The sequence below is a fragment of the Leucobacter sp. UCD-THU genome (assembly GCF_000349545.1).
GTDB classification, from domain to species: domain Bacteria; phylum Actinomycetota; class Actinomycetes; order Actinomycetales; family Microbacteriaceae; genus Leucobacter; species Leucobacter muris.
Genome location: NZ_KB714605.1, coordinates 49,866 through 165,208, shown reverse-complemented (window position 1 = coordinate 165,208; position 115,343 = coordinate 49,866). Strand labels below are relative to the sequence as shown.

Below are 115,343 nucleotides of genomic sequence, written 5' to 3'. Positions count from 1 at the left end.
CGGCGGCCTGCAGTACTCGGGCGACATCGCGAAGGCGCTCGTCGCGGGCGCGTCCTCGGTGATGATGGGGTCGCTGCTGGCCGGAACCGACGAGAGCCCCGGCGACCTGGTCTTCGTGGGCGGCAAGCAGTACAAGAACTACCGCGGCATGGGGTCGCTGGGCGCGCTGCAGACGCGCGGCGAGCGCACCTCCTACTCGAAGGACCGCTACTTCCAGGCCGACGTGCCGAGCGACGAGAAGCTGATCCCCGAGGGGATCGAGGGCCAGGTGCCCTATCGCGGCCCGGTGGGCGCGGTGACCCACCAGATGATCGGCGGCCTGCGCCAGTCGATGTTCTACGTGGGGGCCCGCTCGATCGAGGAGCTGAAGCAGCGCGGCGAGTTCGTGCGCATCACCTCGGCGGGGCTCAAGGAGAGCCACCCGCACGACGTGCAGATGGTCGTCGAAGCCCCCAACTACAAGCGCTGATCGCGCATGAGAAACGGACCTGATCGTGAGTAACGAGATCGAGATCGGGCGGGGCAAGCGCGCCCGCCGCGTGTACACCTTCGACGAGATCGGCATCGTGCCGACCCGGCGCACCCGCGACCCCGAGCTCGTCTCGACCGCGTGGTCGATCGACGCGTTCCAGTTCGACATCCCCGTGCTCGGCGCGCCCATGGACTCCGTCATGTCGCCCGCCACCGCGATCGAGCTCGGCCGCCTCGGCGGTCTCGGCGTGCTCAACCTCGAGGGCCTCTGGACCCGCCACGAGGATCCCGAGCCGCTGCTCGCCGAGCTCGCCGGCATCGACGACGAGGTCGCCGCCGTGCACCGCATGCGCGAGCTCTACTCGGCGCCGATCCGACCCGAGCTCATCACGGCCCGGCTCGGCGAGATCCGCGAGGCCGGCGTGACCGTCGCCGGCGCGCTGTCGCCGCACCGCACCGCCGAGTTCACCGAGACCGTGGTGCAGGCGGGCGTCGACCTGTTCGTGATCCGCGGCAACACCGTCTCGGCCGAGCACGTCGCGAAAGAGGGGCGCGAGCCCCTCAACCTCAAGCAGTTCATCTACGAGCTCGACGTGCCCGTGATCGTGGGCGGCGCCGCCACCTACCAGTCGGCCCTCCACCTCATGCGGACGGGCGCGGCCGGCGTGCTCGTCGGCTTCGGCGGGGGAGCGTCCTCGACCACCCGCGCCACGCTCGGCATCCGCGCACCCATGGCGACCGCGATCGCCGACGTCGCCGGGGCGCGCACCGACTACCTCGACGAGTCGGGCGGGCGCTACGTGCACGTGATCGCCGACGGCGGCCTCGGCACCTCAGGCGACCTCATCAAGGCGATGGCGTGCGGCGCCGACGCCATCATGCTCGGCTCGGCGCTCGCCAAGGCCTCCGACGCCCCCGGCAGCGGCTGGCACTGGGGCCAGGAGGCCCACCACGAGGATCTGCCGCGCGGCAGGCGCATGCGGGTCGCACCCGTGGCCCCGCTCTCGGAGATCGTGAACGGCCCGGCGCACGTCGCCGACGGCAGCGCCAACCTGATCGGCGCGCTGCGCCGCGCGATGGCGACGACCGGCTACTCGGAACTCAAGGAGTTCCAGCGCGTCGGTGTCGTGCACGCCGAGCGCTAGGGGGCCGCGAAGCCGTTGTCCTCGACCCAGCCCCACCCGTCGGGCTCTGCGGATCAGCCGCAGCCCGAGCCCGACGCGCCGCAGCCGACCCCGCAGGGGCGGTCGAAGCGACCCGAGTACCTGGGCGACCCCACCCTCGCGCAGGTGATGCGCAGGCCCCGCTGGATCCTCGCCCTCGTGTTCGCCATGCTCGTGGCCGCGGTCTTCGCGTGGCTCGGGCAGTGGCAGATGGACAGCGCCGTGCGCAACGCCGCGGTCGAGGAGGTCGACACCGAGACCCCGCGCCCGCTCGCGGAGGCCTCCGACACGCTCATGGGCGTCACCGACGAGGGCGCCGGAGTGGTCGTACGCCTCGAGGGCGCATTCGTACCCGGCGACTCGCGCATCGTCGCCCCCCGCCTCAACGACGGCGAGAACGGCGCCTGGGTCGTCGGCCACCTCGTCACCGAGGGCCCCGACGCCGAACCGGGCGCGCACCTCGCCGTCGCGATCGGCTGGGCGGCGAGCGAGGCCGACGCCGAACGCGCGATCGAGACGCTCGAGGCGGATCCCGCGTTCGCCGAAGGCCGCGCCCTCGAGGGGCGCTTCATGCCCCCCGAGGGGCCGCAGGTGCCCGGTGCGGGCGAGGATCCGCAGGTCATGCGCACCATGATCCCGGCCTTCCTCGCGAACGTGTGGACCGGCGTCGACAGCCCCGTTTACTCGGGCTACCTCGTGCTGCACGACACCGGGGCCGCCGCTCCGCTGCTCGCGGAGGCCGACCTCGACCCCGTCGACTCGGTCGCCCCGCTGCCGCCCGAGACCGTCAACTGGCTCAACATCTTCTACGGGGTCGAGTGGATCGTGTTCGCCGGCTTCGCCCTCTTTCTCTGGTACCGCCTCACCCGCGACGCCTGGGAGAAGGAGCACGAACTCAAGCTGCTCCAAGCGGCGCAAGAATAGAATGGAACCCATGCAACTGCAGCCCAAGCCGTCCGATTACCCGCGCATTCGCAAGGCATTGAGCTTCTACAAGGTCACCTCGGTGATCACCGGCGTGATGCTCCTGCTGCTCTGCGCCGTGATGGTCATGAAGTACGTCTTCAACGTGCAGCTCTTCCTCTTCACGCCCGACGGCTTCGCCAACTTCTACCCGCTCGCCCCCGAGGGGGTCGAGGCCGACTTCGCCCCCCAGGGCTTCGACCTGTTCAAGGCGATCCTCATCGCCCACGGCTGGTTCTACGTGATCTACCTGGTCTCCGACTTCCTGCTGTGGAGCCCCATGCGCTGGAGCTTCTGGCGCTTCATCCTCATCGCCCTCGGCGGCGTGGTGCCCTTCATGTCGTTCTTCCTGGAGGCCCGCATCGTGCGCGAGGTCACCGGCTTCCTGAACGCTCGCGAGGCCGAGGCCGCAGCGGCCCCGCTTCAGTAGAATCGTCTTCTGACCCCCGGAGGCGGCCCTCGCAGAGCCGGCCTCCACAACCTCGAAAGGCCTGCAATGGCAGAACAGACTGACACGGACCACCGCCCGGTTCTCGTGGTCGACTTCGGTGCGCAGTACGCGCAGCTGATCGCGCGCCGCGTGCGCGAGGCCGGCGTGTACTCCGAGCTCGTGCCGCACAGCATCACCGCGGCCGAGGTCGAGGCGAAGCAGCCGCTCGGCATCGTGCTCTCGGGCGGTCCGTCGTCCGTGTACGAGGAGGGCGCCCCGCAGTTCGACCCCGCGATCTTCGAGCTCGGCGTGCCCGTGCTCGGCATCTGCTACGGCTTCCAGGTGATGGCCCGCGCCCTCGGCGGCGAGGTCGGCAACACCGGCGACCGCGAGTACGGCGCCACCGAGGCCCGCATCGTCGGCGACGGCGGCGCGATCCTCGGCGGCCAGCCCGAGACGCAGAACGTCTGGATGAGCCACGGCGACGCCGTGCAGCGGGCGCCCGAGGGCTTCGACGTGCTGGCGCGCACCTCGGTCACCCCCGTCGCCGCGTTCGGCTCGCCCGAGAAGAAGCTGTACGGGGTGCAGTGGCATCCCGAGGTCAAGCACTCCGACCACGGCCAGCGCATCCTCGAGAACTTCCTGCACCACGTCGCCGGCATCCCCGCCGACTGGAACGCGGGCAACGTGATCGCCGAGCAGGTGGAGCGTATCCGCGCCCAGGTGGGCGACGCGCGCGTCATCTCCGCGCTGTCGGGCGGCGTCGACTCGGCCGTCTCGACCGCGCTCGTGCACAAGGCCATCGGCGACCAGCTCACCGCGGTCTTCGTCGACCACGGCCTGCTGCGACAGGGCGAGCGCGAGCAGGTCGAGCGCGACTACGTCGCCTCCACCGGCGTGAACCTCATCACTATCGACGCGGCCGACGTCTTCCTCGGCCACCTCGAGGGCGTCACCGATCCCGAGGAGAAGCGCAAGATCATCGGCCGCGAGTTCATCCGCGCGTTCGAGCAGGTGCAGCTCGACCTCGTCGCCGAGGCGAAGGCCGAGGGCGAGAAGGTGAAGTTCCTCGTGCAGGGCACGCTGTACCCCGACGTGGTCGAGTCGGGCGGCGGATCCGGCACCGCGAACATCAAGTCGCACCACAACGTGGGCGGCCTGCCCGAAGACCTCGACTTCGAGCTGATCGAGCCGCTGCGCACCCTGTTCAAGGACGAGGTGCGCGAGATCGGCCGCGAGCTCGGCATCCCCGAGGCGATCGTGGGCCGTCAGCCGTTCCCCGGCCCCGGCCTCGGCATCCGCATCGTCGGAGAGGTCACCCGGGATCGCCTCGAGACGCTGCGCGCCGCCGACGCGATCGCGCGCGAGGAGCTGACCGCCGCCGGCCTCGACGCCGAGATCTGGCAGTGCCCGGTCGTGCTGCTCGCCGACGTGCGCTCCGTGGGGGTGCAGGGCGACGGTCGCACCTACGGCCACCCGATCGTGCTGCGCCCCGTCTCGTCGGAGGACGCCATGACGGCCGACTGGACGCGCGTGCCCTACGAGGTGCTCGCCCGCATCTCGAACCGCATCACCAACCAGGTGCCCGAGGTCAACCGCGTCGTACTCGACGTCACCTCGAAGCCTCCGGGGACCATCGAGTGGGAGTGAGAAAAGCCGGCGCGAGCCGGCTTTTCTGTTGCCACGGTTCTGAGCGCGGCGATGACGTCGCCGCAGCGTCAGGGGCGGAGACGGAAGAAGCCCGGGCCGTGAGGCCCGGGCTTCGTCGATCCGCTGAGGATCAGTCGCTGCCGCGCAGGATCGCGAGGATGCGCAGGATCTCGACGTACAGCCAGATCAGCGTGACCATGAGGCCGAAGGCCGCCGACCAGGCCCACTTCTCGGGCACGCGGTTCTTCACGCCGTTCTGGATCAACTCGAAGTCCATGACCAGCGAGTAGGCGGCGAGGAAGACGGCGAGCAGGCCGATGACCACGCCGAGGGGGATGCCGAACACCGTCACACCGCGCATGCCCCAGGGATCGTCGGTCGCGCCGAACATGATCATGCCGAAGTTGATGAGCGAGAAGACGAGGTAGCCGACCATCGCGATGAGCACGATCTTGGTCATCTTCGGGCTGGTGCGCACCTTGCCGCTGCGGAACAGCAGCAGGGTCACGCCGAACACCGAGAGCGTGCCGATGACGGCCTGCGAGACGATGCCCGCCCACTGGGCCTCGAAGATGCCCGAGATGCCGCCGAGGAAGACGCCCTGGAACACCGCGTACAGCACGATGAGGGGAACGCTCGGCTCCTTCTTGAACGAGTTGACGAGGCCGAGCACGAGGCCGACGATGGCCGCGGGCAGCGCGAGGATCGGCATGAACCAGCCGATGGCGCCGAAGACGAGCACGATGAGGAACAGCATCACCGTCTTGGAGATGGTGTTCTCATACGTCATCGGGCGGTCGGAGGGCGTGACGACGGGCGGCTGCTCGCCGCCGAAGCCCGCCTCTGCGACGGGCTCGTCGATGCCGGGCCGCTGCGTCTGCGCGGCGGGCTGATCGTAGATGCGGCGCAGCTCGTCAGCGGTGAGGGTCTTGCCGTTGAGTGCCGGGTTGTTGCTGAGAGCCGGGTTGCTCATGCGTCGGAATCCTTTCCTGGCGTATGGGACGCTTCAAGCTTATCCACAGGGCGCCTCGCGGTGGCTGTGACTCTGCCCGATGCGGAGCCCCTGTTCGCGCACCGCGGATAGGCTGGAACCCATGGACAGCCCGCATCGCGCGCCCCTTGTCATCGGTCACCGCGGGGCGCCGGGATACCGGCCCGAGCACAGCGCCTCGTCGTACCGGCTCGCCTTCGAGCTCGGCGCCGACGCGGTCGAACCCGACATCGTCGCCACGCGCGACGGCGTGCTGGTGGTGCGCCACGAGAACGAGATCTCGGGCACGACCGACGTCGCGAGGCACCCCGAGTTCGCCTCGCGCCGCACGACGAAGACGATCGACGGCAAGCGCCTCACTGGTTGGTTCACCGAGGATTTCACCTGGCAGGAGCTGTCGACGCTGCGCTGCACCGAGCGCCTGAAGCGCGTGCGCCCCGACAACCGCGAGTTCGAGGGCTCCGAGCCGATCCTGCGCTTGCGCGACGTGCTCGCGATCGTCGACGACGAGAGCTCGCGGTGCGGCGAACCGCTGCGAGTGGTGGTCGAGATCAAGCACGCCGCCTACTTCGCGGGCATCGGTTACGACCTGGGGCTGCTCCTGCTCGCCGAACTCGCCGAGGCTGGATGGGACGCGCGCGGGGAGCGGCTCGTGATCGAGTCGTTCGAACTGGGGGTGCTGGATCGACTGCGCGCGGCCGGTGCGCGCGCCGAGCTTGTGTTCCTCACCGACCGCTTCGGGTCGCCCGCCGACGAGCCGGTCGGCGGCGCGCCGTCGCGCAGCTTCGCGTGGTACCGCAGCGACGCCGGGCTCGACCTGCTCGCCGAGCGGGTCGACGGGGTGAGCGTGGCCAAGGGCAACCTCATCCGGGTGAACGCGCTGGGTCGCGCGACCGGCCCGACCGACCTCGTGGCGCGGGCGCACGCGCGGGGGCTGCGCGTCTACACGTGGACGCTCAGGCCCGAGAACCGCTACCTCAACGTGCGCTTCCAGAGCTCGCTGCGCGGCGCCGAGTGGGGCGACTGGCAGAGCGAGTTCGGGCTGCTGCTGCGCTCGGGGGTCGACGGGATCTTCGTCGATCACCCCGACCTGGGGGTTGCGATCCGCGAAGCTCAGGCGTAGCCGCGGGGCGAGCACGGGCGCTGGTGCGAGCACCCACCCGCACCGATCGACGCAGCAGCGCCCCGATTCGCGCGGTCGGGGTGTCTGAGGGTCGATCGGTGCGCGGGATGTCGGGCCGCGGGCGCGGGTCGGCGGCGGATCGGGGCGCGAGGGCGGTCGGGCGCGGGCGGCCCGACACGCAACGGCGCTGCGGGCTCAGCGGGTGAGCTCTCCGACGAGATTCTGCTCCATGAGGCCGCGCAGCTCGGCGCCTCGGTGTCCGCGGTCGAGCAGAAATCCGAGTTTCGCCGTCGCCGCCTCGACCGTGAGATCCGACCCGTCGATCGCACCCGCGGCGGCCAGCTCGCGCCCCACCGCGTAGCGGGCGAGATCCACCCCTCCGGTCGCGCACTGCGTCACCGCGACGACGGGCAGCGATCCGCAGATCTCGCGCAGCGTGCCGAGCATGCCGGGCCGGGCCATCGGCGCGTTGCCCGATCCGTAGCACTCCAGCACCAGCCCGTCGGGGCCGCCGCCGAGCGCCGCGCGCAGGTCGGCCGCGGTCACGGCCGGCGTGAAGCGGAAGGAGAGCACACGGGCGGGCGCGGCGGGGGAGTCGAGGCCCGAAGGCGCCGAGGGGATGCCCACGGGATCGGGGGCGAGCGAGCGCTCGGCGCGGAAGGCGGCGAGCGAGACGCTGTCGTGCTTGACCGTGCGCACGGCGGGCAGGATCGCGCCGCCGAAGGCCACCGAGACCGGCGCGCCCGGCGCAGCCTTCACGGAGGCGCGAATCGCGAGCGCGAGGTTGTCGAGGGCATCGGTGTGCGGGGCGCCGTGGGCGAGCTGACTGCCCGTCACCACTACGGGGCTGCCGATGCCGGCCAGGTCGAACGCGAGGCGCGACGCGGCGTAGGCGAGCGTGTCGGTGCCGTGCAGGATCACGACGCCGCGCGGGCGCTGGGTGCGCACGCGTGCGCTGATCGCGCGGGCGATGCGGGGCGCCGTCTCGGCGTCGGCGTTCGCGCTGTCGATGGCGGGGAGCAGATGGTTGATGCGTGCCTCGAGGCCGAGCGGGCGGCAGATGCCGGCCACGAGCCGCTCGAGCACCTCGGGGAAGTCGGGGTCGGGGGCGAGCCCCGCGTCGGTCTCGTGCATGCCGATGGTGCCGCCCGTCGCGAAGACGAGCACGCTGGGAGTTGCCATTCCTCTATTCTGGCCTGTCGGCCGCACCGCCGTGCGCCCCCACCGTCCATCCCCATGGTCTATCGCCGTCCACGTCGTCCACCCCATCCCCACCCTGTCGTCCGCCCCAGCTGAGATGACGCGTGCGGTCGCTCGCACGTCCCACCGCTGACCACATGCGTCATCTCGACAGGGGAAGGGAGGGAAGGAGGGAAGGAGGGAAGGAGGGAAGGAGGGAAGGAGGGAAGGAGGGAAGGAGAAGGGGGGGACTGGCCAGGAGGAGGGAAGGGCGACGTGGAAGCGGGGAAGGGCGGGGTGAGGGGCAGGGGCAGGAGGGGTGCGGGCGCAGAGAGGAATGTCAGTGGTCGCGCCTAGACTGGATCCCACGATGAGCGAGTTTGAACTTCTGGAGCCCGGTGCTCCGTTCGGTGGTCCTTCTGCGGGCGGCGCGCCCGGCGAGGGCGGCGGCGACCCCCTGCTCGACGGGCTGAATCCCGCGCAGGAGCGCGCCGTGGTGTCGCGCGGGCCGGCACTGCTGATCGTGGCGGGCGCCGGATCGGGCAAGACCCGCGTGCTCACCCACCGCATCGCCCACCTCATCCGCAACAAAGAGGCGTGGCCGAGCCAGATCCTCGCCATCACCTTCACCAACAAGGCGGCCGCCGAGATGCGCGAGCGCATCGAGGGGCTGCTGGGCGACGGCGCGCAGGGCATGTGGATCTCGACGTTCCACTCCGCGTGCGTGCGCATCCTGCGGCGCGAGGCCGAGCGCTTCGGCTACGTGTCGGGCTTCACCATCTACGACTCGGCCGACTCGCGCGCGCTGCTCAAGCGCATCATCAAAGAACTCGACGCCGATACGTACGGATTCACGCCCGCGAACGCCGGATCGAAGATATCGAAGCTCAAGAACGAGCTGAGCGACGCCGACGACTACGCGGCGACCATGAACGAGAACGACCCGCGCGACCGCCTCTTCGTCGAGATATTCAAGATGTACGAGCAGGAGCTGCGACGCGCCAACGCCTTCGACTTCGACGACCTCATCGGGCAGACGGTGCAGCTCTTCCGCGCCCACCCCGACGTGGCGGCCGTCTACCAGCGGCGCTTCCGCCACATCCTCGTCGACGAGTACCAGGACACGAACCACGCGCAGTACTCCCTGATCCGCGAGCTCACGCGGGCCGTCGCGCCCGAGGAGGTCGACCGGCTCATGCCGCCCGCCCGAGAGCGCGAACTCGACGCGAGCGGCGGCATCCCGCCCGCCAGCCTCACCGTCGTCGGCGACAGCGATCAGTCGATCTACGCCTTCCGCGGGGCCGACATCCGCAACATCGTCGAGTTCGAGCGCGACTTCCGCGGCGCCGAGGTGGTGAAGCTCGAGCAGAACTACCGCTCCACGCAGAACATCCTCTCGGCCGCCAACGCCGTGATCGGCAACAACTTCGACCGGCAGGAGAAGAACCTCTGGACCGCCGAGGGCGACGGCGCGAAGATCGTCGGGTTCACCGGCTACTCGCAGCACGACGAGGCCCGCTTCGTCGCAGAGGAGATCGAGGATCTGCACCGTGCAGGCACCGCCTACGGCGACATCGCGGTGTTCTACCGCACCAACTCGCAGACCCGCGCCCTTGAAGAACTGCTGATCCGATCCGCCATTCCGTACCGCGTGCTCGGCGGCACCAAGTTCTACGAGCGCGCTGAGATCAAAGACGCGATGGCCTACCTGACCAGCATCGCGAACCCCTACGACCCCATCGCGTGGTCGCGCCTGCTGGGCGCCCCGAAGCGCGGCGTCGGGCCCATGGCCGAGGCGCACCTCGCCAACTTCCAGGAGGCGCAGGGCATCTCCTTCCACGAGGCGATGCTGCGCGCCGACGAGGTCGGGGCGCTCGGCCCCAAGCTGCGCGGCACTGCGCGGCAGCTCGCCGAGCTGCTCACCCGGGCCGCGCGCATGGCGGTCGGCGGGGGCGCGACCGACGACTCCGCCGAAGAGGCGCAACCGGCGCCGGTCGGCGACGTGCTCAAGCTGATCCTCGACGAGACCGAGATGATCGAGAAGCTCCGGGCCAAGCGCGACCCGCAAGACGACGCGCGCGCCGAGAACCTTGAAGAGCTCATCGCGGTCGCCCGCGAGTTCGACGCCAAGCAGCCGGGCGCCGGCCTGCTCGCCTTCCTCACCGAGGTGAGCCTCGTCGCCGCAGCCGACGATCTCGACGACACCAGCGGCACCGTCTCGCTCATGACCATGCACACCGCCAAGGGCCTCGAGTTCAAGGCCGTGTTCATCACCGGCGTCGAAGAGGGGCTGCTGCCGCACCAGATGTCGGTCGACGAGGTCGGCGGCATCAGCGAGGAGCGGCGGCTCATGTACGTCGGCATCACGCGCGCCCGAGAGCAGCTGTACCTCACGCTCGCGTCGACCCGCGCCACCTTCGGCGACATCTCCGTCGCGATGCCCTCCCGCTTCCTGCAGGAGATCCCCGAGGGGCTCATCGACTGGCGGCAGTCTCCCGGCGAGGTCACCGGCCGCGGCGGCACCGAGTCGCGCGCGCTCAACGCGCCCCGGGGCTCGTCGTCGGGCTACGGAGCGGGCGGCCCGCGATCGCGCGGGCGCATCGACTCGTCGGTGTCGTTCGGCAGCTCGGGATCGCGCGGCGGTTCGGGAGCGGCGGCGGTCAGCGAGCCCGCCAGCGGCAACATGCAGTCGGCGCTCGAGAAGTGGCGCGAGCGCAAGCGGCAGGCCAAAGCGGCGCAGGCCGCGGGCGGCGGCTTCCCCAACATGATCGGCGGCGCGGCCCGCGACAACGGCGACCTCGAACTCGCTTCGGGCGATCGCATCCGCCACGACGAGTACGGCGAGGGCCGCGTGACGAGCGTCACGGGCGTCGGTTCGAAGCGCATCGCCCACGTCGTGTTCGACGCGGTGGGGGAGCGCAAGCTGCTGGTCAAGCTCGCGCCCATCAGCAAAGTCGACTGATCGCGGTTCTCCGGGAGCCGGTCGGCGGCCCGGGGGGCGACGCGTCATCCGAGATACGGTGCATCCCGTGGCGGCTCCGTGTCGGGACCGTGTCCCGCAGCGACTCCGTGTCCCGCAGCGGGCCGAGGGCCAACCGGGTCGAGGGTCGGCGCCGTCGACCAGTGCCGGCGCCGTCGAGCGGTGACGGCGACTGCGCGCCTCACCCGATGAGGATGCGGTACTCCTGCATCATGCGCTCGAGATCCTGCTCGTCCGCGGCGATGTCGCCCTCGCCCTGCATCCATTCCCCGAGCTGCGCGCTGATCACGCCGTGCGCGAGCGAGGCCGCGAGTGTGGCCTCCCGCACGGGGGAGTCGAGCTTGGCATGCTCGGGATGGGCGAAGAGCCAGGCCGCGGCGGTGCCCGTGAGCTGGTGCGCGGACTCCATCAGCGTGACGAGCGCCATGCGGCCGGCCTCGGGTTGCTCGGCGATGAGCTGCGCGCGCAGGCGGGCCACCTCGGTGTTGACGTTGTTGTGGCCGATCGCCGCGAAGACGAGGCGCAGAATGCCGAGAGTGAGGTTCTCGGGGCAGCTGTCGAGTACCACGAACGCATCGTCGCCCTCGGGGATGCTGATCGCGCGCCCCACGATCGCGTAGTCGCGGCCGGCGAAGTAGTTGAAGAACGTGCTGCGCGAGATATCGGCCATCTCGCAGATCGCCTCGACCGTCACGTGCTCGACGCCGTGCTCGAGAGCCAGTTTCACGGCCGATGTCTCGATGGCGTTCTCGGTCGCCCGGCGCTTTCGCGCTCGCAGCCCCTCGCGTCTCGGGGTCTCGGCCTGTTCCACGTCCACCTCCGTTATCACCCGCCGCCGGAGAGGTCTGGCGCCTTGCGGCGCAGAGACCCCCGCTGGCTGCAGCTCCCTCAGCATACCGGCCGAGGCTGGGAGCCCCGTGGCCGAGAGGGTGAAGCGCAGGGTGAAGTCAGGGGGGCTCCACAAGGATGCGTGTGTACCCTGTCAGAAACCGTCAGGGCGGCGAACGGTGAGGGGAAACGCGGGGAAGGGGGAGCCATGGGGCGGTTGGCTGCGCTCATTCGGCGGCAGGACGCCCACTCCCTGTACCTCGCCTCAGCGGCGTTTCTGCTCGGCCTCACGCTGCTGGTCGACGTGGTGTTCCACAAAGACATGATCAACCCGCCCCTCACCTGGGCGCTGCTGATGTTCTGCGTGGTGGGCGGGTGCGTGGTGATCGCCTTCGGCAGGCAGGTGCCCCGCTGGATCGGCATCCTGAGCGTGCTGATCTTCATCGTCGCCGAGACCTACTACCTCAGCCTCCCCGATGATCCGCAGTCGGTCATCTCGTCGGTGCAGCAGCTGCCGGTGGTCGCGTTCTACCTGGGGTGGTTCGTGCGGCCGCGGCTCGCGGTAGCGTTGATCGTCGTCTGCCTCCTGGTCTTCGGTGCGACGATGTGGACGAACCCGCTGCTCTGGGCCGACGGCATCATCGGCGCCCCGGTCGGCGTGCACGCCCTGCTGGCGCTGCTCTTCTGCTTCGGGGCGGGCATGTACCTGTGGCGCCGGCAGGCCCACGCCGCGACGATCGATCCGCTGACGGGGGCCTACCACCGGCAGGCGCTGGTGGACCGGGTGGCGCAGCGGCTGCAGCGCAGGTCGACGCGACGGGATCCGTTCTGCCTCGTGCTCATCGACTTCGACGACTTCAAGCATCTCAACGACAGCAGGGGTCATGCCGCCGGCGATGCGGCGCTGTTCGACACGACCGCCGTGTGGCGCGATGAGTTGCGGACGGGCGACGTGATCGGCCGGATCGGCGGCGACGAGTTCGCGCTGCTGCTGCCGCACGTGAAGGTCGAGGGAGCCCGCGCCATCGTGGAGCGCTTGAAGAGGGCTTCGCCCTACCCGTGGTCGGCGGGGATCTCGCAGTCGGGGATCGGAGACACCCCCGATTCGATGCTCGCACGCGCGGACCGGGGGCTGTACCGCGAGAAGCTGGCGCGGCCGGGGCGGCGGGTGCGAAGCGATGGATAGGCTGCTGACCGATGCGGTGGCGGGGGACCTGGAACGCGCGCGGGCGCTGCTGCGTCGCTTCGTGCGATGGCAGACGCCGTTCTCGACGGTGAGCGCGCTGATCCCGCTGATGCTCGTGGTCGTGTTCGCCTCCGATCTGCTGATCGGGCATCCGCACATCGAGCGGCGCATGGTGGTGGTCTGGCTGATCGTGTACCTCGTGCTGACGGTGATCCCCCTCGTGCTCGGCAGACGCTACCCGCTGTGGGCCGGTCTCGTCGTGGTCGCGGGGATGGAGGCCTGGTCGAGCTACTTCATGCTGTTCTCCCGCCACAGCCATACCGAGATCAACGCGCTGCTCGAGTTGCCGCTCGTGGCGCTGTACGTGGCGTGGTTCTATCCGACCGTCATCGCGTGGACGTTCATCGTGCTGAGCATGGCGAGGGTGTGGAGCACGCTGATCTGGCATCCGGAGATGGGCAGCGGGATCGGGTCACCGGTCATCATGATCGGCTATGCGGTGATCATCATGCTGTTCTGCTTCGAGGGGGCCCGCGCGGTGCGGCGTCAGCTCTTCGCGCAGGCGAACACCGATCCGTTGACGGGGGCGCTGAACCGCCGCGGGCTCGCCGAGGCGGGCCCGCGCGCGGTGCGGCGGGCCCGGCGCACCGAGGAGCCGCTGGCGGTCGCGGTGGTCGACTTCGACAACTTCAAGCGGGTGAACGACGCCGGGGGCCACGCCGCCGGCGACGCCGCCCTGCGCGAGTCGGCGCGCGGGTGGTCGGCGATGGTCGGTATGCGCGGCAGCGCGGGCCGTGGCGGCGGGTTCGTGGTGCGGCTCGGGGGCGATGAGTTCGCGCTCGTGGCGCGAACCGGCGCGGCGGAGCTCGAGGAGAGGCTGCACCGTGCGCACGAGGAGTCGTCGTTCTCCTGGTCGTGGGGAGTGGTGGCGGTGCAGACCGGCGAGGAACTGGACGATGCGATCGCGCGAGCCGACGGCGAGCTCTACCGCGGCCGCGGCGCCGGGCTCTCGCGCTGAGCCCGCGGGCCGGGATGCGTCCATGTCGCGGTGATAGACTCTGCGACTGGTCGACTTATCTCGACGTCGAGACATTTTTCTGCCTCGGACACCTAAGACTCCAAGCAAAGGACAGTACGTGGATCTGTACGAGTACCAGGCACGAGACCTTTTCGAGCGATACGGGGTGCCGGTGCTTGCCGGCGTCATCGCGGATACGCCGGAGGAGGCGCGCGCCGCGGCCGAGAAGCTCGGCGGCGTGGTCGTGGTCAAGGCTCAGGTGAAGACCGGCGGTCGCGGCAAGGCCGGCGGCGTGAAGGTCGCCAAGAACCCCGACGAGGCGTTCGAGGCGGCGCAGTCCATCCTCGGTCTCGACATCAAGGGGCACGTGGTGAAGCGCGTGATGGTCGCCGCCGGAGCCGATATCAAGCAGGAGTTCTACTTCTCCGTGCTGCTGGATCGCGCCAACCGCTCGTACCTCTCGCTGTGCTCGGTCGAGGGCGGCATGGAGATCGAGCAGCTGGCGGTCGAGAAGCCGGAGGCGCTCGCGCGCATCGAGGTCGACCCGATCGTCGGTATCGACGCCGCGAAGGCCGAGGAGATCGCCCGCGCCGCGAAGTTCCCCGAGGAGCTCGTCGGCAAGGTCGTTCCCGTCTTCCAGAAGCTGTACGAGGTGTACTCGGGTGAGGACGCCACCCTGGTCGAGGTGAACCCGCTGGTGCTCACCGGTGGGGGCGAGATCATCGCGCTCGACGGCAAGGTGTCGCTCGACGCGAACGCCGATTTCCGCCACCCCGAGCACGAGGCGCTCGAGGACAAGGCGGCCGAGGATCCGCTGGAGGCGAAGGCCAAGGCCCAGGATCTCAACTACGTGAAGCTCGACGGCGAGGTCGGCGTGATCGGCAACGGCGCGGGCCTCGTGATGTCGACGCTCGACGTGGTCGCCTACGCGGGTGAGAACCACGGCGGTGTGAAGCCCGCCAACTTCCTGGACATCGGCGGCGGCGCCTCGGCCGAGGTGATGGCGGCCGGCCTCGACGTGATCCTCGGCGATCCGCAGGTGAAGTCGGTCTTCGTCAACGTCTTCGGCGGCATCACCGCGTGCGACGCGGTGGCCAACGGCATCGTGGGCGCGCTGCAGAAGCTGGGCGACTCGGCCAACAAGCCGCTCGTCGTGCGGCTCGACGGCAACAACGTCGAGGAGGGGCGCCGCATCCTCGAAGACGCCGCGCACCCGCTGGTCACGCTGGCCGCCACCATGGACGAGGGCGCCGACAAGGCCGCCGAGCTGGCGAACGCCCGCTGATCCGCTCCGAGACTGCACTGACGCTAGGAAAGAAGTAACACCATGTCGATCTTCCTGAACAAGGATTCCAAGGTCATTGTCCAGGGCATCACGGGCGGCGAGGGCACCAAGCACACCGCGCGCATGCTCGCGTCGGGCACCGACATCGTCGGCGGGGTGAACGCGCGCAAGGCCGGCACCACGGTGACGCACACCGACCAGCACGGCGCCACCGTCGAACTGCCCGTATTCGCCACCGTCGCGGAGGCCATGGAGAAGACGGGGGCCGACGTGTCGGTCGCCTTCGTGCCCCCGGCCTTCACCAAGGACGCCGCCGTCGAGGCCATCGACGCGGGCATCGGCCTGCTGGTGATCATCACCGAGGGTGTGCCCGTCAAGGACTCGGCCGAGCTGTGGGCTCACGCCAAGGCCACCGGGAACAAGACCCGGATCATCGGCCCGAACTGCCCCGGCATCATCACGCCCGACGAGGCGCTCGCCGGCATCACGCCCGCGACGATCACGGGCAAGGGCCCCATCGGCCTCGTCTCGAAGTCGGGCACCCTGACCTACCAGATGATGTACGAGCTGCGCGATCTGGGCTTCTCGACCGCCATCGGCATCGGCGGAGACCCCGTCATCGGCACGACGCACATCGACGCTCTCGAGGCGTTCGAGGCCGATCCGGAGACGAAGGCGATCGTGATGATCGGCGAGATCGGCGGCGACGCCGAGGAGCGCGCGGCCGAGTTCATCAAGGCCAACGTGACGAAGCCGGTCGTCGGCTACGTCGCGGGCTTCACCGCGCCGGAGGGCAAGACCATGGGCCACGCCGGCGCCATCGTGTCCGGCTCGGCCGGTACCGCCCAGGCGAAGAAGGAGGCTCTCGAGGCCGCCGGCGTGAAGGTGGGCAAGACCCCCACCGAGACCGCCGAGCTGCTGCGGCAGGTGTTCAACGCGCTGTAACCGCGTCGATCTGCGAGGCTCCCATCCCCGATCCGGTCGGGGATGGGAGCCTCGTGCGTTGCGGGCGACTGCGAAGCGAGTCGGTGCCGGTCGCCGCGGCTCGGCACCGAGAGGCGAATTTCGCAGGTGCATTCGCGGATCCGCATGCGAAAGCCGCCTTTCGAAGAGGAAGCGGATGGAGGTGCACTGATCCGCCCGCGGGAGACGCAGCCGGCGGATCCTCAGCCCCGCGGGCGGTCGAACGCCTCGCGAAGCGCGGGCTCGAGCTCGGGGTAGGCGAACGCGAAGCCGGCCTCCGCGAGTCGCTGCGGCAGCACCCACCGGCTCTTGAGCACGAGCTCGGTCTCCGTGCGGATCCCGATCGCGCCGATCTCCAGCGCCCAGCGGGGCGTCGGGGGCCCGAATCGCACGCCGAGCACGCGTCGTACCGTCGCCATGAACTCCCGATTGTCGACGGGGTGCGGGGAGCTCGCATTGATCGGGCCGTCGAGTTCGGGGTGCCGTTCGAGAAAGTCGATGACCCGCGCCACGTCCTCGATGTGCACCCAGCTGAACCTCTGCCGGCCGCGGCCCGCGCCGCGCGCGTGAGCGGTGCCGGCGGCTCGGCGGGCGCGGCTCACCGGCCACGGTCCGTCGTGCTGCGGGCCGCCCAGACCGAGCCGGGCGAGGCGCCGCAGCGGACCCAGCACACCGCCGTGCCCGAGCACGATGGCGCTGCGCAGCGCCACTCTGCGCGTGCCGGGCAGCTCGTCGCGGAAGAGCGCGCGCTCCCACGTCTTCGCGACGTCCACGGAGAAGCCCGCGCCGATCTCGCCGTCCCGTTCGGTCATCGGCCGGTCCTCGGCATGGCGGTAGACGGTCGCGGTCGCGGCGTTGACCCACAGCGGCGGGGGCGCCGCCGCGCGGGCGACGGCGCGCGACAGCTCCGCGGTGGTCTCGAGGCGGGAGCGGAAGATCTCGGCCCGGTTGGCGGGGGTGTATCGGCAGTTCACGCTCTTCCCCGCGAGCCCCACCACGAGGGCTGCGCCGTCGACGGCGGCGGCGATTCCTCGCTCGTCTCCCCAGTGCAGATCAGATCCGGAGCGCCCGATCGTCACGACCTCGCGGCCCTCGCCGCGGGAGCGGTCGGCGAGGTACCGTCCCATGAAGCCCCCGGCGCCGCCGATGACGACGCGGCCGCGGTCGGGTTCGGGATCGCGGTCGGAGTCGGGTCCGGGGGCGTTCGCGTGCGCGGTCATGCGGCCAGCCTACGAGGCGGCGACGCGGCGCGCGGCCCGCGCGCCGGAATCGTGCTCCGGCTCGGGCGTCGCGGTGAGAAGCGCGCCCCGCGCTCACTACACTGGACCGCATGAGCGAACCCCAGGGAGCACACCTCGTCGGCAGCATCAACTTCGACGACGCCGAGACCACGATGCGCACCGCCGCCGAGCACCTCGGCGACCGGTTGAAGCGCATCCCGGACGGCGAGGTGGGGGAGCGCTTCCACTGGATCGTGTTCCAGGCCGACCGTCTGGGCGCGACCGACGGCATCGAGCGCGTCGGCGACGAGCCGATCCCGCTGCGCATGCTCGATATGCGGCCGGTGCGCCTCGCCGAGGGGGTGCGCGCCGCCGATCTCAGCCTGCCGCCGCTCGGCTACGCCGACGCCGCGCTCGAGTCGTTCGCCGTCTTCTCGCGGCTGAAGGGCGAGGGCGCGATCCCGGCCGGCACCCGCTTCCAGGTGTCGCTGCCCACGCCGCTCGGGGTGGTCGGCAGCTTCGTGCGGGCGGCGGATCGCGTCGAGTTCGAGCCGGTCTACGAGCGCGCGCTCGCCGCCGAACTCGACCGCATCCTCGTGGAGATCCCGCACGACGAGCTCGCGATCCAGTGGGATGCGGCCCTGGAGTTCGCGATGCTGGAGCAGCAGACGAGCTTCACGGGGCAGCCCTACGAGTGGTTCGACGACGTCTGGGCCGGCACGAGCGAGCGGCTCGCCCGCCAGATCGACCGGGTGCCCGGCGATGTCGAGGTGGGCGTGCACCTGTGCTACGGCGACGTGGCCGAGAAGCACTTCGTCGAGCCGCGCGACACCGCGAATCTGGTGCGCTTCGCGAATCTCGTGGTCGCGGCCGCCGAGCGCCCCCTCACCTGGCTGCACCTGCCGGTGCCGATCGAGCGCGACGACGCCGACTACTTCGCGGCGCTCGCGGGGCTCGCGATCCCGCAGCAGACCGAGCTCTACCTCGGCCTCGTGCACCGCGAGGACGGCGCGGAGGGCGCCGAGCGTCGCATCGCGGCCGCGCAGCAGCACGTGGCGCGACCCTTCGGCGTCGCCACCGAGTGCGGTTTCGGCCGCGCCCCGGAGGGAACCACGATCCCGCTGTTCGAGACGCACCGGGCGGTCGCGACCGCCTGGTAGGCCGGGCCGAGCCGACGCTCAGCCGATGATCGGCAGGTCGATCCCGAGCTGCGTGGCGCCGGATCGGGCGAGCAGGAAGCCGATGATGCCGAGGATCCATGCCGTGTTCTCGGCGCCCGTGCGCTGCATCCACCCGGTGAGGCGGTGCAGCGGCCGTTCGACGGCGCGGGCGGCGAGCACGCGCGCCGCCAGCAGGATCAGGGCGGGCAGGATCATCACGATGCAGTAGCCCGCGAGCATCGCGAAGCGGGCGGGCATGCCGATGGGGGCGTCGGCCAGCATCGTCATGCCGATGAGGTAGGGGAGCATGCCCGCCACCTCGGCGAGGCCCGCGGCGAGGGCGACGCTCACGACCGCGGCGCGACTCGTGCCGTCGGCGAGCAGACGGTCGCGCCAGCGCAGGATCCGCCCGCTCGTCTGCGCCGCCGGGCTACCGTCCGAGAGCGCCGCGGCTTTCCGCTTGCGCGCGTCCGACACTCCGATCGCGATGCCGCTCGCGAGCAGCGCGAGCCCGCCCACCAGCAGCACGACCCGGCCGAGCGTCGAGCCGAGGAAATCGCGGCCCGCGTCGATGACGTTGACGAGCCCCAGTGTGAAGAGCACGCCGATCGCGAGGTAGAACAGCGTGATCGTGCCGAGGTACAGCAGCACGCGGGCGATCCGGGGCCGCCCCGGCGCGATGAGGAGGAACAGCGGGATCAGCAGGGTGCCGACGCTGAGCCCGTCGAGCAGGGCGAGCAGCGCGAGGGCGAGGGGCAGCGGGACATCGGCGAGGATCGGGAGCTGGGCGGTGACGAGCATGCCGCCACTCTCGCGGCTGCGCCCCGCGCGCGCATCGGCGGAAAGCAGGATGCGGTCTCATCCTTTGGTCGGAGACGAATGTCCGAGGCTGCTGCTTGGATGGGAGCATGATCACTGAGACGGAGCGGCCCCGCGGTGTGTTCCGAGCGCTCGCCGATCGGCCGGCGGCGCTCGCGGGCAGCTACCTGCTGCTCGCGATCGTGCTCGCGGCGCTCGGGTGGTCGGGGCTGTGGAGCATGTTCTCGCTGCTGCCGGACCGGGTATCGCCGTGGTGGGGGCTGGCGACGGCTGCGCCCGCCTGCGCGCTCGTGCTGCTGAGGCGCCGCGCGCCGCTGGCGGGGCTCGTCGCCGCCGCGATCGTCTTCGTCGCCGACCTGCTCACCGTCGGTGGGCTCGTGCCGCTGCTCGTGCTGCTCGAGCTCTTCCACGCGCGCACGGTGCGGCTCGCCCCGGCCCGGCGCAGGCGCATGCTCTGGGTGATGATCGTGAGCACGCTCGCGCTCGTGGTGAGCGCCCTCGCGCTCGCCGACGACCCGCGCGAAGCGGTGATGGTGGGCATCCAGTTCGTGGGGCTCGCCGGGCTGACGTACTGGTACGCGAACTCGGTGGCGCAGTCGCGGGAGCTGGTCGCGCTCTACCGGCAGCGCGCCGACGACACGGCCCGGCTCGCAGCGCTCGACCGCACCGCCGCGGTGCAGGGGGAGAGGGATCGCATGGCCCGCGAGCTGCACGACGTGGTCGCGGGGCACATCTCCGCGATCGCGATCCGCAGCGAGGCCGCGCTCGGTCTGCAGACGGGCGACGCCGAGGAGACGCAGGAGCGGCGGGCCCTGCGGGCGATGCGCGACGCGAGCCTCGAGGCCCACGGCGCGCTGCGCACCATGATTCAGGTGCTGCGGTCGGGCGAGAGCGACTTCCAGCTGCCGCCCGGCCGGGCCGGCCTGCCCGGGCTGGTCGAGGCCGCGAACGGCTCGGGGGTCGCCGCGACGCTCAACGACGAGGGAGGCGGCGGGCTGCCCGCGCAGCTCGATCAGGCCGTGGGCAGCGTGGTGCGCGAGGCGCTCGCGAACAGCGTGCGCCACTCGTCGGGCGCCGATGTCGACGTGCGGCTGTCGAGGGGCGAGGGCGAGGTGCGCGTCAACGTGGTCTCGCGCGGCGGCTCCGCCCTCGCCAGCCCCGCGCTCGCGGGCAGCGGCATGGGGCTCGAACTGCTGCGGGAGCGCGTGCGCGCGCTCGGCGGCGAGCTGTTCGCCGGGCCGGAGGGCGCCGGCGTGTGGGCGGTGCGCGCGCGACTGCCCGAGCAGGAGGGGGCGTGCGCGCGACTGCCCGAGGAGGGGGCGGCGTGAACGCGGCGGGCGGTGAGCGGGCTGCGGCGGCGGGGCTCGGCGGAGCCGGGCAGACGCCTCCGAGTGTGCTGCTCGCCGACGACCACGGCATGATCCGCGAGGGCCTCCGCATGATCCTCGAGACCCACGGCGTGACCGTGGTGGGCGAGGCCGGTGACGGAGCGGCCGCGATCCGCAACGCGGCCGCGCTGCGCCCCGACGTCGTGCTCATGGACCTGCGCATGCCGGGCGTCGACGGCGTCGAGGCCACCCGTCGCATCGTCGCCGACGGCAGCGCCGAGGTGCTGGTGCTCACGAGCTTCGACGAGGACGAACTGGTGCTCGCGGCCATCCGAGCGGGTGCCGCGGGCTTCCTGCTGAAGACCACCGAGGCGGCCCCGCTCGTCGACGCGGTGCGACGAGTTGCCGCCGGGGAGGGCGTGCTCGACCCCCGCGTGACCCGCCGCGCGCTCGCCGCACTCGCGCAGGCGCCGCAGGCGACCGCGCCGGCGCCGCTGCCGGGCCTCGAACAGCTCACGGCTCGAGAGCGGCAGGTGCTCGACGCGATGCGCGCGGGCCGCTCGAACGCGGGCATCGCGGCCCGACTCGGCATCTCGGTGCCGACCGTCAAGACCCACGTCTCGAGCATCCTGGTCAAGCTCGGCGCCGAGAACCGCGCGCACGCGGCGGCGCTCGCGCGAGACGCGCAGCTCGATGCCGGGGTCGGGGCCACCGACGACCCTCGCCCCGAGCGCCGCGCGAGCGGCGGCGGATCCGTGCGCGAACGCTGACGTAGAATAGTGGGGTTGCGCGGGCAGAGCCGCGCGCTCGCGCCGATCCCGGCGTCTCGTCAGCCGATCCGCGGCCTCGGTCGCACGGCATCCCCTGAAAGGACCCCCGTGACCAGCCGTCTGCTCCGCTCGTTCTCAGTCACCGCCGCAGCCACCGCCGTCCTCGCCCTCGGCCTCACCGGATGCGCCGGCGGGGCGTCGACCGAGTCCGGGCAGCAGGGCGCCGCCGGCGAGACGATCCGCATGGGCACCCAGCCGTGGCTCGGCTACGGCCAGTGGTACGTCGCCGACGATCAAGGCTTCTTCGACGACCGCGGCGTCGACGTGGAGCTGTCGAGCTTCAACGCCGACGCCGACGTGAACGCCGCGCTCGCCGCCGGCCGCCTCGACATGGCCAACGTGGGTGCGCAGGCCGCGCTGCAGTTCATCGAGCAGGGTGTCGACGTGTCGATCGTGCTGCTGCTCGACTCGGCCACCGAGGCCGACGCGATCCTCGCGGGCGAGGGCATCGCCGACGTCGCCGACCTCGCGGGCAAGAAGGTCGCGTTCGAGCGGGGCGCGACGAGCGAGATCCTGCTCGCCGAGGCACTCGACGAGGCCGGCATGAGCTTCGACGACATCGAGGTGGTCGAGTCATCGGCCGACCAGGTCGCCCCGATCCTGCTCGCCGGGCGGGTGGATGCCGGCGTCACCTACGAGCCCTACATCAGCGAGGCCCTCGGAGCCGGGCAGGGCGTCGGCACCGTCGCGACCGCGGGCGAGTACCCCGGCCTCATCACCGACGTGCTCGTGGTGCGCAACGACGTGCTCGAGCAGCGCCCCGACGAGGTGACCGAGGTGCTCGCGGCATGGGACGACGCCGTGGCCTTCTACGGCGAGCACACCGACGAGGCCCGCGCCGTCATCGCGGCGGGCGTCGGCTCGGATGTCGCCGACCTCGAGACCGCGTTCGACGGCGTGCACTTCTACACGCTCGCCGAGAACCGCGAGCTGCTGAACGGCGACTACGTCGCGCAGACGCTGCCCGCCCTCGTCGAGGTCGCGCAGCGCATCGGCCTCATCTCGGGCGACGTCGACGCGGGCAGCACGATCCGCACCGACTTCCTCGGAGAGTAACCCGGCCAGGCATGTCCCGCAACGACTCAGCCTCCGCCGCGCGGCGCCCCCGTCGCCGCGCCCGCATCGGCCGCACGCTCGGCAGGCCCGCCTATCTGGCGACCGCCGTCGGCACGTTCGTGGTGCTCATCGTCGTGTGGACGCTCGCGAGCGCGACGGGACTCGCCGACCCCATGTTCCTGCCCGGGCCGGGGGCGGTGCTCGGGGCCCTCGCCGAGCAGGCGGCGAACGGCGAGCTGTGGGCCGACATCGGCATCAGCTCGTTCCGCATCCTGATGGGCTTCGTCATCGCCACGCTGATGGCGGTGCCGATCGGCACGCTGATGGGTGTGAACGCGCGCGCCGAAGCGGCGCTCGAGCCGCTCATGGACTTCATCCGCTACATGCCGGTGGTCGCCTTCGTGCCGCTCACGATCGTGTGGGTGGGCATCGAGGAGAGCCAGAAGTTCCTCATCATCTGGATGGGCACCTTCTTCCAGCAGGTGCTGATGGTGGCCGACGCGGTGCGGCGCACGCCCCGCAACCTCGTGAGCCTGGGGGAGACGCTCGGGCTGAGCTGGGCGCAGCTGCTGATCCGCATCGTGGTGCCGTCGGCGATGCCGCGCATCTGGGATGCGCTGCGGATCACGCTCGGCTGGGCGTGGACGTGGCTGGTGGTGGCCGAGCTGGTGGCCGCGTCGAGCGGCATGGGCTTCCGGATCACGGTGGCGCAGCGCTTCTTCCAGACGGACCTCATCATCGGCTACGTGTTCGTGCTGGGGCTGCTCGGCCTCGTGCTCGACCAGGTGATGCGCGCCGCCGGGCGCCGCATGTTCGCGTATCAGGAGGGCCGGGCATGAGCGGGCAGGATCGGGCGGCGGCCCCCAAGCTGCGCATCAGCGGCCTGGTGAAGCGCTTCGGCAGCGGCGACCGGGCGGTGACGGCGCTCGAGGGCGTCGATCTCGAGGTGGGCGAGAACGAGTTCGTCTCGATCGTGGGGGCGTCGGGCTGCGGCAAGTCGACGCTGCTCTCGCTGGTCGCGGGTCTCGAAGAGCCGAGCGCGGGCACGATCGAGGTGAGCGGCCGCGAGGTCGCGGGGCCGGGTCGGGATCGCGGGGTCGTGTTCCAGCAGGCGACGCTCATGCCGTGGCTGACGGTGCAGCAGAACGTGGAGTTCGCGCTGCGCGGGGAACCGGGGTTGACGCGCGGCGACCGGGCGGATCGGGCTCGTGAGTTCCTGGGGCTGGTGGGACTCGAGGGGTTCGAGCGCTCCTATCCGGCGCAGTTGTCCGGTGGCATGCAGCAGCGCGTGGCGCTGGCCCGCTCGCTCAGCTACGGGCCCGACATGCTGCTCATGGACGAACCGTTCGGCGCGCTCGACGCGCTGACCCGGCGCACCATGCAGGAACTGCTGCTCGAGGTGTGGGAGCAGCATCGGCTGACGGTGCTGCTCGTCACCCACGACATCGACGAGGCCGTGGTGACGAGCGACCGCGTGGTCGTGATGAGCCCGCGCCCGGGTCGGGTGCGGCGCATCGTCGACGTGCCGATCCCGCGCCCGCGCACGCTCGCCTCGGAGCGCACCCCCGAGTTCCAGGGGCTGAGCGACGGCATTCTCGGGCTCATCCGCGACGCGCCTCACGCCGGGTGAAGCGGCGGCGCCTCCGGGAAGCGGAGTAAGCTGCTGGCGATGAGAGCCATAGTCACCGCCGTGGTCGCCGCGATCGAGGCGGCGGCCGTCGCCTTCGCCGGGTTCGCGGTGGTCGCGGTACCCGCGCTGCTGCTGTGGATGGTCGTGTTCGGGCTCGCAGCGGAGCCGGCAGCGGTGATGGCCGGGATCGCTGGCGTCTGGCTGCTGGCCCACTGGGTGCCGATGCAGTTCGAGATCGACGCGCAGACGGCGCTGGGCCTCGGCCTCGCCCCCGAACCGATCGCGGTCGTGCTCTCGCTCGCCCCGCTCGGGGTCACCGTGCTCACGGCGGCGCTCGCGGCCCGCGCCGGCTGGCGCTTCGGGGGGCGCGGCGGCTCCGGCGCCGCCGGTGCGCTGGGCGGTGCGCTGGGCTTCGGCGCCGTCTCGTTCGCGGCTGCCACACTGGCGGCCCCGCTCGCGGTGTGGCCGCTGTGGCTCTCGGCGCTCGTGCCGGCGCTCTGCTACGGCGCCGTCTCGACGGCGGCGTTCGCGGCGCGCGCGGTGCGCGACGAGCACGGCTGGTGGCGTGCGTGCACGCGTGCGGCGCAGCGCGGGGTGGAGCGGATCGGCGCCTCCGGCGCGGCTGCGGTGCTGCCCGCTCGCGCGGCCGAGACCGTGCGGCTCGCGGCCGCCTCGCTCGCGGCCCTCGTCGGGATCGCCGCTCTCGCACTGTCGGCCGCGATCGTGGTGGGCTACCCGCACGTGATCGCGCTGACGCAGGGCCTGCACCTCGACCCGCTCGGTTCGACGCTCGTGTTCCTCGTGCAGCTGGCGCTGCTGCCCGTGGCGCTGATCTGGGGCGCCGCGTGGGTGACAGGGGCCGGGTTCTCGGTGGGCGCCGGCAGTTCGGCGACCCCGTTCGAAGCTCTGCTCGGGCCGCTGCCCGCCCTGCCGCTCTTCGGCGCGATCCCGCAGGGCTGGGGCGGCCTCGGTGCGCTCGCCCCCGCCGCGCTGGTGCTCGTCGGCGTCGCCGTCGGGGTGCTCTTCGCCCGCAGACCGCAGCAGCGGCGCGCGAGCTGGACCGCCGCCCTCGTCACGCCCGTCCTGGCCGCAGCGCTCGTGGGCCTCGCTGTGGCGGCGCTGTGCGGGCTCGCGAGCGGCTCGCTCGGCCCGGGGCGCCTCGAGACGGTCGGGGCCGATCCGTGGCTCGCGGGCGGCCTCGCCGCCGCCGAGCTGGGCGGTGGGCTGCTGCTCGGCGTTTCCGCGGCCCGCATCGACCTGCAGCGCATCAGGGCGGCGCTGCCCGAGGCCGTGAAGGCCGTGAACGAGCGAGTGCGGCCGCCTCGAGCCGGCGAGGGGTCGCGCGGGGCTGCCGAGGGGCTGCCGGTGCTCGACGGGCTCGACCGGTTCGACGGCGGCATCCGGCGATCCGCGGCGCGGGCGGCGGGGGGCGAGAGCTCCGACGACGAGACCGTCGACCTCTCCGACGCGGCGCTCGTGGATTCGGCGGGTCGCGCGCCTCACCCGGGGGCGCCCCGCGAACCCGAGGGCGCGACGCGATCGGCGGGCTCCGCCGCGCTCGCCGACGCCGCGGGCTCCGACGCCTTCGACACGGAGGCGTACGACGCCGACGCCTTCGACACCGAGGCGTATGGCACCGAGGCGTATGGCACCGAGGGGTACGACTCCGACGCGTCCGGAGGCGCCGCCGTCGACGGCCCGGCCGCCGAGGGGGACGGCGCCGACGCGGGCCCCGCCGAGACCGGAGATGCCGACGCCCACGACGCTGATAACGGCGACCCCCATGACACCGAGGCGCTGCTGCGCGCCTACTCCTGGGACGAACGACAGACGGGGGCGGGCGATCCCGAGCCTCCGCGCCCGACCCGCCGCTGGGGCCGTCGCAAGCGCTAGGCGTGGTCTCGGAGCGTGCGCGCATGCTCTAAGCTGGAGATGCAATCCACGGGAGTCCCGACGCGCGGGGCTGAGAGGGAGCACGCGAGCTCCGACCGTTCAACCTGATCTGGTTCATTCCAGCGGAGGAAGGAAGCCTTCAATGACGCCCGCACCCACGTCCACATTCGCCGCCCGCGCCCGTCGCGCAGCGGCCCCCGTCGTCGCGCTCACCGCGGTCTGCGGTCTCGCGCTGACCGGCTGCTCGGGGTCGGCCCCCGGCGACGCCCCGGCCGAGACCGATACGGTCACGCTCGTCGTGCACGACTCGTTCCCGAACGAGGAGTTCGCCGAGGCCGCGAGCGCCGCGACCGGATACGACGTCGAGGTGATCTCGGCCGGCGACGGCGGCGAGCTCACCAACAAGCTCGTGCTCACCGCGGGCGCCCCCATCGCCGACGCGTTCTTCGGCGTCGACAACATCTTCGCCTCGCGACTCGTCGAGAACGACGTGGCCCTGGCCTACCGCCCCGCCGAGTTCCCCGAGAGCGGGATCCCGTACGCGATCCTCGAGGGCGAGCATGCGGATGCCGGGTTCGCGCTCACGCCCGTCGACCACGGCGCCACCTGCATCAACATCGATCCGGCCTGGTTCGCCGAGCAGGGGCTCGCGGAGCCCGCCACGTACGAGGATCTCGCGAAGCCCGAGTACCAGGGCCTCACCGCGCTGCTCGACCCGACCGCCTCGTCGACGGGCGCCTCCTTCCTCGTGGGCACCGTCGCGGCGTTCGGCGAGGACGGCTTCGCCGACTACTGGAAGAGCCTCACCGACAACGGCGCGCGCATCGAGCAGGGTTGGAGCGATGCCTACTACGGCCAGTTCACGCAGGGCGGCGAGGGTGGCACCAAGCCGATCGTCGTCTCCTACGCGTCGTCGCCGGCGTTCACCGTGAACGAAGATGCCACCGAGAGCAGTACCCGCGCGCTGCTCGACACCTGCACCCGCCAGGTCGAGTACGCCGGTGTGCTGAAGGGCGCCGCCAACGAGGCGGGCGCGAAGGCCGTCGTCGACTACCTCGTGTCGCACGAGTTCCAGCAGACGATCCCCGACGCCATGTACATGAGCCCCGTCGACGCCTCGGTCGAGATGCCCGAGGCGTGGGCGAAGTTCGCCCCCGAGCCCGCAGCGGATCAGACCCACGACCTCGCCCCCGACGAGATCGAGCGCGGGCGCGAGGGCTGGCTGAAGACCCTGGGCGATACGATCGGCCTCTGACATGCCCCCCGTCATCCCGCGCGAGCGGAGCGAGTCGCGGGAGCCCGCGACTCCTCCGTCGGGCGGGATGACGGAGAGCGGGCCGCGCGGGGCGAAGCGGGTCCGGCGCCCCGCATCCGGCACGGGCGCGTGGGCCGTCGCGGGGTGGACGCTCGCGACGGCGCTGCCGCTCGCCTTCCTCTTCGTCTTCTTCCTGTGGCCCGTGCTCTCGCTCGTCGCCACCGGCTTCACCGACGACGGCCGGCCCGACTTCGGTGCCGTGCCCGAGGTGTTCGGCGCCGCCCGCACCTGGCGGGTCATCGGCCAGACCCTGCTGCAGGCGGGGCTCGCCGCGGCGCTCGCCGTCGTGCTCGGGGTGCCCGCGGCGTACGTGCTCTACAAGCTCGAGTTCCCCGGCCGCACGCTGCTGCACGGGCTCATGACCGTGCCGTTCGTGCTGCCCACCGTGGTGGTGGGCGTCGCCTTCAGCGCACTCTTCGGACCGGCCGGGCCGCTCGAATGGATGGGCCTCGACCGCACGCTCACGGTGCTGGTGCTCGCCCTCGTGTTCCCGAACGTCGCCGTCGTCGCCCGCACTGTCGGCAGCTTCTGGGCCCGGCTCGACGACAGCTCCGCGATGGCCGCCCGGGTGATGGGAGCGGGGCGCATCCGCGCCTGGCTCACCGTCACCCTGCCGGCCCTCGCCCCCGCCCTCGCCTCGGCGGCGGCCCTCGTCTTCCTCTTCTGCTCGACCTCGTTCGGCATCGTGCTGATCCTCGGCGGGCGCGAGTTCTCGAACGTCGAGACCGAGATCTACCGCCTCACGGTGCAGTTCCTCGACCTGCGGGGGGCGGCAGTGCTCTCGCTCGCGCAGTTCGTCATCGTGGGCGCGACGCTCGTGGTGTCGGCGCGGCTGCGGCGGGCGGGCGAGCGGGCCGTGGAGCTGCGCGAGGACGCCCCGCGCGAGAAGCGGCCGGGCCTCGTCGATCTGCCCGCGATCCTCGTCTTCTCGCTCACCGCGCTGCTGCTGCACGCCGTGCCGCTGCTCACCCTCGTGCTCCGATCGCTGCGCGACGGAGGCGGCGGCTGGACCATCGCCCACTACGCCGCACTCGTGCGGCCCCCCGCCGAGCTGCCGCTCGACGCCCCGGTCGCGCACGCGATCGGGCTCTCGATCCGCATCGCGGCCGTCGCCGCCGCGATCGCGCTGCTGCTCGGCATGCTGCTCGCGCTCGTGCTCTCGCGCAAGCCGCGCGCGCCCGGTCTGCGGCGCGCCCAGGGCCTGTTCGACGGGCTGGTGATGCTGCCCCTCGGGGTATCGGCGGTGACCCTCGGCTTCGGCCTGCTCATCACGATGCACCGCCCCCTCGGCCTCGGCTTCGACCTGCGCACCTCGGCCGTGCTGATCCCGGTCGCGCAGGCCCTCGTCGCGCTGCCGCTCGTGGTGCGCATCCTGCTGCCGGTGCTGCGCGGCATCGACGAGCGGATCCGCTTCGCGGCGGCGACGCTCGGCGCGACCCCCGTCACGGTGCTCGCCACGATCGATCTGCCGCTGCTCGGCCGCAGCGCGGGGCTCGCGCTCGGCTTCTCGTTCGCCGCTTCGCTCGGCGAGTTCGGTGCGACCTCGTTCCTCGTGCGCCCGGGCGCGCAGACGCTGCCGGTCGCGGTGGGCGAGCTCATCGGGCACCAGGCGCCCGGCAGCTACGGGGCGGGGCTCGCGGCCGCCGTGGTGCTCGGCACGCTCACCGCCGTCATCATGCTCGTGGCGGAGCGACTGCGCGTCGACGGCCGCTGGGGCGGCCGCGGCGCCCAGCGGCAGGGGGAGCTGTTCTGATGGGGGCCGGGCAGAGCCTCCGCGGGTGCTTCGACGTGCTGCTCATCGACGGGCGCTCGGGATCCGGCAAGACGTCGCTCGCCGCGCGCATCGTTCGCGAGTTCCGCGCGACCGGGGTCGACCCGCAGCTGCTGCGGGTCGAGGATCTCTACCCGGGGTGGGACGGCCTCGCCGAGGGATCCCTGGCCGTCGCCGACGTGCTCGATCGCGGGCGCTACCGGCGCTACGACTGGTACGCCGACGCCTTCGCGGAAGCACATCGGATCGAGCCCCGCGCGCCGCTCGTGATCGAGGGCTGCGGCGCGATCACGATCGACAACCTCGCTGCCGCGCGGCGCTGGGCGTCGCGGGCCGCGGGGGAGGGGGCGCTCGTGCGCAGCCTCTGGCTCGACTGCCCGGATGAGCTCCGGCGGTCCCGGGCCCTGGCCCGCGACGGCGAGAGCTACGCGCCCCACTGGGACCGCTGGGCCGCTCAGGAGGACGCGCTCTACGCCGCGCACGAGCCGTGGCGCCTCGCCGACGAGGTGCTGCGGGTCTGACGAAGCCCGTTCCGCCTCGCCCCTCCCGTGCAACTCGCCCCTCCGCGCGGTTCGTCGCCTCGGATCTCTCCCCTGTTTCGGAGGAGACCGGGGAGTCTCATCCGAAACAGGGAAGAGATCCGAAACTCGGTACGGGCGCCCGGCGAGGACGGCGGTCGCGCAGCCTCCGAGCCCGTCCGCTCCGCTCAGCAGCGCCTGCCGCGCCGGGTAGACTGGGGGCGTGCTGAAACTTGCGGTTCTGATCTCCGGCGGCGGCAGCAACCTGCAGGCGCTGCTCGACGCGGCGGCGGATCCCGAGTTCCCCGCCCGCATCGTCTGCGTCGGATCAGACACCGACGCCCCCGGCCTCGCCCACGCCGAGGCCGCCGGCGTGCCCACCTTCGTCGTGCGGCCGCGCGACTACGACGACCGCGACGAGTGGGGGCAGATGCTCTCGGCCGCGATCCAGGAGCACGGCGTGGGCACGGGGCCCGAGCCGGGCCTCGTCGTCAGCGCCGGCCTCATGCGCATCCTCCCCGCCGGCTTCGTGCGCGAGTTCTCGCCGCACCTCATCAACACCCACCCCGCCCTCCTGCCGCTCCACCCCGGAGCCCACGCCGTGCGCGACGCGCTCGCCGCCGGAGCGACCGAGACCGGCGTCACCGTGCACGTCATCGACGAGGGCGTCGACACCGGTCCCGTGCTGAGACAGGCCCGCGTCGAGATCCGCGCCGGAGAGACCGAGGAAGAGCTGCACGAGCGCATCAAGCAGCTCGAGCGCCCCCTGCTCGTGCAGACCGTGCGCGACATCGCTCTCGGGGAGCTCGACCTCGCCGAGGCCGCCCGAACCGCCCCCTAGACCGCAGGGCTCGTCGGCTGAGCCCGTCGAAGCCGAGAGCCCGCTCGACCGAACGCCCGCCCTCGACAGCATCGGGGGCGGCACGCCCCGACCCGAAGGAACCACATGGCAGTCCAGAGCCACGACCCCAGCCTCTACGAGCACCGCGACGTCGTACCGGTCACGCGCGCGCTCATCTCCGTGAGCGACAAGACCCGACTGCTCGACCTCGCCGCGGCGCTCGCCGAGGCCGGCGTCGAGATCGTCTCGACCGGCTCCACCGCGGCGACGATCCGCGAGGCGGGCCACCCCGTCACCGACGTGTCCGAGGTGACCGGCTTCGCCGAGGCGCTCGACGGCCGCGTGAAGACCCTGCACCCCGCCGTGCACTCGGGCCTGCTCGCCGACCTGCGCCTCGCCGACCACCGCGAGCAGCTCGAGCGGCTCGGCTTCGCCCCCTTCGAGCTCGTCGTGGTCAACCTCTACCCCTTCGAGCAGACCGTCGCCTCGGGCAAGCCCGCCGCCGACGTGATCGAGAACGTCGACATCGGCGGCCCCGCCATGGTGCGGGCCACCGCGAAGAACCACGCCAACACGGCGATCGTCGTCTCGCCCGGCCGGTACGACGAGGTCATCGACGCGGTGCGGGCCGGCGGCACCACCCTCGCGCAGCGCCGCTCGCTCGCGACCGAGGCCTTCGTGCACACCGCGCAGTACGACGCGGCGGTGGCCAACTGGTTCCTCGACCAGGAGGACGGCGAATGGGGAGACGCCCCCGCAGACGACGCCCCCGCCGAGGAGGGCTCGATCGACAGCATCTTCGAGACCACCGAGGGCTACGTCGGCTACGAGGTGTTCGGCCTGCGCGAGGCCGTGCTGCGCTACGGCGAGAACAGCCACCAGCGCGCCGCGCTCTTCACGGAGAACGAGGGCGCCGGCATCGCCCAGGCCACGCAGCTGCACGGCAAGGAGATGTCGTACAACAACTACGTCGACGCCGACGCCGCCCTGCGGGGCGCCTTCGACCACGAGCGCCCCGCCGTCGCGATCATCAAGCACGCGAACCCGTGCGGCATCGCCGTCGCCCCCGAGGGCGCCGCCGACCCGATCGCCGCCGCGCACGAGCTCGCGCACGCGTGCGACCCCGTCTCGGCCTTCGGCGGTGTGATCGCGGCCAACCGTCCCGTCACCGCGAAGATGGCCGAGACCGTCTCGGGCATCTTCACCGAGGTGATCGTCGCACCGGCCTTCGAACCGGACGCCCTCGCGATCCTCACTCAGAAGAAGAACGTGCGGCTGCTCGTGCTGCCCGCCGATTTCACCCCCAACCCGGTCGAGCTGCGCCAGGTCTCGGGCGGCTTCCTGCTGCAGGACGCCGACCGCAGCTTCACGCCGGCCGCCGGGTGGCGGCTCGCCACGGGCGAGCCGGCCGACGCCGACACCCTCGCCGAACTCGAGTTCGCCTGGCGCGCCTGCCGCGCCGTGAAGTCGAACGCGATCCTGCTCGCGCGGGGCGGAGCCTCGGTCGGCGTGGGCATGGGCCAGGTCAACCGAGTCGACTCCTGCCGCCTCGCGGTCGAGCGGGCGGGAGAGCGGGCGCGCGGGGCGGTCGCCGCCTCGGACGCGTTCTTCCCCTTCGCCGACGGGCTGCAGGTGCTCATCGACGCCGGTGTGCGCGCGGTCGTGCAGCCCGGCGGGTCGGTGCGCGATCCCGAGGTCATCGAGGCGGCGCAGGCCGCGGGCGTGACCATGTACTTCACCGGAGAACGTCACTTCTTCCACTGATCCGGCGCCGGAGCCGGGCCGCGACCGGCGATGATCCCGATCACCGTCGGTCCACGGCCGGGCTCCGGATCACCCGCCGCCTCACCCAGAAAGAGAGAACATGGAAATCGTCAAAGGCATCCTGGTCGTGCTGCACCTCGTCGGCTTCGGCGCGGTGTTCGGCAGCACCCTCGCCCAGCTGCCGGCCGTGAAGCAGGCCCGCGCCCGCATCACCCCGGGCATCCTGCACGGAGCCTCGCTGCTCTTCGCGACCGGACTGCTGCTGGTCGCGTCGATCTACATGCTCTTTTCGCTTGGTTTTTCACGGCGAGGTGCACAACCCGGATCGAGTGCTGTACGGCCGCATCCCGGGCTTCCGCCTGTCCGAACTCGGGCACCGCATGGCCGAGGCNGGCGTGGTGCAGAAAAGCCCTTCGAAAAGATGATCGTGGTCATCCTGCTGAACCGCAAGAAGGAGAGCGTGTCGGGCGGTGTGCTCGGCGCGATCGCCGGGCTGTCGCTGCTGAACGTCGCGCTGGCGGTGCTCTGGCACTGAGCGCCGCACCTCCGAGCATCGGCCCGACTCCGTCCCACCGAGAAGCCCGTTATCCGGGGCGTTCGTGAGACGGAGTCGGGCCGATGCTCGATAGAGGGCGGTGGCGGCGCGGTGGTCGGGCGGTGGCGGCGCGGTGCTGCGAGCGCGGTGCTGCGGACGCGGCACCGTGCGGAACGCAAAACCGTGGGGGGATGCGCCGCGCACCGTACAGGGCGTCTCCAGGACCGCGTGCGGATCCGACGCTCCGAGGCTCAGCCGTCTGCGCGCTGCAGCGTGCCGATCTCGCCGCCGTCCTCGTCGAGCAGGGTGAGCGTGTCACCCGAGAGCTCCGCCGATCGGGCGAGACCGAGCCACGTGTCGACGCCCTCGCAGTACATGAGCGTCGAGTGCATGTTGCCGAGGTCGATCGAGTCTCCGTCTTCGCTCCATCGCCCGCCGACGTTGTTGCAGCCGTCGTTGCCCGAGTAGCTGCCGTCCTGCTCGAAGACGAGCGACGGCTCGCCGCGGGTGTCGGGGGCGCCCCAGGCGCCGACCACGGAGGCGTCGCCCGAGGAGCAGGCGCTGAACGCGAGCAAACCGGTGAGCGCGGCTGAGAGCGCGAGAACGCGAAGCGAACGGTTCATGCTCTCACCATACGGCAGAAGCGCGCTTTCGGCGCGGCGGCCGCTGCCGCTCGCCGCCGATCCTCAGCGAGCGCTCCGGCGTCGGGATCCCGGGCGTCCCCTCCGGAGTGTTCCGCCCGGACGCACCGCTCGGCGCTCCGCCCCTGCGCCGCAGCACGAACAGAGGAGAGCGTATGCCCCGCGATGGCGCGGCATACGCTCTCCTCTCTCAACCGTTCTGGGGCGGTGTCAGCGCCAGCGGTTGCCCCAGGCGTGGGATTCGCCTGCGGGCGCGATGGCCTGGGGGACGCCGAGCGGGTTGTCGTCGCGGAGCGCGGCGGGCAGGAACGCGGCGGGTGCGTTCTGGTAGGCGACTGGGCGCAGGAAGCGGGTGATCGCGGCGGTGCCGACCGAGGTGCTCGAGTCGTTGGAGGTGGCGGGCCAGGGGCCGCCGTGCTGCTGGGCGGGTGTGACGGCGACGCCGGTGGACCAGCCGTTGAAGAGTACGCGGCCGACTTGCCGGCTGAGCGCGTCGACGAGGGCGCGCAGTTCGGCGGCGTTCGCGGTTTCCCCGGTCGCTTCGGTCGTGCTGAGGTGGAGGGTGCCGGTGAGGTTGCCCTCGTAGAACTCGGGCATGAGGGCTGCGAGGTCGGTGCCTTCGGGGGTCTCGACCAGGATCGAGAGCGGGCCGAAGGCTTCGTCGACGAGGGCTTCCTTGGCGCGGCGGAAGTCGTCGAGCGCGACGGCCACGACGGTGGGGGTGGCCCAGCCCTGTCCGGCGTCGTCGAAGCGGATGCCGCCTGGCACGATGGGGTGCACGCCGGGGGAGGCGAGGATCGCGTTGCGGCGCTCTTCGAAGCTGCGGGCGATGCGCGGGTCGAGCAGGCGGTGCTCGGCGAGGAAGTCGCCCGCGGCGGCCTCGATGGCGGCGGGGAGGGCGGATGCTGCGGGCACGAACACGAAGCCGGGCTTGGTGCAGAGCTGCCCTGCCGATCCCGAGACGCTGGTGAGGAAGCCCTGGGCGATCTCTTCGGCGCGCTCGGCGACGGCGTCGGCGGTGATGAACACGGGGTTGACGCTGCCGAGCTCGCCGTAGAAGGGGATGGGCGCGGGGCGTGAGGCGGCGATGTCGGCGAGCAGGCGGCCCACGCCGATGGAGCCGGTGAAGGCGCCGGCCTTGACGCGGGAGTCTTTGAGGACTGCGACGCCGGCTTCGCGGCCGTGGATGAGGTGGAACACGCCCTGCGGCATGCCGGCGGCCTCGAGTGCTTCGCGGGCGACCTCGGCGGTCGCGTCGGAGAGGTCGGGGTGGCCTGAGTGGGCCTTCACGATGAGGGGGCAGCCGGCCGCGAGGATCGAGGCGGAGTCGCCGCCGAGCACGGAGAACGCGAAGGGGAAGTTCGAGGCGGAGAAGTTGATGACGGGGCCGAGGGGGATGTGGGTGCGGCGCACGTCGGGTCGTACGCCGAGTGCGAAGTCGGGGTCTGCGGGGTCGATGCGGGCGTCGAGGTAGCCGCCGTCGACGAGGGTGTCGGCGAACAGGCGCAGCTGCACGGCCGTGCGCACGACCTCGCCGCTAAGGCGGGCCTCGGTGAGGCCGGTCTCGCGCATCGCGATCTCGACGAGGCGTGTCTTCGCGCTCTCGAGGGCGTCGGCGACCGCGACGATGGCGCGGGCGCGGTCGACGGGTGCGGTTGCGGCGAACGCGGGCGCGGCCGCGGCGGCTGCGGACACGACGGCTTCGAGATCGGGGGAGAGCACTTCACTGGTCATGGGGAGATTGTGCCACGCGCGCGCGATGCGCGGGTCGGCGGGTCTGCACAGTATCGGGGTCGACAGCCGTGCGCGAGTCCCATCTGGGAAGGGGAGCGGGCGGGCGAGGATCGAGGCCGACCCCCGGGCCCGTCTCGCGACAGCGCCCCTAACCGATCACCTCGAAACGCTTGAGGCGCTTGCGATCGGCCTTCGACGACGAGCTCTGCAGCGCGAGCAGCTCGGCGTAGATGCCGCCCGACCGCGACAGCTCGTCGGGCGGGCCGACCTCGTCGATACGGCCGTCGCGCAGCGTGATGATGCGGTCCACCTCGGCGATGGTCGAGAGCCGGTGCGCGATGATGAGGCTCGTGCGGTGCCGCATCAGGTCGTCGAGTCCCGCCTGTACGAGCCGCTCCGACTTCGTGTCGAGCGCCGACGTGGCCTCGTCGAGCACGAGGATCGGTGCGTCCTTCAGCATCGCCCGCGCCACCGCGATGCGCTGCTTCTGGCCTCCCGAGAGTTTCATGCCGCGCTCGCCGATCACGGTGTCGTACCCGCTCGGCAGCTTCGAGGCGAAGACGTCAACCGCGGCGCGGCGCGCCACGGCCTCGATCTCGTCGCGCGTGGCTTCGGGCCTGCCGTAGGCGATGTTCTCGGCGACCGTGCCCGAGAAGAGCGAGGGATCCTGGAACACCACGCCGATGCTTCGGCGCAGCGACGCGAGATCCGGCCCCGCGCCCGCCACCTCGATCGTGCCCGAGCGCACGGCGTACAGCCCCAGCAGCAGGTTGATCAGCGTGGTCTTCCCGCCTCCGGACTCGCCGACGAAGGCGATCCGCTCGCCCTGCCGCACCTCGAAGGAGACCCCGCTGAGCACGTCGCCGTGCTCGTCGTAGCCGAAGCTCACGTCGCGGAACGCCACGACGGGAGCCGATCCCGGAGCACCGGGAGAGCCGGAGGCGCCTGAGGCGTCGGCCCCGCCACGGTGCGGAGATCCGGGATCCGTCTCGTCTCCTCGCCTGCCGCCCCCTCGCTCCGCCTCCGCTTTCCGGGGCAGCGATCCCGCACCGCCCACGGCCGCGGGATCGAGATCCATCACCTCGAAGTAGGAGCGGGAGCCCGCGGCCGCGCGCTGCGCCGTGTCGACGACCCAGCTGAGATTCTGCACGGGCTGGCGGGCCATGGCCATGAGCTGGATCAGCATCACCATCTCGCCCGGCGTGAAATGGCCGGTGACCGTGCGCACGAAGATGATCACGTAGAGCGCGAAGAAGATCAGGTTGAGCACGCCCCGGCGCAGCGCATCCATCGAGTGCCAGTGGCGCGACTGCTCGGAGGTGAGGCGGACGGTCTCGCCGAAGTGATCCGAGAAGCGGTCGAGCTCGCTGCGCTCGCGCGCGAACGACTTCACCACGCGGATCTGCCCCACGACCTCGGCGAAGCGGCCCGAGGCCTCGTCGACGTGCTCGTTCTTCTCGCGCTCGATGCGCTGCCACTTGCGGCTCGTCAGCGCGGTCAGCCACAGATAGGCGGGGTAGGCGAGCAGCAGCAGCACCGCCAGCGGCCAGTAGTGCCAGGCGCTGATCGCGAGCACCGCGACCGTGGTCATGAGCATCGTCACGAACATGTTCGAGAACGACTTCATGAAGCCCGTGATCTCGGCGATCGAGCGGTTGAGCCGGGCCACGATCGTGCCCGTTAGCTCGCTGTCGTAGTACCGCTGCGGCAGCGCGAGCAGCTGCTCGAAGTAGCGGGTCGACAGGATCGTGCGCATGCGCTCGCTCATCACGTCGCCCCAGTAGCCGCCGAGGTTGCTCGCCACGGTCTCGACGAGGCTCGCGGCCAGCAGCGCGAGCGCCAGCAGCACGACGGAGCGGATCGCGCCGTCCGGGATCCCGGAGCCGTTCGTCACCGAGCCCACCGCGTCGACCACGGTGTCGGTCGCCGCGCCCGTGATGAACGGGACGGCGATGCCCGCGGCCGTGACGACCGCGGCCGCCGCCATGATGGAGAGGTAGTAGGGCGTGAGCGAGCGCGTGAACCGCAGGATGCGCAGGATCGTGGACAAGCGGGGTTCGACCTCCGGGTGAGAGTGGTACGCACAGTGCAACGCCTCGGCGGCCGGAACATTCCGGCCGCCGAGGCGTTGCACTGTGCGGGGAGGAGCGCTTACGCGACCTTGGGCTGCTGCTGCGTGATGCAGTGGATGCCGCCACCGCGCGCGAAGAGCGGGCGGGCGTCGATGCCGATCACCTCGCGACCCGCGTAGGCCTCGCGCAGCGTTGCGAGCGCCCGGTCGTCGGCCGGGTCGTCGAACGAGCAGGCGAGCACGGCGCCGTTGAGCACGAGGTGGTTGATGTAGCTGTAGTCGACGAATCCCTCGTCGTCGCGCAGCGCCTCGGGGGCGGGCATGTCGATGATCTCGAAGCCGGCCGAGTGCTCGGCGAGGTACCGCTCGGCGACGGCGCGGTTGGTCTTCGCGATGGTGTGGTCGGGGTGCGAATCGGCGTCCTGCCGGTGCATGAGCAGCATCTCGGGCGTCGCGAACGCGGCGAGGATGTCGGAGTGGCCGCGGGTGCCGAACGTGTCGTGATCGCGGGTGAGGCCACGGGGCAGCCACATGGCACTCGTCGTGCCGATGGTGCGGGCGAGCTCGGCCTCGACCTGCTCCTTGGTCCAGCCCGGGTTGCGACCCGGATCGAGCTGCACGGTCTCGGTGAGGATCACGCGGCCGGTGCCGTCGACCTGGATGCCGCCGCCCTCGTTGGTCATCTCCGAGTCCACGAGCTCCGCGTTCGCGGCCTCGGCGACGATGCGGCCGATGTGCTGATCCTTGTCCCACTGGGCCCAGTGCTGCTCGCCCCAGCCGTTGAACACGAAGTTCACGGCGCCGAGACGCCCGTCGTCGCCGATCACGAAGCTCGGCCCGATGTCGCGCATCCACGCGTCGTTGAGGGGGGCGGTGATGCGGTCGATCTGCGCCGAGAGATACTTCGCGGCGATCTTCTCGTCGCCCGGGTTCACCACGACGGTGACCGGCTCGAAGTCGCTGGCGGCGTTGGCGACGGCGGCCCAGGTGGTGCGCGCCTCCTCGACCTCGGCCTCGGTGTCGCCGAGGGTGTAGCCGCTGGTGGGCCAGGCGAGCCAGAGCCGCTCCTGCTCGTGTCCCTCGATGGGCATGCGCCAAGTCGTCATTCAACTGCTCCTTGAATCTCGCGGCGCCACCTCAAAGCAGGCAAGCAGGCCGCCGACACCACAGTCTACTGGCAGCCTGACCAATAAGCACGCGCGGGGTCGGGAGCGGGATCGGGGTCTATCGGGGTCGGGGTCGGGCTGGGGTCGGGTTGGGATCGGGATCCGGACCCGCACCGATCGGGATCCGGATCCGCACGGATCGGGATCCGGATCCGCACGGAGCGGGATCCGGCCCCGCACGGAGCGGGGCCCGGGCCCGAGCCGCCCCCGCTGCCGCCCCACGCACCGATCGACGTTCGAGCACCGCGTTCTCCGGGTTTCGGGTGCGCTGGGATCGATCGGTGCCGTTGGGAGCGGGGTGAGGAGTCGGGCGGCGTGAGGGTGGGTGCGGGAGCGCGAGGGGAAGCGACGAAGCGCGTGCGGGTGGGATGAGGGAGCGCGCGGGGAGAGGCGGCGGAGTGCGCGCAGGCGAGGTGACGAGGAGTTCGTGGGTCGCGCGGCGGAGGGCGCGCGGCTGAGGCGACGAGGTGCGCGCGGGGGAAACCGACGACAGTGCGCGGGACGAACGCCGGGCACTGGGGCGAAACATCGGATGATGCTTAAGTTAGGCTAAGCTAACCGAGGTAATATCCGGCGATGCCCGTCATCGCACCTCGTCGAAAGGCCCGTCTTGTCACCCCTTCCTCCTCGCCCGGCGGCCCTCGGAGCCGCCGTCGCGCTCGCCGCCGCGACCGTGCTCCTCACCGCCTCGCCGGCGCTCGCCGCCACCATCAGCGATGATGCCTCGCTCGCCGGCGTGCCCGGATCCTCGCTCGGCGCCACCGCCTCGCAGACCAAGTGCGACGTCGACGGCGACGGCAGGCTCGACCTCGCCGTCGGCATGTACATGACGATGATGAGCGGCGGCGCCACGAACGACGAGGGCGCCTACGTGCTGATGGGCGCGGGCGACGGGGTGTCGAGCGGGGATCTCGCGAGCCTGAACCCGGTGAAGATCATGGATCCCTCCGACCTCGGCTGGTACAACGGCGGCGTCGACGTGCGCTGCGCGGGCGACGTGAACGGTGACGGTCGCGACGACCTCGTGCTCGTCGCGCAGGGATCGGCCGCCTACGTCGTCTACGGAGACGCAGACTTCGCGACGCTCGGCGACATCGATCTCGTGACCGATCTCGGCACGCGCGTGCACAAGCTCTCGGGTGCGATCACCCGCGCGAACGGCGTCGGCGACATCGACGGCGACGGCCGCGACGAGATCGCGGTGAACCAGATCGGGGCGCCCGTCGTGATCGTCGACGCCGAGGTGCTCACCGCGCCCGACACCGCGGTCGCGACGATGCCCGGTACGCGCATCTCGGGCACCGGCATCGACATCGTCTCCATGGCGGGCGTCGGCGATGTGAACGGCGACGGCCGTGACGACCTCGCCGTCGGCAGCGCCTCGTACACCGGCCCCGCCGCCACGAGCCCCTACACGGGTGCGGTCTGGGTGCTCACCGATCTCAGCGCCGACGTCGCCCTCGGCACGGATCCCGTTCCGGGCTTCCGCATCGACGGCCCCACCCGCGGCTACGACCTGCTCGGCACCTCGGTCGTCGGCCTCGGCGACATCGACGGCGACGGCTTCGACGACCTCATGATCGGCGGGGAATCGGACTCGCCGCGCTCGGGCAGCGCCGTCGTCGTGCTCGGCGGCGCGAACGGCGCGAACGTCGCCACCGACCCGCTCGCCACGACCGGTTTCGCCGTGCACACGGCGGGAGACCCGACCGCGCAGCGAGGCTGGTGGCTCAACGGCATCGCCGCGGAGGACCACTTCGGGCACGCCGTCGGCGCCGTGCGCATGAGCGGCTGGTCGATGCTGCTCGCGGGCGGCATGGACGGCTCGGTCGACCCCGCGCAGCCCGGGGCGGGCTACGTGCTCGCGCTCGACTCGCGCTACCTCGTCGGCGGGCAGACGCCCGTGTCGCAGACGGGCGTCTTCGAGGTGTCGAGCCTCGTCGGGGCCGAGGTCGCCGGTGCGAACCTCATCCTCGGCGCGGAGGCCGGGCAGCACCTCGCCCGATCCTTCGCCGACCTCACCGCCGACCCTGCCGGCAGCCAGGTGCGCTTCGCCGCCGGTGCGACGGCCCTCTTCAGCCCCGGCACCGCACCCGCGGTGCGCGTGATCACCATGAACGCCCCGGCGCCCGCCCCGGCTCCGGGCCCGAACCCCGGCCCCGGCCCCGGCTCCGAGCCGGTGCCGACCCCGACGCCGACTCCGACTCCGTCGCCCGCACCCGTGCCGAACCAGACGCCGCCCGCGGGCTCGGAGGCCGCAGCCGTGGACCCGGGGGCCAAGGGTCTGAGCCGCACGGGCGCGGCGGATCCCGCCTGGGGTCTCGCAGCTGCGGGCGCCGCGATCGTGCTCGGCTCGGGCCTGGTGCTCGCGCGCCGGCTCCGACGCCGCGCCTGAGCCTCGGGGCGGTTCGCCTCGGCCCTTCAGGGGTACGCAGGCGCACCGATCGAGCTTCACGCACCGGATCTCGCCCGATCAGGGTGCGTGAAGCGCGATCGGTGCGCTTGGCGTGTGAGAGAGGGGACGTCGGAGGGAGGAGTAAGCGCGTTGGAGGGGGAGAGGGGGCGTCGACTCGGGGGCTCTGGCGCGAGGGACGTCGGATCTCCGGAGACCGATCCCCGCGCTCTTCCGCATAAAACATATATGAGGGTAATGTTTAACCGGCGGGTGCATTCGCCCCGATTCCCCGAACATCCAACGATGGAGATTGCAATGACGCAACACGTGGCCGTGACCGACGTATTCGAGCGCATCGCCGACGCCGGCCCACTGCAGGCGCCGCTGGGCACCTCGACGACGGGCCCCACGCAGACCTGGCTCGAGGAGTTCACCTCCGACTCCGAGAAGGGCGTGCACACCGGGTTCTGGCGCTGCGATCCGGGCGTTTCCGAGTGGGACTTCGCCGAGATCGGCGAGGTGATCCACGTGCTGCGCGGGCGCATGACCGTCACGGAGCAGGGCGGGGAGCCGGTCGCGCTCGGCCCGGGCGACGTGGCCTCGTTCCCCATCGGCTGGAAGGGGACGTGGGAGATCACCGAGACGCTCGAGAAGTTCTACGTGATGCTCTGATCCGCATCGCTCGACCGGAGGCCGGCGCCGAGAGGCGCCGGCCTCCGGCGCGTCCGGGGTATGTGCTCGTAAAATTCATGCACAGGTGCATGAATTTGTTTCCTAGATGTTTCGTTATCGATTCCGTTACCCTTCTCCGCTTGCCTTTGAAAATCATCTACATGTAGTTTGTATGTGATGACCCGCCAGGACGGCGGGGCACGTCATCGTTGGCAGACGTACAAGGGAGTACTTGCGACCATGTCAGAAAACACACCCGTCGTGGAACACGACGAGGACGCGGCCCACCTCGCGTCTCTCGGCTATTCCTACGACACCACGTTCAAGCGCGAGATGAGCTTCTGGGGCAACGTCTCGCTCGGCTTCACCTACCTGTCGCCGATCGCGGGCGTCTACTCGATGTTCGCGATCTCGCTCGGCCAGGCCGGGCCGCCCATGGCGTGGGCGCTCGTCATCGCGCTCGTGGGCCAGTTCCTCGTGGCGCTCGTCTTCGGCGAGGTCGTCTCGAACTATCCCGTCGCCGGTGGCGTCTATCCGTGGTCGCGTCGGCTCTGGGGTCGCAAGTGGGCCTGGATGAACGGCTGGATCTACGTGGTCGCCCTCGTCGGCACCCTCGCGGCGGTGGCGTACGGCGCCGCGCCGTTCGTCGCCTCGATCTTCGGCGGCAGCCTCGACGCCGGCGGCACCGTGCTCGTCGCGCTCGGCACGCTCGTGATCGCCACCATCCTCAACTTCTCGGGCACGCGCGTGCTGAGCCTCGCCGCCACGGTCGGCCTCATCGCCGAGATGATCGGCGCCGTCGGCATCAGCCTCTACCTGCTGCTGTTCCACCGCCAGCAGGACTGGTCGGTGGTCTTCGACAACCAGGGCATCGGCAATGACGCGCCCGGCGGCTACCTCGGCGCCTTCGCCGCCGCGGCGCTCATCGGCATGTTCGCGTACTACGGCTTCGAGGCCAACGGCGACGTGGCCGAGGAGATCAAGGATCCGAGCGCCCGCGTGCCGAAGGCCATGCGTATGACGCTCTACATCGGCGGCTTCGCGGCCAATGTGCTGGTGTTCTCGCTCGTGTTCGCAGTGCCCGACTTCGCAGCCGTCGCGAGCGGCGATGTGGCCGACCCGATCGGCGAGGCGCTGCACAACGCCTTCGGCCCCGTCTTCCCGCTCGTCATGTTCGTGGTGGTCGTCGCCTTCATCTCGTGCATCACGAGCCTGCAGGCCGCCGCGAGCCGCCTCGTCTACTCGATGGCGCGCGACGGGTTCCTGCCCGCCTCGCACTTCCTCGCCCGCTTCAACGAGAAGCGCCACGTGCCGAACAACGCGCTGCTCACCGCGGCGTTCTTCCCGGCCGCAGTGGTGGTGCTCTCGCTGCTGCTCGAGGACGCGCTGACCGCGATGGTCGGCTTCGGCACCGTGGGCATCTACATCGGATTCCAGATGGTCGTGCTCGCCGCCCTGCGCGCCCGCCTGATGGGATGGCGCCCCGCCGGCAAGTTCCGGCTCGGCGCCTGGGCCTACCCCGTCAACGTGCTCGCGCTGGTCTGGGGAGTCGCGGCAGTGCTCAACATCCTGTGGCCGCGCCCGACCGGCGGCGGCTGGGCCGAGGACTACCTGCTGATCATGACGACGGTCGGCGTGATCGCCGTCGGCTGGATCTACATGCTGGCCTCGAAGGCCTACGCCAAGGGCGACGCGCCCGCCGGCGACGCGAGCGGGCCGATCAAGACCGCGGTCTGATCCCGCACCTCACCAGCGAACGGGAGTCCCGTCGCGCTGCTCCGCCTCCGGCGGTCGCGGCGCGGCGGGGCTCCCGTCTCTCACCCGAAAGGACACCGATGACCGACCTCGCAGTCGACCCGACCCCATTCCTCGCCGTGGGCGACGAGGATCCGGATGGCCCGCTCATCCCGATGGTGGTGTCGCTCACCTTCCCCGGGATGGACGCCCTCTCGCATCAGCTGCAGGACGAGTTCACGAGGATCGCCTTCGACGCCGTGCGCGCGGCGGGAGGCAGACCCCGGCTCGTGGACTCGGCCGGAGAGCGCCTCGCCTCGCACGAGGAGGTGTTGGGCGGCGCCGACGCGGTGGTGTTCCTCGGGGGCGGCGACGTCGACCTCGACTGCTACGGGCACGGCGGCCCGCCTCCCGCGAACCTGTACGGCGTCGATCGCCGCGCCGACGACTACTGCATCGGACTGATCCGCGAGGCCGCGAGCCGCGATCTGCCGACACTCGCGATCTGCCGCGGGTCGCAGCTGCTCAACGTCGCCTTCGGGGGCACGCTCATCCCCGACATCGAGAACTGGCCGATGCATAAGGGCGGTCCGGGGGAGCCGCTCTTCATCGACGAGGAGGTGATCCTCGAGCCCGATTCCGAGATCGCGCGCATCCTCGGGCGCACCCGCGCGGTCGTGCGCAACGGCCACCATCAGGCCGTGGCCGAGGTGGGGCCGGCGCTGCGCGCGACGGGGCGCGCCCACGACGGCATCGTCGAGGCGACCCAGCACCGGGAGGCGAGCTGGGTGCTCGGCGTGCAATGGCACCCGGAGGAGCCGGAGGCCGACGCCGAGGATCGGGCGCGGCTGTTCGGCGAGCTCGTGCGCCGGGCGCGGAAGGGCTGACCGCGATCACGTCGGAGATCCGGTCTCGGCGAGACGAACGCTCCTGGTTCGTTCTCACCGAGGCCGGATCTCCGATGGGACCCGCCGCCCGCTACACCGTCGCGGAGGCCGCCTCGAGCACGCCGGGCAGCCACTCGAGCGCCACGTCGCTGCCCATGTCCCACGACGAGGCGTCGTGGCGGCCGTACTCGCCGACCCGCTCGGCGCCCTGCTGCGCGAAGCGGCGGTCGATGTGCTCGCTGCCCTGGCTGTACGTCTCTTCGTAGAAGGTGTCGCCGAGCCCGAACATGGCGTAGCGCACGCCCGTGAGGTCGGGCAGTGCGGCGTCGAACGCCTCGGCGAACGGGATCGCCGTGTTCGGCAGGTCGCCCTCGCCGTGCGTGGAGCACACCACCAGGTAGAAGCGCTCGGGGGTGAGATCGGCGGGATCGAAGTTCTGCAGGTCGAAGACCTCGACGTCGTCGTGGGTTTCCCGCAGCTTCGCGCCGAGATCCTCGGCGATGAGCTCGGAGTTGCCGGATTCGGTGCCGTAGAGAACCGTGAACTTCACAGCTGGTTTCCTCTCTGATGGAGCGTTGCGCTCGGTGTTCGGTGACCTCGGCCGCCTACGCCCCGCGGGCGATGGCGATCATGCGGTCGTGATCGGGAAGCTTGTGCCTGACTCGGCCGGAGGGGGCGACGGATCGCTCGTGCTCGTCGAGCCTGAGCCACTGCTCGTAGCCGATGGCGCGGTCGCGCACCTCCGCGGGGAGTCCTTCGAAGCCGAGTGTAGACGGCGATGCCGGGAGCGAGCCGTCGGCCAGGTCGGCCGCGATCTCGTCGGCGACCTCTTTCGCGCAGGCCCGGTTCTCGGGAATGGCGCCGCGCGGGCCGCGTTTGGCCCAGCCGGTGCGGTAGAGGCCGGGCTCGATGCGGCCGGTCTCGGCGCCGCTCGCGGTCAGCGCAGCGAGGGCGTGGTCCTTGCGGGCCGCGAAGCCGATGGCGGTGACGACGGCGGTGGCGGGGACGACCACCACCTGATCGCCCGCGGTGAACTCGACGCCCTCGACCCGGTGCTCGCCGAGCACGCGCAGCGGGGTGAGCCCGAAGCGCAGCGTCACCTCGGGGCCGTCGAAGCGGGGGCGGCTCGCGGCGATCATCTCGGAGATCGCGGCGACACGGCCGGCGGCCGCCCGGTCGAGCTGGGCGTCGGGCACGGGATCGACGGGGTCGGGCGAGGCGTAGGCGGCGCGGGGGAGGGCGGCGAGCTCCTTGAGCATCTGCGGGTCGCCCTTGGAGTCGGCGGCCGCCGAGCGGCTGACGAGCGTGACGCGCGCCGCGGGCGCCTCGAGGTAGGAGTCGAGCAGTTCGTCGGGGATGTCGCTGCCCTCGTAGGCGTCGCGATCCTTCACGAGGAACCGGAGCACGTCGAGGGCGACGTTGCCGCCGCCGATGACCACCACGTCGGAGCCGAGCTGGGGGAGGCGGGCTCCCTCGTCGGGGTGGGCGTTGAGGGCGCGGGTGATGGCGCCGGCGCCGATGACGCCCGGCAGCTCGGCCCCGGGAATGCCGAGTTCGCGGTCGGCGGTGAGGCCGGTGGCGATCACCACGGCGTCGAACAGCTCGCGCAGTTGCGCGAGGGAGACGTCGCGCCCCACCTCGATGCCGCCGGCGAAGCGCACGGCCTCGTGCTGGAAGAGGCGGTCGAACTGCCTCGTGATGGCCTTGGTGTGCTGGTGGTCGGCGGCGACGCCGTAGCGCACGAGCCCGAACGGCGACGCGAGGCGGTCGAGGACGGTGATCTCGCAGCTCGGCACGGCGCGCAGCAGCGACTGCGCGAGGTAGCAGCCCGAGGGGCCGCTGCCGATGACGGCGATCTTCGGGGTCGTGGGTGACGACATCGCAGCTCCTTCGCGTTGCGGTGCGGCAGTGGGGCGTGTGGCACTGTGCCACGATCCGGTGCTCCGTTGCAATCCGGTTCGGTGGGCACCAGTGTAGCGCTAAAGATGCGCACTATGAATGTTTTTTGCCGATATTCCCATATTTATCTCCCCGTAACACGGAAAGACTTGCGCCATAAATCATTCATCGATAACTTATTTACCACCGGCCGCTCGCGTGATCGAGCGGGACTGAGTTCGACGAAGGAGTACGAATGACCGGACAGGCCACCCAGGGGGACGTGCCGTATCTCGACATCGCCTCGCCCGAGTTCGCCATGAACTCGGAAGCGGTGCGCGACGCGCGCGAGCGCAACTGGTACGCGAAGACCAACTACGGGTACGGCGTGCTGCGCTACAAGGAGGTCACCGAGCTGCTGAAGCACCCGAGCCTCAACCAGGGCAGCGCGAAGTGGCCGGATCACCACGGCGTGCACTCGGGCATCTTCCACGAGTGGTGGGCGAAGAACCTGCTCGTGCTCGAGGGCGAGGAGCACCACCGCATCCGCCGCCTGCTCAACCCCGCCTTCTCGCCGGGCGTCGCGCGCAAGCTCGAGCCCGAGTTCGCGGCCATCGCGAACGAGCTCATCGACGGCATGAAGCAGAAGCACGCCCGCGGCGAGCAGGTCGAGTTCGTCGCAGACTTCTCGGAGCCGTTCGCCACGCGCGCGCTCTGCGCGATGATGGGCCTCGACCATGAGCACTGGCCCTTCATCGCCTCGCGGGCGAACACCGTGGGCTACGCGCTCAGCGTCACCATCAAGGAGGACATCGATCGCATCGACGAGGCCGTGCAGGAGCTGTACGACTTCGTGGACCGCCTCATCGACGAGCGCCGCGAGAACCCGGGAGAGGACGTGGTCTCGCGCCTCGTGCAGTTCTCCCAGGCCGGCGACAAGCTCAGCGACGCCGAGCTGCGCAACGCCCTCGTGCTCATGCTGTTCGGCGGCATGGACACGACGCGCAACCAGATCGGCCTGCTGCTGCAGACCTTCATGCGCAACCCCGATCAGTGGGAGCTGCTCGCGCAGGATCCCGAGAAGTACGCGAAGCCCGCCCTCGAGGAGGGGCTGCGCGTCAACCCGACGACCCGCTGGGTGACCCGCGAGGCGAACGAGGACTTCGAGTTCCACGGCCTCGAGATCGAGCAGGGCACCACGGTGCACCTCTTCACGATGTCGAGCGGCACCGATCCCGAGGCCTTCCCCGACCCCGAGATCGACCTGAACGCCGAGAGCCGCAAGCAGCACCACACCTTCGGCGGCGGAGTGCACCACTGCCTCGGCCACTACATCGCCCGCGCCGACATGAGCGTCGCACTGCCGCTGCTCGCCCAGGCCTTCACCGACATCTCCTGCCCCGGCGGCGACGAGTGGCTGCCCGACTCGGGCAACCACGGGCCTGTTCGCCTGCCGATCGAGTTCGCGGTGCGCTGAGCAGCCGCAGCGCATCCGACAGACCTTCCAAAGACGAAAGGAACCACATGTCCGACCTCAAGACGGGAGGGCGCTTCGGCGCCGCCCTGCGGGAGATCCTCGCCGACGACACCGCATTCTCGCGGCACCAGGAGGCGAACCTGCGGCCCGAGATCGTGCAGGCGCTCGGCGACCGCATCCGCGAGACCGGCGTCAAGTACATCTACTACATGCTGCCCACCCTCGGCAGCCGCACCGTCGCGAAGGTGGTGCCCGCAGAGCTCTACGAGCGCATGCTGAAGAAGGGCATCGCCTTCCACCGCACCGCGCTCACCGATCTGCAGACCAGTCGCGAGGGCGAGCTGATCGGCGGCGGCGTCGACGCCCACGAGTTCTGGGGGCTGCCCGAACCCGAGACCTTCCAGGTGCTGCCCTGGGATTCCGAGGTCGGCCGCATCTTCTGCACCGCCTACGACCCGCCCCACCTCGGCGAGGGCGGCGGCCGGCTCGTCGCGCTCGACACCCGAGCGCTCTTCAAGGCCGCGCATCGCGGGTTCACGGAGCGCACGGGCCTCGAGCTGCGCAGCGGGCTCGAACCCGAGATGACGTGGATCGGCCCCGGCATCGAACCCATCAGCAAGCAGGATCAGAGCCCCGCCTACCAGGTCGAGAACCTCGAGAAGATGCGTCCCGTCTACAAGAAGGTGATCAGCTACGGTCAGGCGCTCGACTTCACGATGATCCAGGGCGACTACGAGGACGACGGTCAGATCGAGCTCAACTGGGACTACGATCGAGCCGACCTCACGGCCGAGCGCATGACCACGTACCGCCAGATCTGCAAGCAGGTGGCGCGCGAGCTCGGCCTCGAGGCCAGCTTCATGGCGAAGCCCTACAACGGCAAGATGGGCAACGGCTGCCACCACAACCTCAGCCTGTGGCGCGTCTCGGGCGACGGCCCGGCCGAGAACGTGATCGAAGACGGCCGGGTGGAGCTGCACGCGACCCAGACCGCCCGCCACGCGATCGGCGGCATGCTGCTGCACACGCCAGGCTCGATGCTCGTCATGGCCTCGACCGTCAACTCCTACAAGCGTTACTGGGACGCCGGCCAGTTCGCACCCTCGGGCGCCGACTGGGGCCTCGACACCCGAGGCGTCGCGATCCGCATCTCCGCGAACGGCCGCATGGAGTACCGCCTGCCCGACGCGAGCGTCAACCCCTACCTCTCGCACCTCTACCTGCTCGCCGCGATCGAGCACGGCCTGGAGGCGCAGATCGACCCGGGCGACCCCGGGCGGCTGAGCGAGGCGGCGCAGGGCGGCGCAGTGCCGAACACCCTCGGCATGGCCATCGAATCGTTCGAGGCCGACGAGTACCTCATGGGCGCGATGCCCGAGGAGCTCACCCGCATCTTCCTGCAGCTCAAGCGCGACGAGTGGGCGCGCTACTGCGGGATCATCACGCAGTGGGAATTCGATCAGTACTGGGAGGCGATTCCGTGACCGGCATCAGCACAGACACCGCAGGCACCGACAGCACCGCATCGGCGGCGAGCACCGAAGGGCGCACCATCCGTCTCGCGTGCATCGACTCCGAGGCGCTGCCGCTCTTCTCGAAGAGCACCGACGGCCGCACGCGCGGCGGCTACGAGCCCGAGGCCGCGGCCCTCGTCATGTCACGACTCCCCGGAGGCGCCGCCGATGTCGAGTGGGTGATGGTGCCGTGGGAGGAGATGATCCCTTCCGTGCGCCGCGGCGACGCCGATGCCGTGTGGTGCGGCCAGGGCATCACGCCCGAGCGCTCCGCGCAGGTCGACTTCACCCGGCCCTACGCGGTGTTCAACGAGACCCTCGTCGTGCGCGCCGACGATCCCGCCCGCTCGCCCGACCAGCTCGACGGCTACAAGATCGGCGCCATCGCCGGCTCGACCAACATGAAGCTCGCCGAGACGTTCCCCGGCGTCGAGCTCGTCAGTTTCGGCGCCAGCGACGACGTGTTCGGCGACATGATCGAGGCGACCCGCTCGGGCGAGATCGACGGCTTCGTCGACGACGACGTCGTGATGATCCCGCTCGGGCAGGAGGATCCCGACTTCGTCGAGGCCTTCACCGTGCAGACCGGCAACCGCTGGGGCATCGGCGTCGCGCCCGGCAACGACGCGCTGCGCGAGGAGATCGACCGCGCCATCGACGAGGTCGTCGCCGACGGCTCGCTCGAAGCGGTGTGGCGCAGGTGGATGCCGCTGCTCGCCTTCCCGCTCACGAGCGAGGCGTAGATGGCGGCGCCCCGCGGCGATCGCGTGCCGCGCATCGGTGTGACGGGCATGTGGTCGAATCAGATCCACGGCCTGCGCTTCGACGGCAGCGCGGTCGCCGCGGCCGTGCTGCGATCGGTGATCCGGGCCGGCGGCGAGCCGCTCACCCTGTTCGCCGAGAGCGCGCTGCCGCCCGAGGAGCGGCTGCACGGCCTCGACGCACTGCTGGTGCCGGGCGGATCGGACATCGATCCGCGCCGCTACGGCCAGGAGCCGGTGGCGGCCACCTCGCCCGCCGACTTCGCAGCCCAAGACGACTTCGAAGCCGAGATGATGGCGGCGGCGATCCGGCTCGGGGTGCCCACCCTCGCGATCTGCCGCGGCTTCCAACTGCTGAACGTCGAGCACGGCGGCACGCTCGTGCAGGACGTGGACGCCGACAGTCCTCACCGCAACTCGGTGCACGACGTCGAGATCGATCCCGGATCGGCGCTCGCCGCCGCGATCGGGGCGGCGAGCCTGCCGGTGTCGTCGTACCACCACCAGGCGGTCGACCGGGTGGGGGAGGGGCTGCGCGTCACGGGGCGCGCGCCCGACGGGGTGGTGGAGGCGCTCGAGCACGAGACCGCCCCGCTCCTCGCGATCCAGTGGCATCCCGAGGACAACGCCGGCGAGGACGCGCGGCAGCACGCGCTCTTCGCCTGGCTCATCGACCGGGCGCGGGCGAGAATGGGCCGAGACGCCTGACACCGCCGCCCGCGAGCCGCGGGCGGCGCACACAGATCAGAACAGAGGGGAAGTGGAATGAGCAGCGCACGAGTGCTGGTGATCGAGCACCAGAAGAACGCCGGGCTGGGTCAGCTGTCGGATCGGCTGATCGAGAACGGCTTGACGCTCGAGACCGTCGGGCCCGACGCGGGAGCGCCCGTGCCGGAGTCGCTCGACGGCTACGACGCACTGATCGTGCTCGGCGGCGCCATGGGGCCCACCGAGGACGACAATGCGCCCTGGTTGCCCGCCACCCGCAAGCTGCTCGTCGACGGCGTCGAGCTCGGGGTGCCCACCCTGGGCATCTGCCTCGGGGCCCAGCTGCTCGCCACCGCGACGGGCGGTCACGTGCGCACGATGCCGCAGGGGCCCGAGGTGGGCCTGTACGACGTCGACTTCACCTCGACCGCGGCGGGCGACCCGCTCTTCGGCGGTCTCGCCGAGACCTCGGTGCCCGCGGTGCAGTGGCACTGGCTCGAGGCCGACCGGCTGCCCGACGGGGCGCAGGTGCTCGCCTCGAGCCCCGCGTGCCGCAATCAGGCGTTCCGCGTCGGCGCAGCCGCGTGGGGCGTGCAGTTCCACCCCGAGGCGCTCGGCGCTACGGCGCAGGACTGGGTCGACGAGGATCGCGAGAGCCTCGACGAGCTCGGCCTCGAGGAGGCCGCGGTCGTGGGCGATGTGCGGGCGGCCGAGCCACGGCTGGGCGCCGTGTGGCTGCCGATCGCCGATCGATTCTCGGAGATCGCGAAGCTCACGGCGGCCGAGGCCGCCTGATCCGCGGCACCTCGCACCGCGCGCGCCACCGCTCAGTCGGCCTATTCGTATCGAGCCGGCCTGCGATTCACGCGAATCGCAGGCCGGCTCGATACGAACGGGCTGTCTCGATGAGGCCCTAGCCGCCGGTGCGGTAGATCAGCTGCACGTCGGCGCCCTCCGGGCCGAGCCGCTTCCGCGCGAAGCCCTCGAGGGTGTCCGGCACCAACACGCCGGGCAGCAGCTGCGACGAGTTGCCCACGAGCACATTGCCGTGGCGGCCCACCAGCGCCATCTCGATGCCGCTGCGCTGCAGTACCGGCAGCAGCTCGGCCTCGAGGTCTGCCACCTGGATGTCGTTGCCGATCGCCCCCACACGCACGCCCGCCACGTTCGCCGGCACGGTGAGGGTGAGCACGTACGCCTCGACCCCGAGGTAGTCGATGCAGGGGCCCACGAGCGCGGGAGTGCCCTCGTGGAATGCGCGGATGAACCACTCGTGGTGCTCGTAGTCGTAGTAGCGGTCGGCGCCCGGCACGACGCCGAAGGAGTAGCGGGCGAATCGCGACTCGTCCTCGCGCACCCACCACTCCAGGTGGCCGCGCTCGAAGCTCAGCGCCGAGTGCGCGAAGATGAGGCCGCAGCCGTCGACCACGGCGTTGTCGGCGAGATAGCGCACCGCGAGCGCCCGAAGCCGGCGCCGCACCCCCTCGCCCAGATCGAGACGTCCCGAGTCGTCGAGGGTCAGCAGCGCGATCAGATCTTCGGACAGCTTCTGGAGGTGGTCGAAGCGGTCGTTCAGCCACTCGTCGACGCTCTCGATCGCCGAGGCGACCTCGGCCGCGCTCACCGCTCATCCTCCGCCGCGCCCTCGAGCGCGAGCTTGCCCTCGACGATCAGCTGCATGTTCCCCCTGACGTGGTCGACGGCGAGACGCTGCGCCTCGTCGGCCTGCTGCTGCTCGATCGCCATCACGATCGCGAGGTGCTCGGTGAAGGCCTGCTGCACCGAGGCGCGGCAGATCGCGTCGCACCAGAGGAACGGGGACAGCTCGGAGTGGAGCCGCTGCTCGCCCGTCAGCAGTCGTCGGGAATGGCTGAGCACCGCGATCTCGAAGTGGAACCGGCTGTCGGCGAGCGAGCGCTCGCGGCCGCCGCGGCCCTCTCGGGCCTCGAATGCGAACTCCGCGAGCCTCGTGCGCAGCCCCGGCTGCGTGCGCTCCGCGGCGAGGCGCGCGGCCATGCCCGAGATCGCGGCGTGCTCGTCGAAGAAGTCGCGCAGGGCGACGAGACTCGTGCGCGCCAGCGAGGAGCGCAGCTCCTGCGGCGAGGGGAACGGCGCCTGCACCACGAAGGTGCCGCCGTTGCGGCCCCGCCTCGTCTCCACGATGCCCTGCGCACGCAGCTCGGCGAGCGCCTTGCGCAGCGTCGCCACGGCCACCCCGAACTGGTTGGCGAGCTCGGCCTCGACCGGCAGGCGCTCGCCGACGGTCAGCACGCCCATCGAGATCGCCGCGGCGATCCGCTGAGCGATCCCGCCGACGCTCGGGCCGCCGGGCTCGCTCTCTCCGTGCTGCGGGGACTGCCCCAGCGGGGGTTTCTGCAAGCGCGCCCCCGCTCAGGACTCGTCGTCGAAGCGGAGCGCACGCGCGATGAGGCGCTCCTGCTCGACGGCGTGCACCTTCGCCGACCCCGTCGAGGGGGCCGCGGAGGCGGGGCGGGTGACGGCGCGGATGCGATCGTTCGCCAGGTGCTTCGACAGCTCGAGCGAGATGAACGGCCACGCCCCCTGGTTCTCGGGCTCGTCCTGCACCCACACCAGCTCGGCGCCGGGATACTGGGTGAGCACGCGGCCCAGCTGCACGCTCGGCACGGGGTAGAACTGCTCCACCCGCACGAGGGCGATGCGCGGGTCGGGCCGCTTCTCGAGCGCGACGCGCAGGTCGTAGTAGACCTTGCCCGACACGAGCAGCACGCGCTGCACCGCCTGGTGGTTCTCGATCGCGGGATCGTCGAGCACGGGCTGGAACGTGCCCGTCGTGAAATCCTCGACCGCGGAGGCCGCGCCGCGCAGGCGCAGCATCTGCTTCGGGGTGAAGACGATGAGCGGCTTGCGGGGGCGGGCGTAGGCCTGGCGGCGCAGCAGGTGGAAGTAGTTCGCCGGCGTCGAGGGGCGCGCGACGATCATGTTGTCCTCGGCGCACAGCTGCAGGTAGCGCTCGATGCGGGCCGACGAGTGGTCGGGGCCCTGGCCCTCGTAGCCGTGGGGGAGCAGCATGACCACGGAGGAGCGCTGGCCCCACTTCTGCTCGGCCGCCGCGATGTACTCGTCGATCACGGCCTGCGCGGTGTTCGCGAAGTCGCCGAACTGGGCCTCCCACAGCACGAGCGCGTCCTCGCGCTGCAGGGAGTAGCCGTACTCGAACGCGAGCGCCGCGTACTCCGAGAGCAGCGAGTCGTAGATCCAGAAGCGGGCCTGCTCGTCGGAGAGGTTGAGCAGCGGGATCCACTCCTGGCCGTTGGCGCGGTCGTGGAACACCGCGTGGCGCTGCGCGAAGGTGCCGCGGCGCGCGTCCTGCCCCACGAAGCGCACCGCGGTGCCCTCCATGAGCAGCGAGCCGAGCGCGAGCAGCTCGCCGAAGCCCCAGTCGATGCCGCCCTCGCGGCTCATCTCGAAGCGCTTGTTGAGCAGCTGCTGCAGCTTCTGGTGCACGGTGAAGCCCTCGGGCTTGTTCGCGAAGGCGTCGCCGATGCGCTCGACCACGGCCCGCTCCACCGCGGTCTCGAGCGGCGCGGGCCCGGGGCCGCCGGCCTCGGCGACCTCGCCGATGCCGCCGGCGCCGACGATCGGGATCGAGCCCGTCTGCGCCGCGTGGGTCTCCTGGAACGCGACTTCGAGCCGGTCCTGGAAGTCTTGCTTCGCCTTCTCGTACTCTTCCTCGGTGATGTCGCCGCGGCCGACGAGCGCGCTCGTGTAGAGGCGGCGCGTGGAGCGCTTGGCCTCGATGAGGTCGGTCATGAGCGGCTGGGTCATCGACGGGTCGTCGCCCTCGTTGTGGCCCCGGCGGCGGTAGCAGACGAGGTCGATGATGACGTCGATGTGGAAGCGCTGGCGGAACTCGTACGCGAGCTTCGCCACGCGCACGACCGACTCGGGGTCGTCGCCGTTCACGTGGAAGATCGGCGCCTGCACGACCTTGCCGATCTCGGACGAGTAGACGCCCGAGCGGGAGTCGAGGGGCAGCGTGGTGAAGCCCACCTGGTTGTTGATGATGATGTGGATCGTGCCGCCCGTGCGGTAGGCCCGCAGCTGCGACATCTGCAGCGTCTCGTAGACGACGCCCTGGCCGGCCATCGCCGCGTCGCCGTGCACGAGCACGGGCAGCGTGGTGAACGAGCCGATCGGCTTGAGATCCTGCTTCGCGCGCACGATGCCCTCGAGCACGCCGTCGACGGTCTCGAGGTGCGACGGGTTCGCGGCGAGGTGCACCGGCACCTGGGTGCCGTTCGGAGCGGTGAAGACGCCCGACGTGCCCAGGTGGTACTTGACGTCGCCCGAGCCGGCCTTCTGCGACTGGGCCCCCTCGAACTCGCGGAAGATCTGGCCGTAGGTCTTGCCCGCGATGTTCGACAGCACGTTGAGGCGGCCGCGGTGGGCCATGCCGATGTCGACGCTGTCGACGCCGTCTTCGGCCGCGTCGATGAGCATCGCGTCGAGCAGCGGGATCACCGACTCGCCGCCCTCGAGGCTGAAGCGCTTCTGGCCGACGTACTTGGTCTGCAGGAAGGTCTCGAAGGCCTCGGCCTCGTTGAGCTTCTCGAGGATGCGCATCTGCTCGTCGCGGCTGGGCTTCGCGTAGGGCACCTCGAGCTGCTCGCGCAGCCACAGGCGCTGGCCCGGATCCTGGATGTGCATGTACTCGATGCCGATCTTGCGGCAGTACGAGTCGCGCAGCACGCCGAGGATGTCGCGCAGCTTCATGGCGCGCTTGCCGCCGATGCCGCCCGTCACGAACTCGCGGTCGAGGTCCCAGAAGGTGAGGCCGTGGTTCTCGATCTCGAGATCGGGGTGGGTGCGCTGCACGTACTCGAGGGGATCGATGTCGGCCATCAGGTGGCCGCGCACGCGGAACGAGTTGATGAGCTCCTGCACGCGGGCGGTCTTGTCGACCGCGCCCGAGACGTCGACGTGAATGTCGGTCGCCCACTGCACGGGCTTGTAGGGGATGCGCAGGGCCGCGAAGATCTCCTCGTAGAAGCCGTGGCCGCCGGTGAGGCGCTCGTGCACGAGCTTGAGGAACTCGCCCGAGCCGGCGCCCTGGATGACGCGGTGGTCGTACGTGCTCGTGAGCGTGATGGTCTTCGAGATGCCGAGGCGCACGAGCACGTCTTCGGAGGCGCCCTGGAACTCGGCCGGGTACTCGAGCGCGCCGGCGCCGATGATGGAGCCCTGACCGCTCATGAGGCGCGGCACCGAGTGCACGGTGCCGATGCCGCCGGGGTTGGTGAGCGAGATCGTGGTGCCCTGGAAGTCGGCTGCGCCGAGCTTGTTGTCACGGGCGCGCTTCACGAGGTCTTCGTAGGCGGCGAGGTACTCGTTGAAGTCGAGGGTCTCGGCGCGCTTGATGCTGGGGACGAGCAGCGAGCGGGTGCCGTCGGGCTTCGGCACGTCGATCGCGATGCCGAGCCCGATGTGGGAGGGCGCGACGAGCGACGGCTTGCCGTCGATCTCGGCGTAGGCGACGTTCTGGCTGGGGAACTCCTTGAGCGACTGGATCAGCGCCCACCCGATGAGGTGCGTGAAGGAGACTTTGCCGCCTCGGCTGCGGCGCAGGTGGTTGTTGATGACGATGCGGTTGTCGATCAGCAGCTTGGCCGGGATCGTGCGCACGCTCGTGGCGGTCGGCACCGTGAGGCTCTGATCCATGTTCTTGGAGAGCGTGCGCGCCATGCCGCGCAGCGGGGTGACCGTGTCCTCCTGCTGCTCGGCGGCCTCGGCGCGGGCGGAGGCGCGGGGGGCGTCGGCGGGGATCGGGGCCTCGCGGGGAGCCGTGTTGGTGGTGCGCGCGGGCTGCGTCGAGGTGGGGGCCGTCGACGGCGCGGCGGGGGATGCGGGGGAGACCACAGCGGGCTGTGCGGTGGCCTTCGGCCGAGGAGCTGCGGCTGCGGGCGGTGCGGCTTCGGCGCCGTACTTCTCGAGCACCGGCCACCACGACCGGTCGACCGAGTTCTTGTCGACCTGATACTGCTTCCACAGCTCATCGACGAGCCACTCGTTTGCACCGAAATCTCCTGCGGGACCAGCCTGTCCGGTGGTCTCCGTGCGCTCCGCCAAAGCGACTTCCCTTCGTTGATGTCGTATGTGGCAACTCGTAGCCGGGACCGGCTCCGTAGCCGGTGTCCGGTAAACAAGCCTACGCCTTTCGAAAGCACGATGGGGGATGACTCTCAGGAAGAACCCCCACCCCCGACTGCTAGGATCGGTAGGGCTATGGACGCAGACTCTCGAAGACCGTCAGACCCCCCGAGTATCGGCCGCGCTGAAGCGCGGCACCCCGCACCTCCGAGGAGCGGCCGGTGAACGACTGGCTCCTGCTGCTCATCGGTATTCTCCTCACCGTCGGCACGGGCATCTTCGTCGCCGCCGAGTTCTCCCTCGTCGCCCTCGACCGCCACGACCTCGAGCGGCGCCGGGCCGGCGGGCAGCGCGGCCTCGACCGCGTGATCCGCGGTCTCACCCGCACCTCGACGCACCTGTCGAGCGCGCAGCTGGGCATCACGCTCACCACGCTGCTCGCCGGCTACACGCTCGAGCCGGCGATCAGCGGCTTCCTCGACGCCCCCCTGGGCGCGCTCGGCGTGCCGGAGGGGCTGCGGCGCGCCATCAGCGCGCCCGTCGCGGTCGCCCTCGCGACGGTGTTCTCGATGATCGTCGGTGAGCTCGTGCCGAAGAACTTCGCGCTCGCGAAACCGCTCGCGACGGCGAAGGTCGTGATGCCGGCCCAGGCGGCGTTCACCACCACCTTCAAGCCCGCGGTCATGGCGCTGAACGGCAGCGCGAACGGCATCCTGCGCTCGATCGGCATCGAGCCCAAGGAGGAGCTGTCGGGCGCGCGATCGGCCGAGGAGCTCTCATCGCTCGTGCGCCACTCCGCGAGCGCGGGACTGCTCGAGGCCGACACCGCCACGCTGCTCGACCGCACGCTGCGCTTCTCCGAGCTCACCGCGGCCGACGTGATGACGCCGAGACTCAGGGTCGAGAGCGTGCAGCGGCTCGAGCCGGCCCAGGCCGTGCTCGAGCTCTCCGGGCGCAGCGGCTACTCGCGCTTCCCCGTCATCGACGAGGATCGCGACGACGTCGTCGGCGTCGTGCACGTCAAGCAGGCGGTCGCGGTGCCCCGCGGCAAGCGGGGCGAGGTGCCGGTGGCCGCGCTCGCGGAAGACGTGGTGCGCGTGCCCGAGACCATGCACCTCGATCACCTGCTCGAGGAGCTGCGCTCCTCGGGCTTCCAGCTCGGCATCGTCGTCGACGAGTACGGCGGCACCGCCGGCATCGTGACCCTCGAAGATCTGGTCGAGGAGATCGTCGGCGAGGTCGCCGACGAGCACGACCGCGCCGCCGCCGGCGTGGTGGGCACAGCCGAGCAGATGACCTTCCCGGCCGACCTGCGCCCGGACGAGGTGCGCGACCAGACCGGCGTCGACATCCCCGACGACGACGCCTACGACACCGTGGCCGGTTACGTGCTGCGCGAGCTCGGGCGCATCCCCGACCCGGGCGACGAGGTGTCGCTGCCCGACGGCGGCACGTTGCGGGTCGAGCGGATGGACGGTCGCCGCATCGCGCGCGTGCGCTACACGAGCCCGCCGGTGCCCGCCACCGACGCCGACGACCGAGCGGAGGACCGCGCATGAGCGACTGGATGGGAATCGTCTGGCTGGTCGTGCTGCTCGCCGCCAATGCCTTCTTCGTGGGCGCCGAGTTCGCCGTGATCTCGGCGCGCCGCTCGCAGATCGAGCCGAGAGCTGAAGCCGGCTCGAAGCGCGCGAAGACCGCGCTCTACGCCATGGAGCACGCGACGCTCATGCTCGCCACGAGCCAGCTGGGCATCACCGTGTGCTCGCTGCTGATCCTGAACGTCTCCGAACCCGCGATCCACCACCTCCTCGAGGGGCCGCTCGCGTGGACGGGCCTGCCCGTCGAGGCCGTCTCGATCGCGGCGTTCGTCATCACGCTGCTGCTCGTCTCGTACCTGCACGTCGTGCTCGGCGAGATGGTGCCGAAGAACGCGGCGTTCTCGCTGCCCGATCAGGCGGTGCTGCTGCTCGCGCCCCCGCTCGTCGCGGTGTCGCGGGTGCTGAAGCACGTCATCGCCGCCCTCAACGCCATCGCCAACGGCGTGCTGCGCATGTTCGGCGTCGAGCCGAAGTCCGAGACCAACAGCACCTACACGCTCGAGGAGGTCGCGAGCATCGTGAGCCAGTCGACGCGCGAGGGGCTGCTCGAGGATCGCAGCGGCACCCTCACCGCGGCGTTCGAGTTCACCGAGAAGCGGGCCGACGATCTGCTCGTGCCGCTCGAACGGCTGGTCGTGCTGCCCGCCGGGGCCACGCCGCTCGACGTCGACGCCGCGGTCGCGCGCCACGGCTTCTCGCGCTACCCGATCGCCGACGCCGACGGGGGGCTCGCGGGCTACGTGCACATCAAGGATCTGGTGCGCCTCGGGGAGGAGCGGATCGCCGAGCCGATTCCGGGCAAGCGGATCCGCGCGATGATCTCGATCCACGCCGGCACCGAGCTGGAGGACGTGCTCGCGCGCATGCAGGCCCGCGGCATCCACCTCGCCCGCATCTACGACGGCGACGGCGCCGACCTCGGCGTCGTCTTCCTCGAGGACGTGATCGAAGAGCTCGTGGGCGAGGTGCACGACGCGACCCGCCGCCGACGCTTCGACTAGGGCGTCGACCCACGGGCCTCGGGGCCGGGCTCGCCCCGGAGGCCCGTCGACGGGCGCCCGGTGTCGCGAGCCCGAGGCATCCCGGGGCTCCCGGGGCTCTGAGGCATCCCGGGGCTCCGGGGTGCGAGAGCTGCGTCGCTCAGTGCGCGGCGAAGACGAGGTGCGCGGCGAGCTCGTCGGCGAGGAACCAGTCGCCGGCCAGCAGTGGATTGTCGGGCACGCTGAGACGCACGTCGAACTCGGCGGCGTCGTCGGTGAGCTCGGTGGGCGTCACGCGCAGGGTCGTGTCGGGGCGCACGATGCCCTGCGCCGAGAGGGTGCCGACCACGCTGACCGTGGCGCTCTCGCTCAGGTCGCCCCGCAGCGCCGTCGGCTCGGTGAGCTCGAAGGCCGCGTCGGGCAGCCCCACCGCGCTCACGTCGAGCCTCGCCTCGGTGATCACCCCGTCGAGCAGCACGATGTAGCCGCTCGTCGACAATGTGCTGCCGATCAGCGCGGAGAGGGTGTCGCCCCCGGTCTCGGTGAGCAGCCGGGTCTCGGTCACCTCGTAGACGCGCTCGGTCGACACCTCGAGCAGGTCGGACTCCGCGGTGGTGCGCAGCTCGATCGCCTGGTGCGCAGCCGACGAGACCGGGGCGCAGGCGGTGAGGCAGAGCGGCAGCGCCGCCGAGACGGTCGCCACCACACGAACGGTGCGCGCGGATCGGCGCGACGGCACGGTGGTCACGGTGGCCTGGCTCCTCTCGCGTTCGTTCGACACCCGGTGAGACTACGCGTCGAAAGTGGGAGGCCGATGGGAGGGGGCTCGGGGGCCGGGGCGGCGCGCCGCGGCTGGCCGACGGTCGGCTCGATCCTAGGCGTCGCGCAGCGCGTCGACGGGCTCGATGCGCGCCGCCTTGAGCGCCGGATAGGTGCCCGCGAGCAGTCCCACGAGCGCGCCGACCAGCACTCCGACCGGGGCCGCCCACACGGCGAGCACGGGCGTCCACTGCTGCACGAGGCACACCCCGATCACCCCGAAGAGCCCCACGACCACGCCGATGAGGCCTCCCAGCACGCCGATGGTGAACGACTCGAGCATGAACTGCGCGGCGATGTCGCGGGTGCGCGCGCCGAGCGCCCGGCGCAGGCCGATCTCGCCCCGCCGCTCCGACACCGACAGCAGGGTGACGCTCGCGATCCCGATGCCGCCGCCGAGCAGCGCCACGACGCCGATCGCGAGGAACAGCACGTTGACGTCGGCCTCGACCCCCGATCGCAGCGCGCTGCCGTCGGGCGGCGCCGACACCTTGAAGACCTGCGGGTCGTTCGGGTTCAGCGCGATCGGCGCCTGGTGCGCGACGACCGACCCCGCGCCCACGGCGATGCGGATGTCGAGGCTCTCGGCCGCGGCCAGCCCGAGCTCTGCCCGCGCCGTGCCGATCGGCATGATCACCGAGTCGAGCAGCGCGCTGCGCGTGCCGACCTCGCTCAGGATGCCGATGACCGTGTAGGCGCGGCCGTCGACGAAGATCGCCGGCTGCCCGGTGACCCGGTTCACGCCGAGCTGCTCGGCCGCCCCCGACCCGAGCACGACCACCCGGTCGCGACGCTGCTCGTGGCCGGAGTCGAAGAAGCGGCCCGTGCCGATTCCGCCCTCGACGACGTCGAGCAGCTCCGGCGAGGCGCCGACGACGGGTGGCGGCGCCTTCGCGGCGGCGGAAGGATCCTGCACCTCGACGGCGTCGACGCTCGGGGAGCCCGTCGCCTTCGCGTAGAGCGCCGCGTGCTCGACCCCGACGAGGTCGCGCACCCGCTCCACCGAGTCCCAGGGCAGCCGAGCGGTGGCGCGCTCCTTGCCGCCGGGCCCGCTGCTCGTGCCCGGCTCGATGGTCACGCGCGTCGCGGCCAGCGCGTCGAACTGCTGCGCGATCTGACCGGCCGCGGTCTGCGCGAAGCCGATCGTGGCGACGAGCGAGGCGATCCCGAGCACGGTGCCCACGAGCGTGATGAGCAGCCGCGAGGGGCGCGCTCCCGCGCCCTCGAGGGACTCGCGGATCAGATCCCGCGGGGAGATGCCCGGGATCGCGCGCCGCGGCCGGCGCTCGCGCCGGATCCTCACGCGATCTCCGAGAGCTCGCCGTCGTGCATCCGCACCCGGCGCCGCGCCGACGCCGCGACCGCCTCGTCGTGCGTGATCATGACGATCGTGAGGCCCTCGGCGCCGAGCTCGTCGAAGAGGCGCATGACGGCGCGCGAGTTGGCGCGATCGAGGTTGCCGGTGGGCTCGTCGGCGAGCAGCAGCCGGGGCGACGTGCACACCGCGCGGGCGATGGCGACCCGCTGGCGCTCGCCGCCGGACAGCGTGCCGGGGGAGAAGTCGACGCGGTGGGAGAGCCCCACCCGTTCGAGGGCGCTGCGCGCTAGGGGCTCGCGCTGCTCGCGCGGCAGGCCCGCGTACGTGCCCGCGAGCATGACGTTATCGAGCACGCTGCGGGTGGGCAGCAGGTGGAACGACTGGAACACGAAGCCGATGGCGCGGGCGCGCAGCGCGGCCCGCTCGTCGTCGTCGAGCTCCGAGACGTCGACGCCCTCGAAGAGGAACCGGCCGGTGCTCGGGCGGTCGAGCAGGCCGAGCGTGTTGAGCATGGTCGACTTGCCCGATCCCGAGGGCCCGACGATCGCGAGATAGTCGCCGCGTGCGACGGTGAGGTCGATTCCGCGCAGTGCGTTGACGGGCGGCGGGCCGGGGAAGAACCGGGTGACGTCGGCGAGTTCGATGATGGGGCCGGGGTGCTCGGGATCGCCGACCGCCGCGACGGGGCCGACGCCGGCGGCGGAGTCCGAGAGCGCGGCGCGCTCGGCCCGGCGGTGGGCCTGCGCGCGGGCCCGCGCGCGGCGCACGACCTCTCGGTCGCTCGCGGGTTGCGGGCGGGCGGCGGGCCGTGCGCCCGCGATGAGGGCGTCGAGGTCGCTCATCGCCCCACCACGACCTTGACCCCCGCCTCGATGCGCGGATCGTCGGAGGCGATCTCGACGTAGCCGTCGGCTGCGAGCCCCGCCCGCACGGCGATGTTCTCGGTCTCGGCGTCGGGTCCGCTCTTCGGATCGATGAGCAGTTCGACGCGTTCCTCGCCCGCCGATCCGGCCGAGAGCGCGGCGATCGGCACGGCGAGCACCTCGCCGTCGGTCGAGGCGATGGGGATGCGCAGGCGCACGTTCGTGCCCCGCAGTGCCTCGATCTGCTCGGGGGAGAGCTCGCCCGGGCTCAGCTCGACGGTGTAGCGGGCCGCGCCGCCCGAGCTCTGATCCGCGCTGTTCTCCGCCGCGCCCTCGGTCGAGCGCGTCTGGGGTGCGGTGACGCGCTGCACGGTGGCGGTCAGCTCGGTGCCGTCGGGTGCGGGGAAGAACGCGGTGAGGCCCTCGGTGATGAGTTCGGCGTCCTGCTGCGACACCGAGCCCACGATCGTGAGGGTGGCGCCCGAGACGCTCATGGGCGACCCGGAGAGGATGTCGCCCCGTTTGACCGAGACCGCGTCGACGCGGCGGGGCAGGTCGGCGAGGAAGAGCGCCTCGCTCGACGGGAGCGTGGGGAGTACGCCCTCCTGGGCCTCGGCGAGCAGCTGTTGCGCGTCCGAGAGCTGATCGGAGGCGGCGTTCACCGCGGCCTGCTCGCCGATCACGTTGGTCGCCCCCGCGTCGACGGCCTGGCTCAGCGCGGCTCTGGCCTGCGCGAGCCCCGTGCCGGCGTCGCGCACGCCGCGCTCGGCGTCGCGCAGCATCTGCTGGGCCTCGGGCCCGCCGGCGGCGGGCGCGTAGCCGATCTGCTCGTAGAGCACGCCGAGCGCGACCGCGGTGTCGTAGTCGAAGACGTCGGAGGCGGTGTCGCCGACCCAGTACCCCATGCCCGCGAGTGCGACCTTCAGCTGCACGACGTCGGGGCCGCGCATGCCCACCGCCAGCGAGCGGTACGCCGGCAGATCGCCGGAGAGCACCACGACCGGGCGGCCGGCGAGTTCGAGGGCGATGCTGCCGGGTTGCAGAACGGCGCCGACCTCCGGCACGTGGCCGGTCACCACGGGCCGGTCGCTGGCCCCGGCGGTGTCGACGGAGGCCTCGACCGCGTCGGCGTAGGTGATCTCGCCCCGGGAGACGATCGTGTTCTCGATCGTCCGCTGCTCGATCGGCGCGGTGACGGGCCCGGGTTCGGGGGCGGCGGTGCGAGCCGCGAGCTCGGCGGGCGACACGATGAACTGCATGACCGCGACGCCGATCAGCAGCGACACGACGGCGACCGCGGCGATCAGGGCCACGAGCCGCGTGCCCGACCAGCCCGGTCGCCGCTCCTCGGCGGTCGCCGGGGCCTCGGTATCGGGCTCGGGATCCCGAACCCCGTCAGCGGGCCCGCCTTCCGAGCCCGCGCGCCTCCGGCGCCCAGGCAGCGCCATGCCTACGACTTCTTCTGGTCGGCGCCGTGCTTGGCGATCAGCGCGTCGAGCTCGGCCCGGTGCTCGTCGACGAAGCGCTGCTCGAGGTCGAACTGCACTGTGCGCACCTGCTGCTCGTAGTCGATGCCGTCCTTGCACTTCCAGTCGGTGACCGCCATCTCGATCTCGCGCTGCTGGAACTCCGACTTCTGCCGGTCGCTCGGCCCGCTCCAGCCCGCGAGGTCGTCGCCCGTGCCCTCGGGCGGGGTCTGGAGGGTGTTCCACTCCTCGTTGAGGCCGTCCATCGCGGTCTGCGGGCTCACGAGGTCGGTGTAGCCGGCGTCGGCCATGCACTCCGACCACTCGCGGTCGAGTTTCGCCACGTCGTCGTTGGGGCTCGGCGCACCCGGGTCGTCGTAGTTGTAGAGTTCGCTCCACACCGCGTTCATGCTCTCGAAGAGCTCCGCGAACTCCGGGTCCTCGTAGGCGGCCATCGCCGAGCCGTACTCGTCCTGCACCTCGTGGTCGGCCGCACCGTAGCAGCCGCTCTGGGTCCAGTCCCACTCGTAGGCGCCGTCCTCCATGGCGGCCATGTCCTCTTCGCTGGGCTGCGGGCCGGAGAGCGCCTCGTAGTAGGCCTGCTGCTCGGATTCGCTGAGCGACTCGACGTATCCCTGGTTGGGGTCGACGTACTCCTCGGACTGCTGCTCCATCTCGGCGAGGCCGGGCCAGTCGACGATGCCGTAGCCGTACTGCTCGGCGAACTCGAGGCTGCCCCACTCGATCCCGTCGTCGCCCAGTGTCGACGTGCCGCCGTTTTGGGAGTTCGGCTGGTAGTCGAAGCCCTCGCCGGCCATGCACTCGGCGACGAGCTCCTCGCGCTTCGCGTTGATGCGCTCGTAGAACTCCTCGGACTCGGTCTCGGCGCTGGAGAGCGACGAGAGGTACTCGGAGAGCGGGCCTTCATCGTCGGAGGCGTTCTTCCCGCCGCCGCTCCCGCTGCAGGCGACGAGCGTCAGCAGCGAGGCGGCGAGGATCGCGGGGAGCGCGGCTCTGGCGGAGACGGTACGTGACGACATCGGCACCTCATTCTGGGTTCGAGGGACGGGCGTCCCGCTCTCAGGCTCACCGAACTTGTGCCGATTGTGTAGTACAAGTTCGGAGTGGTTGCCGCCAGCGTATCGCACAAGTGTTGATGAAGTCGCGGAGGGGGGTCCGCCGTCCGTGACGGGCTCGAGGGGCGGTGGGGGCGATCACACCTCGAGCAGACGCCGCAGGTGCTCGCCCACCCGCTCGAACTCGATGAGGAACGCATCGTGACCGAACGGAGAGTCGATGCGCGTGGCGCGATCCCCGTCGAGGCTGCCGGGGGTGTGGCGGGCGATCTCGTCCTGCCCCTCGAGCGTGAAGAGCCGGTCGCTCGGGATACCGAGCACGAGCGTGGGCAGCTGCAGCGTCGAGAGCGCCGCCCGCACCCCGCCGCGCCCGCGGCCCACGTCGTGCGAGTTCATGGCCTGCACGAGCGTGACGTAGCTGCCCGCGTCGAAGCGGCGCGTGAACTTGTTGCCGTGGAAGTCGAGGTAGCTCTCGACGGCGAATCGTCCGCCGCCGCCGAGCGGGCTGACCGCCGACTGCCAGGAGCGGCCGAAGCGGTCGTCGAGCTCGGTGTGACTGCGGTAGTTCAGCAGGGCGAGGCGGCGGGCCGTCGCGAGCCCGTGGTGCGGCCCCACCCCGTCGGGGGCGTCGTAGTAGTTGCCCCCGCGGTAGAAGGGGTCGGAGCGGATCGCCTCGAGCTGCACGAGGTTCAGGCCGATCTGGTCCGCGGTCGTGACCGGGGGTGCGGCGATCACCGCGAGCCGCTCGGTGCGCTCCTGGTGCGAGATGCCCCACTCGAGCGCGTGCATGCCGCCCATCGAGCCACCGATCACGGCGGCGAAGCGGTCGATGCCGATCTCGTCGGCGAAGCGGGCGGCGGCGGCCACCTGATCCCGGATCGTGAGGTAGGGGAAGCGCCCGCCCCACTCGCCCCCCGACGGGTCGAGCGAACCGGGCCCGGTCGAGCCCTGGCACCCGCCCAGCACGTTGGGCGCGATGACGCAGTAGCGGCTCGTGTCGAGCGGGCGGCCGGGGCCGACTATCTCGCTCCACCAGCCGTCGGTCGGGTGGCCGGGCCCCGCGGGCCCGACGAGGTGGCTGTCGCCCGTGAGCGCGTGGAACACCAGGATCGCGTTGTCGCGCTGCTCGTTCAGCTCGCCGAAGGTCTCGTAGGCGATGCGCACGTTCGGGATCTCGGCGCCCGCCTCGGTGGCGAGCGCCCCGATACTCGCGAACCGGCGGTCGCCCACCGGATCGCCGTCGCGCCAGCCCCCCGAGATCGGCGGACGCCCCATCAGCGCCCGCAGCTGGGCGTCCGTGATGAAGTCGGTGGGGAACGAGTCCTCGGGCGTCTGCCAGTCCATAACTGTCCATTCTGCCCCGGCCCGGCGCAGCGCGGGCGAATGTTACGGGTGGAAGGGCTGCGGGTGACCTGCCGTCGATATGGGATCTGCCGAAGACATGCCCGATTCCGGCGCTGGCGCCATACCTTCGGCAGATCCCATACCGATGGCAGCGAGAGAAGAAGCATGGGACCGGCGATAGGGTGCTGAGGTGACCGCCGCCCCGTCCCGCCGCATGCCGTCGAGCCTGCTCGCGATCGCCGCGATCTTCAGCGTGCAGTTCGGCAACGCCTTCGTCGGGTCGCTGTTCGCCCAGGTGGGCCCGCTCGGCGCCGCCGCGCTGCGGCTGGGCTTCGCCGCGCTGATCCTCGTCGTGATCGTACGGCCCCGGGTGCGGGCGTGGGGCGCGCGCACGTGGCTGGGCGTGGCGCTGCTCGGGATCGGCATGGCCGGCATGAACGTGTTCATCTACCTGTCGATCGACGAGATCCCGCTCGGCCTCGCCGTCACCATCGAACTCATGGGACCGCTCGCGGTCGCCGCGGCGGGCATCCGCCGGCCGGTGGACGCCGCCTGGGTGGGGCTGGCCGTGGGCGGCATCCTGCTGCTCGGTCTCGACGACACCGGCGCGGTGACCCTGCGCGGCGCGCTCTTCGCCGCGGTCGCGGCGGCGTTCTGGGCGCTCTACATCCTGGCTTCCGCGCGCCTGAGCTCGCGCGTGCGCGGCATCGACGGCCTCGTCGCGGCGGTGGCGGTGGCGGCGCTCGTGGTCGTGCCCTTCGGTGCCGTGGATGCCGCCGTGGCCGTGCGGCAGGACCCGGCCCTGCTCGGGGCCTTCGCGATCCTCGCCCTCATGACGAGCGTCGTCGCCTACGGCTTGGAGTTCCTGGCGCTGAAGCGCATGACGGCTCGCGTGTTCGGGGTGCTGTCGAGCCTCGGCCCCGCGGTCGCGGCGCTCGCGGGCTTCGCTGTGCTGCACCAGCAGCTCGACGCGCGGCAGCTGCTCGCGATCCTGCTCGTCGTGTGCGCGAGCGCGGGGGTCGTGGCGACCTCTCGCCGTACGGCCTGAACGACGGAGCGGGGCCCGGGCCGAAGCCCGGGCTTTTCGAACTCGTTTTGGGCAGCACGNGCAGCTGCTCGCGATCCTGCTCGTCGTGTGCGCGAGCGCGGGGGTCGTGGCGACCTCTCGCCGTACGGCCTGAACGACGGAGCGGGGCCCGGGCCGAAGCCCGGGCCCCGCTCGCGACGCGCGCGCTACGCCTGCGCGTTCGCCTCGGCGACGATGCGGCGCGCCGCGGCGAAGCCCTGCTCGAGGTCGGCCTTGATGTCGACGATGTTCTCGAGGCCCACCGACAGGCGCACGAGGCCGGGGGTGACGCCGGCCGTGAGCTGCTGCTCGGGGGTGAGCTGCGAGTGCGTGGTCGAGGCCGGGTGGATCACGAGGCTGCGCACATCGCCGATGTTGGCGACGTGGCTGAACAGCTCGAGGCTGTTCACGAACGCCTTGCCGGCCTCGACGCCGCCCTTCAGCTCGAACGAGAGCACGGCGCCGACGCCCTTCGGGGCGTACTCGTTGGCGAGCGCGTACCAGGGGCTCGAGGGCAGCCCCGAGTAGTAGACGGTGGCGACGTCGTCGTGGCCGTCGAGCCACTCGGCGACCTCCTGCGCGTTCTGCACGTGGCGCTCGATGCGCAGCGACAGCGTCTCGATGCCCTGCAGCAGCAGCCAGGCGCTGTGCGGCGCGATGGCCGAGCCGAGGTCGCGCAGCAGCTGCACGCGCGCCTTGATGATGTAGGCGATCGCGTCGCCCACGGCGCCCGTGTAGCTGACGCCGTTGTAGGAGGGGTCGGGCTCGGTGAGGCCCGGGAAGCGGTCGGTGTGCTGCGACCAGGGGAAGGTGCCGCCGTCGACGATCACGCCGCCGAGGGTGGTGCCGTGGCCGCCCAGGAACTTCGTGGCCGAGTGCAGCACGATGTCGGCGCCGTGCTCGAAGGGCCGCACGAGGTAGGGGCTCGCGACGGTGTTGTCGATGATGAGCGGCAGACCGTTCTCGTGCGCCACGTCGGAGACGGCGCGGATGTCGAGGATCGCCGAGCGGGGGTTCGCGATCGACTCGGCGAAGAACAGCTTGGTGTTGGGGCGCACGGCCCGCTGCCACGCCGCCGGATCGTCCTGGTCCTCGACGAAGGTGACTTCGATGCCGAGCTTCGCGAGCGAGTACTTGAACAGGTTGTAGGTGCCGCCGTAGATGGAGCTCGACGAGACGATGTGGTCGCCGGCGTTCGCGATGTTCAGCACCGCGAAGGTCGAGGCGGCCTGACCGCTCGCGAGCAGCAGGGCGGCGGTGCCGCCCTCGAGCGCGGCGATGCGCTCCTCGGCGACGGCCTGCGTGGGGTTCGTGATGCGGGTGTAGATCGGGCCGAGCTCGGCGAGCGCGAAGCGGTTCGCCGCCTGGTCGGTGTTCTCGAACACGAAGGACGTGGTCTGGTGGATCGGCAGCGCGCGGGCGCCGGTCTCGTCGAGCTGCTGGCCCGCATGGATCTGCTTGGTCTCGAAACCCCAGGTCTGGTCGGTCATGGATACTCCTCGGTGAGTGTGTACGGCGGTGGTCTGTACGGCGGTGACGGGGATCGCTCGGAACGGCGACGGTGTCGAGACTACGAAGCGAGCCTGTGAACGGCAACGGAACGAGACACGATGCGTAACGTTGCGCGCCCTCGGGCCGCCGCTCCGGCGGGTCCCGGCACGGGATCCGGGAGGAACATAGGATGGGGGCGGAGCGCGGAGGGAGCGGCGATGCTGAGACGAGTGGTGGTGACGGGCGCGAGTTCCGGGATCGGTGCGGCGACCGTGCGGCGGTTCGCCGAGCTCGGCTGGCAGACCGTCGCCGTGGCCCGCCGCGAGGATCGGCTGCGCGCGCTCGCAGAGGAGACCGGTGCGCACGCCGTCGTCTGCGACGTGACCGACGAGGAGCAGGTGACGCGGCTCGCGGCGGAGGTGACCGCGACGGGCGGCGCGACGGGTCTCGTGAACAACGCGGGAGGCGCCCTGGGCGTCGAATCGGTGGAGCACGCGTCGAACGACGACTGGCGCCGCATGTTCGAGGTGAACGTGATCGGCCTGCGCTCGGTCACGGCGGCACTGCTGCCCGTGCTGCGCGTGGGCGCGCGACGGACGGGGTGGGCCTCGATCCTCAACCTCACCTCGACCGCGGGGCACGACGCCTATCCGGGCGGCGGCGGATACAACGCCGCCAAGTACGCGGCGCACGCCGTCACGGGCGTGCTGCGGCTCGAACTGGCGGGCGAGCCGATCCGGGTGATGGAGCTCGCGCCGGGCCTCGTGCACACCGAGGAGTTCACGCTCAACCGGCTGCGCGGCGACGCCGCGGAGGCGGCGAGACCCTACGCCGACGTGATCCCTCTGCAGGCCGACGACGTCGCGCGCGTGCTCGTGGGCGCGTTCGAGCAGCCCCCGCACGTCAACCAGGACCTGATCGTGGTGCGCCCCGTCGCGCAGTCGAGCGTGTTCCACACCCACCGCGGCCCGCTGGTGCCGAGGGCGGAGTGAGCGCGATGGCGATGACACTCGACGAGCTCGCGGAGAACGGGCACATCGCGGCCGACTGGGCCGCCGCGCTCCAGCCGATGGGCGACCGTCTCGCCGAGCTCGGCAGGTTCCTGAACGCCGAGCGGGCTGCCGGGCAGCGGGTGCTTCCCGCGGGCGATCGCATCCTCGCGGCCTTCCAGCGGCCGCTCGCCGACGTGCGGGTGCTGATCGTGGGGCAGGATCCCTATCCGACGCCGGGTCATCCCATCGGCCTCTCCTTCGCCACCGCTCCCGATGTGCGCCCGATCCCGCGCAGTCTGCAGAACATCTACCGCGAACTGCACGACGACCTGGGCGTGCCGCCGGCGGCGCACGGCGATCTCACGTCCTGGGCCGATCACGGCGTCATGCTGCTCAACCGAGTGCTGACGGTGCGCACGGGTGCGCCCGCGTCGCACCGCGGCAAGGGCTGGGAGACCTTCACCGAGCACGCGATCCGCGCGCTCGCGGCCCGCGGCGGGCCCCTCGTCGCGATCCTCTGGGGCAATGACGCCCGGTCGCTCGCGCCGATGCTGGGGGCGGTGCCGCGCATCGAGAGCCCGCACCCGTCGCCGCTCTCGGCCTCGCGCGGCTTCTTCGGGTCGCGCCCGTTCAGCCGTGCGAACGACGCGCTGGTCGGCCAGGGCGCCGACCCCGTCGACTGGCGGCTCGCCGAGGCCGGGTGACGGGCTCCGCCCCGGCCTCGAGGCGCAGGGGCGGTCGGCCGGCGCGGCGGCGCGCCCGTTCGTGGGGCGGTCCGCTCTCGGGTGGTCGGCGCCGCCATAGCGCTTTTCCGTGCGTCCGCGGCGAGTGTTACGCCGTGCTGCGTTCGATGACGCCGTGCTACGCGGTATGAAGGGGCGTCGTAACATTACTGTGCATCCGCTTATGTGACCCATACGCTGAGCTTCTAGATGGGGATCCCGGATCGGAATCGGGATCGCCGCGAGCACAGCGTAAGGATGAACATGACGGCACGAACACTGACGGCCGCCGGGGAGACCCGGCTCGCCGGAGCATCGGTCACCCGGGTGGGGTTCGGTGCGGCCAGGCTCACGGCGGGAGACGGCTGGGGAGCCCCGCAGGATCCGGCCTCGGCCCGCAACCTCCTCCTCGCCGCGGTCGACGCGGGCTACGACTACATCGACACCGCCGACGCGCTCGGCCCCGGAATCAGCGAGCAGCTGATCGGCGAGGCGCTCGGCAACCGCGACGACGTGCTCGTCGCCACCAAGGTCGGCATGCTGCGCCCCGCCCCCGACGCGTGGGGCGTGCTCGGCCGGCCCGACTACCTGCGGCAGCAGATCCGCCTCAGCCTGCAGCGCCTGCAGCGAGACCGGATCGATCTGCTCTACCTGCACCGGATCGACCCCGACTACCCGCTCGCCGATCAGCTCGGCGCCCTGCAGGAGGCGCGGGACCGGGGCGACGTCGGCGCCATCGGCGTCAGCGAGCCCACCGCCGCGCAGCTCGAACAGGTGATCGCCGTCGAGCCCGGTCTCGCGGCCGTGCAGAGCCTCTACAACCCCGTCGCCCGCCGCAACACGGCGGTGGCGTCGCGGGCTCGCGAGCTCGGGATCCCGTTCGTCGCCTACTGGCCGCTCGTGGGCCGCGGCCTGCGCGCCGAGGACAAGGAGCGGCTCTTCGCCGAGTTCAGGTCGATCGGCGAGCGCATCGACCTCACCCCGCACCAACTCAGCCTGGCCTGGATCTTCACCACGCAGCCCCACTCGCTCGCCGTCGCCGGCTCGAGGTCGATCGGGCACCTGGTGCAGAACCTCGTCGCGGCCGGAGTCGAGCTCGACGGCTGCCTGGTGGCTGAGATATCGCAGGCGGTGGAGCGGGTGCTGGGCGGAGTGCCCTTCGACCCCCGATTCCCGGAGGAGGAGCGATGAGCCGCACCGGCACCGACCCCCTCGAGGTCTACACGGCATACGGAGCATCGGCGCAGCGGGCGGGCTCCGACGAGATCGTCGCAGGCACCCCGTTCGCCGGCGCGGACCGCGACACCGCGGCACGCGCGACGCAGCGCATCGAGTCCGTGCGGGGCGACCTCGAACGACTCGCGATCGAGCTGCACGACGATCCCGAGATCGGCTTCGAGGAGCACCGCAGCGTGGCCCGCATCGCCGAGCTGCTGGCGCGCCACGGCTACGAGGCCGAGGTGGGCGCGTTCGGGCTCGACACCGCCTTCCGGGCCACGGTCGGCACCGACGGGCCGCACTTCGCCATCGTGGCCGAGTACGACGCGCTGCCCGGCATCGGGCACGCCTGCGGGCACAACATCATCGCGGGCATCGCGGCGGGCGCGTTCATCGGTCTCGCCCCCGAGATCGCCCGCATCGGCGGCCGCCTCAGCATCATCGGCACGCCGGCCGAGGAGGGCGGCGGCGGCAAGGAGCACGTGATCCGCGCCGGCGGCTTCGACGACGTGGACGCGGCCGGCATGGTGCACCCCTCCGTGGGAGACCAGGTCTCTCCCGTCTACGGCTCGGGCACGAGCGGGGTGCGGCGCATCCGGGTGCGCTATCGCGGCCGCGCCGGCCACGCGGCGCTCAGCCCGTATCTCGGCCTCAACGCGCTCGACGCCGTGGTCACCGCCTACCAGTCGATCGCGCAGCTGCGGCAGCACATCCTCCCGATCGACCGCATCCACGGGATCATCACGAACGGCGGTGCGGCCGCCAACGTGGTGCCCGAGCTCACGGAGGCCGAGTTCCTCATCCGCTCGACCGAGATCGAGACGCTCAAGGTGCTCACCGAACGCGTGATCGACATCCTCGAGGCCGCGGCTCTCGCCACCGGCACGACCGTCGAGATCGACGCCGACTTCGAACCGCCCTACCTGCCGCTCAAGCAGAACGTCGCACTCGTCAAGCACTGGGCGCGCCACCTCGAGCAGCGGGGGCGCACGGTGCCGCTCACACCCGCCCGGGCCACCCAGGGCGGCCCATCGACCGACATGGGCAACGTGAGCTGGCTGATCCCGGCGATCCACCCGGCTCTCGGCCTCGGCGGCGCGCCCGACGTGCTGCCGCACAACGCCGCTTTCGCGGCGAGCACGGTCGAACCGGCCGCCTTCGACGCGCTCGTCGACGGCGCCTCCGCCCTCGCGGGGCTCGCAGCCGACTACCTCGTCGACGCCGAGCTGCGCGAGGCCGCGCTCGCCGAGTTCGAGCAGCGCGGCGGACGCAGGCGGTGGGAGCGGTGACCGCCTCGGCCGTCGCCGCGCGCACCGCCCGGGTGCCGCGCATCGCCGCCCCGAGATGGTTGCGCGTGCTGCTGCGCAGCGTGCTCGATCTCGTGCTCGTCGTGTGGCTGGCGGCGACCGTCGCGTTCCTCGCGCTGCGCCTCATCCCGGGCGACCCGCTCGACGTGCTGCTCTCGGGCGTGCAGGACGCGACGCCCGAGATGCGAGCGGCGATCGCCGCCCACTACGGGCTCGATCAGCCGGTGATCGTGCAGTACTTCGCCTACCTGCTGGGCGTGGTGCAGGGCGACCTCGGCACCAGCTACCACCGCGGGGCCCCCGTCTCAGAGGTGCTGTTCGGCGAGCTGGGAGCGACGGTCGAGCTCACGGTGGCCGCCATGCTGCTCGCCGTGGTGCTCTCGGCGGCCATCGCGCTGCTGACCAGCGGGCAGCGCCCCGCCGTGCGCTTCGTGGCGCAGGCGCTCGAGATCGTGGCGGTGTCGGTGCCGTCCTTCTGGCTGGGGATCGTGCTGATGACGATCTTCTCCTTCGGACTGCGCTGGGTGCCGGCCTTCGGCAACGAGTCGCCGGTGGCGCTCGTGCTGCCCGTCATCACGCTCGCGGTGCCGCTCGTGGGCGTCATCACCCAGATCCTGCGCGAACGCGTGGAGCATCAGCTGCACGAGCCGTTCGTCACCACGATCCGCGCCCGCGGGGTGGGCGAGGCCGGGCTGCGCTCGAGGCACCTGCTGCGGCACGCGAGCGTACCGGCCCTCACCCTGAGCAGCATCATCTTCGGCTCGCTGCTCACCGGCACCGTGATCATCGAGACGCTCTTCGCGAGGCCCGGCATCGGCCGGGTGATCGTGATGGCGCTGCAGAATCGCGACGTGCCGGTCGTGCTCGGGTTCGTGATCTTCGCCGCGCTCGTCTTCATCGTCATCAACACCGTGGTCGATCTGCTGCTCCCGCTGATCGATCCGCGCCTGAAGGAGGAGCGATGACGCTCGAAGCCCTGCGTGCGACTCCGACCGGATCCCGCGCTCGCCGCCGCGAGCTCCCGCCCCCGGGGGTGCTGCTCGCGCTCGCCGTCTTCGCTCTGCTGGTGGTGGCCGCGCTGGCGCCCGGCCTGTTCACCGGTCAGGATCCCATCGCGAGCGACCCCCGCGACTCGTTCGCCGGCCCGAGCGCCGAGCACTGGCTCGGCACCGACCAGCTGGGCCGCGACCAGTTCTCGCGGCTGGTGCACGGCGCGAGGTACTCGATCCTGCTCGGCCTCGGTGCGACGCTCATCGGCCTCGTCGGGGGCGTCGTGCTCGGGGTGCTCGCGGGTTACGCGAGAGGGGTGTGGGATCGCGCCATCACCCGCTTCCTCGACGTGCTGCTCGCGTTCCCCGACGTGCTCGTGGCGCTCGTCACCATCACGGTGCTGGGCCCGGGGGAGTGGAGCCTGATCTGGGCGGTCGGCCTGGGCCGCATCCCGGGATCGGCGCGACTCGTGCGCGGCGAGGTGCTGCGCATCCGGGAGTCGGGCTTCGTGCGCGCCGGGGTCGGTCTGGGTCTCAGCCCGGCTCGCCTGATCCTGCGCCACGTCGTGCCCAACAGTCTCGGCCCCGTGCTGGTGCACGCGGTGCTCGGCGTGGGAGTCAGCATCATCTTCGGCGCGTCCCTCAGCTTCCTCGGCCTCGGCGCGGTGCCGCCCACGCCCGAGTGGGGGCTCATGCTCTCGGAGGCCAGGCAGTACCTCAGCATCGCCCCCTGGACGGCGATCTGGCCGGGCCTGTTCATCACCGTGACGGTGGTCTCGATCACCGTCGTCGGCCGCTGGTCGCAGCAGCGGTTCATCGCGAAACGGAGTTCACTATGACGACGCCGCTCGTTCATGTCGAAGACCTCTCGGTGCGCTTCGGCGCGCTCACCGCCGTCAGCGGGGTCGGCTTCCGTCTCTATCCGGGCCAGTGCGTCGCGCTGGTGGGCGAGTCGGGATCGGGGAAGTCGGTGACGGTGCGCAGCCTGCTCGGTCTCGTCGGCCGGGGCTCCACCGTCGAGGCCGCAGCGCTCCGCCTCCGCGACCGCGACCTGCTCGCGCTCACTCCGCGGGAGTGGCGGGAGGTGCGCGGAGCCGAGGTCGGCCTCGTGCTGCAGGACGCGCTCGTTTCGCTCGACCCGCTCGCCCGCGTCGGGGCGCAGGTCGCCGAACCGCTGCGAGCCCACCGCAGGCTCGGCCGCTCGGGCCGCGTCTCCCGCGCGATCGAGCTGCTCGAACGCGCGGGGGTGCCGGAGGCGCCCGTGCGGGCGAGGCAGTACCCGCACGAGCTCTCGGGCGGCCTGCGCCAGCGGGCGCTCATCGCGAGCGCGGTGGCGGCCGGCCCCGGAGTGCTGATCGCCGACGAGCCGACCACGGCGCTCGACGTGGCCGTGCAGGCCCAGGTGCTCGAGCTCCTCGCGGGGTTGCGGGCCCAGGGCACCGGCCTCATCCTCGTGAGCCACGACCTCGCCGTCGTCTCACAGATCGCCGACGAGATCCTCGTGCTCAACCGCGGCAGGGTGGTCGAGCAGGGTCGCACCGAGCGCGTGCTCGGAGCTCCCGAATCCGAGTACACGAAGCAGCTGCTCGCAGCGATCCCCTCGCAGCGCTCCCGGGGCAGGCGGCTCTCGGCGCCCCCTGCGCCGGGCCCCGCCGCGGGCGGGCCCGGCGCATCGCCGGCGTCGTCGGCGTCATCGGCGCAGGCATCCGCACCGGCCGACGACGAGCCGGTGCTGCAGGCCCTCGACCTCGTCAAGCGCTACCGGCGACCGGGCGGGGGCGCACCGCGGCCCTCGACGGCGTCTCGTTCGCGCTGCGCCGTGGCAGCACGCTCGGCATCGTCGGAGAATCGGGATCGGGCAAGTCGACCGCCGCCGACGTCGTGCTCGGGTTCACCGAGCCGGACGCGGGGGAGGTGCTGCTCGACGGCCTCGCCTGGTCGACGGCGCCCGAGCGCGAGCGCCGGGCGCGCCGCAACCGCATCCAGTCGATCTCGCAGGACCCCCTCGGATCCTTCGACCCGCGCGCCGACGTGCGCTCGATCCTCTCGGAGGCGCTCGAAGCGATCGGCGTGCCCCGGAGCGAGCGGCGCGACCGCGCCGTCGAGCTGCTCGAGCGCGTCGATCTCGGCGCCGAGCATCTCGCGCGCAACCCCCTCGAACTGTCGGGGGGCCAGCGCCAGCGGGTCGCGATCTCCCGGGCGCTCGCGACCGATCCCGAGGTGCTGGTCTGCGACGAGGCGGTCTCCGCGCTCGACGTCTCGATCCAGGCGCAGGTGCTCGACCTGCTCGCCGAGTTGCAGCGCAGCACGGGCATCTCGCTGCTGTTCATCTCGCACGACCTCGGCGTGATCCGCCACGTCGCCGACGAGGTGCTCGTGATGCGCCGCGGCCGGGTGGTCGAAGCGGGGCGCACCCAGGCCGTGTTCGAGCACCCGCAGCACGACTACACCCGACGACTCGTCGACGCGATCCCGAAGCTCCGCTTCTCGCCGCCGACCCCGACCCACACCACCACTCCCACCCCTCACGAAAGCATCTCCCCATCATGAAACGGAAACACCTCATCCTCCCCGCCCTCGCCCTCGCCGCGGCCCTCGGGCTGTCGGCCTGCTCAGCGAGCGGCCAGGCCGCCGAGCCTGGCGGCGATCGCGGCACCCCCGTCGCGGGCGGCACCCTCACCTACTTCGCCAACACCGAGCCACCGGTCTGGGACGGCCAGCGCATCCCGAGCCTGAACGCCAACTCGATCAACAGCTCCATCTTCGACACCCTCGTCGCGCAGGCCGACGACGGCACCTACCGCCCGGGGCTCGCCACCGAGTGGGAGATCAGCGACGACGGGCTCACCTACACCTTCACGCTCAGGGAGGGCGTCACCTTCCACGACGGCTCGCCCTTCAACGCGGAGGTGCTGAAGCAGAACCTCGACCGCCCGCTGAACGAGCCCGACCTCGCGACCGTCTCGACGGGGATCGCCGAGAACACCGTGGTCGACGAGCACACCCTCCAGGTGCGGCTCAGCCGCCCCAACGCCGCGCTGATCCACGCGTTCTCGACCCCGCACTGGCCCATCTACTCGGGCGAGGTGCTCGCGAACCACAGCGCGGCCGAGCTCGCCGCGTCGCCGGAACTGTCGATCGGCACGGGTGCCTTCAAGGTGAAGGAATACACGAAGGGCTCGCAGCTCGTGCTCGAACGCAACGACGAGTACGACTGGGCCCCCGAGACGTGGGAGCACGAGGGGCCCGCCTACCTCGACGAGGTGGTGATCCAGTTCGTGCCCGAGACGCAGGCCCGCATCGGGGCTCTCACCTCGGGGCAGGCCGACGCGATCGACCAGGTGCCGCCGCTCAACATCCCCGAGGTCGAGGGCGCGGGCCTCACCGTGCTCGAGAAGGACAACACCGGCACGCCCTACTACATCGCGCTCAACCCCAACCTCGCACCGTTCGACGACAAGAACGTGCGTCTCGCCTTCCGCGAGGCCATCGACGTCGACGGGCTGCTCGAGGGCGTCTACGCGGGGGTCTACGAGAAGGCGTGGAGCACGACCCTGCCCGACACCCCGCCCGCCGGCTCGTTCGACGAGACCCTCGTCGACAGCTGGGGCTACGAGCCCGACCACGCGATCGAGCTGCTCGAGGAGGCCGGCTACACCGAGGTCGACGACGAGGGCTACCGCGTGAAGGACGGCGAGCGGCTCACCCTGCAGTGGTACGTCGACAGCCTGTACCAGCAGACCGACCAGCGGCAGCAGCTCGGCGAGGCCGTGGCGTCGTCGCTGAAGGAGGCGGGCTTCGAGGTCGTGCGCACCCCGTTCGACTCCGCGGCCTACACCGCCGAGCTCGCGAAGGGCGAGCACCACCTCTCCGACTCGTCGCGCGGCTTCGCCGACGTGGGCACCTCGGTGTTTCCCTTCACGACGATCGCGATCCCGAGCTCGAACGGCGGCTCGGGCATCAACTACGGCCTGCTCAGCGACCCCGAGATCGACGCCGCCTACGGCATCATCAACTCCTCGCTCGAGCCGCAGGAGCGCATCGACGCCGCGAAGGTCGTGCAGCACCGCATCCTCGACGAGGGCTACGCCGTGCCGCTCTACGTGCCCAAGAAGATCGTCGGCACGACCGATGAGGTCGGCGGCTGGAAGTTCGACGCCGTGGGCTACACCGACACCTTCTACGACGTCTGGCTGCAGCAGTAGCCGCACCCGATCCGGGCCGGCGGAGCCCTCGCCCCGCCGGCCCGTCACACCAACGAAAGGAACGGTCACATGCCCCGCATCGACCTCTTCTACTACGGCGACACGTCGTCGGGACAGTCTCCGGCGCGGCTCTACCGCGAGATCGAGCAGCAGGTGGTGCTCGGCGACGCCCTGGGGTACCACGGCGCCTGGTTCACCGAGCACCACTTCGGTTCGCGCGGCGAGATCCCCGACCCGCTCAGCCTCATCGCACGGCTGAGCGGCGTCACCGAGCGCATCCGCTTCGGCACGGCGATCGCGTGCGCCCCGTACTACCACCCGATCCGTCTCGCCGAACAGGCCGCGCTCATCGACGCGCTCTCCGGCGGGCGTCTCGACCTCGGTGTCGGCACCGGCATGACGACCGAGGAGCTGTCGAGGGTCTGGGGGTTCGAACCGGGCGACGCGGCTCAGCGCGCCCGCGAGATCCACGAGATCCTGCGCCAGGCCTTCGACGACGGCGTGGTCGACTTCGAGGGCGAGCACTACTCGTTCTCGAACGTCGAGATCTCGCCCCCGCCCGGCCGCCCGGCGAGCGACGTGATCTGGACGGCCGCCGGCCGCAACGCGATCCCCCTCGCCTCGCAGCACGGCTTCCGGCTGATGATCCCGCGCCCCCTCCCGCTCGCCGAGCGGCTGCGCATCAACGAGGAGTACCGTCGAGCGGTGCCCGGCGGCGAGGTGGTGCACCTGCGGTCGGGCCTCGTCGGGCCGACCGCCGAGATCGCGCGCGAGCGAGCGGTCGAGTTCCTGCGCGAGTACGCCGCGATCTATCTCAGAACCGACTGGCGCGGCGGCCCCGACAGCGCCGACTTCGACGAGATCGCCGAGCGGCTCTCGTTCGCCGTGGGCACCGCGAGCGAGGTCGCCGACAAGATCTGGGCCTGGACCGAGCAGTTCTCCGGTACCGAGGAGACGGCCATCCAGTTCCACGGCCCGCACGTGCAGCACCAGCACGTGCTCGAGTCGATCGAGCTCTTCGCCGCCGAACTGCCGGGCCTGCAGGCGGACTCCCCGCGCACGAGTGCGCCCTGGGTCGACCGCGGCATCCCCGACCGCCCCGTGCCACGGGACCTCTCACCCTTCACGAGCGGGATCGGCGAACCCGACGTGACCAGCAGACTGGCGCGCGTGTAGCGGCCGGACCACGACGAATCAGGAGAACACGACCATGACCACGCACCCGCTGCACCCGACCCTCGGCACCCGGAGCCCGGCGGGCACCACCGACATCGGCGAGCGCCTGCGCATCGGCTTCATCACGCACCTCGACCAGAGCGAGGACGTCTCGACGGTCTACCGCGAGAACATCGGGCTCGTGCAGCAGCTCGAGCGGCAGGGCTACGACAGCGCCTGGATCGCCACGCGACACTTCGGCAGCGGCTGGGCCACGCTGCCCACCCCCTACGCCTTCCTCGGCGCCCTCGCGACGAACACCGAGCGGATCGGACTCGGCACGGCGGTGCTGCCCGTCATCTTCGACGACGCGGTGCGCGTCGCCGAAGAGCTCTCGGTGATCGACCACCTCTCGGGGCACCGCCTGCTCGCCGGCCTCGGCAAAGGCGTGCCGAGCGACTCGTACCACGTGTTCGAGGCCTACGAGCCCGACCGCGATCGCAGCTTCGAGCACAAGATCGACACTCTGCACTGGGGCCTCGAGGGCAACCGCATCGAGGGCGGCAGCGCCTCGATCTACCCCGCCAACACCGCGCTGCAGGGCCGCCTCTTCCACGGCAGCTCGAACCTCGACACGATCCGCTTCGCCGCGCGCCGCGGCGACGGATTCATCCTCGAGCGCTTCGGCAACGGCCCCGAACGGCACCCGGATCAGCGGCGCACGTTCCAGCAGCGCCAGGCCGAGTCGGTGCTCGAGTACCGTCGTGTCTTCCGCGAGACGTGGGGCGAGACCCGCACCCCCTACGTGGTGACGTCGCGCACCGCCTACCCCGCCGAGACCACGCAGCGCGCCCTCGAGGAGGCCTCGGTGCGCGCAGCCCACTGGAACGAGTACGCTGGCCTCCTCGGCCGCGTCAACCCGGAGCACTCGCCCGCCGATCAGCTGCTCTCGGACAACTTCGTGTGGGGCGATCCCGAGACCCTCGCCGCGGATCTGCTCGACGACCCCACGGTGCTGCTCTCGGACGAGCTGGTGCTCGGCATCCACCCGACCCTGCACACCGTCGAGGAGACGGCCGAGAAGGCTCGGATCCTCATCGAAGAGGTCGTCCCGCTGCTGCGCGAGGGCTGGGCCCGCGGGCGGGCGGAGCTGCTCGCGGGCGAGCGGGCCGGCGCCGAGCCGGTCGGTGCCGATCCGGTCGGCGCCGAGCGGGCCGAGGTGCTGTCGTGACGGCGCGCGCGGCCGAAGCTGCCGGGGCGGCGGATCCCGGTTCGGCGGAGGATCCGCGCCCCTCCCGGGCCGCCTTCGCGGGGGAGTGGCGCGAGTGGCAGCGCCGTCGCCTCGCCACGGCCGCCGCCCCGCACGGCACGGCGGCGCTCGCGCTCACGCGCTGGCTGGACGGCGAACCGCGCGCCGTGCCCGGGCTGCCCGGCCTGTGGCGCGCGCAAGGCGGAGACCTCGTCGGCTCCGACTTCGAGCCCGGCGACTACGCCCTGCCCGACGGCACCCCGCTCGAGAGCCCCGCGGTGCTCGCGGCCGACGGGCACCCGGAGCTCGCGGCGGGATCGCGGGTGGTCCGCCGGTTCGAGCGCGACGGATCGCTCGCCATCAGGGTCTTCGACCCCGAGGGAGAGGGGCGCCGAGAGCTCCGGGGCATCGACGCCTTCGACCCCGACGAGTCGTGGCGCGTCGACGCGCGCTTCGAGCCGGGAGCCGAGCAGCGGCAGATCGAGCTCGCCGACGGATACCTCAAGACGGCCGAGACCTCCGGAAGCCTCGCGTTCTCCCTGAACGGGCAGCCGCTCCGGCTCACCGCCACCGTGCGGCCCGACGCGGTGTCGGTCGTGTTCGGAGACACCACCAACGGCGACGAGACCTACGGCTTCCGGTTCCTCGCGGTGCCGCTTCCCGATGCCGACGGTCGCACGGAGATCGACTTCAACCGGGCCTTCCTGCCGCCCTGCGCGTTCAGCGACCAGTTCGTCTGCCCGCTGCCGACCCCCGAGAACCGGCTGCCGGTGGCGATCAGGGCGGGCGAGCGCCGGGTGCGGCGCGCGAGTCCAGACGGCGCCCGGACGCGGGTCGCGGGCGGTGAGGCATGAGCGAGCGCATCGTCGTGGTCTCCGGCACCCTCAGCAGGCCGTCGAAGACCACCGTGCTGGGCCGTGCGATCGCCGAGGCCGTGCGGGAGTACCGCGACGGCGAGATCAGCGTCATCGAGATCGCGCAGCTCGCCGAGGAGATCGGCCGATCGCTGATCCTCGGCGCTCCCACGGAGCCGCTGCGGGCTGCGATCGCGGAGGTCGAGAACGCCGACGTGCTCGTGGCGGTCTCGCCCGTGTTCAAAGGCGGGTACTCGGGGCTCTTCAAGCACTTCTTCGATCTCGTCGACCCCTACGCGCTCACGAACCGGCCGGTGATCCTCGGCGCGTCGGGCGGGAGCGTGCGCCACTCGCTCGTGGTCGACTACGAGCTGAGGCCCCTGTTCACCTACCTCAACGCCGCCGTGTCGCCGGTGGGCGTCTTCGCCACCTCCGACGACTTCGCCGACGGCGCGATCGCTGACCGCGGGCTGCTCGCGAGGATCGACCGCGCCGCCGTGTCGCTCGCGGTGCACACCGGCCTCGAACGCGCGGTGACGTAGGGGCGTCGGGTGCTCGGAGATCGTGTAGAATTGATGGCTGTACTTCGGCGAGGGGCGCGCAGACGCCCGTGATCGACGCGGTAGAGCCTCTTTGCGGGCCCTTCTGACGCGCCACACGGCGAGACATCATCGACCAGGCGGGCCATCCGCCTCAGTTGGGCGCGAGCCCGCAAGGAGAGAACACCATGAGCGAGACCAACCAGCTCGTCGCGAACACGCGCGACAACTTCGGCAAGGGCGCCGCGCGCAAGCTGCGCGCCGCGGGTCAGACCCCCGCCGTCGTCTACGGCCACGGCACCGACCCGGTGCACGTCTCGGTCGAGACCCACCCGCTGAGCCTCATCGTGCGTCACGCCAACGCCATCATCGAGCTCGACATCGACGGCCGCCAGGAGCTCGTGCTCGTCAAGGACGTGCAGAGGGATCCGGTGCGCCAGATCATCGAGCACATCGACCTGCTCGTCGTGAAGAAGGGCGAGACCGTCGAGGTCGAGGTGCCCGTGCACGTCACCGGCGAGTCGTTCTCCGGCACCAACGCCCTGCAGGAGCTCAACACCCTGCGCCTCAGCGTTCCCGCGACCTCGATCCCCGAGAACGTCGAGGTGAACGTCGAGGGTCTCGAGGAGGGCGCCCAGATCCTCGCCGGCGCCGTGGCCCTGCCCGCCGGTGCGACGCTGCTCGATCCCGAGGACCAGCTGGTCGTGCACGTGGTCGTGCCGCGCGGCGCCGCGGGCGACGAGGACGAGGCCGCCGAGGAGGCCGCGGAGTAGGTCTCCGGCTCTTGGCCCGTCGGGTCGGCGCTGCGTCGCCGCCCGGCGGGCTCTTCGTCTCTCGGGGCGGATGTCGGTGGTCTCTGCGATCATCGTGAGCGAGGGGAGACGGATGTTCTGGCAGAAGCGAAGGAAAGAGGATCGCGTGTCCGATGACAGCTGGCTGATCGTCGGCCTCGGCAACCCCGGGGCGAAGTACGAGGCGACCAGGCACAACGTCGGGCAGATGGCGCTCGACGTGCTGGCAGATCGCATCGGCGGCCGGTTCTCACCGCACCGCACCGGTTCGCGCGTCGCCGAGGGGCGGGTGCGGCCGGGCGGGCCGAAACTCGTTCTCGCGAAGTCGAACGGGTACATGAACACATCGGGAGGCCCGGTCTCGGGCCTCGCCAAGTACTACGGCGTGCCCGCCGATCGCATCATCGTGATCCACGACGAGCTCGACGTGCCCTTCGACTCGATCAAGCTGAAGCAGGGCGGCGGCCACGGCGGCCACAACGGCCTGCGAGACATCGCGAAGGCGCTCGGCACCCCCGAGTTCCTGCGGGTGCGGGTGGGCGTCGGTCGCCCGCCGGGTCAGCAGGACGCGGCAGACTTCGTGCTGCGTCCGTTCGGCTCGAACGAGCGCCAGGCGCTCCCGGTGCTGCTCGAAGACGCTGCCGACGCCGCCGAGGCGCTCGTCGACGAGGGCCTCCTCACCGCGCAGCAGCGCTTCCACGGCAGGGCCGTCAAGTGACGCTGCGGGGCATCGACCGGCTGCTCGAGGCGTCGCCGTCGTTCGCGCGGGCGCTCGACGCCGCCGACGGCTCGGTCGCGACCGACGCCGACTTCTCGGTCGCCGAGGGGTTGCGAGCCCCGCTCATCGCCGGGCTGCTGCGGCGGCGTCGCGAAGCGGGCGACCACGGCGCACTGCTCGTGATCGCGGCGACCAGCCGCGAGGCCGACGCGCTGCGCTCGGCCCTCGCCTCGCTCGTGCCCGAGGCCGTGACCGCCGAGTTCCCGGCGTGGGAGACGCTGCCGCACGAGCGGCTGAGCCCCAGCGCCGAGACCGTCGGTCGCCGTGCCGCGGCCCTGCGGCTGCTGCGTGAGCACACCGCGTCGCAGCCGCTCGTCCTGGTGGCCTCCGTGCGGGCGGCGCTGCAGCCCGTGTCGCCGCACGCCGCGCAGGCAGAGCCGCTGGTCCTCCGCCCCGGCGAGCAGCCGGCGGCCTCGGGGTCCCCAGGTCGTGGGCTCGACCTCGTCGCGCGCGAGCTGGTGCTGCGCGCCTACACCCGCGTCGACATGGTCACCCGCCGCGGCGAGTTCGCGGTGCGCGGCGGCATCCTCGACGTGTTCCCGCCCACCGCCGAGCAGGCGCTGCGAGTCGACTTCTTCGGCGACGAGGTCGACCAGATCCGCCGCTTCGCGGTCTCCGACCAGCGCAGCGCGGGCGACCCCGTTCCCGAGCTCGAGCTGTGGCCGGCGCGCGAGCTGCTGCTCACCGACGACGTGCGCGAGCGCGCGGCCCAGCTGCTGCCGCGCTTCCCCGCGCTCTCCTCGCTGCTCGAGAAGATGAGCCAGGGCATCCCCGTCGAGGGCATGGAGAGCCTGCTGCCGCAGCTCGTGCCCGGGGTCGCGCCGCTCACCGCGCTGCTGCCGCAGGGCGGCGCCGTGGTCGTGGCGTCGCCCGAGCGCGTCGCGGGCCGCGCGGTGAGCCTCGCCGAGACCAACCGCGAGTTCCTCGAGGCCGCGTGGAGCGCCGCCACCGCGGGGGCCGACGCGCCCGTGCCCACCGAAGACAGCGGCATGCTCTCGGTCTCCGAGCTGCGCGCCGCCTCCCGGGGCCGACCGTGGTGGACGGTCTCGACCTTCGTCGCGGGCGACGGCGTTCCGACGGATGAACCCGCCTCGCCCACCGAGCCGGTCGAGGGCGGCGCCGGTCCTCACCCGGAGGCCGATCACATCAACGTGGCCGGCGGCCCCTTCCCGCGACCGGCGGCGGGAGCCGACGCGACGAGCGCCGCGATCCGCCTGTTCTCCGAGCGACTGCGCGAGGGCTGGCGGGTGGTCGTCACCGCGCAGGGCGTCGGCCTCGTCGAGCGCGCCCGCGACGTGCTGGTCGAGGCAGGGGCGGCCGCCCGCATGGTCGACGAGCTGCCCGAGCGCCTCGAACCCGGTGTGGTCTACCTCGTGGCGGGCACGGCCTGGTCGGGCTTCGCGAGCGACGAGGCCGCGCTGCTGCTCGCGAGCGAGGCCGAGTTCTTCGGCCGCTCCGTCGGCTCTCAGGCGGCGAGCGGTCAGAAGCTGGCGCGCCGCCGCGGCAAGAACGTCGTCGACCCGCTGAAGCTCGTCGCGGGCGACTACGTGGTGCACGAGACCCACGGCATCGGCCGCTTCGTCGAGCTGACGCAGCGACTCGTGCCCACCGGCATCGGGCGCGACGCGGCGAAGGCGCTGCGCGAGTACCTGGTGCTCGAGTACGCGTCGACCAAGCGCGGCATGCCCAAGGACAAGCTGTACGTGCCCACCGATCAGCTCGACCAGCTCTCCCGCTACGTCGGCGGCGAGGCCCCGCCGCTCTCGAAGATGGGCGGCAGCGACTGGGCGAACGCGAAGAAGAAGGCGCGCAAGGCGGTGCGCGACATCGCCGTCGAACTGGTGAAGCTCTACTCGGCGCGCGTCGCGTCGAAGGGCCACGCGTTCTCGCCCGACACCCCGTGGCAGCACGAGCTCGAAGAGGCGTTCCCGTACGCCGAGACGCTCGACCAGCTCACCACCATCGATGAGGTCAAACGAGACATGGAGCGCGCGATCCCGATGGATCGCCTCATCGCGGGCGACGTGGGCTTCGGCAAGACCGAGGTGGCGGTGCGGGCCGCGTTCAAAGCCGTGCAAGACGGCAAGCAGGTCGCCATGCTCGTGCCGACGACGCTGCTCGCCGAGCAGCACCTCGAGACCTTCCAGAACCGCTTCGCCGGGTTCCCGGTGCGCCTGCGCGCCCTCAGCCGCTTCCAGAGCGACGCAGAGGCGAAGGACACGATCGACGGGCTCGCCGCGGGCACCGTCGACGTGGTCATCGGCACGCACCGGCTGCTCTCCGACAACGTGCTCTACAAAGACCTGGGGCTGCTCATCATCGACGAGGAGCAGCGCTTCGGCGTCGAGCACAAGGACGCGCTGAAGAAGCTCAAGACCAACGTCGACATCCTCGCGATGAGCGCCACCCCGATCCCGCGCACGCTCGAGATGGCCGTGACCGGCATCCGCGAGATGTCGACCCTCGCCACCCCGCCCGAGGACCGCCACCCGATCCTCACCTTCGTGGGCCCCCGCAGCGACAAGCAGATCACGGCCGCGATCCGCCGCGAGCTGTTGCGCGAGGGGCAGGTGTTCTTCGTGCACAACCGTGTCTCGTCGATCAACCGCGTCGCGGCGCAGATCTCCGAGCTCGTGCCCGAGGCGCGGGTCGCGGTCGCGCACGGCAAGCTCGGCGAGCACCGGCTCGAGCAGGTCGTGCAAGACTTCTGGGAGCGCAAGTTCGACGTGCTCGTCTCGACCACCATCATCGAGACCGGGCTCGACATCGCGAACGCCAACACGATCATCATCGACAGCGCCGACAAGTACGGGCTCAGCCAGCTGCACCAGCTGCGCGGACGTGTGGGCCGCAGCCGCGAGCGCGCCTACGCCTACTTCCTCTACGACCCCGACAAGCCGCTCACCGAGACCGCGCACGAGCGCCTCGAGACGCTCGCCACCAACAACGAGCTGGGCTCTGGCATGCAGGTCGCCCTGAAAGACCTCGAGCTGCGCGGCGCGGGCAACCTGCTCGGCGGCGAGCAGTCGGGGCATATCGCCGGCGTCGGCTTCGACCTCTACCTGCGCATGATCGGCGAGGCCGTCAACACGTTCAAGGGCGAGGAGTCGACGGGCCCCGTCGAGCTGGTGCTCGAGCTGCCCGTCGACGCGCACATCCCCGAGGAGTACGTCGAGAGCGAGCGCCTGCGCCTCGAGGCGTACCAGAAGTTCTCGGCCGCGTCTCATCCGCAGGCACCCGAGGACCACGTCGCCCTCGTGCTGGAAGAACTCACCGACCGCTACGGCGAGCCGCCCGCCGAGGTGCAGCGCCTCGCCGCGGTCTCGGCGCTGCGCCGGCGCGCCGCGAAGCTCGGTCTCTCGAAGGTCGTCGCGGCGGGCCCCGCGCTGCGCATCGAGCCCGTCAAGCTGCTCGACTCCCGCCGCATGCGCATGAACCGCATGTACCCGGGTTCGCGCTACACCGAGGCGACGGGCACGCTGCAGATCCCGCTGCCCGGCGGCACGGCGCTCGCCCGCAGTCCGCTGGCGGGAGTGGGGCAGCGCGCCACCGGCGACGAGGGAGACATCGTCGCCTGGGCGGGGCGCGTGCTCGCGACGCTGCTCGAAGAGGAGGCCGCGCCCGCGCAGTGAGCGGCGCCCGAGCCGCTGCATCCGGCGGGTGCGGGCGAGCCGGCCGATCCACGACCGCGGGTGGCGGCCGGCCGGGCCTCCTCACGAGCCTGCCAGTCGGCGTCAGTAGGGTGGAAGCCATGGATCAGGACGAAGACGCCGACCGACCCGCCGCGACGCCGAGCACTCCCGGCGCCGCGGCAGCGGCATCCGCCCGCGACGCCGAGGCCCTCGCCGCGGCGATGCAGACCGTGCGCACGATGGTGCGACCGGGCGGCTGCGCCTGGCACGGCGTGCAGACCCACGAGACCCTCACCCCCTTCCTCGTCGAGGAGACCGCGGAGTTCATCGACGCCGTCGAGCGCGGGCTGCCGGCCGACGAGGTGCGCTCCGAGCTGGGCGACGTGCTCTATCAGGTGCTCTTCCACGCGGCGATCGCCGAGCGCGACGGCGAGGGCTACGATCTGGCCGGCGTGGCCGAGGCGCTCAACGAGAAGCTGATCGCCCGGCACCCGCACGTGTTCGGCGACCGCGGCGAGATGACGGTCGACGAGCTGCACGCCGAGTGGGAGCGCCTGAAGGAGGACGCGGCGGGGGAGGAGCGCGGATCGCGGGGCCCTCTCGACGGCATCCCGGCTGGCATGCCCACGCTCGCGCGTGCGGCGAAGGTGGTCGAGCGCCTGAAGCGAGCCCGGCTCGTCGACCCGAGCGCGGGGGAGAGCCACCCCGACGACCCGCTCGCCACCGCGATCGGACCGGATGAGCGGCGCATGGCCGAGAACGGCATCGGCGACGCCATGCTCGCCCTCGTCGTGCGCGCGAACGCCGCGGGCGTCGATCCGGATCGTGCCCTGCGGCTCGCGGTCGACCGCTTCACCGCGCGCGTCACCCACGGCGAGTAGCGGGCCCTGCGCACGCGGCTGTGCTCCGCATCCGGAGCGTCCGCGCGCGGCGATCGGGCCGGGATCCCGCCCGTGGTCAGGCTCAGCTGCCGCCCCACACCGCCCGCAGCACGGCGACCGCGTCGTCGAAGCCGGTTCCCTCGCGCTGCGCCGCCTCGGCGAGTGCGCGGGCGTGCTCGACGACCGGCCCCGCCGCGCGTGACGCGCCGGGCGCCACCCGGGTGCCGGCGGCGGTGCGGGTGACGACGAGGCCCTCCTGCTCGAGCGCGCGGTAGGCCTTCGCGGCGGTGGCCTGCGCCACCTCGAAGTCGCGCGCGGTCTGCCGAACGGTCGGCAGACGCTCGCCGTCGCCCAGCTGACCGGAGCGGATCGCACCGCGGAACAGTCCGGCGATGTCGTCGGCCGTGCGCGGCGCCGGAGGTGCCGGATCCATAGAGGTCATCGTACGGCCTCGGCGCCCGGCCGAGCCGCCGCGGTGCCCGGCGCGGGGTGCGGGTCGGCACTTCCCGCCCCGGGACGGCGGGCCGCCGCCGCACGCCAGGTGTCGACCGCGAGACGCAGCAGCAGCGCGGCGCCGATGCCCTGCACGACGTAGCCGCCGAGGTGCAGGAGCGGAGCGACGCTCTGGTAGCCCGTGCCCACGAAGAATCGCTGCGCGCCCGGCTCGCCCCCGTTGTCCTCGAAGACCCCCACGATGATCTGGCCGATGAACCCCACGTGGGCCCACACGGCGCCCAGGGTCAGCAGCAGGCCGCCGAGCGCGAGCAGGGTGAGGATGCGCGCCGTCGCCGTGCGCTCCTCGCGCACCTCGGGCGCCGACGCGCGGGCGACGAGCGGCCGGTTGGCGTCGGAGCCGAGCAGCGCCGCGAGCGCGGCCCCCGCCGCCAGCAGGGCGACCAGGGTGGCGAGGTGGTTCGGCCAGCCCGCGCCCCAGACGTACCCCATGTCGTTCTGCATGACCATGAACTCGGGCAGGCCCGAGTCGGCCGGGCCGACGCCGTAGCGGTTGCCCCCGTCGGGCAGCGGCACGCCGATGAGCATCTGCCAGGCGACCGTCACGAGCAGCAGGGCCGCGGCTCCGGCGAGCAGCCACAGGGGCGTTCGCGGTGCGAAGGCCCACCAGCGCCGCCGGGGCGATATGGTGCGCTCGCCGGGTGCGGGCAGCGACTCGCGCTGCAGTACGAGCCAGGCGACCACCACGACGGCGGCGGCTGCGAGCAGCGGTGCGGCGCGCTGCCACCAGCCCCCGTGCCTCCCGATGGGGTCGAGGGTGGCGAGCCAGCTCGTCGCCGACGCGACGGCGACCACCGAGAGGGGGCCGGCGATCCCGATCCGGGCGAGCGCGTCGGCGCGGCGCCCGCTCTCGGGCAGGGAGACGATACGGCGGGGGCGGATCCACGAGAGGCCGAAGAGGACGGCGCCGAGGGTGAGCGCCATCTCGACCGGGAACAGGTCGAAGAAGGTGCGCAGGCCCGTGAAGAACCAGGTGGTGATGTCCATGTCGCTCCCGTCGTCGGGCGGTCGGGCGGCCGCGAGTGCCGGTCTTTGTGCTGCAAATCTAGCACAAATTGTGCTGCGTTCCCGATACAAGTTCGCCCGCGGTGCGGGCGGGATGCGCCGGCGTGGAAGAATGGGTGACCATGGCAGCACCCGTGAACCCGCCGCGCGGCATGCGCGACTTCCTCCCCGCAGACAAGGCGCGCCGCGAGCACGCGCTCGGCGTCATCAAGAGCGTCTACCGCTCGCACGGCTTCGACGAGATCGAGACACCGGTGGTCGAGGACTACGCGCGGCTGCACGCCGGGCTCGGCGGCGACAACGAGAAGCTCAGCTTCTCGATCCTGAAGCGCGGCATCCGGCCCGAGGCGCTCGCCGCCGCGAGCGAGGCCGGCAACGCCGAGCAGCTCGCCGACCTCGGCCTGCGCTTCGACCTCACCGTGCCGCTCACCCGCTTCTACGCGAGCCACCGCGCAGAGCTGCCGCCCGTCTTCCGCGCCATTCAGATCGCCCCGGTCTGGCGTGCCGAGCGCCCGCAGAAGGGCCGCTACCGCCAGTTCGTGCAGGCCGACATCGACGTCATCGGCGAGGCGGGGCTGCTCGCCGAGATCGAACTCGTCACCGCCACCTCGCAGGCGCTCGCGGCGCTCGGGCTCGACGGCTGCGTGATCCGCGTCAACGACCGGCGAGTCCTCTTCGGCCTGCTCGAGCACTGCGGCTTCCCCGCGGACACCCACGACCGCGCGCTCATCACGGTCGACAAGCTCGACAAGATCGGCGCCGAAGGGGTCGTCGAGGAGCTGCGCGAGATCGACGCCGCCGCCGCCGAGCGGATCGGGGCCGTGCTCGCCTCGGTCGAGCCGGCGCTCGCGGGGGAGGGCATCGCGCTCACGCGATCCGCGATCGAGGCCGCCCTTCCCGGCGCCGCGCAGAACCCCGGAGCCGCAGCGGGCATCGAGAACCTCGCCCAGCTCGGCGAGGCCCTCGACGGCGCCCTGCCCAGCGGGGTGACCGTGCGCTTCGACCCCACGCTCGTGCGAGGCATGGGCTACTACACGGGCACGATCTTCGAGGTCGCCCACCCCGGCTCGGGCAGCTCGGTCGGCGGCGGGGGCCGGTACGACGGCATGGTGGGGCGCTTCCTCGGCCAGGACGTGCCCGCGGTCGGCTTCTCGATCGGCTTCGAGCGGGTGGTGGATCTCATCTCCCTGCCCGAGTCGAGCGGGCCCGAGGCGGTCGCGCTCGTCTACGACGCCGACGTGCCCTTCGCCGAGCTCGTCGCCCTCAAGCGCGAGCTCGTGGCGCGGGGGCACCGGGTGCGGCTCGAGAAGCGGCAGAAGAACATGAAGGCGCTGCTGGCGAGGATCGCGGCCGAGGGCTTCACGAGCTTCGCGAACGTGCGCGCGGGCGCGGGCGTCGACGCGCTCGAGCTGCGACCGCTCTCGGACTGAGCGCCCGCCGCCGGGGATGCCGAGCGCCGACCGTTGACGGGGAGCGGCCGCGGTGCGACGCTGATCGTGAACCGCCGCTCGTGCGGACGAAAGCGAGAACCGTCATGACCACGCAGATCTTCGTCAACATCGCCTCCGACGACCTCGAACGCTCCACAGCGTTCTACACCGCGCTCGGATGCGAGATCAACCCGCTCTTCACCGACGAGAACGCGGCCTGCGTCGTCTGGGACGAGCAGGTGTTCTTCATGGTGCTCACGCGCGACTACTTCGCGACGTTCACCGACAAGCCCGTCGCCGACGCGAGGAGCGTCGCCCAGGTGCTCATCGCGCTGTCGCGCGACTCCCGCCAGGCGGTCGACTCCACGGTCGACGCCGGGCTCGACGCGGGCGGCACGGAGCCGAAGGCGGCGCAGGATCTCGGGTTCATGTACTCGCGGGTGCTCGAAGACCCCGACGGCAACATCCTCGAGTTCCTGTACATGGAACCGGCCGCCGCCGAGCAGGGCCCCGACGCCTACACCCCGGTCGACGCCTGAGGGGTCCGTGCGGGGCGAGTTCGCGGGGAGCGGGCCCGGGCCTGCCGCTACACTTGGGGGCGGCGCGGACAATCGCGCCGCATACCGGCAACTGAACTCCGAAGGAGCGCATGGTGGCATTTATCGACGCGGTGATCGCCCGCGAGATTCTCGATTCGCGTGGCAACCCGACCGTTGAGGTCGAGGTCGGCCTGACCGACGATTCTGTGGGCCGCGCGGCGGTGCCCTCGGGCGCCTCCACCGGCGCCTTCGAGGCGTACGAGCTGCGCGACGGCGACAAGGATCGCTACCTCGGCAAGGGCGTGACGAAGGCCGTCGACGCCGTGTTCGACGAGCTCGCCCCCGCCATCGAGGGCTTCGCCGCCGACGATCAGCGCATCATCGACGCCGTGCTCAAGGAGGTCGACGGCACCGAGAACAAGTCGCGCGTCGGCGCGAACTCCATCCTCGGCATCAGCCTCGCGGTCGCCCACGCCGCCGCCGCTTCGGCCGAGCTGCCGCTCTACCGCTACCTGGGCGGCCCCACGGCCAACACTCTGCCCGTGCCGCTCATGAACATCATCAACGGCGGCGCGCACGCCGACACCGGCGTCGACATCCAGGAGTTCATGGCGGTGCCGCTCGGCGCCGAGACCTTCTCGGAGGGCCTGCGCTGGGGCGTCGAGGTCTACCACGCGCTCAAGGCGCTGCTCAAGGAGCAGGGCCTCACCACCGCGCTCGGCGACGAGGGCGGCTTCGCCCCCGACCTGCCCCACAACTCTGCGGCGCTCGACCTGATCGTCGAGGCCATCAAGCGCGCCGGCCTCGAGCCGGGCCGCGACGTGGCCGTGGCGCTCGACGTCGCCTCGTCGGAGTTCTACGAGAACGGCGTCTACACCTTCGAGGGGCAGCAGCGCACCGCCGCCGAGATGACCGCCTACTACGCCGATCTGCTCGACCGCTACCCGCTCGTCTCGATCGAGGATCCGCTCGACGAGAGCGACTGGGACGGCTGGGCGCACATCACCGCCGAGATCGGCGACCGCGTGCAGCTGGTGGGCGACGACCTCTTCGTCACCAACCCCGAGCGCATCGCCCAGGGCATCGAACAGGGCGCCGCGAACTCGCTGCTCGTCAAGGTGAACCAGATCGGCACGCTCACCGAGACCTTCGACGCCGTGCAGCTCGCGCAGCGCGCCGGTTTCACCGCGGTGATGTCGCACCGCTCGGGCGAGACCGAGGACGTCACGATCGCCGACCTCGCCGTGGCCACGAACTGCGGCCAGATCAAGACGGGCGCCCCCGCCCGCTCCGATCGCGTCGCGAAGTACAACCAGCTGCTGCGCATCGAGGAGGAGCTCGGCGGTGCTGCGGTCTACGCTGGCCGCGGCGCCTTCCCACGCTTCGCGGCGTAACCGCGGCATCACGCGCACGCGAACGGCAGCACGGTGAAACGCTGGGTCGAGGATCTCGGGGCGTGGGCCTCGAGTCTCCGCTTCAGCGGTTTCACCGTGCTCGTCGTCGTGCTGGTCGCCGCAGGCGCCGTGATCGTGAGCCCCAGTCTCTCCACGTACGTGCAGCAGCGGCGCGAGATCTCCGAGCTGCGCGAGAGCGTGCGACTGCACCAGGAGGCGGTCAACGAGATCGACGCCGAGCGCGCGAAGTGGAAGGATCCCGTCTACGTGCGATCCCAGGCGCGCGACCGGCTCTTCTACGTGATGCCGGGGGAGACCCAGCTCGGCGTGGTCGACGACGTCGTGCTGCCGGTCGAGTCGGACGAGGAGACGAGCCCCGAGCTCTCGCGCATCGAGAGCGACTGGGTGCGCGGCATCGCGGCGTCCTTCCTGACGGCGGGCACCACCGACGCCCCGCTCGCCGAGCTCGAGGGAAGCGAGCCCGTGCCGCTCGACCCCGCCACCGAAACCGAACCCACCGCCGAGGAGCCCCAGCCATGAGCCGCCCACCGTACACCGAGCCCACCTCCGCCGACATCGCCGCGGTGAGCGAGCAGCTGGGGCGCGAGGCGCGCGGCGTCGTGGGCATCGCGGCGCGCGCGCTCGACGGCAGCCCCACGGTGGTCGCCACCGCGCCGCGCTTGCCCGACGGCTCGCCGTTCCCCACCTTCTACTACCTGTGCCACCCCGAGGCGGTCGCCGCGGCCTCGCGGCTCGAGGCCGCCGGCGTGATGAACGAGTTCAACGAACTGCTCGCCGAAGACGAGGAGGTGCGTGCGCAGTACGCCCGCGCGCACGAGCAGTACATCGCCGATCGTGACAGCGTCGGCGAGGTGCCCGAACTGTCGGGTGTGAGCGCGGGCGGCATGCCCACGCGCGTCAAGTGCCTGCACGCGCTCATCGGTCACGCGCTCGCGGCGGGCCCGGGTGTCAACCCGATCGGGGACCTCGCCCTCGCCCGCAGTGGATGGCGCGGGCACACCAAGGACGCGTAGCGTCCGACTGCGCCCGCGGCGCCGCTCCAGCCGGGCGCGGTGGCGCCCGCACGGAGTGCGCGATAACGCTGGCGCGTTCTCGCCTGAGCATTCCGTGCCCACGGAGCGAAGCGCGGGGTGGCGGGCACACCACGGACGCGTAGCGTCCGGAGAAACTGCAGCCGATCCGGCCTCCGTCCGACGAATACCGATGTTTTCTGCGGGATTTCCGCCGAAGCGTCCGGGGCGCCCGCGGTGAAGCTGTAGTATTGGAGCTCGGGCACGACGTGCCCGGTTTTTCTGTGCCCGCGATTCGGGCATTACACGCTCACTGCATCAAGGAGACCGCTTCGTGGCGAAGAAGATTCTGATCGTTGGTGGTGGCTACGCCGGCTTCTACACCGCATGGAAGCTGGAGAAGCTGCTTCGTGCGGGCGAGGCCGAGGTCACGATCGTCGATCCGCTGCCCTACATGGCTTACCTGCCGTTCCTCCCCGAGGTCGCCGCGGGCTCGATCGAGCCGCGTCACGCGGTCGTGGCCCGCCGCCGTCACCTGCAGCGCACGCACAACATCGCGGGCAAGGTGACCGGCATCTCGCACGCCACCAAGACCGCCACGGTCACCCCGAACGAGGGCGAGGCCTTCGACTTCGAGTACGACCACATCGTCGTCACCACCGGCTCCGTCTCGCGCACCTTCCCGATCGCGGGCATCGCCGAGAACGCCATCGGCATGAAGACCATCGAAGAGGCCGTCGCCGTGCGCGACCGCCTCGTCGGCAACTTCGAGCGCGCCGCGTCGCTGCCCGCCGGTTCGCCGGAGCGCGCCCGCCTGCTCACCGTCACGGTGGTCGGTGGCGGCTTCGCCGGCATCGAGACGATCGCCGAGCTGCGCTCCTTCGCGACCTCGCTGCTGCGCCGCTACCCCGAGATCACCTTCGAGGAGACCAGGTTCCACCTCGTCGAGGCCATGGGCCGCATCATGCCCGAGGTCACCGAGGCGCTCGCCGACTGGGTGGTCAAGGATCAGACCCGCCGCGGCGTCGACATCCACCTCGACACGCAGCTCTCGTCGGCGGTCGACGGCAACATCGAGCTGTCGACCGGCGAGAAGTTCGAGTCCGACCTGATCGTCTGGACCGCGGGCGTCATGCCCCGCCCGTTCCTGCGCGGCACCGACCTGCCGATCGGCCCCCGCGGCCACGTGATCGGCAGCCCCGAGCTGCGCATCACCACCGAAGAGGGCCAGGCCCTCGAGGGGGCCTGGACCGCGGGCGACACCTCGCAGACCCCCGACATCTCGTCGACCCCGGGCCCCGGCGGCTTCTGCGTGCCCAACGCGCAGCACGCCGTGCGCCAGGGGCGTCTGCTCGCCAAGAACATCGTCGCCGACCTGCGCGGCGAGGGCGTGCGCCAGTACAACCACAAGAACATGGGCGCCGTCGCCGGCCTCGGCGTGAACACGGGCGTGTTCCGCTCGGGCGGCAGCTTCGCGATGAAGGGCTACTTCGCGTGGCTCGCGCACCGCTTCTACCACGGCCTCGCGATCCCCACGTGGGAGCGCAAGTGGCGCGTGTTCGGCGGCTGGGTCGGGCACTTCTTCCTGGGTCGCGACATCGTCAACATCGAGGCCGTGCAGGAGCCCCGAGCGATCTTCGAGGAGTTCGCCTCGCGCCCCAAGCCGAAGACCGACTGACCGCTCCCGCGTCTCACTCCGAGAGCCCCGCAGCGTTTCGCCGCGGGGCTCTCGCCGTACACTGGGGGCATGGCCGAAGCAGCAGCCGCCCGAACCTCGGTCGCGAGCGCGCCGCGGGCGGCGGGCTCGGCTCACAGGGGCTTCTGGGTGACGCGCTCGGCCGCGGCGCCGAGGATCGCCCGCGCCTACTTCGCGGCGCAGGCCATCGCCGGTGCGCTCTGGTGGGTGGGCGTCTTCACGCTGCCGTGGCTGCGCCGCGCGACCCTCGGCGAGCTCGATCCCGTCGCGGTGGCGCTGTGGGACGTGCCGCTGTTCGTGATCGCGTCGGGGATCGCGGCCGCCGGGCGGCGGTGGGCGGTGCGGATCGCGGTGCCCTGGACGCTCCTCGTCACCGCGGGGCTCGCGGGGTACGCGACCGCGACCGGGCTCGCCGGCTGGGGTGCGCTCCTCATGGCGGCGGCGAGCTGCGGGAGCCTCGTCGCGTGGTCGCTGGCGGTGTTCGGGCGCATTCCGGCCGAGACCGTGCTGCGGGGCCCGCTCGCCTCCCGCACGGCGCGGGTCGGTTCGCGGGCGCGGCAGCTCGCGACGACCCTGCTGCAGATGCTGGGGTTCTGGGTGCTGTTCCTCGGGGTGCTGCCGCTGGGGATCCGACTGCTCGAGGTCCGCTGTGGGCTGCACGTCGGCTTCCCCGCCTGGTTGCAGGGGCTCGGATGGGTCGTGCTGCTGCTCGCGAGCGCTCTCGGCGTCACGGCAGCCGCGGCGATGTCGCTGCACGGCGACGGCACACCGCTGCCGTCGGCGACGGCGGTGCGGCTCGTCATCGCCGGGCCGTACCGCTGGGTGCGCAACCCGATGGCCCTGTCGGGGATCGCTCAGGCGGCGGGCGTCGGACTGCTCTCGAGTTCGTGGCTCGTGCTGGGCTACGCGGTCTGCGGCGGCGTCTACTGGAACGAGCCGGTGCGACCGTCGGAGGAGGCGGAGCTCGAGCAGCGCTTCGGCGAGGAGTTCACGGCCTACCGCGACCGAGTGCGGTGCTGGGCGCCCTGCTTCGGGTGACGCGCGCGGCCCCGGCGCGGGAGCCGGAGACGCGGAGAGCTCCGTCTCCTGCCTAAGCCTCCGGCGCGTGCTTCGAGAGGAACTCGTACATCGCCGTGTCGTCGACGCCTGGGAAGGTGCCGGTCGGCAGCGGCGAGAGCACGTGCTGGTGCATGCGCGCGCTCGGCCACGCCTTGCCCTGCCAGCGGGTGAGCAGGTCGGGGGAGGGGGTGCGGCAACAGGCCTCGTCCGGGCACGTCGAGACCCGCCGCACCGGTGTCTCCCGGCCGCGGAACCACTTCGCGTCGTCGAAGGCCACCCCGCAGGCGATCGCGAACGGCCCCTGCTCGGCGTCGCCCGTCTGCACGCTCGACCAGTAGGTGCCGGCCGGGGTGTCGGTGTACTGGTAGAACTCGCTGGTGCGGTTCGTGCGGTGGAACGCGGTGCGGCCGCCCCACTTGTGGCACAGCATCTCGCCCTCGATCGATCCCGAGGCGTCGCTCGGGAACGGCAGGTCGTCGTTCTCGTAGCCGCGCACGAGGGCGCCCTCGCCGTCGGCGCGGTAGTGGTGCACCCGCAGGTCGAGGTGCTGCGTGGCGAGGTTCGTGAAGCGGTGCGCGGCGGCCTCGTGCGTGACGCCGAAGGCGTCGCGCAGATCCTCGATCGCGAGGTTGCGGTTGCGCTTGGCCTGCTGCAGGAAATCGACGGCTCGGGCCTCGGGCATCAGACAGGCCGCGGCGAAGTAGTTGATCTGCAGCCGCTGTTCGAGGAACTCGGCGTAGCTCGCGGGCTCGGCGTGGCCGAGCACGCGGTGCGCCATGGCCTGCAGCGCGAGCGAGCGCAGGCCGTGCCCGCCCGGGATGGAGGCGGGCGGCAGGTAGATGCGCCCGTTCTCGAGGTCGGTGATGCTGCGCGTGTTCGAGGGCAGGTCGTCGACGAAGATGAGGGTGAAGCCCAGCATCTCGGCCAGCATCGCGACCGTGCGGTGCGTGACGGCGCCCGTGGTGTGGCCGATGCGGCGCATGAGGTCGGAGGCGACCAGCTCGATCTCGTGGATGTAGTTGTCGCGCTCGCGCATCTGCATGCGGATGGCGGTGTTGGCGCGGCGGGCCTCCTCGGAGGTCGCGGCGGCCGCTCGGGATCGCCGGGCGAGTTCGCGGTGCATGCCGACGAGCGACTCGAGCGCGTCGTCGCTGAGGGTGCGCGGGGTGCGCACGTGGGGGAGCCCGAGGCGCAGGTAGCCGGGGGTGCTCTGCGCCCGCTCGAGCTCGATCTCGAGGGCGCTGCGGTGGTCCGGGGGCTCGCGGCGCAGCAGCTCCGAGGGGTCGATGCCGAGCTCGCGCGCAATGCTCTGCAGCAGGCCGAGCCGCGGCTCGCGGCGCCCGGTCTCGATGTGCGAGAGCTGGCTCGCGACCACGCCCACGCGCTCGCCGAGCTGCTCGAGCGTGAGGCCCGCGCGCGTGCGGAAGAACTTGAGGCGCTTGCCGAGCAGCAGACGGTCGAGTTCAGATTCACCCTGGGTGGGGGTCGTATCCGGTGCCATTCTTTGACTATATGTCAATAATCATGAAAATTTACACCGGATTTGGTGAATGCCCGGTGAATCGGCTGCTGAGAATGGAGATGTCACCGATTCTTCACCGACGACGTGTGTGAACCCGAGGAGAACGAACGTATGAGCGCCACCCAGACCATCGAGGCCGAGAGCACCGTCACCGACCTCGTGCGTGCGAATGCGACCACCGCGAACGAAGAAGTGCTCCAGTGGGTGACCGAGGTCGCCGAGTTGACGAAGCCCGTCGAGGTGGTCTGGTGCGACGGCTCGCAGGACGAGTGGAACCGCATCACCTCCGAGATGGTCGAGGCCGGATCCCTCATCCCGCTCAACAAGGATCTGCGTCCGGGCAGCTTCCTCGCGCGCTCGCACCCCGCCGACGTCGCCCGGGTCGAGGACCGCACCTTCATCTGTTCCGAGAAGGAGGAGGATGCCGGCCCCACGAACAACTGGGTCGCCCCCGCCGAGATGAAGGCCGAGCTCATGCCGCTCTTCGACGGCGCCATGCGCGGCCGCACCATGTACGTGGTGCCCTTCTCGATGGGCCCGGTCGGCGGCGCCATCACCCAGCTCGGCATCGAGATCACCGACTCGCCCTACGCCGTGCTCAACATGCGCATCATGACCCGCATGGGGCAGGCCGCGCTCGACGGCATCACGCCCGGCAGCGAGTGGGTGCGCACCGTGCACTCGGTCGGCGCCCCCCTCGAGGAGGGTCAGGCCGATGAGGCGTGGCCCTGCAACGACACCAAGTACATCACCCACTTCCCCGAGACGCTCGAGGTGTGGTCGTACGGCTCGGGCTACGGCGGCAACGCCCTGCTCTCGAAGAAGTGCTTCGCGCTGCGCATCGCCTCGGTGATGGGTCGCAACGAGGGCTGGCTCGCCGAGCACATGCTGCTGCTCAAGCTCACGAACGTCGACACCGGCAAGGCCTACCACCTCTCCGCGGCCTTCCCGTCGGCCTGCGGCAAGACGAACCTCGCGATGCTGCAGCCCACGATCCCGGGCTGGAAGGTCGAGACGATCGGCGACGACATCGCCTGGCTGCGTCCTGGCAAGGACGGCCGTCTCTACGCGATCAACCCCGAGGCCGGTTTCTTCGGCGTCGCGCCCGGCACCGGCGAGTCGACGAACCCCGTCGCGATGGAGACCCTCTGGGGCAACACCATCTTCACCAACGTCGCGCTGACCGACGACGGCGATGTGTGGTGGGAGGGCAAGACCGACGAGGTGCCCGCTCACCTCACCGACTGGCAGGGCAACGACTGGACGCCCGACGCCGACCGTCCCGCCGCGCACCCCAACTCGCGCTTCACCGTGCCGATCCAGCAGACGCCCTCGCTCGCCGCCGACTGGTACGAGCAGGACGGCGTGCCCCTCGACGCGATCCTCTTCGGCGGGCGCCGCGCCACCAACGTGCCGCTCGTCGCGCAGTCGCTGTCGTGGGAGCACGGCGTCTTCGTCGGCGCGACCGTGTCGTCCGAGAAGACGGCCGCGCAGGAGGGCACCGTGGGCGAGCTGCGCCGCGACCCCTTCGCGATGCTGCCCTTCTGCGGCTACAACATGGCCGACTACTGGGGCCACTGGCTCGAGATGGGCGAGACCCTCGGCGACAAGGCCCCGAAGGTGTTCCAGGTCAACTGGTTCCGCAAGGGGGCCGACGGCCGCTTCCTGTGGCCCGGCTTCGGCGACAACTCGCGCGTGATCGACTGGATCATCCGCCGCGTCGAGGGCGAAGCCCGGGGCCGCGAGACCGCGATCGGCACCGTGCCGGCCGACGGCGAGCTCAACCTCGAGGGCATCGAGGTGCCGGCCGAAGACCTCGATGAGCTCTTCTCGATCGATCCCGCCTCGTGGCTCGCCGAGGCCGACCTCACCGAGGAGTTCTTCGCCCGGTTCGGCGACCGCGTGCCTGTCGCCCTGCGCGACCAGCTGACGCAGCTGCGCCAGCGCCTCAGCGCGTAGCCCGCTCGCGCCCGCGAGCCCCACAGACCGTAAGCCCCGCCGTTCTGCCCAACGGCGGGGCTTACTATCTCCGCGGTCCCGGATCGCCCGCTAGTTGAGCGCGATGATCCCCACGTTGAGCGAGGTGGCGAAGATCAGCCACAGCAGGTACGGGATCATGATCCACGACGCGATCCTCGACCACGGGGCGGCCGCGATCCCGAGCCAGATCACGGACGCCATGAGCGCGACGATGGTCGCGAGCGCCAGCCACCAGGCGGCCTCGCCGATCAGCGGGTAGCCGGCGAAGAACACGGGTGTCCAGATCGCGTTCAGCGCGAGCTGCACGACGAAGAGCCGCAGCACACCGCTCGCGGCGTTCGGGCCGCCGTCGCGGTAGCCGGAGCGCCAGATCAGCCAGCCCGCGAGCGCGATCAGCAGGTACAGCGCCGACCAGACGGGCCCGAAGACCGAGTTCGGCGGATCCCACGGCGCCTTCTGCGCGCTCGCGTACCAGCCGTCGGTATTCGGCGCGGTGGCCTGCGATCCGCCCCACGCGATCAGCGCGACCGCGGCGAGCATCGCGACGCCCACCGCGATCTGCCGCCCCACCGGCGGGCTGACATCCGTTCCGTCGCTCATGCGGGCACCTCCTCGCGTGCGTGGTCTGCCACGCTAGCAAGCCTCGGCGGGCGCGGCTAGGGGTGCGCCCGGGTGCCAGAGCCGATGCGGGCGGGAGAAGGGCCGGCTACTCGTCGAGGATGACGTCGCTCGCGCGCAGGGCGCGCAGCTCCGGCTCCTCGAGCTCGAGGACCTCTCCGTCGGTTCCGAGCCAGTACCATGCCGCGAGGTCCGGGCCGGGTGCGTCGCGACGGGTGAGCGTGTAGGTGACGCCGTCGACCTCTTTGGTGTTCATGCCCCGACTATAGACTCAAAAGTTGCCGTACCACCCGACGGGCGCGCCTGCAAGGGTGTTCCGCTCGTCGGTCGCGTCGAGCAGGCTGGGGGCCATCGCATCGAACGGAGAGGTGGCTGCAATGAGCACACGGAAGCAGATCAAGAAGGCCGCGGAGGCGACCGCGTGGAACCCGATGAAGACGCTCAGCCAGTGGGGCGTGCGCAGTTCGCACGCCTACAGCCTGGGATTGATCTCGGTGGGGATCTCGTTCCTGACCTGGCTGTTCTCGCGGGGGAAGGGCGACGAGAAGTCGCAGTCGGATCGCTGGGGTCTGTTCATCGGCGAGTGGGCGCCCACGTTCTTCGCTCTCGGGGTGGGTCTCAAGATCGAAGAGGAATCCTGACGGCGCCTGCGAGCCGAGGTCATCGCTGCGGCATCGGCAGGCGCGTGGTGCGACCGCCGTCGACGACCATCGTCTGGCCCGTGACGAACCGCGACTGCGGGCCCGCGAGGAAGACCGCGGCGTCGCCGATGTCCTCCGGCGCCCCGAGCCGCCCGAGCGGGTGCAGGGCCTCGATCTCGCCGACCGCGGCGGCGGGATCGGCGAACCCGGCGAGGTAGTCCTGCGCGAGGTCGGTGCGGATCCAGCCGGGCGCGATCGCGTTCACCCGGATGCCCTCCGCGCCGAGGTCTACCGCGAGCGCGCGGGTGAGGCCGTGGAGGCCCGCCTTGGACGCGCTGTACGCCGCGTGCCCCGGGTTCGTTCCGATGCCTTCGATCGAGCCGATGCTGACGATCGATCCGCCCCCTCGTCGTGCGAGGTGGGGGATCGCGGCCTGTGCGAGGAACATCGGAGCGCGGAGGTTCAACGCCATCATCCGGTCCCACTCGGCGACCGTGAGCTCGTGCGGCGATCGCTCGAACATCATGCCCGCGTTGTTGACGAGCACGTCGAGCCCGCCGAGCCGCTCCGCCGCCTCGTCGACGATGCGGGGGATCGCCGCCGCATCGGTGAGATCGGCCTGCAGCGACTGCACGGCCGGGTGCCGTTCGAGGTCGGCCGGGAGCGGGCGCCGTTGGGCGACGACGACCGTCGCTCCTTCCTCGAGGAAGCGATCGAGGATGCCTCGGCCGATGCCGTGGCCTCCTCCCGTGATGAGCGCGAGCATTCCCTGCAGCTGCATGTGCGTGTCCTTCCTCCGCGCGCACGCGGTCATCGATACGTTCTACTCTGCCGGATCCGAGGCCGGCCGCGCTGGGGTGGCGAGCAGTTCGCGCACCTCGGGTGCGACTCCTCGGCAGGCAACTCGCTTCCGCGTTCAGCGCCGCGTGGGCGCGCCTCAGCCCACGACCACGCGGAGTGTGCCGCGCTGTTGCGGTGCTGTCAAGCCCGCGATCTCGCTCGCCGGGTCGCCTACGGTGGGAAGAGCCCTTCCCAAGCAGGGAAAGGGAGACGGCGAAGAGTCGGTGCCCCCACTGGGATTCGAACCCAGACTGTGCCGATTTTAAGTCGGCTGCCTCTGCCGGTTGGGCTATGGGGGCAACCTCACCATCTTCCCACGCGCGCCGATCGGCGGCGGTGGGGGCGGAACGACCACGAGCAGACGAAGGAGATGCACCATGTCGATGATCGATGACGCGGCGGACGAGACGAAGGACGCCGTGAAGCAGGCTCGCCAGCGCGAAGAGGCGCAGCGCAAGCGCGCGGAGAATCACGATGAGGCCGATGAGTCGGGCACCGGCTCCGGCACCGATGACGGCTACGGAGACGACCGCGACACCAGCGGCGACGTCCCCGTCGCCAACCTGGAGTGACCGCCTCCCCTTCGAGTCCCAGGACGCCCGCCGCCGAGACGCGGAGTGTCGGGTCGCTGCTTCACCTCAGCGGAGGCAGCGATTCGACACCCCGCGTTTCCTGTTCCCGCGGGGAGGGGAGCGGAGGGCGGACGCCGTCGCGGCGCGTAGGCTGGGGTGATGGTCTTCGCCAAGGTGCTGCTCGTGAGCGTGATCGTCGTCGCCGTCGTGCTGGCGCTCTCCCTGCAGTTGCGCGTCTGGGCGCGGCGTCGGGCGCGCGAGCGGGCCGCCTGGCAGACCGAGCTGGAGCGGGATCTGCGCGACGGATGAGCCCCCGCGCCGGCCCGCAGGCTGCGGCCGGTGGCTGAGACCGCCCGCCCACCCGCGGCTGCGACCGCGCCCTCCCGCATACCGGGGCTGAGACCGCGTCTCTCGTCGCCCCGGTCGTGAGACCCGCCGAGAACGCGCTCTCTACATCCTTCCCGCCCCCGCCCGAGACGTCGTACACTGCGAATATGACACTCGATCTCGCTGCCGCGGAAGTGCTGGCGACCGCGGTCGAGCGTCCCTGGGATCGGCCGGATCGCTTCTGGGCTTCGTTCGACGAGGCGACGCGGGATCACCCGGCCCCCGTCGTGGCGCTGAGCGTCGAGGCGCTCAGTCGCAACGCGCACGATCTGCTGCGGCGGGCCGGCGGGTTGCCGATCCGCGTCGCCAGCAAGTCGGTGCGATGCCGCGCCGTGCTCGACGCCGTGCTCGCGCTGCCGGGGTACCGGGGCGTGCTCGCATTCACGCTGGCGGAGGCCCTGTGGCTCGCCGAGCGGATCGACGACGTGGTGGTGGGGTATCCGACGGCGGATCGTACCGCGCTGGCGGCCCTCGGCCGCAGCGAGCGGGCTGCGGACCGCATCGCGGTGATGATCGACAGCGAGGATCAGCTCGACCTGATCGACGCGGCGATCCGGCCGGGGGAGCGCGTGAGGATCCGCGTGTGCCTCGACCTCGACGCCTCGTGGCGCACGCGGGCGCTCGGGCACCTCGGCGTGCGCCGCTCGCCGATCCGCACCCCCGAACAACTGCGCGCGCTCGCCGAGACCGTCGTTCGGCGCGACGGCTTCGAGCTCGTGGGCCTGATGGCGTACGAGGCGCCGATCGCGGGCGTCGCCGATCGTGCTGCGGGCCGGGCCGAGGGCGCGCTGCTGCGGGCGGTGCAGCGGGCGAGCGCCGCCGAGCTGGCCGAGCGCCGTGCTGCGGCGGTGGCCGCGGTGAGCGAGACGGCCCGGCTCGAGTTCGTGAACGGCGGCGGCACCGGCTCGATCGAGCGCACCGTCTCGGAGCCCGCGGTCACCGAGGTGGCGGCGGGCAGCGGGCTGTACGGCCCTCACCTCTTCGACCACTACACCTCGTTCTCGCCTGCGCCCGCGATGGCCTTCGCCCTCGACGTGGTGCGCAAGCCGACTCCCGACCGGGCGGTGCTGCTGGGCGGCGGGTGGATCGCATCGGGCCCCGCTGCGCCCGACCGACTGCCGGTACCGGTCTGGCCGCCCGGCCTCGCGTTCGAACCGCGCGAGGGCGCGGGCGAGGTGCAGACGCCCGTGCGCGGGTCGGCGGCACGCGGGCTGGGAGCGGGGGACCGCGTGTGGCTGCGCCACGCGAAGGCCGGCGAGCCGCTCGAGCACACGGCCGAGGTGGTGCCGGTGCGCGCAGACGGCACGGCGCTCGCGCCGATCCCGAGCTATCGAGGAGAGGGGCGGTGCTTCCTGTGAGCAGCGCGCGGGATCGGCGGGCGGCGGGCCCGCACGCCCGCTGGAACACGCGGTGGAGCAACTGGGCGCGCACCGAGCACTCGCGGCCCGAGCTCGAGATCGTGCCTCGACGCACCGAGCAGATCGAGCTCGCGGTGCAGCGCGCCCGCGACACGGCCCGCACGGTCAAGCCGGTCGGCGCGTCGCACAGCTTCACCGGTGTCGCCGCGACCGACGGCATCCGCATCGACATGAGCCGCATGCGCGGTCTCGTCTCGGCCGACCCGGCGCGCGGCCGGGTCACGCTCTGGGGCGGCACGCACCTCTGGGAGCTGCCCGCCATCCTGGCACCGCTCGGCCTCGCCCTCGCCAATATGGGCGACATCGATCGGCAGACCATCACGGGCGCCACGCAGACCGGCACCCACGGCACGGGCGTGCGACTCGGCGGTCTCGCGACGGGCGTGATCGGGGCGACCCTCGTGACGGGCGCGGGCGACACCCTCGTGATCGACGAGGATCACCACCCCGAGCTGCTGCCCGCCGTGGCGCTCGGCCTCGGGGCCCTCGGGGTGCTGGTGACGGTGACGCTGCAGTGCGTGCCGCGCTATCTGCTGCGGGCCGAGGAGGCTCCGGCCGGGCTCGACGAGGTGCTCGACGGCTTCGTGGAGCGCACGCGCGAGGCGGATCACTTCGAGTTCTTCTGGTTTCCTCACACCCGCAGCGCCCGCACCAAGACGAACACGAGACTTCCGCTCGACGCCGAGCGAGACCCGCTGACGCCGGCCGCCCGCTTCGCCGACGAGGAGTTCGCGAACAACCTCGCGTTCGGCGCCTGCACCGCGTTCGGCAGCGTGGCTCCCGCGGCGATCCCGCGCGTCAACCGGCTCATCGAGACGCTCTCGAGCCGGCGCAGTTACACCGACGAGTCGCACCGCGTCTACATCACGCACCGGCGGGTGCGCTTCCACGAGATGGAGTACGGCCTGCCGCTCGATGCCGTGCCCGAGGCGATGCGCGAGCTGCGGGCGATGATCGAGCGCCGCCGGTACCGGGTGTCGTTCCCGGTCGAGGTGCGCTCGGCCGCCGCCGACGGGCTGCTGCTCTCGACGGCGAGCGGCCGGCAGACGGGGTATATCGCCGTGCACCGCTACTGGCGGGATCGGGACCGCGGCTACTTCCGCGATGCCGAGGCGATCCTGGCCTCGCACGGAGGTCGGCCCCACTGGGGCAAGATGCACACCCAGACGGCGGGCACCCTGCGCGACCGCTACCCGGCGTTCGACGAGTTCGCGGCGGTGCGGGATCGTCTCGATCCGGATCGCCTCTTCGGGAACCCCTACCTCACGCGTGTGCTGGGTGAGTAGCGTCGCCCTCTCCCGCAGCGCCGAAGGGCCCCCCCTACGCCCACTCGAGGAGGGTGATTTAACGGGTGAATCCTGCCTGCCGGCTGGGAGGCCGTCGGCCGCCGAAATAGCGTGGACAGGGTATGCGAGGGGAGGGGTGCGCGGCGCGAGCGCTGCGACAGTTTCGAATCGGCATGCGTCGTTTCAGACTGACGCGGTCTCCCCATCGAGGTATTCCTGAAAGGCGAGCGACTCCATATGCAGCAGAAGACATCAGCCCTCGGCGAGAGGCTGCGCCGGGCGGGCGCGGGCGCACTCGCCGGGGCGCTCCTGGCAGGCGGCAGCGTCGTCGCCGTGGGCGCGGCGGCGCAGGCGGCGACGAACGACAACGTCGGCACGGGCGAGCTCACGGTCACGCACCGGCAGAACGAGGGCTGGAAGAAGATCCGCGGCAACTCCTCCGCGGCTCGCGACGGCTTCGGCCAGGGCCCGCCCATGTACGACACGATGCAAGACGGCTCCGGCGCCCCCATCGACCTGGGCGCCCCGCAGAGCTTCTGGGACGGCGACGACTGGAACACCCCGGTGGGCAACGTGTGGGGCTGGTCCGGGGTCGCCCACGCGACCGACTTCGCCCCCCAGATCCTCGGCACGGTCAACCCCATTCAGGGCGACCTCTGCGGCGCCGAGACGGTGACGATCGACGCGTCGGCGCGGCTCACGAACCTCGGCCCCACTCCCGGGGTGTGGACGATCGGCGCCTCCGCGCTCGTGAGCGGCCGCGGCACTCCGGAGGAGACCGCGCTCGCCGAGCAGGGCTTCGGTGCGAGCGGTACCAACTACCCGGTGGGAGGCACGGTGCCGCTCGCGCTCACCGGCACCGTGCCCGTTGCGGATGTGCAGGCGGGCAAGATCGACCTCGCGGTCGCGATCGAGCTGAACCACAACGGATCGAAGGGGTGGAGAACGCACGACTTCTCGCTCGTCTACGACCTCAACTGCGCCCCGACGGCCGAGGACGTGACGCAGATCGTGCTGCCCGGCGTGCCCGCCGACATCAGCCTGACCGACTCCGTGAGCACCGACGGCAGCACACCCGACTGGACCACGCTGCAGCTCATCGACCCCGAGACCGGCGAGCCGAGCCCCACCGGCACCGTGACGATCCCGGGCGAGGGCGTCTACACCGCCGACGCCGACGGCGTGGTGCGCTTCACCGCGGCGGCCGGCTTCGAGCAGGGCCAGAAATCGAGCGTCGCCTACACGGTGAAGGACGCGCGCGGGGTCTCGGTGAGGAGCCGCGCCGAGATCGAGTTGACGGCGGCTAGCCTACCGGTGCCGCCCGCCCTCGTGCGCCCCGCGAGCCCCGGCGCCCCGGCGACATTCGACCCGGCCGCCGGCACGATCTCGCCCGATGCGGGAGTCGCGGTCGATGCGGCCTCGGTGCAGCTCATCGACCCCGCCAGCGACACCCCGAGCCCGAGCGGTGTCGTGACCATCGCGGGCGAGGGCACCTACACGCTCGATCCCGCCACCGGGCAGGTGGCCTTCGTGCCCGAGGCCGGCTTCGTCGGCGACTCGAGCATCGCCTACACGATCGCCGACAGCCGCGGTCTGCGCGGGCAGGGGACTCTCACCGCGAACGTCTCGGGCACGCCCAGCACCACGCCGGTCGACGAAACGGTGGTGCCCGGCCAGCTCGTGCCGATCGATCTCACCGGCGACTTCGTGCGGAGCGGGGGCGTCGGCCCCGATTTGACGACCCTGCGCCTCATCGACGCGCAGGGGCTGCCCGTGACGGAGCTCGTCACGCCGGCCGGCACCTACACGCTCGACCCTGCGCGACCCGGTACTGTGATGTTCCGTTCTGCGGCGGGTTTCCCCGGCGGCCCCGCTCCCGCGGTGAAGTACTCGGTCGCAGACCTTCGCGGTGAGGTCGCCGAGGGAACGATCGGGGTCACCGTGGCGCGCGCCCCCGTCTTCGATGAGACCTCGTCGAATGCGACGGGCACGACGCAGGCCACGCGGTCGATCATCCTCGATCCGGCCGGCTCGGTCGTCGCGCGAGACGGCGGCGCCGTCGACCGGCGCTCGGTGAAGCTCGTCGGCGCGGGCGGCGCGCTCGTCGACACCCTCGCAGTCCCGGGCAAGGGCACTTTCGCGGTCGACCCCGCGACCGGGCTCGTCACCTTCACCGCGGTCGACGGCTTCATCGGCCCCGTCGAGGCGCCGTTCTCGATCGCCGACGATCGGGGCCTGCGCACCAGGGGGACCCTGACCGTCGACGTCACCCCGGCGACGGCGACGACCCCCGCCGCACGCGCGGCGGAGGTGCTGGCGCGCACCGGATCCGGCGGCGCCGCGGCGCTCGTCGGGGGAGCGGCGCTGCTGCTCACCGGAGCGGGCGCCCTCGTGCTGAGCCGCCGCCGAACCGCGTAGCGCCTCGTCTCGCGAGATGGCCGCCGCGCGGGTCTTCGTACCCGCGCGGCGGCCATCACCGCCGCGGCCTCGAGCCGGCCCGTATCCTCAGCGCTTTCATGGCCTTCTTGGATAGGATGCACACATGTCTGGTGGATTGATTGCCCTGCTCATCGCGGCCGGCGTGCTCGTACTGCTGATCGGCTACGTCTGGATCACGTACAACTCCCTCGTCACGCTACGCGTGCGCGTCGACGAAGCATGGAGCGACATCACGGTGCAGCTGAAGCGCCGCGCCGACCTGATCCCCTCGCTCGTCGAGACGGTGAAGGGGTATGCCGCCCACGAGAAGGGGGTCTTCGAAGACGTCACCAAGGCCCGCGCCGAGACCATCTCGGCCCAGGGCCCGGCCGAGGCGTCCGTCGCCGAGAACCACATGCAGCAGGCGCTGAAGAGCATCTTCGCGGTCGCCGAGGCGTACCCGCAGCTGCAGGCCAGCCAGAACTTCCTGCAGCTGCAGGGCGAGCTCGTCGACACCGAGAACAAGATCCAGGCCTCCCGCCGCTTCTACAACGGCGGCGTGCGCGAGTACAACACCAAGATCCAGGTGTTCCCCAACACGCTCTTCGCGCGCGGCATGGGCTTCACCGAGCGCGAGTTCTTCGAGGTCGACGACGTCGCCTCGATCTCCGAGCCGCCGCGCATCCAGTTCTGACCGGGGCGGTCCGTGTACAGCGCGATTCGCCGCAACAAGATCAACAGCGTCCTCATCATCCTGCTGTTCATCGTCATCATCGGCGCGCTCGGCTGGTTGGCGGCCTACATCTACAACTCGCCGGGCATCGTGATCGCCGTCGTCGTGTTCGCAGCCGGCTACGCGCTCTTCCAATACTTCGCGGCCGGCCGGCAGGCCATCATGATGAGTGGCGCGCAGCGCATCACCGAGACCGATAACCCGCGGCTCTACCGGATCGTCGAGAACCTCTCGATCACCACGGGCACCCCGATGCCCGAGGTCTACATCGTGAACGACCCCGCCCCCAACGCCTTCGCCACCGGGCGCAACCCCGAGAACGCGATGGTCGCCGCCACCACCGGTCTGCTCGACATCATGACCGACTCCGAGCTCGAGGGCGTCATGGCGCACGAGCTCGGCCACGTGCGCAACTACGACATCCGCGTCTCGATGATCGTCTACGGGCTCGTCGTGGCGATCGGTATGCTCGCCGACATGTTCATGCGCATGGCGTTCTTCTCGCGCGGCAACAGCAACAACGGCAACCCCGTCATGCTCGTCTTCGGGCTCGTCGCGATGCTCGTGGCGCCGCTCATCGCGTCGGTCGTGCAGCTCGCCGTCTCCCGCCAGCGCGAATACCTCGCCGACGCCACCGGCGCCCTCACCACCCGGCACCCCGAGGCCCTCGCGAGCGCCCTGCACAAGCTCTCCGAGTACGGTCGACCGATGCAGCGGCAGCAGTCGAGCATGGCGCACCTCTGGATCGCGGATCCGCTGAAACCCGGCATCATGAACCGCCTCTTCGCCACTCACCCGCCGATCCCGGATCGCATCCGGCGACTCCTCGACATGGGCGGCAAGTTCTAGCGGAGCGGTCGTCGCCGAGGTCACGCGTGAGGTCGTTCGCGAGCAGGTGAGGCTATCGCATGCGTGACCTCGGTCGGCTGTGCCGCGGACGCGGCGGTGGGCGTCGGCGGTGCCGAGTCAAGTCCTTGCCGCGGCATGCGGCGAGGGGCGTAGGGTAGTGAACCGAGCCGAGGAGGTCCCCCCAACCGTGTCGAACATGTTCCGCTCCCTGTCGGTGCGCAATTACCGCATCTGGTTCATGGGGGCGCTCGTGTCGAACATCGGCGCCTGGATGCAGGCGACCACCCAGAACTGGGTGGTGCTGACCGAGCTCACCGACAACAACGCGGCGGCGGTGGGCGCGACGATGGCGCTGCAGTTCGGGCCGCAGCTGCTGCTCGTGCCGTTCAGCGGCGCGGTCGCGGATCGCTTCGACCGACGGCGGGTGCTGCTCGTCACGCAGTCGCTGCTCATGCTGCTCGCCGCGGGGCTCGGGCTGCTGCTCATCACGGGAGCCGCGCAGCTCTGGCACCTCTACGGCTTCGCGCTCGCGCTCGGCATCGTCAACGCGTTCGACACGACCTCGCGGCAGGCCTTCGTGTCCGACCTCGTCGGGTCGGCGCAGCTGTCGAACGCGGTCGCCCTCAACTCGGCGTCGTTCAACTCGGCCCGCCTCGTGGGGCCCGCGGTGGCCGGCGTGCTGATCGCCGCCGTGGGGTCGGGGTGGGTCTTCCTCATCAACTCGGCATCGTTCGTGACGGTGCTGGGCGCGCTGCTGCTCATCGACTCCCGGCCGGAGCGCGAGGGGCGGGGCCCGCGCGAGTCCCAGTGGCGGCAGCTCTCGGCGGGGTTCCGCTACGTGCGGGCCCGGCACGATCTGCTCATCATCTTCGTGATGGTGTTCCTCGTGGGTGCGTTCAGCATGAACTTCCCGGTGATCTCGTCGACGATGGCGGTCGAGTTCGGCCGCGGCGCGGGCGACTACGGCCTGCTGTCGTCGATCCTCGCGATCGGCTCGCTCTCGGGGGCGCTGCTCGCGGCCCGGCGACCGGCGGCGCGGATGCGGGTCGTGATCCTCGCCGTCGGCGGCATCGGCATGATGAGCCTCGTCGCGGCGATCATGCCGACCTTCTGGACCTTCGCGGCCACCCTCGTGTTCTTCGGCTTCGCGATCTCGACGATGCTCACCACGGCGAACGGCTTCGTGCAGACCACCTCGGATCCCGCGGTGCGGGGCCGCGTGCTCGCGCTCTACATGGCGATCCTCATGGGCGGAACGCCGGTCGGCGCGCCGCTCGTGGGCGCCGCGGCCGACGCCCTCGGCCCGCGATCCACGCTGTTCATCAGCGCGATCGCCGGTTTCGCGGCGTTCGGGATAGGCCTCGCCTGGCTGTTCACCGAGCGCGACCTGCGCTTCCACCGCGATCGCCGCCTGCACCTGCGGGTGACGCACGCGGGCCGGCCCGGCGTCGACGACGATCCGGGCCGCCAGACCGAGACGCTCACCGCACCGATCTCGGTGCTGCGCCGCGGCGACCCGCTGATCGGGGCCGGAGACTCGGCGCCTCAGGACGCCTCGGCCGCGGGCCCGGCGACGGGCATCGTGCCGATGATCGATCCGGCTCCCGATGACGATAGCGCCCCGGGCCCGCGGCCCGATCCGGCTCCGGATCGCGGCCCCGGCCCGAGCCGCGATCCGGGCGCCGAACCCGACGCCGATCGGCCCCCGCGGCCGCCGCGATGAGGCCCGCGCCCGCGACGGGGCGTCGTGGGGCGAAGATCCTGCGGCTCGAATGCGATCGGCCGCGGAAATCCGCCGATTCGCGGGTAGGCTATGAGTCGTCCCCGCGGCCGCGGCCGCATGTTCTCTGACGATGGAGATTTGATACCGGTGAGTGACTTCTTGTCAGCACAAACCCGCACCGAAACGGATTCGCTCGGCAGTGTCGAGATTCCGGCTTCCGCGTACTGGGGGGTGCACACGGCTCGCGCTCACGAGAACTTCCCCATCGCGCGACGCCCCATCTCGGTGTATCCCGACTTCATCCGCGCCTTCGCGTGCGTGAAGCAGGCCGCAGCACGGGCCAACCTCGAGATCGGCGCCCTCGACGAGCAGCGCGCCACCCTCATCGACCGCGCCTGCGAAGAGATCAAGACCGGCATGCTGCACGACCAGTTCGTGGTCGGCGTCGTGCAGGGCGGTGCCGGCACCTCGACCAACATGAACGCGAACGAGGTCATCACCAACCGCGCGCTCGAACTGGCCGGGCACCAGAAGGGCGACTACGCCTTCATCAACCCCAACGACCACACCAACCGCAGCCAGTCGACCAACGACACCTACCCGACCGCGATCAAGATCGCGCTCGCGTTCTCGCTGACCAGCCTGCTCGACGAGCTCGCACTGCTCGCCGACTCGTTCGCCGCGAAGGGCCGCGAGTTCTCGCACATCATCAAGGTCGGCCGCACCCAGCTGCAGGACGCGGTGCCGATGACCCTCGGCCAGGAGTTCAACGCGTTCGCCGTCACCCTGCGCGAGGACATCGAGCGCCTCACCGAGGCCGTCACGCTGCTGCGCGAGGTCAACATGGGCGCGACCGCGATCGGCACGGGCATCAACGCTGCCAAGGGGTACAAGGAGACCGTGATCAAGCACCTGCGCGAGATCACGGACCTCGAACTCGAGACCGCGGGCGACCTCGTCGAGTCGACCAGCGACACCGGCGTGTTCATCACCTTCTCGGGCGCGCTCAAGCGCAGCGCGCTCAAACTCTCGAAGATCTCGAACGACCTGCGCCTGCTCTCCTCGGGCCCCCAGGCGGGTCTCGGCGAGATCAACCTGCCGGCCCGCCAGGCCGGCTCGTCGATCATGCCCGGCAAGGTCAACCCCGTGATCCCCGAGGCGGTCTCCCAGGTCGCCTACTCGGTCGCGGGCGCCGACGTCACCGTGTCGATGGCGGTCGAGGCCGGCCAGCTGCAACTCAACGCCTTCGAGCCGATCATCGCCCACTCCCTGTTCCAGTCGATCACCTGGCTCGAGCGCGCCTGCCAGACGCTGCGCGTCAACTGCGTCGACGGCATCACCGCGAACGAGGAGCGCCTCGCCGACACCGTGTCGCGCTCGGTGACCGTCATCACCGCGCTCGCCCCCGTCATCGGTTACGCCGAGGCCGCGAAGCTCGCGAAGGAGGCGCTCGCGACCAACGAGAAGGTCTCCGAACTGGTCGTCTCCCGCGGCCTGCTCGACGAGGCGCAGCTCGCCGACATCCTGCAGCCGCAGAAGCTCGCGGGCCTCGCCCCCGAGACCGGCGTCATTCAGACGGTGCGCTCCGCAGCCCCCGATAAGGTCGAGGACGGCGACACCGCCGACGAGGTCGAGGAGCCCGAGGCCGAGTAGTCTCGGGGCGCCCCGCACAAGACGAGAGGCGGGCGGTGGATCCTCGGATCCGCCGCCCGCCTCTCGTATATGTGGCCGTGTGCGGCACCGTGCCCGCGAGCAACGCTGCCGCGTTGCTCTACGCGGGCACCGCCCCGCGCTTCGCTCCGTGGGCTGCCGCCGTGTGCGGCACCGTGCCCGCGAGCAACGCTGGCGCGTTGCTCTACGCGGGCACGCAGTGCGACGTGAGGGAGCCGATGCCCTCGATCGTCACCGTGACGTCGGTACCCGGGCGCAGGTAGAGCGGGGGCTTGCGCGAGCGGCCCGCCCCACCGGGGGAGCCGGTCGAGATGACCGTGCCGGGCAGCAGCGTCAGCGACTGCGAGATCGACGAGATGAGCTGCGCGACGGTGCGGATCATGTACTCCGTCGTCGAATCCTGCACTCGCAGCTCGTCGACGTCGGTGGTGATGTGCAGCGCCTGCGGGTCGGGGATCTGGTCGGCGGTCACGACCACCGGACCGATCGGCGTGAAGCCGTCGAACGACTTGCAGCGCGACCACTGCGGCTCCTGGAACTGCACGTTGCGCGCGGTGATGTCGTTGATGACCGTGTAGCCGAAGACGTAGTCGAGGGCTTCTTCGGGGGAGACGTTCTTGGCGGCACGGCCGATGACCACGCCGAGTTCGCCCTCGTAGTCGACCTCCTCGCTGATGTGCGCGGGCAGCGACACCTCGCCCTCATGCGCTCCGAGCGAGTTCGGGAAGAGCGAGAAGAGCACGGGGCCCGAATCGTTGTCGAGGCTCAGCTCGCTGGCGTGCTCGTCGTAGTTGAGGCCGACGGCCAGCACGATCGGCGCGTCGATGATGGCGGGCGCGAACACGGCGTCGGAGAGCGGCGCCCAGTCGTCGTCGGCGAGGGCCGCGGCGGCGGCGCGTACGCGCTCCACCTCGTCCGGCCCGGCCTCGATGAGCTGCTGCAGCGTCGCGTGCGTCGCGCCGAGGCGCTGAACGGGGACGAAGCGTTCGTCGCTGACGACGACGAGCTCGGGTGTGCCGGCGGGGGAGAGGACCAGGTGCGCGAATCTCACGCCTCCAGCGTAGCCGACACCCTCTCGGGTGCCGTGTTTCGAGCGGTTCTCTCACGTGTCGAGCCCCGATCTTTGTGGGGAGCGCACTGCTGCGACCGTGCCGCGGCGTGCTTCGCGGCGTCCTGCGGGCGCCGTCGTGGTGTCTCGGACCGGGGCGCCCACGGTCGCGATCGGGTTCCCCGAGAGCGAACGCGTCGCCGCGGGCCCGTGGGATCGGCGAGAATGGAGGAATGAGTGAATCACCCATGACCAAGCCGGAGATCGAGTTCCCCGAGGGCCCCGCCCCCGCCGAGCTGCAGATCGTGGATCTCGTCGAGGGCTCGGGGGCCGAAGCTCAGGCGAGCTCGACCGTCGACGTGCACTACCTCGGCGTCGAGTACGACTCGGGCGAGGAGTTCGACTCCTCGTGGAGCCGCGGCGAGTCGATCAACTTCCCGCTGCGCGCCCTCATCCAGGGCTGGCAGGTCGGCATCCCCGGCATGAAGGTCGGCGGCCGCCGCAAGCTCATCGTGCCTCCGGCGCAGGCGTACGGCGTCTCGGGCGGTCACCCGCTCTCGGGCAAGACCCTCATCTTCGTCATCGACCTGCTCGGCGTCAGCTGATCGACCACCCACCCGTCTTCGAGCCCGCCCGGATCCGTCCGGGCGGGCTCTTCCGTTTATGCCGCTCGTCTCGACGCCGTTCGTCTCGCCGCCTGCCGCCTGCCGCCTGCCGACGTCGGTTTCGTCGCTCTCGCCTCTCTCCGCTGGCGCCTTCCCTCTCTCCCTCTCCCTCTCCCTCTCCCTCTCCCTCTCCCTCCCTCCCCGTTCCCCGCGCACCGATCGACACTCATGCACCCGGATCGGCGCGGATGGGGTGTTTGAACGTCGATCGGTGCTGTTGGGTGCGGTCGCGCGCCGTTCGCCGCCCTCACCTCTCTCCGCTGTTACCTCCCTCCCTCCCTCCCTCCCTCCC

98 protein-coding genes, 1 tRNA gene, 2 pseudogenes and 1 riboswitch (1 of these 102 only partly in view) are annotated in these 115,343 nt (G+C 71.4%); of the genes and pseudogenes, 72 read left to right on the top strand and 29 right to left on the bottom strand.

Annotation, left to right across the window (positions count from 1 at the left end; genetic code table 11):
- The 5 genes from guaB to guaA form a co-directional block, all read left to right on the top strand.
- Positions 1-469: the 3' portion of an IMP dehydrogenase gene (gene guaB / locus H490_RS30180; protein ID WP_017885264.1), read on the top strand. The gene continues 1,034 nt to the left of window position 1, outside the view; only the last 469 of its 1,503 coding nucleotides appear in the window; its start codon lies beyond the left edge, outside the window; the stop codon is at positions 467-469.
- A gap of 25 nt (positions 470-494) precedes the next feature.
- Positions 495-1,616 (top strand): GuaB3 family IMP dehydrogenase-related protein, encoded by a 1,122-nt coding sequence (locus tag H490_RS30175; RefSeq protein WP_017885263.1) that lies wholly within the window; start codon positions 495-497, stop codon positions 1,614-1,616.
- A 15-nt stretch (positions 1,617-1,631) separates the two neighbouring features.
- A complete protein-coding gene (locus H490_RS30170; RefSeq protein ID WP_017885262.1) occupies positions 1,632-2,558 on the top strand; it encodes an SURF1 family protein in 927 nt (308 codons plus the stop codon).
- 10 nt (positions 2,559-2,568) lie between these two features.
- Positions 2,569-3,027, top strand: a complete 459-nt coding sequence (locus tag H490_RS30165; protein ID WP_017885261.1) for a DUF3817 domain-containing protein — start codon at positions 2,569-2,571, stop codon at positions 3,025-3,027.
- A gap of 66 nt (positions 3,028-3,093) precedes the next feature.
- Positions 3,094-4,677: a glutamine-hydrolyzing GMP synthase gene (gene guaA / locus H490_RS30160; RefSeq protein WP_017885260.1), complete on the top strand. Its 1,584-nt coding sequence runs from the start codon at positions 3,094-3,096 to the stop codon at positions 4,675-4,677.
- Positions 4,678-4,807: 130 nt separating this feature from the next.
- Here the strand turns inward: guaA and H490_RS30155 are convergent, their stop codons facing one another.
- The gene (locus tag H490_RS30155) at positions 4,808-5,650 is read right to left on the bottom strand and encodes a Bax inhibitor-1/YccA family membrane protein (RefSeq protein ID WP_017885259.1); all 843 of its coding nucleotides are present in this window, start codon (positions 5,648-5,650) and stop codon (positions 4,808-4,810) included.
- A 121-nt stretch (positions 5,651-5,771) separates the two neighbouring features.
- Here H490_RS30155 and H490_RS30150 point away from each other — a divergent pair, with 121 nt between their 5' ends.
- A complete protein-coding gene (locus H490_RS30150; protein ID WP_017885258.1) occupies positions 5,772-6,791 on the top strand; it encodes a glycerophosphodiester phosphodiesterase family protein in 1,020 nt (339 codons plus the stop codon).
- Between the two features lie 195 nt (positions 6,792-6,986).
- On the opposite strand, the gene H490_RS30145 is transcribed toward H490_RS30150, so the two are convergent.
- Positions 6,987-7,973 (bottom strand): asparaginase domain-containing protein, encoded by a 987-nt coding sequence (locus H490_RS30145; protein ID WP_031290342.1) that lies wholly within the window; start codon positions 7,971-7,973, stop codon positions 6,987-6,989.
- Between the two features lie 367 nt (positions 7,974-8,340).
- Between H490_RS30145 and H490_RS30140 the strand changes: the two genes are divergently transcribed.
- Positions 8,341-10,932 (top strand): ATP-dependent helicase, encoded by a 2,592-nt coding sequence (locus tag H490_RS30140; RefSeq protein WP_017885256.1) that lies wholly within the window; start codon positions 8,341-8,343, stop codon positions 10,930-10,932.
- Positions 10,933-11,131: 199 nt separating this feature from the next.
- On the opposite strand, the gene H490_RS30135 is transcribed toward H490_RS30140, so the two are convergent.
- On the bottom strand, positions 11,132-11,677 hold the full coding sequence (locus H490_RS30135; protein WP_238560357.1) for a TetR/AcrR family transcriptional regulator: 546 nt from the start codon (positions 11,675-11,677) through the stop codon (positions 11,132-11,134).
- A gap of 309 nt (positions 11,678-11,986) precedes the next feature.
- Between H490_RS30135 and H490_RS30130 the strand changes: the two genes are divergently transcribed.
- From H490_RS30130 to sucD, 4 genes are all read left to right on the top strand, one after another.
- Complete coding sequence (locus tag H490_RS30130) at positions 11,987-12,964, top strand: GGDEF domain-containing protein (protein ID WP_031290340.1); 978 nt, start codon at positions 11,987-11,989, stop codon at positions 12,962-12,964.
- Positions 12,957-13,982, top strand: a complete 1,026-nt coding sequence (locus H490_RS30125) for a GGDEF domain-containing protein (protein WP_017885253.1) — start codon at positions 12,957-12,959, stop codon at positions 13,980-13,982. The genes H490_RS30130 and H490_RS30125 overlap by 8 nt, the downstream gene beginning before the upstream one ends.
- A 118-nt stretch (positions 13,983-14,100) precedes the next feature.
- The gene (sucC, locus tag H490_RS30120) at positions 14,101-15,267 is read left to right on the top strand and encodes an ADP-forming succinate--CoA ligase subunit beta (RefSeq protein ID WP_017885252.1); all 1,167 of its coding nucleotides are present in this window, start codon (positions 14,101-14,103) and stop codon (positions 15,265-15,267) included.
- 42 nt (positions 15,268-15,309) lie between these two features.
- Complete coding sequence (gene sucD, locus H490_RS30115) at positions 15,310-16,212, top strand: succinate--CoA ligase subunit alpha (RefSeq protein WP_017885251.1); 903 nt, start codon at positions 15,310-15,312, stop codon at positions 16,210-16,212.
- A 221-nt stretch (positions 16,213-16,433) separates the two neighbouring features.
- Here sucD and H490_RS30110 read toward each other — a convergent pair whose 3' ends face one another.
- The gene (locus H490_RS30110; protein ID WP_017885250.1) at positions 16,434-17,450 is read right to left on the bottom strand and encodes an epimerase; all 1,017 of its coding nucleotides are present in this window, start codon (positions 17,448-17,450) and stop codon (positions 16,434-16,436) included.
- 110 nt (positions 17,451-17,560) lie between these two features.
- On the opposite strand from H490_RS30110, the gene H490_RS30105 reads away from it, so the two are divergent.
- Positions 17,561-18,610: a hypothetical protein gene (locus H490_RS30105; RefSeq protein WP_017885249.1), complete on the top strand. Its 1,050-nt coding sequence runs from the start codon at positions 17,561-17,563 to the stop codon at positions 18,608-18,610.
- Positions 18,611-18,628: 18 nt separating this feature from the next.
- Here the strand turns inward: H490_RS30105 and H490_RS30100 are convergent, their stop codons facing one another.
- Positions 18,629-19,411 (bottom strand): GAP family protein, encoded by a 783-nt coding sequence (locus H490_RS30100; RefSeq protein ID WP_017885248.1) that lies wholly within the window; start codon positions 19,409-19,411, stop codon positions 18,629-18,631.
- 107 nt (positions 19,412-19,518) lie between these two features.
- Here H490_RS30100 and H490_RS0116420 point away from each other — a divergent pair, with 107 nt between their 5' ends.
- From H490_RS0116420 to H490_RS32760, 12 genes and pseudogenes are all read left to right on the top strand, one after another.
- Positions 19,519-20,757, top strand: a complete 1,239-nt coding sequence (locus H490_RS0116420; protein WP_017885247.1) for a sensor histidine kinase — start codon at positions 19,519-19,521, stop codon at positions 20,755-20,757.
- An 89-nt stretch (positions 20,758-20,846) separates the two neighbouring features.
- Positions 20,847-21,527, top strand: coding sequence for a response regulator transcription factor (locus H490_RS30095; RefSeq protein WP_152424361.1), 681 nt, complete (start codon positions 20,847-20,849; stop codon positions 21,525-21,527).
- A gap of 108 nt (positions 21,528-21,635) precedes the next feature.
- Complete coding sequence (locus H490_RS30090) at positions 21,636-22,643, top strand: aliphatic sulfonate ABC transporter substrate-binding protein (protein ID WP_017885245.1); 1,008 nt, start codon at positions 21,636-21,638, stop codon at positions 22,641-22,643.
- An 11-nt stretch (positions 22,644-22,654) separates the two neighbouring features.
- Positions 22,655-23,482 (top strand): ABC transporter permease, encoded by an 828-nt coding sequence (locus H490_RS30085; RefSeq protein WP_017885244.1) that lies wholly within the window; start codon positions 22,655-22,657, stop codon positions 23,480-23,482.
- Entirely contained in the window at positions 23,479-24,273 is a 795-nt protein-coding gene (locus tag H490_RS30080; protein WP_017885243.1) for an ABC transporter ATP-binding protein, read from the top strand. Before H490_RS30085 ends, H490_RS30080 begins: the two co-directional genes overlap by 4 nt.
- 39 nt (positions 24,274-24,312) lie before the next feature.
- Positions 24,313-26,166: a DUF6350 family protein gene (locus H490_RS30075; protein WP_152424348.1), complete on the top strand. Its 1,854-nt coding sequence runs from the start codon at positions 24,313-24,315 to the stop codon at positions 26,164-26,166.
- Between the two features lie 38 nt (positions 26,167-26,204).
- A riboswitch (TPP riboswitch) is annotated at positions 26,205-26,314 on the top strand.
- Positions 26,309-27,421 (top strand): thiamine ABC transporter substrate-binding protein, encoded by a 1,113-nt coding sequence (locus tag H490_RS30070; protein ID WP_017885241.1) that lies wholly within the window; start codon positions 26,309-26,311, stop codon positions 27,419-27,421. (Overlaps the previous riboswitch by 6 nt.)
- A 67-nt stretch (positions 27,422-27,488) precedes the next feature.
- Entirely contained in the window at positions 27,489-29,234 is a 1,746-nt protein-coding gene (locus tag H490_RS30065) for an ABC transporter permease (RefSeq protein ID WP_017885240.1), read from the top strand.
- On the top strand, positions 29,234-29,773 hold the full coding sequence (locus tag H490_RS30060; RefSeq protein ID WP_017885239.1) for a hypothetical protein: 540 nt from the start codon (positions 29,234-29,236) through the stop codon (positions 29,771-29,773). Before H490_RS30065 ends, H490_RS30060 begins: the two co-directional genes overlap by 1 nt.
- Before the next feature lie 220 nt (positions 29,774-29,993).
- Positions 29,994-30,611, top strand: coding sequence for a phosphoribosylglycinamide formyltransferase (gene purN / locus H490_RS30055; RefSeq protein ID WP_017885238.1), 618 nt, complete (start codon positions 29,994-29,996; stop codon positions 30,609-30,611).
- A 105-nt stretch (positions 30,612-30,716) separates the two neighbouring features.
- Positions 30,717-32,375 (top strand): bifunctional phosphoribosylaminoimidazolecarboxamide formyltransferase/IMP cyclohydrolase, encoded by a 1,659-nt coding sequence (gene purH, locus H490_RS30050; RefSeq protein WP_017885237.1) that lies wholly within the window; start codon positions 30,717-30,719, stop codon positions 32,373-32,375.
- Positions 32,376-32,668: 293 nt separating this feature from the next.
- Positions 32,669-32,764, top strand: a pseudogene (locus H490_RS32760) (histidine phosphatase family protein); the annotation flags it as partial.
- A gap of 397 nt (positions 32,765-33,161) precedes the next feature.
- Here the strand turns inward: H490_RS32760 and H490_RS30040 are convergent.
- The 4 genes from H490_RS30040 to H490_RS30025 form a co-directional block, all read right to left on the bottom strand.
- A complete protein-coding gene (locus H490_RS30040; RefSeq protein ID WP_017885235.1) occupies positions 33,162-33,533 on the bottom strand; it encodes an META domain-containing protein in 372 nt (123 codons plus the stop codon).
- 228 nt (positions 33,534-33,761) lie between these two features.
- Positions 33,762-35,285: an aldehyde dehydrogenase (NADP(+)) gene (locus H490_RS30035; protein ID WP_017885234.1), complete on the bottom strand. Its 1,524-nt coding sequence runs from the start codon at positions 35,283-35,285 to the stop codon at positions 33,762-33,764.
- A gap of 148 nt (positions 35,286-35,433) precedes the next feature.
- The gene (locus H490_RS30030) at positions 35,434-37,335 is read right to left on the bottom strand and encodes an ABC transporter ATP-binding protein (protein ID WP_017885233.1); all 1,902 of its coding nucleotides are present in this window, start codon (positions 37,333-37,335) and stop codon (positions 35,434-35,436) included.
- 101 nt (positions 37,336-37,436) lie between these two features.
- Positions 37,437-38,462: an agmatine deiminase family protein gene (locus H490_RS30025; RefSeq protein WP_031290330.1), complete on the bottom strand. Its 1,026-nt coding sequence runs from the start codon at positions 38,460-38,462 to the stop codon at positions 37,437-37,439.
- A 670-nt stretch (positions 38,463-39,132) separates the two neighbouring features.
- Here H490_RS30025 and H490_RS30020 point away from each other — a divergent pair.
- The 4 genes from H490_RS30020 (at position 39,133) to H490_RS30005 (ending at position 44,210) form a co-directional block, all read left to right on the top strand.
- Positions 39,133-40,917 (top strand): FG-GAP and VCBS repeat-containing protein, encoded by a 1,785-nt coding sequence (locus H490_RS30020; protein ID WP_017885231.1) that lies wholly within the window; start codon positions 39,133-39,135, stop codon positions 40,915-40,917.
- Positions 40,918-41,232: 315 nt separating this feature from the next.
- Positions 41,233-41,589, top strand: a complete 357-nt coding sequence (locus H490_RS31390) for a cupin domain-containing protein (RefSeq protein WP_017885230.1) — start codon at positions 41,233-41,235, stop codon at positions 41,587-41,589.
- A gap of 240 nt (positions 41,590-41,829) precedes the next feature.
- Complete coding sequence (locus H490_RS30010) at positions 41,830-43,326, top strand: APC family permease (protein ID WP_031290328.1); 1,497 nt, start codon at positions 41,830-41,832, stop codon at positions 43,324-43,326.
- Positions 43,327-43,424: 98 nt separating this feature from the next.
- The gene (locus H490_RS30005) at positions 43,425-44,210 is read left to right on the top strand and encodes a gamma-glutamyl-gamma-aminobutyrate hydrolase family protein (RefSeq protein ID WP_017885228.1); all 786 of its coding nucleotides are present in this window, start codon (positions 43,425-43,427) and stop codon (positions 44,208-44,210) included.
- A 91-nt stretch (positions 44,211-44,301) separates the two neighbouring features.
- On the opposite strand, the gene H490_RS30000 is transcribed toward H490_RS30005, so the two are convergent.
- Together H490_RS30000 and H490_RS29995 are read right to left on the bottom strand one after the other, a co-directional pair.
- Positions 44,302-44,760, bottom strand: a complete 459-nt coding sequence (locus H490_RS30000) for a flavodoxin domain-containing protein (protein ID WP_017885227.1) — start codon at positions 44,758-44,760, stop codon at positions 44,302-44,304.
- A gap of 55 nt (positions 44,761-44,815) precedes the next feature.
- Positions 44,816-46,090, bottom strand: a complete 1,275-nt coding sequence (locus H490_RS29995; protein WP_017885226.1) for an FAD-dependent oxidoreductase — start codon at positions 46,088-46,090, stop codon at positions 44,816-44,818.
- 254 nt (positions 46,091-46,344) lie between these two features.
- Here H490_RS29995 and H490_RS29990 point away from each other — a divergent pair, with 254 nt between their 5' ends.
- The 5 genes from H490_RS29990 to H490_RS29970 are packed head-to-tail and all read left to right on the top strand — an operon-like array spanning position 46,345 to position 51,343.
- Positions 46,345-47,565: a cytochrome P450 gene (locus tag H490_RS29990; RefSeq protein ID WP_017885225.1), complete on the top strand. Its 1,221-nt coding sequence runs from the start codon at positions 46,345-46,347 to the stop codon at positions 47,563-47,565.
- A 47-nt stretch (positions 47,566-47,612) separates the two neighbouring features.
- Positions 47,613-49,049, top strand: coding sequence for a glutamine synthetase family protein (locus H490_RS29985; RefSeq protein WP_017885224.1), 1,437 nt, complete (start codon positions 47,613-47,615; stop codon positions 49,047-49,049).
- Complete coding sequence (locus tag H490_RS29980; RefSeq protein ID WP_017885223.1) at positions 49,046-49,822, top strand: substrate-binding periplasmic protein; 777 nt, start codon at positions 49,046-49,048, stop codon at positions 49,820-49,822. The genes H490_RS29985 and H490_RS29980 overlap by 4 nt, the downstream gene beginning before the upstream one ends.
- Positions 49,823-50,548 (top strand): gamma-glutamyl-gamma-aminobutyrate hydrolase family protein, encoded by a 726-nt coding sequence (locus tag H490_RS29975; RefSeq protein WP_017885222.1) that lies wholly within the window; start codon positions 49,823-49,825, stop codon positions 50,546-50,548.
- A gap of 57 nt (positions 50,549-50,605) precedes the next feature.
- Positions 50,606-51,343 (top strand): type 1 glutamine amidotransferase, encoded by a 738-nt coding sequence (locus tag H490_RS29970; protein WP_031290322.1) that lies wholly within the window; start codon positions 50,606-50,608, stop codon positions 51,341-51,343.
- Between the two features lie 118 nt (positions 51,344-51,461).
- Here H490_RS29970 and H490_RS29965 read toward each other — a convergent pair whose 3' ends face one another.
- The 3 genes from H490_RS29965 to H490_RS29955 are packed head-to-tail and all read right to left on the bottom strand — an operon-like array spanning position 51,462 to position 56,656.
- Positions 51,462-52,172, bottom strand: coding sequence for a hypothetical protein (locus tag H490_RS29965; RefSeq protein WP_017885220.1), 711 nt, complete (start codon positions 52,170-52,172; stop codon positions 51,462-51,464).
- Complete coding sequence (locus H490_RS29960) at positions 52,169-52,927, bottom strand: FadR/GntR family transcriptional regulator (RefSeq protein WP_017885219.1); 759 nt, start codon at positions 52,925-52,927, stop codon at positions 52,169-52,171. The genes H490_RS29965 and H490_RS29960 overlap by 4 nt, the downstream gene beginning before the upstream one ends.
- Positions 52,928-52,939: 12 nt before the next feature.
- Positions 52,940-56,656, bottom strand: coding sequence for a multifunctional oxoglutarate decarboxylase/oxoglutarate dehydrogenase thiamine pyrophosphate-binding subunit/dihydrolipoyllysine-residue succinyltransferase subunit (locus tag H490_RS29955; RefSeq protein WP_017885218.1), 3,717 nt, complete (start codon positions 56,654-56,656; stop codon positions 52,940-52,942).
- A gap of 242 nt (positions 56,657-56,898) precedes the next feature.
- On the opposite strand from H490_RS29955, the gene H490_RS29950 reads away from it, so the two are divergent.
- Positions 56,899-58,236 carry a hemolysin family protein gene (locus H490_RS29950; RefSeq protein ID WP_017885217.1) on the top strand — a complete coding sequence of 446 codons (1,338 nt, stop codon included), beginning with the start codon at positions 56,899-56,901 and terminating at the stop codon, positions 58,234-58,236.
- Positions 58,233-59,279, top strand: coding sequence for a hemolysin family protein (locus H490_RS29945; protein ID WP_031290320.1), 1,047 nt, complete (start codon positions 58,233-58,235; stop codon positions 59,277-59,279). The genes H490_RS29950 and H490_RS29945 overlap by 4 nt, the downstream gene beginning before the upstream one ends.
- 139 nt (positions 59,280-59,418) lie before the next feature.
- On the opposite strand, the gene H490_RS29940 is transcribed toward H490_RS29945, so the two are convergent.
- The 6 genes from H490_RS29940 to metX all read right to left on the bottom strand — a co-directional run bounded on the left by H490_RS29940 (position 59,419) and on the right by metX (position 66,144).
- Entirely contained in the window at positions 59,419-60,039 is a 621-nt protein-coding gene (locus H490_RS29940) for a hypothetical protein (RefSeq protein WP_017885215.1), read from the bottom strand.
- Between the two features lie 93 nt (positions 60,040-60,132).
- Positions 60,133-61,380: an ABC transporter permease gene (locus H490_RS29935; protein ID WP_017885214.1), complete on the bottom strand. Its 1,248-nt coding sequence runs from the start codon at positions 61,378-61,380 to the stop codon at positions 60,133-60,135.
- Positions 61,377-62,237, bottom strand: coding sequence for an ABC transporter ATP-binding protein (locus H490_RS29930; RefSeq protein WP_017885213.1), 861 nt, complete (start codon positions 62,235-62,237; stop codon positions 61,377-61,379). Before H490_RS29930 ends, H490_RS29935 begins: the two co-directional genes overlap by 4 nt.
- On the bottom strand, positions 62,234-63,706 hold the full coding sequence (locus H490_RS29925; protein ID WP_152424347.1) for a hypothetical protein: 1,473 nt from the start codon (positions 63,704-63,706) through the stop codon (positions 62,234-62,236). The genes H490_RS29930 and H490_RS29925 overlap by 4 nt, the downstream gene beginning before the upstream one ends.
- A gap of 2 nt (positions 63,707-63,708) precedes the next feature.
- Positions 63,709-64,764, bottom strand: a complete 1,056-nt coding sequence (locus tag H490_RS29920; RefSeq protein WP_017885211.1) for a hypothetical protein — start codon at positions 64,762-64,764, stop codon at positions 63,709-63,711.
- Positions 64,765-64,938: 174 nt separating this feature from the next.
- On the bottom strand, positions 64,939-66,144 hold the full coding sequence (gene metX / locus H490_RS29915) for a homoserine O-acetyltransferase MetX (protein ID WP_017885210.1): 1,206 nt from the start codon (positions 66,142-66,144) through the stop codon (positions 64,939-64,941).
- 190 nt (positions 66,145-66,334) lie between these two features.
- Between metX and H490_RS29910 the strand changes: the two genes are divergently transcribed.
- The gene (locus H490_RS29910; RefSeq protein ID WP_017885209.1) at positions 66,335-67,192 is read left to right on the top strand and encodes an EamA family transporter; all 858 of its coding nucleotides are present in this window, start codon (positions 66,335-66,337) and stop codon (positions 67,190-67,192) included.
- Positions 67,193-67,377: 185 nt separating this feature from the next.
- Here H490_RS29910 and H490_RS29905 read toward each other — a convergent pair whose 3' ends face one another.
- Positions 67,378-68,700 carry a bifunctional o-acetylhomoserine/o-acetylserine sulfhydrylase gene (locus tag H490_RS29905; RefSeq protein ID WP_017885208.1) on the bottom strand — a complete coding sequence of 441 codons (1,323 nt, stop codon included), beginning with the start codon at positions 68,698-68,700 and terminating at the stop codon, positions 67,378-67,380.
- A gap of 219 nt (positions 68,701-68,919) precedes the next feature.
- Between H490_RS29905 and H490_RS29900 the strand changes: the two genes are divergently transcribed.
- From H490_RS29900 to H490_RS29835, 17 genes and pseudogenes are all read left to right on the top strand, one after another.
- Positions 68,920-69,693: an SDR family oxidoreductase gene (locus H490_RS29900; RefSeq protein ID WP_031290316.1), complete on the top strand. Its 774-nt coding sequence runs from the start codon at positions 68,920-68,922 to the stop codon at positions 69,691-69,693.
- A gap of 5 nt (positions 69,694-69,698) precedes the next feature.
- Positions 69,699-70,397, top strand: coding sequence for a uracil-DNA glycosylase (locus H490_RS29895; RefSeq protein ID WP_017885206.1), 699 nt, complete (start codon positions 69,699-69,701; stop codon positions 70,395-70,397).
- 282 nt (positions 70,398-70,679) lie between these two features.
- Positions 70,680-71,606, top strand: coding sequence for an aldo/keto reductase (locus H490_RS29890; protein ID WP_017885205.1), 927 nt, complete (start codon positions 70,680-70,682; stop codon positions 71,604-71,606).
- Entirely contained in the window at positions 71,603-72,922 is a 1,320-nt protein-coding gene (locus tag H490_RS29885; protein ID WP_017885204.1) for an amidohydrolase, read from the top strand. The genes H490_RS29890 and H490_RS29885 overlap by 4 nt, the downstream gene beginning before the upstream one ends.
- Positions 72,910-73,905, top strand: a complete 996-nt coding sequence (locus H490_RS29880) for an ABC transporter permease (protein WP_017885203.1) — start codon at positions 72,910-72,912, stop codon at positions 73,903-73,905. Before H490_RS29885 ends, H490_RS29880 begins: the two co-directional genes overlap by 13 nt.
- Complete coding sequence (locus H490_RS0116415; protein ID WP_017885202.1) at positions 73,902-74,768, top strand: ABC transporter permease; 867 nt, start codon at positions 73,902-73,904, stop codon at positions 74,766-74,768. The genes H490_RS29880 and H490_RS0116415 overlap by 4 nt, the downstream gene beginning before the upstream one ends.
- Positions 74,765-75,244: pseudogene (locus H490_RS32920) on the top strand (ATP-binding cassette domain-containing protein); the annotation flags it as partial. The gene H490_RS0116415 and the pseudogene H490_RS32920, both read left to right, overlap by 4 nt.
- 248 nt (positions 75,245-75,492) lie before the next feature.
- Positions 75,493-76,479, top strand: a complete 987-nt coding sequence (locus tag H490_RS32915; RefSeq protein WP_306408832.1) for an ABC transporter ATP-binding protein — start codon at positions 75,493-75,495, stop codon at positions 76,477-76,479.
- Positions 76,476-78,134 carry an ABC transporter substrate-binding protein gene (locus H490_RS29870; protein ID WP_017885199.1) on the top strand — a complete coding sequence of 553 codons (1,659 nt, stop codon included), beginning with the start codon at positions 76,476-76,478 and terminating at the stop codon, positions 78,132-78,134. Before H490_RS32915 ends, H490_RS29870 begins: the two co-directional genes overlap by 4 nt.
- Before the next feature lie 69 nt (positions 78,135-78,203).
- Complete coding sequence (locus tag H490_RS31245) at positions 78,204-79,310, top strand: LLM class flavin-dependent oxidoreductase (protein ID WP_017885198.1); 1,107 nt, start codon at positions 78,204-78,206, stop codon at positions 79,308-79,310.
- Positions 79,311-79,344: 34 nt separating this feature from the next.
- Complete coding sequence (locus H490_RS29865) at positions 79,345-80,520, top strand: LLM class flavin-dependent oxidoreductase (protein WP_017885197.1); 1,176 nt, start codon at positions 79,345-79,347, stop codon at positions 80,518-80,520.
- On the top strand, positions 80,517-81,392 hold the full coding sequence (locus H490_RS29860) for a DUF1684 domain-containing protein (protein ID WP_017885196.1): 876 nt from the start codon (positions 80,517-80,519) through the stop codon (positions 81,390-81,392). Before H490_RS29865 ends, H490_RS29860 begins: the two co-directional genes overlap by 4 nt.
- Complete coding sequence (locus H490_RS29855; RefSeq protein WP_017885195.1) at positions 81,389-81,934, top strand: CE1759 family FMN reductase; 546 nt, start codon at positions 81,389-81,391, stop codon at positions 81,932-81,934. The genes H490_RS29860 and H490_RS29855 overlap by 4 nt, the downstream gene beginning before the upstream one ends.
- 185 nt (positions 81,935-82,119) lie before the next feature.
- Positions 82,120-82,704 carry a 50S ribosomal protein L25/general stress protein Ctc gene (locus H490_RS29850; protein ID WP_017885194.1) on the top strand — a complete coding sequence of 195 codons (585 nt, stop codon included), beginning with the start codon at positions 82,120-82,122 and terminating at the stop codon, positions 82,702-82,704.
- Positions 82,705-82,816: 112 nt separating this feature from the next.
- On the top strand, positions 82,817-83,440 hold the full coding sequence (gene pth / locus H490_RS29845; protein ID WP_051066258.1) for an aminoacyl-tRNA hydrolase: 624 nt from the start codon (positions 82,817-82,819) through the stop codon (positions 83,438-83,440).
- Positions 83,437-87,132: a transcription-repair coupling factor gene (gene mfd, locus H490_RS29840; RefSeq protein WP_017885192.1), complete on the top strand. Its 3,696-nt coding sequence runs from the start codon at positions 83,437-83,439 to the stop codon at positions 87,130-87,132. Before pth ends, mfd begins: the two co-directional genes overlap by 4 nt.
- A 119-nt stretch (positions 87,133-87,251) precedes the next feature.
- A complete protein-coding gene (locus H490_RS29835; protein WP_017885191.1) occupies positions 87,252-88,013 on the top strand; it encodes a MazG nucleotide pyrophosphohydrolase domain-containing protein in 762 nt (253 codons plus the stop codon).
- An 82-nt stretch (positions 88,014-88,095) separates the two neighbouring features.
- Here the strand turns inward: H490_RS29835 and H490_RS29830 are convergent, their stop codons facing one another.
- Positions 88,096-88,446, bottom strand: coding sequence for a GntR family transcriptional regulator (locus tag H490_RS29830; protein WP_017885190.1), 351 nt, complete (start codon positions 88,444-88,446; stop codon positions 88,096-88,098).
- A gap of 5 nt (positions 88,447-88,451) precedes the next feature.
- Entirely contained in the window at positions 88,452-89,513 is a 1,062-nt protein-coding gene (locus H490_RS29825; RefSeq protein ID WP_017885189.1) for a hypothetical protein, read from the bottom strand.
- A gap of 140 nt (positions 89,514-89,653) precedes the next feature.
- Between H490_RS29825 and hisS the strand changes: the two genes are divergently transcribed.
- The 7 genes from hisS to H490_RS29790 all read left to right on the top strand — a co-directional run bounded on the left by hisS (position 89,654) and on the right by H490_RS29790 (position 96,659).
- The gene (gene hisS / locus H490_RS29820) at positions 89,654-90,961 is read left to right on the top strand and encodes a histidine--tRNA ligase (protein WP_017885188.1); all 1,308 of its coding nucleotides are present in this window, start codon (positions 89,654-89,656) and stop codon (positions 90,959-90,961) included.
- Positions 90,962-91,065: 104 nt separating this feature from the next.
- A complete protein-coding gene (locus tag H490_RS29815) occupies positions 91,066-91,500 on the top strand; it encodes a VOC family protein (RefSeq protein ID WP_017885187.1) in 435 nt (144 codons plus the stop codon).
- 113 nt (positions 91,501-91,613) lie between these two features.
- The gene (gene eno, locus H490_RS29810; RefSeq protein WP_193743421.1) at positions 91,614-92,894 is read left to right on the top strand and encodes a phosphopyruvate hydratase; all 1,281 of its coding nucleotides are present in this window, start codon (positions 91,614-91,616) and stop codon (positions 92,892-92,894) included.
- 33 nt (positions 92,895-92,927) lie between these two features.
- Positions 92,928-93,434 (top strand): septum formation initiator family protein, encoded by a 507-nt coding sequence (locus tag H490_RS29805; protein WP_017885185.1) that lies wholly within the window; start codon positions 92,928-92,930, stop codon positions 93,432-93,434.
- The gene (locus H490_RS29800; protein ID WP_017885184.1) at positions 93,431-93,928 is read left to right on the top strand and encodes a DUF501 domain-containing protein; all 498 of its coding nucleotides are present in this window, start codon (positions 93,431-93,433) and stop codon (positions 93,926-93,928) included. Before H490_RS29805 ends, H490_RS29800 begins: the two co-directional genes overlap by 4 nt.
- A 331-nt stretch (positions 93,929-94,259) precedes the next feature.
- Complete coding sequence (locus H490_RS29795; RefSeq protein ID WP_017885183.1) at positions 94,260-95,603, top strand: NAD(P)/FAD-dependent oxidoreductase; 1,344 nt, start codon at positions 94,260-94,262, stop codon at positions 95,601-95,603.
- A gap of 69 nt (positions 95,604-95,672) precedes the next feature.
- Positions 95,673-96,659: a methyltransferase family protein gene (locus H490_RS29790; protein WP_017885182.1), complete on the top strand. Its 987-nt coding sequence runs from the start codon at positions 95,673-95,675 to the stop codon at positions 96,657-96,659.
- Positions 96,660-96,711: 52 nt separating this feature from the next.
- On the opposite strand, the gene H490_RS29785 is transcribed toward H490_RS29790, so the two are convergent.
- Complete coding sequence (locus tag H490_RS29785; protein ID WP_017885181.1) at positions 96,712-98,181, bottom strand: helix-turn-helix domain-containing protein; 1,470 nt, start codon at positions 98,179-98,181, stop codon at positions 96,712-96,714.
- Positions 98,182-98,313: 132 nt separating this feature from the next.
- Here H490_RS29785 and H490_RS29780 point away from each other — a divergent pair, with 132 nt between their 5' ends.
- A complete protein-coding gene (locus H490_RS29780) occupies positions 98,314-100,161 on the top strand; it encodes a phosphoenolpyruvate carboxykinase (GTP) (RefSeq protein WP_017885180.1) in 1,848 nt (615 codons plus the stop codon).
- Positions 100,162-100,251: 90 nt separating this feature from the next.
- Here H490_RS29780 and H490_RS29775 read toward each other — a convergent pair whose 3' ends face one another.
- Both H490_RS29775 and H490_RS32425 read right to left on the bottom strand, forming a co-directional pair.
- The gene (locus H490_RS29775) at positions 100,252-100,782 is read right to left on the bottom strand and encodes a TspO/MBR family protein (RefSeq protein WP_017885179.1); all 531 of its coding nucleotides are present in this window, start codon (positions 100,780-100,782) and stop codon (positions 100,252-100,254) included.
- A gap of 106 nt (positions 100,783-100,888) precedes the next feature.
- Complete coding sequence (locus H490_RS32425) at positions 100,889-101,056, bottom strand: hypothetical protein (RefSeq protein ID WP_017885178.1); 168 nt, start codon at positions 101,054-101,056, stop codon at positions 100,889-100,891.
- Positions 101,057-101,177: 121 nt separating this feature from the next.
- On the opposite strand from H490_RS32425, the gene H490_RS0116395 reads away from it, so the two are divergent.
- Entirely contained in the window at positions 101,178-101,441 is a 264-nt protein-coding gene (locus tag H490_RS0116395) for a hypothetical protein (RefSeq protein WP_017885177.1), read from the top strand.
- Between the two features lie 19 nt (positions 101,442-101,460).
- Here the strand turns inward: H490_RS0116395 and H490_RS29770 are convergent, their stop codons facing one another.
- Positions 101,461-102,222: an SDR family NAD(P)-dependent oxidoreductase gene (locus H490_RS29770; protein WP_017885176.1), complete on the bottom strand. Its 762-nt coding sequence runs from the start codon at positions 102,220-102,222 to the stop codon at positions 101,461-101,463.
- Positions 102,223-102,506: 284 nt separating this feature from the next.
- Positions 102,507-102,580: transfer RNA gene (locus H490_RS29765), tRNA-Leu, on the bottom strand.
- A gap of 78 nt (positions 102,581-102,658) precedes the next feature.
- Here H490_RS29765 and H490_RS29760 point away from each other — a divergent pair.
- The 9 genes from H490_RS29760 to H490_RS29725 all read left to right on the top strand — a co-directional run bounded on the left by H490_RS29760 (position 102,659) and on the right by H490_RS29725 (position 113,320).
- Positions 102,659-102,853 carry a hypothetical protein gene (locus H490_RS29760; protein WP_017885175.1) on the top strand — a complete coding sequence of 65 codons (195 nt, stop codon included), beginning with the start codon at positions 102,659-102,661 and terminating at the stop codon, positions 102,851-102,853.
- Between the two features lie 159 nt (positions 102,854-103,012).
- Positions 103,013-103,162, top strand: a complete 150-nt coding sequence (locus H490_RS32420) for a hypothetical protein (protein ID WP_017885174.1) — start codon at positions 103,013-103,015, stop codon at positions 103,160-103,162.
- Positions 103,163-103,347: 185 nt separating this feature from the next.
- Positions 103,348-104,598: an alanine racemase gene (locus H490_RS29755; RefSeq protein WP_017885173.1), complete on the top strand. Its 1,251-nt coding sequence runs from the start codon at positions 103,348-103,350 to the stop codon at positions 104,596-104,598.
- Positions 104,595-105,944 (top strand): D-arabinono-1,4-lactone oxidase, encoded by a 1,350-nt coding sequence (locus H490_RS29750; RefSeq protein WP_017885172.1) that lies wholly within the window; start codon positions 104,595-104,597, stop codon positions 105,942-105,944. Before H490_RS29755 ends, H490_RS29750 begins: the two co-directional genes overlap by 4 nt.
- A 237-nt stretch (positions 105,945-106,181) precedes the next feature.
- Positions 106,182-108,362, top strand: coding sequence for an Ig-like domain-containing protein (locus H490_RS29745; RefSeq protein WP_017885171.1), 2,181 nt, complete (start codon positions 106,182-106,184; stop codon positions 108,360-108,362).
- Between the two features lie 124 nt (positions 108,363-108,486).
- The gene (locus H490_RS29740) at positions 108,487-109,056 is read left to right on the top strand and encodes a LemA family protein (RefSeq protein ID WP_031290298.1); all 570 of its coding nucleotides are present in this window, start codon (positions 108,487-108,489) and stop codon (positions 109,054-109,056) included.
- Between the two features lie 12 nt (positions 109,057-109,068).
- Positions 109,069-109,944, top strand: a complete 876-nt coding sequence (locus H490_RS29735; protein WP_017885169.1) for a M48 family metallopeptidase — start codon at positions 109,069-109,071, stop codon at positions 109,942-109,944.
- A 196-nt stretch (positions 109,945-110,140) separates the two neighbouring features.
- Positions 110,141-111,667 carry an MFS transporter gene (locus H490_RS29730; protein ID WP_069187488.1) on the top strand — a complete coding sequence of 509 codons (1,527 nt, stop codon included), beginning with the start codon at positions 110,141-110,143 and terminating at the stop codon, positions 111,665-111,667.
- Positions 111,668-111,784: 117 nt separating this feature from the next.
- Positions 111,785-113,320 carry an aspartate ammonia-lyase gene (locus H490_RS29725; RefSeq protein WP_051066256.1) on the top strand — a complete coding sequence of 512 codons (1,536 nt, stop codon included), beginning with the start codon at positions 111,785-111,787 and terminating at the stop codon, positions 113,318-113,320.
- 202 nt (positions 113,321-113,522) lie between these two features.
- Here the strand turns inward: H490_RS29725 and H490_RS29720 are convergent, their stop codons facing one another.
- Positions 113,523-114,389: a fumarylacetoacetate hydrolase family protein gene (locus H490_RS29720; RefSeq protein ID WP_017885166.1), complete on the bottom strand. Its 867-nt coding sequence runs from the start codon at positions 114,387-114,389 to the stop codon at positions 113,523-113,525.
- A 230-nt stretch (positions 114,390-114,619) separates the two neighbouring features.
- Here H490_RS29720 and H490_RS29715 point away from each other — a divergent pair, with 230 nt between their 5' ends.
- Positions 114,620-114,991 (top strand): FKBP-type peptidyl-prolyl cis-trans isomerase, encoded by a 372-nt coding sequence (locus tag H490_RS29715; protein WP_031290296.1) that lies wholly within the window; start codon positions 114,620-114,622, stop codon positions 114,989-114,991.
- Positions 114,992-115,343 lie beyond the last annotated feature (352 nt).

Excerpts from the sequence above, each read along its gene's own strand:
- H490_RS30165 (WP_017885261.1), top strand. The coding sequence starts at position 2,569 with ATGCAACTGCAGCCCAAGCCGTCCGATTACCCGCGCATTCGCAAGGCA.
- guaA (WP_017885260.1), top strand. The coding sequence starts at position 3,094 with ATGGCAGAACAGACTGACACGGACCACCGCCCGGTTCTCGTGGTCGAC.
- H490_RS30155 (WP_017885259.1), bottom strand. The coding sequence starts at position 5,650 with ATGAGCAACCCGGCTCTCAGCAACAACCCGGCACTCAACGGCAAGACC.
- H490_RS30150 (WP_017885258.1), top strand. The coding sequence starts at position 5,772 with ATGGACAGCCCGCATCGCGCGCCCCTTGTCATCGGTCACCGCGGGGCG.
- H490_RS30145 (WP_031290342.1), bottom strand. The coding sequence starts at position 7,973 with ATGGCAACTCCCAGCGTGCTCGTCTTCGCGACGGGCGGCACCATCGGC.
- H490_RS30140 (WP_017885256.1), top strand. The coding sequence starts at position 8,341 with ATGAGCGAGTTTGAACTTCTGGAGCCCGGTGCTCCGTTCGGTGGTCCT.
- H490_RS30130 (WP_031290340.1), top strand. The coding sequence starts at position 11,987 with ATGGGGCGGTTGGCTGCGCTCATTCGGCGGCAGGACGCCCACTCCCTG.
- H490_RS30125 (WP_017885253.1), top strand. The coding sequence starts at position 12,957 with ATGGATAGGCTGCTGACCGATGCGGTGGCGGGGGACCTGGAACGCGCG.
- sucD (WP_017885251.1), top strand. The coding sequence starts at position 15,310 with ATGTCGATCTTCCTGAACAAGGATTCCAAGGTCATTGTCCAGGGCATC.
- H490_RS30110 (WP_017885250.1), bottom strand. The coding sequence starts at position 17,450 with ATGACCGCGCACGCGAACGCCCCCGGACCCGACTCCGACCGCGATCCC.
- H490_RS30105 (WP_017885249.1), top strand. The coding sequence starts at position 17,561 with ATGAGCGAACCCCAGGGAGCACACCTCGTCGGCAGCATCAACTTCGAC.
- H490_RS30100 (WP_017885248.1), bottom strand. The coding sequence starts at position 19,411 with ATGCTCGTCACCGCCCAGCTCCCGATCCTCGCCGATGTCCCGCTGCCC.
- H490_RS0116420 (WP_017885247.1), top strand. The coding sequence starts at position 19,519 with ATGATCACTGAGACGGAGCGGCCCCGCGGTGTGTTCCGAGCGCTCGCC.
- H490_RS30095 (WP_152424361.1), top strand. The coding sequence starts at position 20,847 with ATGATCCGCGAGGGCCTCCGCATGATCCTCGAGACCCACGGCGTGACC.
- H490_RS30085 (WP_017885244.1), top strand. The coding sequence starts at position 22,655 with ATGTCCCGCAACGACTCAGCCTCCGCCGCGCGGCGCCCCCGTCGCCGC.
- H490_RS30080 (WP_017885243.1), top strand. The coding sequence starts at position 23,479 with ATGAGCGGGCAGGATCGGGCGGCGGCCCCCAAGCTGCGCATCAGCGGC.
- H490_RS30075 (WP_152424348.1), top strand. The coding sequence starts at position 24,313 with ATGAGAGCCATAGTCACCGCCGTGGTCGCCGCGATCGAGGCGGCGGCC.
- H490_RS30070 (WP_017885241.1), top strand. The coding sequence starts at position 26,309 with ATGACGCCCGCACCCACGTCCACATTCGCCGCCCGCGCCCGTCGCGCA.
- H490_RS30065 (WP_017885240.1), top strand. The coding sequence starts at position 27,489 with ATGACGGAGAGCGGGCCGCGCGGGGCGAAGCGGGTCCGGCGCCCCGCA.
- H490_RS30060 (WP_017885239.1), top strand. The coding sequence starts at position 29,234 with ATGGGGGCCGGGCAGAGCCTCCGCGGGTGCTTCGACGTGCTGCTCATC.
- purH (WP_017885237.1), top strand. The coding sequence starts at position 30,717 with ATGGCAGTCCAGAGCCACGACCCCAGCCTCTACGAGCACCGCGACGTC.
- H490_RS30040 (WP_017885235.1), bottom strand. The coding sequence starts at position 33,533 with ATGAACCGTTCGCTTCGCGTTCTCGCGCTCTCAGCCGCGCTCACCGGT.
- H490_RS30035 (WP_017885234.1), bottom strand. The coding sequence starts at position 35,285 with ATGACCAGTGAAGTGCTCTCCCCCGATCTCGAAGCCGTCGTGTCCGCA.
- H490_RS30025 (WP_031290330.1), bottom strand. The coding sequence starts at position 38,462 with ATGACGACTTGGCGCATGCCCATCGAGGGACACGAGCAGGAGCGGCTC.
- H490_RS31390 (WP_017885230.1), top strand. The coding sequence starts at position 41,233 with ATGACGCAACACGTGGCCGTGACCGACGTATTCGAGCGCATCGCCGAC.
- H490_RS30010 (WP_031290328.1), top strand. The coding sequence starts at position 41,830 with ATGTCAGAAAACACACCCGTCGTGGAACACGACGAGGACGCGGCCCAC.
- H490_RS30005 (WP_017885228.1), top strand. The coding sequence starts at position 43,425 with ATGACCGACCTCGCAGTCGACCCGACCCCATTCCTCGCCGTGGGCGAC.
- H490_RS29995 (WP_017885226.1), bottom strand. The coding sequence starts at position 46,090 with ATGTCGTCACCCACGACCCCGAAGATCGCCGTCATCGGCAGCGGCCCC.
- H490_RS29990 (WP_017885225.1), top strand. The coding sequence starts at position 46,345 with ATGACCGGACAGGCCACCCAGGGGGACGTGCCGTATCTCGACATCGCC.
- H490_RS29985 (WP_017885224.1), top strand. The coding sequence starts at position 47,613 with ATGTCCGACCTCAAGACGGGAGGGCGCTTCGGCGCCGCCCTGCGGGAG.
- H490_RS29975 (WP_017885222.1), top strand. The coding sequence starts at position 49,823 with ATGGCGGCGCCCCGCGGCGATCGCGTGCCGCGCATCGGTGTGACGGGC.
- H490_RS29970 (WP_031290322.1), top strand. The coding sequence starts at position 50,606 with ATGAGCAGCGCACGAGTGCTGGTGATCGAGCACCAGAAGAACGCCGGG.
- H490_RS29945 (WP_031290320.1), top strand. The coding sequence starts at position 58,233 with ATGAGCGACTGGATGGGAATCGTCTGGCTGGTCGTGCTGCTCGCCGCC.
- H490_RS29930 (WP_017885213.1), bottom strand. The coding sequence starts at position 62,237 with ATGAGCGACCTCGACGCCCTCATCGCGGGCGCACGGCCCGCCGCCCGC.
- H490_RS29925 (WP_152424347.1), bottom strand. The coding sequence starts at position 63,706 with ATGGCGCTGCCTGGGCGCCGGAGGCGCGCGGGCTCGGAAGGCGGGCCC.
- H490_RS29920 (WP_017885211.1), bottom strand. The coding sequence starts at position 64,764 with ATGTCGTCACGTACCGTCTCCGCCAGAGCCGCGCTCCCCGCGATCCTC.
- metX (WP_017885210.1), bottom strand. The coding sequence starts at position 66,144 with ATGGACTGGCAGACGCCCGAGGACTCGTTCCCCACCGACTTCATCACG.
- H490_RS29905 (WP_017885208.1), bottom strand. The coding sequence starts at position 68,700 with ATGACCGACCAGACCTGGGGTTTCGAGACCAAGCAGATCCATGCGGGC.
- H490_RS29900 (WP_031290316.1), top strand. The coding sequence starts at position 68,920 with ATGCTGAGACGAGTGGTGGTGACGGGCGCGAGTTCCGGGATCGGTGCG.
- H490_RS29895 (WP_017885206.1), top strand. The coding sequence starts at position 69,699 with ATGGCGATGACACTCGACGAGCTCGCGGAGAACGGGCACATCGCGGCC.
- H490_RS29890 (WP_017885205.1), top strand. The coding sequence starts at position 70,680 with ATGACGGCACGAACACTGACGGCCGCCGGGGAGACCCGGCTCGCCGGA.
- H490_RS29885 (WP_017885204.1), top strand. The coding sequence starts at position 71,603 with ATGAGCCGCACCGGCACCGACCCCCTCGAGGTCTACACGGCATACGGA.
- H490_RS0116415 (WP_017885202.1), top strand. The coding sequence starts at position 73,902 with ATGACGCTCGAAGCCCTGCGTGCGACTCCGACCGGATCCCGCGCTCGC.
- H490_RS29870 (WP_017885199.1), top strand. The coding sequence starts at position 76,476 with ATGAAACGGAAACACCTCATCCTCCCCGCCCTCGCCCTCGCCGCGGCC.
- H490_RS31245 (WP_017885198.1), top strand. The coding sequence starts at position 78,204 with ATGCCCCGCATCGACCTCTTCTACTACGGCGACACGTCGTCGGGACAG.
- H490_RS29865 (WP_017885197.1), top strand. The coding sequence starts at position 79,345 with ATGACCACGCACCCGCTGCACCCGACCCTCGGCACCCGGAGCCCGGCG.
- H490_RS29855 (WP_017885195.1), top strand. The coding sequence starts at position 81,389 with ATGAGCGAGCGCATCGTCGTGGTCTCCGGCACCCTCAGCAGGCCGTCG.
- H490_RS29850 (WP_017885194.1), top strand. The coding sequence starts at position 82,120 with ATGAGCGAGACCAACCAGCTCGTCGCGAACACGCGCGACAACTTCGGC.
- pth (WP_051066258.1), top strand. The coding sequence starts at position 82,817 with ATGTTCTGGCAGAAGCGAAGGAAAGAGGATCGCGTGTCCGATGACAGC.
- H490_RS29835 (WP_017885191.1), top strand. The coding sequence starts at position 87,252 with ATGGATCAGGACGAAGACGCCGACCGACCCGCCGCGACGCCGAGCACT.
- H490_RS29830 (WP_017885190.1), bottom strand. The coding sequence starts at position 88,446 with ATGGATCCGGCACCTCCGGCGCCGCGCACGGCCGACGACATCGCCGGA.
- H490_RS29825 (WP_017885189.1), bottom strand. The coding sequence starts at position 89,513 with ATGGACATCACCACCTGGTTCTTCACGGGCCTGCGCACCTTCTTCGAC.
- hisS (WP_017885188.1), top strand. The coding sequence starts at position 89,654 with ATGGCAGCACCCGTGAACCCGCCGCGCGGCATGCGCGACTTCCTCCCC.
- H490_RS29815 (WP_017885187.1), top strand. The coding sequence starts at position 91,066 with ATGACCACGCAGATCTTCGTCAACATCGCCTCCGACGACCTCGAACGC.
- H490_RS29800 (WP_017885184.1), top strand. The coding sequence starts at position 93,431 with ATGAGCCGCCCACCGTACACCGAGCCCACCTCCGCCGACATCGCCGCG.
- H490_RS29790 (WP_017885182.1), top strand. The coding sequence starts at position 95,673 with ATGGCCGAAGCAGCAGCCGCCCGAACCTCGGTCGCGAGCGCGCCGCGG.
- H490_RS29785 (WP_017885181.1), bottom strand. The coding sequence starts at position 98,181 with ATGGCACCGGATACGACCCCCACCCAGGGTGAATCTGAACTCGACCGT.
- H490_RS29780 (WP_017885180.1), top strand. The coding sequence starts at position 98,314 with ATGAGCGCCACCCAGACCATCGAGGCCGAGAGCACCGTCACCGACCTC.
- H490_RS29775 (WP_017885179.1), bottom strand. The coding sequence starts at position 100,782 with ATGAGCGACGGAACGGATGTCAGCCCGCCGGTGGGGCGGCAGATCGCG.
- H490_RS32425 (WP_017885178.1), bottom strand. The coding sequence starts at position 101,056 with ATGAACACCAAAGAGGTCGACGGCGTCACCTACACGCTCACCCGTCGC.
- H490_RS0116395 (WP_017885177.1), top strand. The coding sequence starts at position 101,178 with ATGAGCACACGGAAGCAGATCAAGAAGGCCGCGGAGGCGACCGCGTGG.
- H490_RS29770 (WP_017885176.1), bottom strand. The coding sequence starts at position 102,222 with ATGCAGCTGCAGGGAATGCTCGCGCTCATCACGGGAGGAGGCCACGGC.
- H490_RS29760 (WP_017885175.1), top strand. The coding sequence starts at position 102,659 with ATGTCGATGATCGATGACGCGGCGGACGAGACGAAGGACGCCGTGAAG.
- H490_RS32420 (WP_017885174.1), top strand. The coding sequence starts at position 103,013 with ATGGTCTTCGCCAAGGTGCTGCTCGTGAGCGTGATCGTCGTCGCCGTC.
- H490_RS29755 (WP_017885173.1), top strand. The coding sequence starts at position 103,348 with ATGACACTCGATCTCGCTGCCGCGGAAGTGCTGGCGACCGCGGTCGAG.
- H490_RS29745 (WP_017885171.1), top strand. The coding sequence starts at position 106,182 with ATGCAGCAGAAGACATCAGCCCTCGGCGAGAGGCTGCGCCGGGCGGGC.
- H490_RS29740 (WP_031290298.1), top strand. The coding sequence starts at position 108,487 with ATGTCTGGTGGATTGATTGCCCTGCTCATCGCGGCCGGCGTGCTCGTA.
- H490_RS29730 (WP_069187488.1), top strand. The coding sequence starts at position 110,141 with ATGTTCCGCTCCCTGTCGGTGCGCAATTACCGCATCTGGTTCATGGGG.
- H490_RS29725 (WP_051066256.1), top strand. The coding sequence starts at position 111,785 with ATGTTCTCTGACGATGGAGATTTGATACCGGTGAGTGACTTCTTGTCA.
- H490_RS29715 (WP_031290296.1), top strand. The coding sequence starts at position 114,620 with ATGAGTGAATCACCCATGACCAAGCCGGAGATCGAGTTCCCCGAGGGC.